General features: G+C 58.7%; 91 protein-coding genes and 1 tRNA gene. 34 read left to right on the top strand and 58 right to left on the bottom strand.

The window, feature by feature from the left end:
- Positions 1 to 690: 690 nt before the first annotated feature.
- From AACY02_RS18860 to AACY02_RS18875, 4 genes are all read left to right on the top strand, one after another.
- On the top strand, positions 691 to 999 hold the full coding sequence (locus AACY02_RS18860; RefSeq protein ID WP_339433255.1) for a type II toxin-antitoxin system TacA family antitoxin: 309 nt from the start codon (positions 691 to 693) through the stop codon (positions 997 to 999).
- Positions 957 to 1,475 (top strand): hypothetical protein, encoded by a 519-nt coding sequence (locus AACY02_RS18865; RefSeq protein WP_339433256.1) that lies wholly within the window; start codon positions 957 to 959, stop codon positions 1,473 to 1,475. The genes AACY02_RS18860 and AACY02_RS18865 overlap by 43 nt, the downstream gene beginning before the upstream one ends.
- A gap of 621 nt (positions 1,476 to 2,096) precedes the next feature.
- A complete protein-coding gene (locus AACY02_RS18870) occupies positions 2,097 to 2,279 on the top strand; it encodes a type II toxin-antitoxin system HicA family toxin (protein ID WP_339433257.1) in 183 nt (60 codons plus the stop codon).
- Between the two features lie 149 nt (positions 2,280 to 2,428).
- Positions 2,429 to 2,830: a type II toxin-antitoxin system HicB family antitoxin gene (locus tag AACY02_RS18875; RefSeq protein ID WP_339433258.1), complete on the top strand. Its 402-nt coding sequence runs from the start codon at positions 2,429 to 2,431 to the stop codon at positions 2,828 to 2,830.
- 1,316 nt (positions 2,831 to 4,146) lie between these two features.
- On the opposite strand, the gene AACY02_RS18880 is transcribed toward AACY02_RS18875, so the two are convergent.
- The 24 genes from AACY02_RS18880 to AACY02_RS18990 all read right to left on the bottom strand — a co-directional run bounded on the left by AACY02_RS18880 (position 4,147) and on the right by AACY02_RS18990 (position 21,577).
- On the bottom strand, positions 4,147 to 5,124 hold the full coding sequence (locus AACY02_RS18880) for a hypothetical protein (protein WP_339433259.1): 978 nt from the start codon (positions 5,122 to 5,124) through the stop codon (positions 4,147 to 4,149).
- A complete protein-coding gene (locus AACY02_RS18885) occupies positions 5,097 to 5,801 on the bottom strand; it encodes a hypothetical protein (protein ID WP_339433260.1) in 705 nt (234 codons plus the stop codon). Before AACY02_RS18885 ends, AACY02_RS18880 begins: the two co-directional genes overlap by 28 nt.
- The gene (locus AACY02_RS18890; protein ID WP_339433261.1) at positions 5,798 to 6,358 is read right to left on the bottom strand and encodes a baseplate complex protein; all 561 of its coding nucleotides are present in this window, start codon (positions 6,356 to 6,358) and stop codon (positions 5,798 to 5,800) included. The genes AACY02_RS18885 and AACY02_RS18890 overlap by 4 nt, the downstream gene beginning before the upstream one ends.
- Positions 6,355 to 7,278 (bottom strand): hypothetical protein, encoded by a 924-nt coding sequence (locus tag AACY02_RS18895; protein ID WP_339433262.1) that lies wholly within the window; start codon positions 7,276 to 7,278, stop codon positions 6,355 to 6,357. Before AACY02_RS18895 ends, AACY02_RS18890 begins: the two co-directional genes overlap by 4 nt.
- Positions 7,275 to 7,982 carry a DUF4376 domain-containing protein gene (locus tag AACY02_RS18900; RefSeq protein ID WP_339433263.1) on the bottom strand — a complete coding sequence of 236 codons (708 nt, stop codon included), beginning with the start codon at positions 7,980 to 7,982 and terminating at the stop codon, positions 7,275 to 7,277. The genes AACY02_RS18895 and AACY02_RS18900 overlap by 4 nt, the downstream gene beginning before the upstream one ends.
- 8 nt (positions 7,983 to 7,990) lie before the next feature.
- The gene (locus AACY02_RS18905; RefSeq protein ID WP_339433264.1) at positions 7,991 to 9,649 is read right to left on the bottom strand and encodes a phage tail-collar fiber domain-containing protein; all 1,659 of its coding nucleotides are present in this window, start codon (positions 9,647 to 9,649) and stop codon (positions 7,991 to 7,993) included.
- A gap of 9 nt (positions 9,650 to 9,658) precedes the next feature.
- Positions 9,659 to 10,183 carry a phage tail protein gene (locus tag AACY02_RS18910; protein ID WP_339433265.1) on the bottom strand — a complete coding sequence of 175 codons (525 nt, stop codon included), beginning with the start codon at positions 10,181 to 10,183 and terminating at the stop codon, positions 9,659 to 9,661.
- Positions 10,180 to 11,355: a baseplate J/gp47 family protein gene (locus AACY02_RS18915; RefSeq protein ID WP_339433266.1), complete on the bottom strand. Its 1,176-nt coding sequence runs from the start codon at positions 11,353 to 11,355 to the stop codon at positions 10,180 to 10,182. Before AACY02_RS18915 ends, AACY02_RS18910 begins: the two co-directional genes overlap by 4 nt.
- Positions 11,352 to 11,669, bottom strand: coding sequence for a DUF2590 family protein (locus AACY02_RS18920; protein WP_339433267.1), 318 nt, complete (start codon positions 11,667 to 11,669; stop codon positions 11,352 to 11,354). The genes AACY02_RS18915 and AACY02_RS18920 overlap by 4 nt, the downstream gene beginning before the upstream one ends.
- Entirely contained in the window at positions 11,666 to 13,651 is a 1,986-nt protein-coding gene (locus AACY02_RS18925; protein ID WP_339433268.1) for a phage tail tape measure protein, read from the bottom strand. The genes AACY02_RS18920 and AACY02_RS18925 overlap by 4 nt, the downstream gene beginning before the upstream one ends.
- A 5-nt stretch (positions 13,652 to 13,656) precedes the next feature.
- Entirely contained in the window at positions 13,657 to 13,797 is a 141-nt protein-coding gene (locus tag AACY02_RS26075) for a DUF6890 family protein (RefSeq protein WP_445261945.1), read from the bottom strand.
- Between the two features lie 23 nt (positions 13,798 to 13,820).
- Positions 13,821 to 14,111, bottom strand: coding sequence for a putative phage tail assembly chaperone (locus AACY02_RS18930; protein ID WP_339433269.1), 291 nt, complete (start codon positions 14,109 to 14,111; stop codon positions 13,821 to 13,823).
- On the bottom strand, positions 14,108 to 14,635 hold the full coding sequence (locus AACY02_RS18935) for a lysis protein (protein ID WP_339433270.1): 528 nt from the start codon (positions 14,633 to 14,635) through the stop codon (positions 14,108 to 14,110). The genes AACY02_RS18930 and AACY02_RS18935 overlap by 4 nt, the downstream gene beginning before the upstream one ends.
- Positions 14,632 to 15,159, bottom strand: coding sequence for a lysozyme (locus AACY02_RS18940; RefSeq protein WP_339433271.1), 528 nt, complete (start codon positions 15,157 to 15,159; stop codon positions 14,632 to 14,634). The genes AACY02_RS18935 and AACY02_RS18940 overlap by 4 nt, the downstream gene beginning before the upstream one ends.
- A complete protein-coding gene (locus AACY02_RS18945) occupies positions 15,156 to 15,452 on the bottom strand; it encodes a hypothetical protein (protein WP_339433272.1) in 297 nt (98 codons plus the stop codon). Before AACY02_RS18945 ends, AACY02_RS18940 begins: the two co-directional genes overlap by 4 nt.
- On the bottom strand, positions 15,452 to 15,661 hold the full coding sequence (locus AACY02_RS18950; protein WP_339433273.1) for a TraR/DksA C4-type zinc finger protein: 210 nt from the start codon (positions 15,659 to 15,661) through the stop codon (positions 15,452 to 15,454). The genes AACY02_RS18945 and AACY02_RS18950 overlap by 1 nt, the downstream gene beginning before the upstream one ends.
- The gene (locus AACY02_RS18955) at positions 15,661 to 16,113 is read right to left on the bottom strand and encodes a phage protein (RefSeq protein ID WP_339433274.1); all 453 of its coding nucleotides are present in this window, start codon (positions 16,111 to 16,113) and stop codon (positions 15,661 to 15,663) included. The genes AACY02_RS18950 and AACY02_RS18955 overlap by 1 nt, the downstream gene beginning before the upstream one ends.
- 6 nt (positions 16,114 to 16,119) lie before the next feature.
- Positions 16,120 to 17,235, bottom strand: coding sequence for a DUF2586 domain-containing protein (locus tag AACY02_RS18960; protein ID WP_339433276.1), 1,116 nt, complete (start codon positions 17,233 to 17,235; stop codon positions 16,120 to 16,122).
- An 11-nt stretch (positions 17,236 to 17,246) separates the two neighbouring features.
- Positions 17,247 to 17,927: a virion morphogenesis protein gene (locus AACY02_RS18965; RefSeq protein ID WP_339433277.1), complete on the bottom strand. Its 681-nt coding sequence runs from the start codon at positions 17,925 to 17,927 to the stop codon at positions 17,247 to 17,249.
- Positions 17,917 to 18,366 carry a phage tail protein gene (locus AACY02_RS18970; protein WP_339433278.1) on the bottom strand — a complete coding sequence of 150 codons (450 nt, stop codon included), beginning with the start codon at positions 18,364 to 18,366 and terminating at the stop codon, positions 17,917 to 17,919. Before AACY02_RS18970 ends, AACY02_RS18965 begins: the two co-directional genes overlap by 11 nt.
- Positions 18,363 to 18,824, bottom strand: a complete 462-nt coding sequence (locus AACY02_RS18975) for a head completion/stabilization protein (RefSeq protein ID WP_339433279.1) — start codon at positions 18,822 to 18,824, stop codon at positions 18,363 to 18,365. The genes AACY02_RS18970 and AACY02_RS18975 overlap by 4 nt, the downstream gene beginning before the upstream one ends.
- A gap of 102 nt (positions 18,825 to 18,926) precedes the next feature.
- A complete protein-coding gene (gene gpM, locus AACY02_RS18980) occupies positions 18,927 to 19,631 on the bottom strand; it encodes a phage terminase small subunit (RefSeq protein WP_339433280.1) in 705 nt (234 codons plus the stop codon).
- On the bottom strand, positions 19,628 to 20,650 hold the full coding sequence (locus tag AACY02_RS18985; protein WP_339433281.1) for a phage major capsid protein, P2 family: 1,023 nt from the start codon (positions 20,648 to 20,650) through the stop codon (positions 19,628 to 19,630). Before AACY02_RS18985 ends, gpM begins: the two co-directional genes overlap by 4 nt.
- Complete coding sequence (locus AACY02_RS18990) at positions 20,651 to 21,577, bottom strand: GPO family capsid scaffolding protein (protein ID WP_339433282.1); 927 nt, start codon at positions 21,575 to 21,577, stop codon at positions 20,651 to 20,653.
- A 163-nt stretch (positions 21,578 to 21,740) separates the two neighbouring features.
- Between AACY02_RS18990 and AACY02_RS18995 the strand changes: the two genes are divergently transcribed.
- Genes AACY02_RS18995 through AACY02_RS19005 form a run of 3 tightly spaced genes read left to right on the top strand, consistent with a single transcriptional unit; the run spans position 21,741 to position 24,886 of the window.
- Entirely contained in the window at positions 21,741 to 23,798 is a 2,058-nt protein-coding gene (locus tag AACY02_RS18995; protein WP_339433283.1) for a terminase large subunit domain-containing protein, read from the top strand.
- Positions 23,710 to 24,576, top strand: a complete 867-nt coding sequence (locus AACY02_RS19000; RefSeq protein WP_339433334.1) for a phage portal protein — start codon at positions 23,710 to 23,712, stop codon at positions 24,574 to 24,576. Before AACY02_RS18995 ends, AACY02_RS19000 begins: the two co-directional genes overlap by 89 nt.
- Positions 24,577 to 24,628: 52 nt before the next feature.
- Positions 24,629 to 24,886 carry an ogr/Delta-like zinc finger family protein gene (locus tag AACY02_RS19005; protein WP_339433284.1) on the top strand — a complete coding sequence of 86 codons (258 nt, stop codon included), beginning with the start codon at positions 24,629 to 24,631 and terminating at the stop codon, positions 24,884 to 24,886.
- A gap of 697 nt (positions 24,887 to 25,583) precedes the next feature.
- Here the strand turns inward: AACY02_RS19005 and AACY02_RS19010 are convergent.
- The 6 genes from AACY02_RS19010 to AACY02_RS19035 all read right to left on the bottom strand — a co-directional run bounded on the left by AACY02_RS19010 (position 25,584) and on the right by AACY02_RS19035 (position 30,142).
- Complete coding sequence (locus tag AACY02_RS19010; RefSeq protein ID WP_262948200.1) at positions 25,584 to 25,826, bottom strand: hypothetical protein; 243 nt, start codon at positions 25,824 to 25,826, stop codon at positions 25,584 to 25,586.
- Positions 25,820 to 26,104 carry a hypothetical protein gene (locus AACY02_RS19015; RefSeq protein ID WP_339433285.1) on the bottom strand — a complete coding sequence of 95 codons (285 nt, stop codon included), beginning with the start codon at positions 26,102 to 26,104 and terminating at the stop codon, positions 25,820 to 25,822. Before AACY02_RS19015 ends, AACY02_RS19010 begins: the two co-directional genes overlap by 7 nt.
- 61 nt (positions 26,105 to 26,165) lie before the next feature.
- Positions 26,166 to 26,417, bottom strand: a complete 252-nt coding sequence (locus AACY02_RS19020) for a hypothetical protein (protein WP_339433286.1) — start codon at positions 26,415 to 26,417, stop codon at positions 26,166 to 26,168.
- A gap of 13 nt (positions 26,418 to 26,430) precedes the next feature.
- Complete coding sequence (locus AACY02_RS19025) at positions 26,431 to 26,724, bottom strand: hypothetical protein (protein ID WP_339433287.1); 294 nt, start codon at positions 26,722 to 26,724, stop codon at positions 26,431 to 26,433.
- A 487-nt stretch (positions 26,725 to 27,211) separates the two neighbouring features.
- Positions 27,212 to 29,644 carry a toprim domain-containing protein gene (locus tag AACY02_RS19030; protein WP_339433289.1) on the bottom strand — a complete coding sequence of 811 codons (2,433 nt, stop codon included), beginning with the start codon at positions 29,642 to 29,644 and terminating at the stop codon, positions 27,212 to 27,214.
- A gap of 270 nt (positions 29,645 to 29,914) precedes the next feature.
- On the bottom strand, positions 29,915 to 30,142 hold the full coding sequence (locus tag AACY02_RS19035; protein WP_141129360.1) for a hypothetical protein: 228 nt from the start codon (positions 30,140 to 30,142) through the stop codon (positions 29,915 to 29,917).
- Between the two features lie 90 nt (positions 30,143 to 30,232).
- Here AACY02_RS19035 and AACY02_RS19040 point away from each other — a divergent pair, with 90 nt between their 5' ends.
- The 3 genes from AACY02_RS19040 to AACY02_RS19050 all read left to right on the top strand — a co-directional run bounded on the left by AACY02_RS19040 (position 30,233) and on the right by AACY02_RS19050 (position 31,786).
- Positions 30,233 to 30,481 (top strand): helix-turn-helix transcriptional regulator, encoded by a 249-nt coding sequence (locus tag AACY02_RS19040; protein WP_339433290.1) that lies wholly within the window; start codon positions 30,233 to 30,235, stop codon positions 30,479 to 30,481.
- Positions 30,478 to 30,717 carry an XRE family transcriptional regulator gene (locus AACY02_RS19045; RefSeq protein ID WP_339433291.1) on the top strand — a complete coding sequence of 80 codons (240 nt, stop codon included), beginning with the start codon at positions 30,478 to 30,480 and terminating at the stop codon, positions 30,715 to 30,717. The genes AACY02_RS19040 and AACY02_RS19045 overlap by 4 nt, the downstream gene beginning before the upstream one ends.
- A gap of 187 nt (positions 30,718 to 30,904) precedes the next feature.
- Positions 30,905 to 31,786 (top strand): phage integrase, encoded by an 882-nt coding sequence (locus AACY02_RS19050; RefSeq protein ID WP_339433292.1) that lies wholly within the window; start codon positions 30,905 to 30,907, stop codon positions 31,784 to 31,786.
- Between the two features lie 122 nt (positions 31,787 to 31,908).
- On the opposite strand, the gene AACY02_RS19055 is transcribed toward AACY02_RS19050, so the two are convergent.
- The 5 genes from AACY02_RS19055 to rpsU form a co-directional block, all read right to left on the bottom strand.
- Positions 31,909 to 31,985: transfer RNA gene (locus tag AACY02_RS19055), tRNA-Ile, on the bottom strand.
- Positions 31,986 to 32,000: 15 nt separating this feature from the next.
- The gene (locus tag AACY02_RS19060; protein ID WP_339433293.1) at positions 32,001 to 35,747 is read right to left on the bottom strand and encodes a bifunctional diguanylate cyclase/phosphodiesterase; all 3,747 of its coding nucleotides are present in this window, start codon (positions 35,745 to 35,747) and stop codon (positions 32,001 to 32,003) included.
- 126 nt (positions 35,748 to 35,873) lie between these two features.
- A complete protein-coding gene (gene rpoD / locus AACY02_RS19065; protein ID WP_339433294.1) occupies positions 35,874 to 37,721 on the bottom strand; it encodes an RNA polymerase sigma factor RpoD in 1,848 nt (615 codons plus the stop codon).
- Positions 37,722 to 37,788: 67 nt separating this feature from the next.
- Entirely contained in the window at positions 37,789 to 39,753 is a 1,965-nt protein-coding gene (dnaG, locus tag AACY02_RS19070; RefSeq protein WP_339433335.1) for a DNA primase, read from the bottom strand.
- 486 nt (positions 39,754 to 40,239) lie between these two features.
- Positions 40,240 to 40,455, bottom strand: coding sequence for a 30S ribosomal protein S21 (gene rpsU / locus AACY02_RS19075; RefSeq protein ID WP_002551877.1), 216 nt, complete (start codon positions 40,453 to 40,455; stop codon positions 40,240 to 40,242).
- Between the two features lie 199 nt (positions 40,456 to 40,654).
- Between rpsU and tsaD the strand changes: the two genes are divergently transcribed.
- A complete protein-coding gene (gene tsaD, locus AACY02_RS19080; protein WP_339433295.1) occupies positions 40,655 to 41,680 on the top strand; it encodes a tRNA (adenosine(37)-N6)-threonylcarbamoyltransferase complex transferase subunit TsaD in 1,026 nt (341 codons plus the stop codon).
- 23 nt (positions 41,681 to 41,703) lie between these two features.
- Here the strand turns inward: tsaD and plsY are convergent, their stop codons facing one another.
- On the bottom strand, positions 41,704 to 42,273 hold the full coding sequence (gene plsY / locus AACY02_RS19085) for a glycerol-3-phosphate 1-O-acyltransferase PlsY (RefSeq protein WP_339433296.1): 570 nt from the start codon (positions 42,271 to 42,273) through the stop codon (positions 41,704 to 41,706).
- 74 nt (positions 42,274 to 42,347) lie between these two features.
- Between plsY and folB the strand changes: the two genes are divergently transcribed.
- Entirely contained in the window at positions 42,348 to 42,704 is a 357-nt protein-coding gene (gene folB / locus AACY02_RS19090) for a dihydroneopterin aldolase (RefSeq protein ID WP_056786656.1), read from the top strand.
- Entirely contained in the window at positions 42,695 to 43,213 is a 519-nt protein-coding gene (folK, locus tag AACY02_RS19095; protein ID WP_339433297.1) for a 2-amino-4-hydroxy-6-hydroxymethyldihydropteridine diphosphokinase, read from the top strand. The genes folB and folK overlap by 10 nt, the downstream gene beginning before the upstream one ends.
- Positions 43,214 to 43,296: 83 nt before the next feature.
- Here the strand turns inward: folK and AACY02_RS19100 are convergent, their stop codons facing one another.
- The 11 genes from AACY02_RS19100 to AACY02_RS19150 form a co-directional block, all read right to left on the bottom strand.
- Complete coding sequence (locus AACY02_RS19100) at positions 43,297 to 44,526, bottom strand: multifunctional CCA addition/repair protein (protein ID WP_339433298.1); 1,230 nt, start codon at positions 44,524 to 44,526, stop codon at positions 43,297 to 43,299.
- Between the two features lie 63 nt (positions 44,527 to 44,589).
- Positions 44,590 to 46,152 carry a SpoVR family protein gene (locus tag AACY02_RS19105; RefSeq protein WP_221731106.1) on the bottom strand — a complete coding sequence of 521 codons (1,563 nt, stop codon included), beginning with the start codon at positions 46,150 to 46,152 and terminating at the stop codon, positions 44,590 to 44,592.
- A complete protein-coding gene (locus AACY02_RS19110) occupies positions 46,149 to 47,420 on the bottom strand; it encodes a YeaH/YhbH family protein (RefSeq protein WP_221731105.1) in 1,272 nt (423 codons plus the stop codon). The genes AACY02_RS19105 and AACY02_RS19110 overlap by 4 nt, the downstream gene beginning before the upstream one ends.
- A 121-nt stretch (positions 47,421 to 47,541) precedes the next feature.
- Positions 47,542 to 49,464, bottom strand: coding sequence for a PrkA family serine protein kinase (locus AACY02_RS19115; protein ID WP_339433299.1), 1,923 nt, complete (start codon positions 49,462 to 49,464; stop codon positions 47,542 to 47,544).
- Between the two features lie 294 nt (positions 49,465 to 49,758).
- Positions 49,759 to 50,088, bottom strand: a complete 330-nt coding sequence (gene glpE, locus AACY02_RS19120) for a thiosulfate sulfurtransferase GlpE (protein ID WP_339433300.1) — start codon at positions 50,086 to 50,088, stop codon at positions 49,759 to 49,761.
- Between the two features lie 33 nt (positions 50,089 to 50,121).
- Entirely contained in the window at positions 50,122 to 51,003 is an 882-nt protein-coding gene (locus tag AACY02_RS19125) for a symmetrical bis(5'-nucleosyl)-tetraphosphatase (RefSeq protein ID WP_339433301.1), read from the bottom strand.
- Positions 51,003 to 51,383 carry a Co2+/Mg2+ efflux protein ApaG gene (gene apaG / locus AACY02_RS19130; protein ID WP_339433302.1) on the bottom strand — a complete coding sequence of 127 codons (381 nt, stop codon included), beginning with the start codon at positions 51,381 to 51,383 and terminating at the stop codon, positions 51,003 to 51,005. The genes AACY02_RS19125 and apaG overlap by 1 nt, the downstream gene beginning before the upstream one ends.
- 113 nt (positions 51,384 to 51,496) lie before the next feature.
- Complete coding sequence (gene rsmA / locus AACY02_RS19135) at positions 51,497 to 52,315, bottom strand: 16S rRNA (adenine(1518)-N(6)/adenine(1519)-N(6))-dimethyltransferase RsmA (protein ID WP_339433303.1); 819 nt, start codon at positions 52,313 to 52,315, stop codon at positions 51,497 to 51,499.
- Complete coding sequence (gene pdxA, locus AACY02_RS19140) at positions 52,312 to 53,301, bottom strand: 4-hydroxythreonine-4-phosphate dehydrogenase PdxA (RefSeq protein WP_339433304.1); 990 nt, start codon at positions 53,299 to 53,301, stop codon at positions 52,312 to 52,314. The genes rsmA and pdxA overlap by 4 nt, the downstream gene beginning before the upstream one ends.
- Positions 53,298 to 54,620 carry a peptidylprolyl isomerase SurA gene (gene surA / locus AACY02_RS19145; protein ID WP_339433305.1) on the bottom strand — a complete coding sequence of 441 codons (1,323 nt, stop codon included), beginning with the start codon at positions 54,618 to 54,620 and terminating at the stop codon, positions 53,298 to 53,300. Before surA ends, pdxA begins: the two co-directional genes overlap by 4 nt.
- Positions 54,595 to 57,396, bottom strand: coding sequence for an LPS-assembly protein LptD (locus AACY02_RS19150; RefSeq protein WP_339433306.1), 2,802 nt, complete (start codon positions 57,394 to 57,396; stop codon positions 54,595 to 54,597). The genes surA and AACY02_RS19150 overlap by 26 nt, the downstream gene beginning before the upstream one ends.
- Positions 57,397 to 57,526: 130 nt before the next feature.
- Between AACY02_RS19150 and AACY02_RS19155 the strand changes: the two genes are divergently transcribed.
- Genes AACY02_RS19155 through AACY02_RS19165 form a run of 3 tightly spaced genes read left to right on the top strand, consistent with a single transcriptional unit; the run spans position 57,527 to position 59,983 of the window.
- Positions 57,527 to 58,546, top strand: coding sequence for an aminoglycoside phosphotransferase family protein (locus AACY02_RS19155; RefSeq protein WP_339433307.1), 1,020 nt, complete (start codon positions 57,527 to 57,529; stop codon positions 58,544 to 58,546).
- Entirely contained in the window at positions 58,543 to 59,214 is a 672-nt protein-coding gene (murU, locus tag AACY02_RS19160) for an N-acetylmuramate alpha-1-phosphate uridylyltransferase MurU (protein WP_339433308.1), read from the top strand. The genes AACY02_RS19155 and murU overlap by 4 nt, the downstream gene beginning before the upstream one ends.
- 1 nt (position 59,215) lies before the next feature.
- On the top strand, positions 59,216 to 59,983 hold the full coding sequence (locus AACY02_RS19165; RefSeq protein ID WP_339433309.1) for a TerB family tellurite resistance protein: 768 nt from the start codon (positions 59,216 to 59,218) through the stop codon (positions 59,981 to 59,983).
- A 134-nt stretch (positions 59,984 to 60,117) separates the two neighbouring features.
- On the opposite strand, the gene AACY02_RS19170 is transcribed toward AACY02_RS19165, so the two are convergent.
- On the bottom strand, positions 60,118 to 61,107 hold the full coding sequence (locus tag AACY02_RS19170) for an alpha/beta hydrolase family protein (RefSeq protein ID WP_339433310.1): 990 nt from the start codon (positions 61,105 to 61,107) through the stop codon (positions 60,118 to 60,120).
- Positions 61,108 to 61,180: 73 nt separating this feature from the next.
- Between AACY02_RS19170 and AACY02_RS19175 the strand changes: the two genes are divergently transcribed.
- The 10 genes from AACY02_RS19175 (at position 61,181) to trpE (ending at position 73,510) form a co-directional block, all read left to right on the top strand.
- Positions 61,181 to 63,577, top strand: a complete 2,397-nt coding sequence (locus tag AACY02_RS19175) for a PAS domain-containing sensor histidine kinase (protein WP_339433311.1) — start codon at positions 61,181 to 61,183, stop codon at positions 63,575 to 63,577.
- 18 nt (positions 63,578 to 63,595) lie between these two features.
- Positions 63,596 to 64,225: a response regulator gene (locus tag AACY02_RS19180; RefSeq protein ID WP_008085218.1), complete on the top strand. Its 630-nt coding sequence runs from the start codon at positions 63,596 to 63,598 to the stop codon at positions 64,223 to 64,225.
- A 354-nt stretch (positions 64,226 to 64,579) separates the two neighbouring features.
- Entirely contained in the window at positions 64,580 to 65,704 is a 1,125-nt protein-coding gene (locus AACY02_RS19185; RefSeq protein ID WP_339433312.1) for an ABC transporter ATP-binding protein, read from the top strand.
- Positions 65,705 to 65,752: 48 nt separating this feature from the next.
- Positions 65,753 to 66,796 carry an ABC transporter substrate-binding protein gene (locus AACY02_RS19190; RefSeq protein ID WP_221731090.1) on the top strand — a complete coding sequence of 348 codons (1,044 nt, stop codon included), beginning with the start codon at positions 65,753 to 65,755 and terminating at the stop codon, positions 66,794 to 66,796.
- 197 nt (positions 66,797 to 66,993) lie between these two features.
- Positions 66,994 to 68,241: an ABC transporter permease gene (locus AACY02_RS19195; RefSeq protein ID WP_339433314.1), complete on the top strand. Its 1,248-nt coding sequence runs from the start codon at positions 66,994 to 66,996 to the stop codon at positions 68,239 to 68,241.
- Between the two features lie 12 nt (positions 68,242 to 68,253).
- Positions 68,254 to 69,078 (top strand): ABC transporter permease, encoded by an 825-nt coding sequence (locus tag AACY02_RS19200; protein ID WP_339433315.1) that lies wholly within the window; start codon positions 68,254 to 68,256, stop codon positions 69,076 to 69,078.
- Positions 69,079 to 69,239: 161 nt separating this feature from the next.
- Complete coding sequence (locus AACY02_RS19205; RefSeq protein ID WP_339433316.1) at positions 69,240 to 70,388, top strand: iron-containing alcohol dehydrogenase; 1,149 nt, start codon at positions 69,240 to 69,242, stop codon at positions 70,386 to 70,388.
- An 80-nt stretch (positions 70,389 to 70,468) separates the two neighbouring features.
- Positions 70,469 to 71,143 carry a ribulose-phosphate 3-epimerase gene (gene rpe / locus AACY02_RS19210; protein ID WP_007918813.1) on the top strand — a complete coding sequence of 225 codons (675 nt, stop codon included), beginning with the start codon at positions 70,469 to 70,471 and terminating at the stop codon, positions 71,141 to 71,143.
- Positions 71,140 to 71,958, top strand: a complete 819-nt coding sequence (locus AACY02_RS19215) for a phosphoglycolate phosphatase (protein WP_339433318.1) — start codon at positions 71,140 to 71,142, stop codon at positions 71,956 to 71,958. Before rpe ends, AACY02_RS19215 begins: the two co-directional genes overlap by 4 nt.
- Before the next feature lie 70 nt (positions 71,959 to 72,028).
- Positions 72,029 to 73,510, top strand: coding sequence for an anthranilate synthase component I (gene trpE / locus AACY02_RS19220; RefSeq protein WP_339433320.1), 1,482 nt, complete (start codon positions 72,029 to 72,031; stop codon positions 73,508 to 73,510).
- 169 nt (positions 73,511 to 73,679) lie between these two features.
- On the opposite strand, the gene estP is transcribed toward trpE, so the two are convergent.
- Complete coding sequence (gene estP, locus AACY02_RS19225) at positions 73,680 to 75,587, bottom strand: esterase EstP (RefSeq protein ID WP_339433321.1); 1,908 nt, start codon at positions 75,585 to 75,587, stop codon at positions 73,680 to 73,682.
- A 407-nt stretch (positions 75,588 to 75,994) separates the two neighbouring features.
- Between estP and AACY02_RS19230 the strand changes: the two genes are divergently transcribed.
- The 4 genes from AACY02_RS19230 to AACY02_RS19245 all read left to right on the top strand — a co-directional run bounded on the left by AACY02_RS19230 (position 75,995) and on the right by AACY02_RS19245 (position 79,284).
- Positions 75,995 to 76,588: an aminodeoxychorismate/anthranilate synthase component II gene (locus AACY02_RS19230; protein ID WP_339433322.1), complete on the top strand. Its 594-nt coding sequence runs from the start codon at positions 75,995 to 75,997 to the stop codon at positions 76,586 to 76,588.
- Between the two features lie 9 nt (positions 76,589 to 76,597).
- A complete protein-coding gene (trpD, locus tag AACY02_RS19235; protein ID WP_123532375.1) occupies positions 76,598 to 77,647 on the top strand; it encodes an anthranilate phosphoribosyltransferase in 1,050 nt (349 codons plus the stop codon).
- Positions 77,644 to 78,480 carry an indole-3-glycerol phosphate synthase TrpC gene (gene trpC, locus AACY02_RS19240; RefSeq protein ID WP_339433323.1) on the top strand — a complete coding sequence of 279 codons (837 nt, stop codon included), beginning with the start codon at positions 77,644 to 77,646 and terminating at the stop codon, positions 78,478 to 78,480. Before trpD ends, trpC begins: the two co-directional genes overlap by 4 nt.
- Before the next feature lie 96 nt (positions 78,481 to 78,576).
- Positions 78,577 to 79,284, top strand: coding sequence for a lipoate--protein ligase family protein (locus tag AACY02_RS19245; protein WP_339433324.1), 708 nt, complete (start codon positions 78,577 to 78,579; stop codon positions 79,282 to 79,284).
- Here AACY02_RS19245 and crp read toward each other — a convergent pair.
- On the bottom strand, positions 79,281 to 79,925 hold the full coding sequence (crp, locus tag AACY02_RS19250) for a cAMP-activated global transcriptional regulator CRP (protein WP_339433325.1): 645 nt from the start codon (positions 79,923 to 79,925) through the stop codon (positions 79,281 to 79,283). The genes AACY02_RS19245 and crp overlap by 4 nt on opposite strands.
- Before the next feature lie 234 nt (positions 79,926 to 80,159).
- On the opposite strand from crp, the gene AACY02_RS19255 reads away from it, so the two are divergent.
- Entirely contained in the window at positions 80,160 to 80,582 is a 423-nt protein-coding gene (locus AACY02_RS19255; protein ID WP_221731079.1) for an OsmC family protein, read from the top strand.
- Between the two features lie 220 nt (positions 80,583 to 80,802).
- On the opposite strand, the gene coq7 is transcribed toward AACY02_RS19255, so the two are convergent.
- The 6 genes from coq7 to hemJ form a co-directional block, all read right to left on the bottom strand.
- Positions 80,803 to 81,450, bottom strand: coding sequence for a 2-polyprenyl-3-methyl-6-methoxy-1,4-benzoquinone monooxygenase (coq7, locus tag AACY02_RS19260; RefSeq protein WP_339433326.1), 648 nt, complete (start codon positions 81,448 to 81,450; stop codon positions 80,803 to 80,805).
- Between the two features lie 200 nt (positions 81,451 to 81,650).
- Positions 81,651 to 81,989, bottom strand: coding sequence for a histidine triad nucleotide-binding protein (locus AACY02_RS19265; RefSeq protein WP_122594836.1), 339 nt, complete (start codon positions 81,987 to 81,989; stop codon positions 81,651 to 81,653).
- Between the two features lie 80 nt (positions 81,990 to 82,069).
- Positions 82,070 to 82,858 carry an SDR family NAD(P)-dependent oxidoreductase gene (locus AACY02_RS19270; RefSeq protein WP_339433327.1) on the bottom strand — a complete coding sequence of 263 codons (789 nt, stop codon included), beginning with the start codon at positions 82,856 to 82,858 and terminating at the stop codon, positions 82,070 to 82,072.
- 61 nt (positions 82,859 to 82,919) lie between these two features.
- Positions 82,920 to 83,870, bottom strand: a complete 951-nt coding sequence (locus AACY02_RS19275) for a DUF805 domain-containing protein (RefSeq protein ID WP_339433328.1) — start codon at positions 83,868 to 83,870, stop codon at positions 82,920 to 82,922.
- Between the two features lie 78 nt (positions 83,871 to 83,948).
- The gene (locus AACY02_RS19280) at positions 83,949 to 84,917 is read right to left on the bottom strand and encodes an NAD(P)H-dependent flavin oxidoreductase (RefSeq protein ID WP_339433329.1); all 969 of its coding nucleotides are present in this window, start codon (positions 84,915 to 84,917) and stop codon (positions 83,949 to 83,951) included.
- Positions 84,918 to 84,950: 33 nt separating this feature from the next.
- On the bottom strand, positions 84,951 to 85,379 hold the full coding sequence (gene hemJ, locus AACY02_RS19285) for a protoporphyrinogen oxidase HemJ (RefSeq protein WP_339433330.1): 429 nt from the start codon (positions 85,377 to 85,379) through the stop codon (positions 84,951 to 84,953).
- Positions 85,380 to 85,513: 134 nt separating this feature from the next.
- Between hemJ and argC the strand changes: the two genes are divergently transcribed.
- Both argC and erpA read left to right on the top strand, forming a co-directional pair.
- Positions 85,514 to 86,548, top strand: coding sequence for an N-acetyl-gamma-glutamyl-phosphate reductase (argC, locus tag AACY02_RS19290; RefSeq protein WP_339433331.1), 1,035 nt, complete (start codon positions 85,514 to 85,516; stop codon positions 86,546 to 86,548).
- 167 nt (positions 86,549 to 86,715) lie between these two features.
- Entirely contained in the window at positions 86,716 to 87,066 is a 351-nt protein-coding gene (erpA, locus tag AACY02_RS19295; protein WP_060541601.1) for an iron-sulfur cluster insertion protein ErpA, read from the top strand.
- 74 nt (positions 87,067 to 87,140) lie between these two features.
- Here the strand turns inward: erpA and AACY02_RS19300 are convergent, their stop codons facing one another.
- Both AACY02_RS19300 and AACY02_RS19305 read right to left on the bottom strand, forming a co-directional pair.
- Entirely contained in the window at positions 87,141 to 88,232 is a 1,092-nt protein-coding gene (locus AACY02_RS19300) for an anhydro-N-acetylmuramic acid kinase (RefSeq protein ID WP_339433332.1), read from the bottom strand.
- Positions 88,233 to 88,235: 3 nt separating this feature from the next.
- Positions 88,236 to 89,651 (bottom strand): peptidoglycan DD-metalloendopeptidase family protein, encoded by a 1,416-nt coding sequence (locus AACY02_RS19305; RefSeq protein ID WP_339433336.1) that lies wholly within the window; start codon positions 89,649 to 89,651, stop codon positions 88,236 to 88,238.
- A 212-nt stretch (positions 89,652 to 89,863) separates the two neighbouring features.
- Between AACY02_RS19305 and tyrS the strand changes: the two genes are divergently transcribed.
- Entirely contained in the window at positions 89,864 to 91,069 is a 1,206-nt protein-coding gene (gene tyrS, locus AACY02_RS19310) for a tyrosine--tRNA ligase (protein WP_339433333.1), read from the top strand.
- The last annotated feature ends 312 nt before the right edge of the window (positions 91,070 to 91,381 follow it).

The following is a 91,381-nucleotide window of genomic DNA, read 5'->3' on the forward strand; positions in this document are numbered from 1 at the left end:
TACTTGGTCGACAACTGACAATTTAAAAGTCAGCGTGTAATCGCGCTGACTACGTTTTGCGCCCGTATCCATTGCACCCTCCTGATAAGAAGCCAGAAGGTGTAAACCTTATTCAGGACGAGACACCCGTCAAAGAAAAGCCCAACAGGCGCCAAACCGCCTCAAACCACCGCTTCGGAACTTGCCTACAGCCCTCGGGGAAGTCTTCCGAGCATTGCACTCGTATAGACCAAACCATCGCCCAATAAAAAGCCGCGCATTTAGCGCGGCTTTCAAATGTGGTGGGCCCACACGGACTTGAACCGTGGACCAAAGGATTATGAGCCCGAGTTGGAGTGCCGTAGTCATTGGCCAAACCCAGAAAAACCAGTAGTTTCAGAGTGATGCTGTGTATATGTGCAGTAATAAAATCTGCCTAAATTGGACGGCTGTTGGACGGAAGAAAAGTCGTCCACATCCGATGCAGTAACCCCCTTCTCCCTCACCGCCCGTCGTGTTTTGTGTATCTATGTGCGTTACGTGTAGACATCTCATACACGGGATGGCAGTATGGATCTTAGGGAATGTCCCCTAACTAGAAGCGTTAACAACAGAGGCTAAGCCATGAATCGTCTAACCAGCCGAGTAACGAAAATATGAAATCGATGAGGTAAACCAGACCTAAAAAACCGTGAAAACAAAGGAAAGACCATGACCAGATCTCTATTGCGTGCGGAGTCCGCTGCAGCAGAAAAAACAAAACCCGTCCCGATCAACATGCGGGTCGATTTTAGGAAACGAGACTTGATCGATGTGGCCGCTGCCATGTCGGGAAGTGACCGAACCAGCTTCATCCTGGATGCTGCTTGTAAAAAGGCAGAGGAAGTCATCCTTGATCAGCGCCTGTTCGTCCTTGCCGACGATGACTTCGACGCTTTTGAACAAGCCTTACAGAACAATCCCGTAAGGAGTAACAAATGCTTAGAGAAACTGCTGCAAAGGCCATCTCGCTGGAGTTGAGCGCTCCAGTAAAACTGACTGAAAACCACGATCTGGAAACGTTCGATTGTGGTGAGGACTCTATAAACGAGTACCTGAAGAAAAAAGCGATCAAGGCCCAGATCGCAAAGACTGCCACCGTGCTTGTCGTTTGCATCAAGAATTCGAATACCGTCGTCGGTTACTACACATTGTCGAACGGTACGATCATGCGGGCAGACGTCGTACCCAAAAAGGCGCAGCGCAACTCTCCCGACCAGCACCCGATAACGATTTTGGGGCGCATGGGGGTATGTAAGACGCTCCAAGGTACTGGACTGTCGCTCGATCTGATTCAGGATGCCGTTCTTCGCGCGCTTACTGCCTCTGAAGAAGTCGCTTCCACTGCACTCGTAGTGCACCCGCTGAATGAAAGCTTGGTGGGGCTTTATGAGAAAGCTGGATTTCTTCGCTGTCCACAGCTGTCCTCAATCACGATGATGCTTCCCTTCACCTGATTGATGGCACACAGAAACTGGCCGTGCGTCCTGCGGCCAGTTATCTCCTTCCTCCCCCGCTTCGTTTCTTGCCTGCTTTGGCGTAAGCCGATGTCAAAGCAGTGCTCCATGTCGAGTCAGAATTTGAAAATGTCCATTGTCGCGAAGATGCCCGTTCACGTTGGGTTACAGCCGCTTTAGTGACAATCTGGCCAGCTTCGAAATTGCCCCTAGCGTTGACATGCTGAGCGTGGAAAAACCATGCAAATCCCTTTTTTCAAGGCGCATGCCTAGTCGTTACGGGGGGAAGGAAGTTCATCGCTTAGGTGGAATCCAGCTGCCGCCCCGTAAGATTTTTTCAATCCTCTGCAAAATGTTGCACTCAGTGAAATGGGCGATGCCCTCACGCGCCCCAATGTAGGCGGGCTGTTTGGAGGCGTTTGCACTCCCAGTTCCTTTGCAAAAAAAAATGATGTGAAGCCCGTCGGCGGGAGGGGGATAAGTGCTTTTTTGATCGTTTTTTTCTTGCGACGAAAATTTTCGGCAAATAGCAAAAGCCTGTGTGTATTGTGTGTATTCGCCTTTGACATAGTTATTATGTGTGTGTACTATACACACCATTGGAGCAGAGGGAGGGACAGGATGCGAAGTAGAGAAGTTATCGAGCTGTTGGTGGCGGATGGATGGGAAGAGGTGGCAGTCAGAGGGAGCCATCATCAGTTCAAGCATCCAACAAAAGCGGGTCGGGTGACGGTTCCACACCCCAAGTCGGAAATTGCAAAAGGAACGCTACACAGCATTCTGAAAACCGCCGGTCTCAAATGAGCCGGCCCTCCCACCGAAAGCTCTACTGCGGGGCTTAGGTGGGAAGGATAAAAACTATAAAAGTAGTAATGGTCTCACGGGACTTTTTGCTGGGGCTATGCAGATGCAAATGACGGGCGCGCCGAGCGCTCGCAAGGGAGAAACAGAAAATGAAATTTCCAGTCGTAATACATAAAGACGCTGAATCTGACTATGGGGTGACTGTGCCCGACGTGCCTGGTTGCTTCTCAGCCGGTAGCACCTTTTCGGAAGCGCTTGAAAATGTAAACGAAGCACTGGCGCTGCACTTGGAAGGGATGGTTGCTGATGGAGACGATCTACCTCAAGGGAAAGAGGTAGATGCACACTTAGCCAATCCGGATTATGACGGTGGTGTCTGGGCGGTGGTTGACTTCGATCTGACCCCGTATCTGGGCAAGTCAGTCAGATTCAACGCGTCTCTACCAGAGAATCTTTTGCTCCGTATTGACGAGAAGGTGAACAAGGATCACCGCTACGCCTCACGGTCTGGATTTCTGGCAACAGCAGCGCTCCGTGAGCTTGCTGTCTGAACAGACCAAGCTGAACACCTCAAAGGCGCCATGTTGGCGCCTTTCTTGTTGGTGCGCCAGGCATGGCGCGTTGCGCGCAGGCGCAACCAGCTTGGCTGTGGTGGCCACGCTGGTGACTTGGAGGTGAAAGTCCTCTACACACCCGGCAAGGGGTGGTGTTAGCCAGAGGCAAGGGGGTCGCGGGTGACTGCGAATCTGAAGGAGGCCCGAGGCAAAATGCTGGCCTGACGAACAGGAAGCGGATGAGGCGGTGCAGCGGGGTAAGGTAGCCAAAATTGCCAAAGCCCAATACTTGCACGGAGCGCTGTGACGTAGATCCGACAGACATAAGCAGGAAGGTCGCGCGAATTACCCTGGGAGATCTGCCCGTTTGACGATCACGATTACTTTCATGTGACGTCATTCAGCGGCCGTCCGGAGGAAACCGGGCGTCGTCTGATGGGCATCGTCGATAACAATCTGCGCAACGTGGTTTCGAAGGTGCTGCGAGTAGGGCGGGGAACGAAGCTGGTTAACAAAACGAAGGTGTAAGCCTTAGTCGTTGCACGTTGCTGATACAAAAGGCGGGGGCCGAAGCCCCTGCCGATGTTTCAATTACTCTATTTGAAGAATGATTCTATACAGCCGAATTGACCAATACGCCGTTTGTAACAAACGAATTAGTTCTTCTGGAATGAAACGCTTAAGCGATCGGAACATGATTCATAACTCCCAGGTTAATTTCCGCATCGTTAGTGTTAACGATGCTTCAAGCAGCACTCAGGCAAAGCAGTCAGCAGACGTTGTTGGTTTATTAGTTCGTGTTTAACCGTAACTAATTATCCTTCTTACGAAAGTTTTTGCGGTTTTGTAAAATCCGCAGGGTTGACTGCTCCACCGGTACGCCATAACCTTTTGAATTGTCTAGAGTCAAAAGTTGTAAGGCGTCGAGTGCTGGGATCAATCTATCACAGGATTGAGCCTTGGAAACCACCCGTCGCGATTGTGGAAAGGCCCGGCCCCGCCCGGGCCTTTCTGCATTCTACGGCCGGCCGACATAGAAATCCCGCCGGCGGTGACATGGCAATAACCGCAAACCTCGACAGTTAGCGGGTTTTCCCCCGCCGGCATAAATGCGGCGGTGGCCACCGCCTACTAAGCGAATATGTGAGTTGTATTACGCTAGAGACGTACAGCGATCCGACGAACGGTCGCCGCCGGCGGAAGTATATTTCCCGGCCCGGGCGGAAGTTGTTGGCCGGCGGGGAAAGTTATCCACATTTGTCCCAGCACATCACGTTCGAATTGCTATTGCTAAATCACGCAGAACTCGCTTGTCAAAGAGTAACTGGAGATAACTTCGCCGCTAGTGCCGCCACTTTGGTTGCTCTTGTTGTGAAGCCAGTGGCATCGCTTGGACTGGGTGTTGGGCCTGGTAAATGAGTATGCGCCGCTAGTTGTACGTTCATCTCTTGCAGCAGGTCGAGTGTGTCGCACACCACTTGGAAAAGATTCACTCTTTCGGAACCGATCCAGTTTTTTGGCGCCTGCATCCGCTGGCTGACACCGGCCACGCTCTTGCGCAAGCCTTCAATCCGCTCCTGCATGTCCCCGCCTACTGTGGCGTTGTGCTTCTGCCCCACAACCAGATTCAGATCCCGGCCCGTAGCCTGGTGCAGATCGTCCACCGCCGCCAGGCTCGCGGATCCGCCCGACAGCAGCTTCAACGCGCCCAACGCCTCGATCTTTTTCACCCCACCCACGGACTCGGTCGAGTGGTCATCGATCGTCTGCGTGTGGCTCTGGAACTGCTCGCGGTTCTCCAGGGCTTCAACTTCACGCTCGATCGCCTGATCCCTGATCTTGCCATCGGTCTGGCGCAGCCAGTTGCCGTCAGCGTCGACGCGCTGCTGGGCGGCTTCGCTGTGCTGCCACACCTGATCACCTTTCGGCACCTTCGGCATGCTCAGCCCATGCGGCAAGATCGATTGAATGTAGGGCTTGTTCGGTAATCCGTAGGCGAAGCACACCACCACCCGCGTGCCTTCCTCCGGAAAGGCGTAAATGCCCATTTCCTCGCCACCGGTGGGCAACGGCAACGGAACACCGGTGAGCGGCAGCATGGCCGGATCCGGCTCATCGTCCGGGCCGAGTACGACAATGTCCACGGCGTAGCGCGGGCGGAAGTCGTCACAGAGTCCAGCGTCCGCCGGCGCGTCGGCCACGGCGGTAACCCGGGCGAAGCGCGGTAGGTGATAACCACCGGTGAGTTCGGGGAATTGGCGCTCTACAGCGCGGCGGATTGCGTCTTCCATCGGATGGCCATCTGGTCATTGGCAAGCGACACCGTGGTGACGCGCTCGCCGTTGTTGATCGTTGCACCTGGTCGCAACCCGGGAAGGGCCGCGACCATCGCGCTTTGGTTGCCCTGGTAGCCGTCGAACAGCTCCGTGGGGATTTGCAGCGGCGCCCGGGCGCCAAAAAAGCTGTCGGCCCAACCGCCGGCGAAGACTTCACCATTGCCCAACTGGTGCCAGGTGAAGTCGGGAATGCTGAATACCCGGGCCAGACTGTCCATCGCCTGGTAACCGGCGGCGAGGCTGTAGAAATACGGCGACTTCACGCTCGCATAAGGCCGATCGGGAACGCGAAAGCGCAGACCGGTTTGCTCGCTGACCTCGGCCAGCACCGCACGCAGATCCACATGACGCAGGTTAAGCGGCAGCGGGTTGGCCAGCACGGCAGCCAGCTCGCGGCAAAACAGAACCTGCTCGACCGCGTTCGCGGCGGTGCAGCGCTCGACGTAACCGATAAAGTGACGTTGCAGCGTGCCTTCGTTGTAGCCGATATCCAGCGTCACCAAACCTTTCAGCGGTACCGAAGATTGAACCGTGAAGTTCGCCCGGCCGGGACTGGTGGCGTCCAGCCGAACGTCTTCCTTGATCAGCGCGATCGGCGCGCCATTAATGGCCAACACCTTGTGCAGTTTCACGTCGGCTCACTCCCGCCCAGCCACTTGTCCACGCGGCCCAGCACCTTTTCGAAGCCGCTCAGCGCGGGGTTTTCATCGGTAGCCTCGCCATTGCCGGCAGTACCACCGCCCTCCCCGACAGGTCTGCCCGGGGCGCCTTGGGCGTTGACCTTGTTGCTGGCGCGCCGGCCTTCGACTTTTTCCGGATTCGATTCACGCTCGCTCAGCGTGAACTGCACCAGCCAGGCTTTCAGGTTGTCCGCTTCCCGGGCGCTGATACCGTCCGAAAACTCCACCTGGCGCACGCCGAAGGCCTCGGCCGTGTCGTTGACGATCCGATAAAGGTGAAGCTGACCACCGCTGGCCGTGGTTTCCGCCAGGCGCAGCAGATCCGTCAGTTGGGTTTTATCCACAAACGCAATCATCAGCGAAACGGTCAGCGTCTTGGGCTTGAAGCCCTTGTGGGCCTTGTCGGTGTTGCTGGTCTGGCCGGACATGTCGCCGCTTTCGATACGCAGGTTGGCGGTGACCTTGAGGTTCTTCCCTTGGACTTTTTGCCCGTCGAGTAGCAGCGTCATAGGCCCACCAGCTCCTGTACGAAGCTCAACCCCTGCTTGCTGCCCACCAGGAGCAGCCCGGCGCACTGAATCCATTCGTGGCCCGGGGCATCGCCGGCCAGCAGCTCGTGGCGCAGTTCGCCGGCGTTGCCCGGGCCGATCAGCCGTGCGCGCATGCTGACGTCAGGATTTCCCCCAGCCAGCAGTGCTTTCAGGTCAGCCAATTGCTGATCCCGCCCTTGTTGCTGGGCGCTCTTGCGCGCTGCCAGCGCAGCCAGATCGGCCAACGGCGAACTGTCGGCGGCGTAGCCCTCCAGCACTGCCAATTGGCCCGCCATGGATTGCTTGGCGGCTTTGACCACGGTGCAGCGCTCCAGCGGCAAACCCTGCCAGCGCGGCAAAGGGCCGGCGCCGGGGATCTCCCACTTTTCACTTTCCAGTTTCATCAGGTGTTGCGCCCGGCGTTCGGTGCGTACCAGGTCAGGAATCGGCAGCAACGCATTGAACCGCGCCAAGCTGCTGGCGAGCTGCTCCAGCCGTGTGCCCAGGAACAAGATCGACAGCGCGTATTGCGGCCCGGTCGGGCGCCCGCTGTCGCTGGCGTCCTCCAGCTTGTTGGCGAGATGTTCCAGCACGTTCGGCGCGGACAGAAAGCGCTGGTAGCCGGTGCCCTGGCCGACCCCACTTTGGAACGGCGTCACCACCAGACAGGCCGGCACCTGACCCAACTGGTCGGCCAGCGCTGCGCGTCCGGCCGCGATCGCGCCTTTGGCCGCGTCACCGACCGGCCCTGGGCTGGTGTTGGCCAACCCGCTCAGTCCTGCCAGGCGCTGGGCGGTGCTGACCAGCTCGCCGCCGGCCAGATCCTTGGCCGCTGACAGCCCGCCCATCCATTGCGTGGACTGCTCTGGCCAGCGCATGGTCACCGGTGCCCAGGTCATGCCGGCGGCGTCCAGGTGATGGCTTTCATTGCCTTGAGGTCTTTGTCTTTCAGCGCTTTTGCGACGGCTTGGCGCAGTGTCTCCGCGTGCTGTTGGGCGGCTTGGCGGAAGCGCACCAGGTCGTGGCTGACTTTCTGCAACTGGGCGATCGTGTGCGGCAGGAAAGTCATTACCTGATGAGCGTCATAACATGGATAAACATCGTCCATACCCAGCAACACTTGGCCATTCAAGTTCACCAGGTCATCGATAGCACTGCTGTAGCGGTAAGACTCGCCCAAGGCGCTGGAATTGAAGCCGCCGGCGATGTAGGCCGCGCAGTCGGTCGCGATCACTTGCAGTTTCTTGTCCTGGAGCGCGGCCAACACGGTATCGATGTCATCGATCCATTCACCGTTCTTCCAGATCTGATTCGCCTTGGGTTTCTTCATGGTGTAGCCCGCCGGCACGGATTCGAAGCCTTCCAGCGTGCGCGCCTCACCGGTGGCGATGCTGTACACCACCGCGCCGCCGAAGTAGTCCACCAGTTGCCAGTCTTGGCCATTCCACCAGGCGGCTTTTTGCTCAGGGATCGCCGGCGGCGGGATCTCGATGCACCCGCCGGGGATCATGTAAACGCCGGGTTCCAGCGGCGATTCGTCAGCCTTCACGGCACCAATGAAAATGCCGAGGCGGTCGGTCTGATAGACGAGTTTGTCAGTCATGCTCGATCTCAATACTTAATGCAGAAAAGTAGGGCCATGTTTTTCGGCCGGGTTTCGGTACCGCCAGCGGCGGCTACAGTGACGCCGTGGGTGTGGGCGCCGCCGGCACCAATGCCAACGTTGTGCGCGTGGTTACCGGCAGCATCCATCCCGATGTTGTGAGCGTGCTGTCCGGCCCAAGAGGTTTCGTGCGCACCAGCGGCCTGTTGAACGGAATTGATTCCTCCGGCGCCTTGACCAATACCTGGCGAGCTTGGAGCAGAGTGGTTATGCGCGCCTTGGGCATCAGTCCATGCGCGGTGAGCGTGGTTGCCTTGCGCATCCGTCCAAGCGGTGTGGCCGTGGTCACCGACCGCTGCGGCCGAGGCCGTGTGCCCGTGAGCGTGGATCATCATGTCCTGAAAGGTGCCGAACACCCGCGCAGGATCAAGGCCGCGCCCGTCGTCCAGCCCCCGAAGAAACAAGCCTCGCAGATCCGGCAGACCGAACGTCGTGGAGCCATCACCCTCGCCGAACACGACACCGATGCGCGCAAACAGACCCGCGAACGCGGTGCGCGACACCACGGCGCCGTTGCACTTGAGCCAGCCCGGCGGCGCCGCGTTCATCGCGAACGCTGAAACCATGCCTGTCAGCGAGTCGCCGACCTGTTTTTGCAGCTTGTTCAGGGCAGCGGTCGACGCCACGATCTGACTGCTGTTTGTCGTTGGGTCGTCGCTGATTGCGTTGGGGAGGTTGCCCAACCCGACGTCTTGTTTGGTCGTGCCCCGGGCGCGCAGAGTCGCGTAATCACCATCACGCGCCGCGAAGTGTTGAACGAGTGGCCCAGCGATTGGCTCGGGCAGGCGTTCGTCCCAGAACGCCATTGGCGGTGTGTAGTGGGCGATCCGCACGCAGTAATGGCGAACGCCGGCGGCGTCGGTGTAGTCGGCTTGTTCGCCATAGACGACTTTCCACGTCGCAACCCGATCGTTTGACTGCCGTTCCAGGCAGACGTCGAGAGTGATTTTCCCTTCGGGAATCACACCGTTGATCGGCAGAGGCTTCGCCAGAAAAACCCGGATGCCTTCGATGTAGGCGGTACCCGGGTTTAGCTGGAATCCATCAGCGGTCTTTGCAAAAGCCAGCGAGTCACCGAAAAAGCAGGCGCGCCCATACACGTCGCGGTTACTCAGGCGCTCGCGCTCATCGATGCCGGCAAGGCGCACCGTAAAGTCATGCTGCCAGGTGCTGGCATCGACCGTGACACCCGTCAGTTGCATGGCACCGTCAAAGGCCACCAGAAAGTTTCGCGTGACGTTGTTGCCGATCTGCTGGGGCGGGATGTTCTTGCGCTTTTGTTGCAGCGGCACGTAGGACACAGCGAACAGCAGGCCGTCCGCGTCCTCAAGGCCCACCCAGTTAAAGTCCCAATCGCCGATGTCCGACCCCAACTGGGCGCTGTAGACGATCTGGTTGGGGTTCACAAAGCCGGCGTTTTCTTTCGGGATGTCGTAGACGTGAACAATCTGCCCTGCGGGCGGCTTGCCGGCGGCGCGATCCACCGGTACGTCCGGATCTAACAAGGGCACATTGGCAAAGATGAACTTGCTGATGATCAGCGGCTTTTTCTGGCTGTGCTTGAGGGCGATCTGGCCTTCACCGGCCAAGGTAATACTGGCGCTCACGGTGCGCTCCTACAGGCTGGCGACCAGCGTTTGCTGGTCGTCGTTAAAGTCGATCAGGGCCATTTGCAGCCCCATGGGAGTGATGGTCACGAAGTCATAGCGCCGGCAGGTGCGGCCGTATTGCTGGATCAGTACGCGCAACAGCTCTGGATTCAGTGACAACTGAGAGTTGCTGAATTTGAGTAACACGACGTCCCAATCCCGATCGGGCTGGCGTTCCTCGATCTCGACGTAACCCACGCCGAGGCGCTCGAAAATGCGTTTCATGCCGGCGGTACTGCCGGCGTCGACGGAGTTGATAAAGGCGTATTTCACACGCAGCCGGAACAGGGATTCCGGTTCACCTTGAAAGCGCGTCACGTCGCGCTGCCAGGCCCACAGTTCAAGGATGCTCATGTGGCAGGTGTCGGGATCGATCTGCGAATAGGGCCAGCGCAGCCAACCGGTGACGGTTTCCCACCACGCCTGTGCAGCGCTGACCAGCTTTGAAAGCTCGGAGCCTTCAAGCCAGAACGGCAATTTGAGCTTGATCACTGCATGGTCACCGACAAGGTTTGTAGGCGAGGGATCGACAGACCGTTCACCAAATCCACGATGGGCGTGATCTTCACCGCCTCAATACTTGGGAACTGCTCGTGCAGTTCTGTCACCAGACGGCTTTTGCTGAATCGCGATTGTGGGTAAGTCAGTGTGGGCTGGTAGTCGCGGGGCGTGCTCTCGCGAAAAGCAGCACGGACAAAGAATTCCACGTCCTGTTTCAGGGCGGTGTTTTGCTCCGGCGTCTGGTTGGGAAAGGGCCATATGGTCAAGAAGATGTTGTACGCAAGTTCTGGCATGGCCATCGCCAGCAGATCATCACCATGTCCGTGATTGCCCTGGTCACGAATGTGCGCGTTGATCTGCTCCAGATAGCTGTCCGCCGGCACGCCTGCATCAAACAGCACATAGGCGTTCGCACTGCCCGGCCCACGCGGTGCGCCGTGTTCGAAATAGACGCCATCCGGACGCACGCCCGGGAAGGCTGAAATCATGGCGCGATACACCGCGTCGGTGTGCCACTGGTTGACCGCCGAGAACTGGTTGCGCACGCGCAAACGCAGTTGGTCGTTCGGCTCCGGATCTGCGCCTGGTGACTCCAGCCAACCGTCCTTGTTCACCACCTGGACAATGCCGGGAATGGGCACGGGCAGGATGGCGTAGTAACCCGGGGCGAGGTTGAAGCCACTGCCGGACTCGACCGCCTCCACCGGCACGTCCAGTTGCAACTGGCCCGCTACGAACGTCGCCGGCGCCGTGGTAATCAGTTTGTAGACGTTGCCGTTGATGGCGGCCGACTGCACCACAATGCCTTTTTCCAGCTCCAGAACGCCGTCCGGCAAAGCGCGGGTAAACAGCAAGGTGCCACGGGCTTTGGTGGCGCCCTTGCGCTCGACATTGACCGCCCATGCGAGCATGTCCAGCCAGGCGTCCACCGCCGTTTTCACAAAGAAGTTCGGCAGCACCGTCAGACACAGAAAATCCAGCAGCCACAACACTGGCTTGGTCACCAGTGCGGTCATCACCCGCCAGAACGGGGAATAACTGCTGGTGTTGGCCACCTTGGCGCCCTGGGCTTCCACTTCCTTTTCCCACGCAGCCTTCAACCCGGCCTCGGTGGTCGGGATGCCAGCGTCGGCAATCACCTTTTTAAAATCGACCTGGCTCACAGACTTACCTCAATCGAACCGAATTTCAGGGTTTTTGCAGTGACCAGGTACACACCTGGCTCCTGCTGGGTGATGCGTGCCGTACCGGGCACCAGGCGTTGGTCGTCCTCCACCAACAGTTCCAGTTGCTGGATGCAGTCGCGTTGGCGCAGCCGATCGCGCTCAGCCACCAACGTCACCAGCAGCCCGCTGTCGCGGATCATGTGCGCGATGTCCTGGGCGATGCAGGCACGGTCATCGATGAGGCGCGGCTGATGCGACGGATCCAGCGCCAGGTCGTTGTTGATGATCAGCAGGTCTATGTACTCGCTCACCCACCCACCCCCATTGCGAGCATGTTTTCCAGCTCCAGCGGGTTCATCGGTTTGGCGGTTTGAATATTCACGTTCTCCACATGCGTGCCCTTGTTCTGGCTGCTGTTGTTGTTCTGAATGCTCGTCAACAGGCCACCGGGCGGCACCGCTGAAGGGCGCGCCGGCGAAAGGCTGGGGATTGCCGCGTTGATGGTCTGCTGGGCTTTTTGCGCGGCGTTGGCGGTGTCGGCGGCATTGGTCGCCGCGTCGACGCCGGGCACTTCGGGCATGCCGCCAAGACGCGCCTCGATGTTCACGCCGGGGATGTTGTTCATCAGCTCGATCAGGCTGTTGATGGCCTTCTGAAAAACACTGACGATGCTGTCCCACGCGGTCTTGACCATGCCTGACCATCCGCCTACGGAGCTGAACCAGTCGGACAGCTTCTGGAATTGCGCGGCGACGAACTGGAACGCCGCCGTGTTCATCAGGGCAGACGTCCATTCGTCCCAGTAGTAAATCGCGACGGCAACGATCGCCACCAGGACAGCGATCCCCATCACGATGACGCCGATCGGGTTGGCCGTTAGGGCAAAGTTGACCAGCCAGATGGCGCCCTGCCACAGCAACATCGCGCCGCGAATAATGCGCAGTGCGGCGCTCAGCGTGTAGATCACGGCGACGTAAGTCAGCATCGCCAGCTTCTGCAAAATGAAGGTCGCGGCAATTCGAAGGTTAAGCAGCCGGACAACTTTCCAGACTGTCACCAGACTCAGCCAGGCCATCTTCGAGACGCCCACCACCACGGTCAGCAACGACAGAGCGCCGACAATCACCATGATGGTCAGCGTGGTGATACCGATCACCCGCGTAATGTTTGGGAACAGCGTCGACCAGCGCACCAGGGTTTTGCCGATATCCACCATCTTGTTCATAAACGGGGTCAGTACCGGGATCAGCACCTGGCCAAACACCACACGCATGACCTCGACCAGGGACGCCCATTGCTGCCATGGGTCGACCATTTGCTGGGCCATCTTCTCGGCGTTCTCCAGCCCACGCACATTGCCCAACTGCGCGATGCCGTTGCGCAGTCGATCCGTATCCTTGGCCAGCGCGCCAATCACCTGCGCACCTTCACCACCAAACGCCTCCACCAGCTTGGCTCCGGTCGAGGCGGTGGTTAGATCACCGAACTTGCCCTGGAGCTTGTCCAGGATGGTCATCATCGGCAGGAGCTTGCCCTGCTGGTCGGTGAACTGCATGCCCAGCTTTTCCGAGGCGGCGCCGATGTTCTCGAAAAACGCCTTGTAGCGTCCGCCGGCGTCGCCGCCTTCCATGGTGCTGCTCAGGGTGCCGATCACCGCCATCTGTTCGGCCAGATCCACGCCGGAGGTCGTAGCGATCGCGCCGGCCTCCTTGAAGGCGTCTTTCATCGCCGCGCCGCTGGTGCGGAACAACTGCACCGCCAGCGCGGTTTGCCCGCCGAGTTTTTCCACCCACGCGCCTTTGCCCATCGCATCGGCTTGGGACTTTTGCAGGTTGTAGAGCGTGCCGACGTATTCGCCCATGGTTTCGGCGTCGGATTTGGTGGCCTTGGCCAGCAGGTTGCTGGTGTTGGTAAAGACGGCGAGCTGGTTGCCGGCAAGCCCCTTGATAGCGCCCTCGATCAGGTACGCCGAGGCCACAAAGTCCTTGGCGTTCTCGCCGTAGTTCACCGCGAACTGCAACGACTTGGCATTGAGCGCAGACAACGCATCCTCGGCCACGCCCAGCGATCGCACGTCGCCCAGGGCGCGATTGACCTCCAATGCTGGTTCCATGGAAGCGCGAATCCCGACCACGGCTGCCGTCACGCCGGCCATGCCCAAACCGATCGTTTTGATGTGCTTTTCGCTCTGCTCGGCAAGGTCGGAAAAACCCATTTTCACCTTGCCCAGGGGGCCGGTGACCTTGTCCTGCAAGCTGAGAATGAAAGCCAGGCTGGCGCTACGGTCTGCCAAAGTCGTTACCCGTTCAGCGCAAGGGCGATGCCGTTAGCCACGGCAAACTCCATGCGTCTCCAGTGTTCGTCCTCCAGCCACCTGGCCGTTCCCATCGCCTCGGGCGTGGGTTCGACTCCAGGTAGCCAGCGGTTCGTCAGGGCCATGAGCTGGCCCAGTCCGTTTTCGCTTAGGCGCTCAGCGTGCTCGAGCGCTTTTTTACGATCACCTCAACGTTGGGTGCGTATTCCTCCAGCAGCGCGCCGGCGATCTGCATCACCATCACCGGGTTGGCCAGCAGCGGTTTGAGCGTGGCTTTTTCGTCCTGCTTGACGGTGGTCATCAGCAGGTTGTTGCCCGGTGCGACCTTGTTGGTTTGGGTCAGTGCGTTGAAGTATTTGGTGACGTCCGCCGGGGTCAGGTTGAAGGTGAATTCCTGCTCGCCGACTTCCAGGGTGATTTCGGTGTTCTGTTGGCTCATGGGGTTGTTCTCTTGTTGAGGTTGGAAAAAGTGGTGTCCTGGTGTGCCGGGGATCGCCGGCATACGCCACGGACGTATTGCTGGAGTCCGAGAATCATTTGCCGGCTTAGGGCGAGCTGATCTCGGAGGGTGAAATAATCCGGTCGAGCGTCTGCTGCGAGTTCGGCGCGTCCTGCATCAGCCACGCGGGCGGTGCCGGTGGTGGCGGGCACAGATCCGGCGGCGGGACAGTTGGCCCGGACGTACAACCGGCCAGTGCCATTGCCAACAGCGCGGCGCAGGCGCTTGTTTTCAGTGAGCGCATCGTTCAATTCCTTGGTGTTTCGTTGGTCGATCGCATCGCGCTCCGCGAGCATCTCGCCGGTGATGCGGGCCGCTTCGCGCAGGCCATTCACTTCCCATTGCGCGCTGTCGCGCTCGCGCCTGGCGTCGTCGCGCTGATCGGTCACCCGATCAAACGCCACCCACAACAACAGGGCGAACAGCAGCACGAACGGCGCCAGGCGCAACGGGGAAAGGCTCATCGCAGGCACAGCTCCACTTCAGCCAGCCGGCGGTTGTGCAAACCTTGAACGAAGCGCTTGCGGCCCTGGGCGTCAGTCACATAAGCCCACACCGGTGTCTTGCCGTCCGGAGCCCAGGCCAACGCTTTGCAGCCGTCAGTGATGCGTCCGGCGTTGATCAACGCCACCGCCCGACTGGCGCAGGTGCTGGGCACGCCAACGTTGTGGCCATGGCTGGTCAAAGCGTCGAAAGTGTTCTGGCGCACGTCCGGGTTGGTGATGCAGTCGGCGAGCTGTAATTGCCCTTTGCTGATTACCAACTGCTCCACCTCGGCACACCGCTCGGGCGACCAGTAATCACCGACCACCACCGGAAACGGGCTGGTGTGTCGGGTGATGCCTTTGCACACGGTCGGCAGACCACGGGCCAAGTTGTCGGCATAAACAGTGTTCTGGCCGTTGCCTTCCCAAGTGCCCAGGAACGCCACCAAAGAGGCGCTGGCCAAGGTCACGGCGCCGGCCTGAATCTTTCCGCGCAGGCTCATGGGAACCACACCCGCAACAGCGCCGGCACCGCCATTTGCAGCACGGCACCAACCAGCGTGAGGATGGTCAGCAAGCGACCGACCTTCGCGCCAATGTCGTTTACCGCGACCGTCAAATTCTGCTGGCCGGCGTTGAGTTCTGACAGTTGCCCCGCCATGTGTTCGAACCCCTGTTCCAACTTGGTCACGCGGGTCGGCACAGTTTCGTGGCGGTCTTCCAGCTCGCCCAGCCGGTGTTCGAATACGGCGAACTTCTGCTCCAGCGATCCGAGACGTGAGGCTTCAGTCGTCATCAGCGTTTACTCCGCTCTGAAACTGATTCGCAAGGTGTGCAGCGGAGTATTCCGCCCAAGGCTCGGCGTTGTTCGGGGATTGGTTTTTCGCAGTCCAGGCAGTGGATGCGGCTCGGCCCCGAGGGGCGCGGCCGCGCCAGTTGCGCCTTTATGGCCTGCTCACGCTCCAGCAGCTCCAACTTCGCGGCCTTTTCGAACCAATCCCCCATCAGCGCAGCCCCTCGATCTCGGTAGCGTCGAGGTACGGAACGCCATTGATGTGGATAAAGTCCGGACTGGTGACGTCGAACGGCACCTTGTGCTTGGTCTTCTCGCCGCCTTTCGGATCGATCGACAGCAGGCTGGAAATTTTCACCTTGCAGCCGAACGCCTCTACGCGCAGTTCCTCGTCTTCGCCGGCCTTGGCGAAGAACACCGCGTCAAAAGGCTTGAGCTTGCGAAAGCTCCCCGCCGATCGCGCCGCATCGATCAGTAACTGAAGGTTGGAGCTGTCCAGCTCCAGTTCGCCGGCAGCGGCCACGTCGCCCTCCACGTAGCCGTCAGGCACGCCCCGGGTTTGGGCCACGGCCGAGTTGTCGGTGATGTCCAGGGTGCAGCTCTCGACGTGCAGCGACAGATCGCCCAGGCTCACGTCGAAGTTCTTGCCGCCAATTTTTGCCATGGGGCGTTACTCCGTTTTGTCAGTGGAAAGATCCAGGGCAATGTTCGCCGTGAGGTCTTTCGGGCAGTTGAGGGGTTTGAGCTTGATGTAGGCCGCGACCTTGGTTTTGCTCAGCCATTCCAGTACCAGGTCGCCGTCTTTCGGCGGCTCGATATCGCCGGGGAACACCTCGCCGTTGAACTTGATCGACTTGGCCATGGCACGCAGTGGCGCCATCAGTTGGTTGGTGTTCACCGCCATGCTGTTGGGCGTGTTGTTCAAGCGACGATCGGCAACGCGGCGGATCAGCAGCGGGCGGATCTGGCGAGCGGCCTTGTCGGTGATGCGCAGGTATTCCACGACCTGAAAGTCACTGCCCGGGGTGTCCAGCATGTTGCAGTCACCCCAATACACGCCCGGATAGTCCGGATAGGTCTGCGACACGGAAAACCGCGCTCGATCCAGTTCACTGCGCACAGCGGACGGCAGCGGAATCAGCTCGCTATCGACGGGCACCTGGCCCAGTCCCAGCACCGGGCCAGTGGCGACCCGCATCGGGCTGTCAGCGATGCTCACCGCCGAATTGGCCAAGCGGCCGGCCAACACACCCAAGTCGTTACCGTGCAGTTGCGGTACCGGTGAAACGCGCGGCGCAGTGAGTCCCGCCACCAAAGCCTTTTGCTCGGTGAGGTATTGCGCCCAGGTCTGGTCGACGGTGATGCCGGCGGTGCTTGCGAGAAAGAAAACACGGCGCCCGTAGGTGTTGTTCAGGGCAACAGCGGCGTCATGCATGGCCGACAGTTCGTCTGCCTTCGTGACAGGCTTGGTGACTATCACCGCCTCTACCGACACGCCCTGTTGCTGGGTTTTCTGCAACGCGGTGGCCCAGTCGCCTTCGGCACCGATCGGGGCGGCAAGACAGGCCCAGCGCTGGCCGCCGTTTTGGCGTGCGGCCGTGATTTGGGTTTTCAGGTCGCTGGCTGGAATGCCCAGGGCGGCGTCCAGGTCGCTGTCGGTGTTCAACGGGATGAACTGGCCGACGTTCTTGGCGGCGGGGCCGATGAAAAGAAAGTAACGCTCAACCTCAGTCACGGCACCCTGGCCTAGATTGAGATTGTCGACGGTGACTTGACCGAGTGCCATGCAGTGCCTCGTTAGCGGGGTGAAGTTAGGATTTGTTGGAAGACCTGGTTAACCAGCTCGCGGGTTTCGTTGCTGGTGGCCACGCCGAGGAACTGACGTTTTGGCAGGGTGATGTCCCAGCTTTGCGCGCCGGATGTCTCGGTTTTCTCGCCATTCAAAATACGAATCAGCAGACCGGCCTTGGCGTAGTTCACATGCTGTTGAATCCACGCCACGGACGGCCGCGCCGGCTTCTTTTTGCCCTTCTGCCGAACGCTGAATCCCAGACGGCGCAGGCGTTTCGCCTGTTTTTCCGTGCAGGCGATACCCGGCGCAACGGCGTTCCAGCGCTTCATTTGGGCAGCGGTACGCCGCTCAGTGACGCCGTTGTGTTGCTGCGTGGCGACCCAGCGAGTCAGGGCGTTTTTCCAGCCCAGTTCGGCCTCGTCGGCACTGACCCGCGTGACTTGCAGCAGCTTGGCCAGACCGGCTTCCATCTTTTTCTTGCCCTTGGCCGATCCCTTGCGTTCGGCGAACGGCGAGCCGTCGACGTTCTGCTGAGCGCGTTGACGCTTGCGACTCATCGATCGCACGCGCTTGGTCACGTTGTTCAGCAGACGCCGGCGCAGCTTGGGCGGCAGCTCCAGCAGTGCCAGTTGAGCGTCGACGTTGAGTAAGCCCCTGACATCGAGGTCGCACGGATTAGCGCTCACCGGTGGCCACCTCGCCACGCTCGGCAACCCAGAGGTCAAACGGGAGGAACGCCCAGCGTTTGCCGAAGGCCTCGACCTCACCGCCCGGCTCTTCGGCCAGATATTGCGGCTCGACGAATTCCAGGGTGATTTCCACGTCGAACAGGTCGTTGTCCAACGGCTCAACCGCGAACTCCGGCGCCGGTAATTCGTACCGATCGCGATCGGTGTCGTGGTTCTCCAGCCAACTGCCCACCAGGGCCATCAGCCGCGCAGGATGGTCGGCGAATCGCTCCAGGATGATCGCGGCGCGATAGTGCATGTCGGCAAAGTGCATGCCGGCGACGTCGGGTTTCCAGATCAGCGAGAGCTTCACCTGCTCGGTGAAACTATCGAGTTGTTCAGGCTGGACTAGGCGACGTTCGCGCAGGTACGCGGTTAGACCTTGCAGCTTGATCACAGCAACACCGCCGTGATGCGGCCACGGCCTTGTAGCACCCGGACGGCCTGCTGGCTGAACGCCAAAAAGGTTTCGCCGCGCTCGGGCAATTCCTTGCCGATGTTTTCAGCGCTTTCGCGACGGTTCACGGTCGCGAACTGGGTGAGCAAGCTGGCCTTGGCGCGGCAATACACGGCGCGCTTGTACGTCGCTGCGTGAAATGTGCGCTCAGGTAGCACCGTGGTGTCCGCAGATTCCACTGTGGTGACACCAACGTTCTGCCATTGGCTTTTACGCTTGGCCAGGTCGCGGTTGACCTCAATCATCGCGGTGTTCAAATCAGTGACCAGCATCTCGACCAGGTACTCCGCCGGCAGGCGGTAACCCTTCTGGAACTCGGACACGGAGAGGTTCGGCCAGAAGCCGTCGTTCTCAATCGCCTGTTCCACAAAGGTGGTGGGGTTCCCGGAAAAGCTCATTGCTAGCCACTCAAATAGGGGCGGGAAAACTGTTTCAGTGGGTCAGGGCCATAAATGGTTGGCTCACATCCACAGTTTCTCGCCGGGGGGGGGGGTAGTCGGTTATTCGGCGGCTTTGGTGGCCAGTTCTTTTGCCAGCGCTTTACGAGCGCCTTCCAGGCGTGTGCCCACGCCGGCGGCGGGGTGCAACTCAGTGGCACGTTCAAAGTGGGTGATGGCTTTCGCCCATTCCTTGGCGTCGAGCGCACGGATGCCGATCAACTTGTGGTACTTGGCCGGGATCTGTTCGGTCAGATCCCATTCACCATCCACGAAGGGCAGCATGTTGCTCAGGTACGGCTCGGGGTTGCGACCGCACTTCTGCTCGTTTTCGGCCCACTCAATCACCGCATCGCCAACGAAGGTTGGGATGTCACGCTTGAAACGCTCAGGCATGGGTTGCCCTTGCCCGATGGCGAACATTGCTACTTCAAGGCCCAATTCGAACTGCTCGGTGTCGAACAGCCAGACCATGACTTGCACCAGCACCGAGTTCGGGTGGTTCAGCCCGGAATCGCGGTAGCGCTCGACGTAATCCATGTATTTGGGTAGCAGTTCGTCGCGTTTGAGCTGCTGGCGGCTGGCGAGGTTGTTCATCTCGCTGAGACGTTCCAGATCGATCGCCAGCGCGCCTTCCATCAGCTTGAGGTGCTTTTGCGCATTGGCTGGACTGGCCAGGGCAGTGCTGGAGCTGTAAGGCTCGACCGTTGCCACTGCCGCCGGGCCTAGCGCGAGAACACGCCGTTTGTGGGCCAGGGCAATGCTCACGGCAGCAGCTCCAGGTTGCCGGCTTCGATGGCCGCGAATTTTTCCAGTTGCTCGATCACGTAGCCCTCGTTGCGGCCGTTGTAATCTTCGACACGGGAGCGTTTCGGGTTCTCGATCAGGTGACGGCGCCAACTGCTGTCCTGGAAGTACAGCGAGAGGTTGTCCCAACTGGTGACCACTAGGCCCGTGGCTGGAAAGTGAGGGATCAGGAAGGACGGCAAGCCGCCATAGGTGGCGATCACCTGGGCACCTTCAATCCGTTCCTTCTCGGTCGGGGTGTCACCTTGCTTGGCGTACAGCTTGCCCTTGTCGTTGGCCAACAGGTCGCTGCCGATGATGGCGATCAGATCGCCGGCATCACGGAACACCGGATCAATCATCTGTTTGACGTCATGCACCAAGGCGTCAAGGTTGGCGTAGTCGCCGCCCGCGCCGAGGGTGATTTTGCCGGCGGCTTTGCCTTCCTTGAGTACCTGGGCAGGGATCTGTTCGCGGGCGATTTGCAGCCAACCCTTGTTCACATCTTCAAGCATTGGGTGCGCGACGATGTCGGTCTGCGGAGCCGCGTGGGTGCCGTGCCAGCCAATCATGATTCGATCAAGGGCGATCTGGCGTTGCACGGCCGCGCTGTAGCGATCGGCAAAGTCGGGGAACTTGGCCCAACTGTCGATCTTGGCGAAAGACAGCCCTACATCGGACTCGGTGTGAAACAGCTCATAGTCCAGGCCCGACAGATCGCTGAAATCCTTGGCTTCACGGTCGGTCGTTTTGGTGTTGGTGCGGCTGGACACTGGCCCAGTCACGCCGATCATCACCTTTTGACCCTTGATTTCGCTGACCGGAACCACGTTGATGCGACTCAGAAAGTCGGATTTCTCGGTGATTTTGTCGTTCAGTTCCTGGGCAATTGCGGGTTCAACGGCGAACTGGCGAGACGCGTCCTGGACGTTGTAGGTCTCGGCCAGATCGTCCTGCATCAGAGCGAACTGCTCTTGGGCGTTGCTGCTCAGCGTGGCCATTTACACGACTCTCCGCTTTTGGCTGTGAGTCGCGCCGGTGGAGCGCGGCACTTGGCGACCTTTCGGGGTGTTGAGCAGCGTGTTGAATTTTTTGTCCAGGTTGGCAATCGCAGTGGCCAACGCGGTGGTGGTCGAAGCGCCTTTACGGCGGCGGGAGAATTCGCGCTCTTCTTCGGCGGTGTCGAGAATGTCCTGAACGGAGGTTTCGACGCTATCGATCGGTTCCTGCTCAACCACTACGTCAGCGGTCACAGGCTCGATCAGGGTTTGAATGCCGGCAGAGACGAGCAGCAACTGTTCGACCAGTGCCGCCAGCGCTTTGGCTGTAGCTTCATCCATTGGGGGTTTGCTCTCTGTTTGGGGTTGCGAAGGTGCTGCGGGGGATTCTTCAAGGCCTAAGCGCTTGAACAGGCTGGTGAACAGTGCAGTCAACTTGCCCAGCTCGCCTTTGGGCTCAGCCTCTATCAGGGGGCCAAGCTCGACCGGGGCGGCGAAGTACGCGGCCTTACTGGTCTTATGGGAAAAGTAGAGTTCCTGAGTGCCCAGGCTGGCCGGGGAGTCAGTGACGGCCAGGCCGGTCAGGTAGGCTTTGCCGGTGTTCGCGAAGTTCGGGGTAATCTCGATGCTGGTAAACAGCTTTTCGCCCTGGTCGTTCAGCGACAGCAACTTGTCATTGGGCTTGAGTTGCGCCTCCAGGGCGATTTGCCCCGGCTCCAGATCTTCACCCTCTTCAACCAGGCGCACGGCGTAAACGGTGCCGTGGGAGCCCATCCAGCGTTCGTGTTCGCTCCAGATAACGGCCGTGTACTTCGACGGTTTGTAGGTCTCGGCGGCGTCACGCAGTTCCTGGGGAAGGATCTCGCGACCATCGGCGGTGGTGCCGCTGGTGGCGACACGTTTCCATAACGAAACAAGGGAACGGGGCATGGGCGTTAACTGCGCTCAGTCGGTGGTTTGAGCCGCCACGATAGGGAGCGAGCAGCGCCCAAACAAACGCTTTGCTTTTGCGTTCCTCCTATTTTCACGATCTAGGAGGATGGCGGAATTTAACCCCGCGTTTTACGTGTTTTCGCCGCATAGACTGCGGCCCATGCTCTATTCAATCGAAGTCAAAGAAGCCGCCAAACGCCTCTATCTGCGCCGCTGCAAGCCGCGAGAGATTCAGGCACAACTCAAGCTGCCGAACATCCGCATCGTTTATTACTGGATCGCTAAGGGCGGCTGGGACGAGATGCTGTCGGACGAGGAACCGCTGACGGCGGTGGGTCGGCGAATCACCCTTATCCTGGAGAAAGCAGCCACCCTGACCAAAGGCGAACTGGACGAACTGGACAGGCTCACGACCGTTCGCGATCGGCTATTGAAGCAGTCCGCCAAACCGTTGCCGGCAACGATCACTGATGCGCCATCGGACAACCCGGGAGAACGGCAGGGACAGCGCGGTGAACGCCGCGAGCGAGGCGACAAGGGCGGCAAGAAGCGCGAGAAGAAAGTAAAAAACGACGTCAGCGGGCTGACTGAGGTGGACTTCCTCGACAAGTTCATCAGCAAGATGTACGGCTACCAAAAGGAGCTGTTCGCGGCCAAACAGAATCCGTTGACTTGCCGAATTCGGAACATCCTCAAGAGCCGCCAGGTGGGCCTGACCTACTACTTCGCCGGCGAAGCGTTTATGGACGCGGTGCTAACAGGCGACAACCAGATTTTCCTGTCGGCCAGCCGTGCCCAGTCTGAGATTTTCCGCAGTTACATCATCGCGTTCGCACAAGAGTGGTTCGGCCTGGAGCTGACCGGCAACCCGATTGTGCTGAGCAAAGACGGCAAACCATGGGCCGAACTGCGTTTTCTCAGCACCAACAGCAGCACCGCCCAGGGTCACCATGGCCACGTCTACGTTGACGAATATTTCTGGATTCGCGATTTCGAAAAACTGAATACCGTCGCCAGTGCCATGGCCACCCACAAGAAGTGGCGCAAGACCTACTTTTCAACGCCCAGTGCTGTATCGCACCAGGCTTACCCGTTCTGGACGGGTGAGAAATTCCGCAACAGCAAACGCAAAAACGCCAAGAACCCGTGGCCTAGCGAGACACAGGCGGCGATGGGCTCGCTGTGCCCAGACGGGCAATGGCGCAAGGTCATCACCATCCTGGACGCCATTGCTGGCGGTTGCGATCTATTCGACCTTGAGCAGTTGCAACTGGAGTACGACGAGGACAAGTTTGAGCAACTGTTCATGTGCAAATTCATCGACAGCACCATGAGCGCGTTCTCCCTATCCGACTTGGAGCGCTGCTACTCCGACTTGTCGCTTTGGGCCGACTACGACCCCGACGATCCGCGCCCCTTCGGCAACAGCCCTGTGTGGATCGGCTACGACCCCAGCCGTACCCGGGACGATGCCAGTTGCGTGGTCGTTGCACCGCCACTGGAGCCTGGCGCCAAGTTCAGGATTCTGGAAAAGCACAGTTGGCGGGGGCAGTCGTTCAAGTACCAGGCGGAGCAGGTCAAGAAACTCACCGAGCGGTTCAACGTGCAACACATCGGCATCGATACCACCGGCATCGGCTACGGCGTGTTTGACCTGGTGCGCGATTTCTACCCGCGTGCGACCTCGATTCACTACAGCCTCGAAACGAAAAACACCCTGGTACTCAAAGCCCAAGACACTATTCAGGGCAGTCGGATCGAATGGGATGCCGGCTGGAACGACATCGCTCAGGCCTTCCTGACGATCAAGCGCGGCACCACAGGCGGTGGCCAAGTCACCTACAGCGCATCGCGTACCGACGCCTCGGGTCACGCCGATATCGCTTGGGCGATCATGCATGCCCTGGCCCACGAACCCCTCAATACCAACAAGCAGCGGCGTAGCCGCTACTCAATGACTGGATCAGCAAACAATGGCGCGAAAAAAACGACAGCAAACACCGGCAGCCGCAGCCCCCGGGCGAGCACGGATGTTTTCATTCGGCGCACCCGAACAGGTACTGAGCGAAAACATCGGGCAGTACCTGGGCGTGTTCGCCACGCACGACGGCCGGATCTACACGCCGCCGGTGTCGCGCCAGGGGCTGGCCAAACTGCTGCGCGCCAACGCACACCACGGCGCCATTCCCGGGTTCAAGCGCAACCTGTTGCTGCGTGAGTTCATCCCGTCGGAGGGCTGTTCGATCACGACCATGGGCCGTGCTGGGCTCGACTTTATGGTGTTCGGCGAGGCGTATTTCCTGCGTAACCGCAACGCCTTCGGGCAGGTGCTTGAGATGGAGCACCTGCCGACGATCAACATGCGGGTCAAGGTGGACGGTGGTTTTGTGATGCTGCTACCGGACGGCAAAGAAGTGGAGTTCGACCAGGACGAAATCGAACACGTCATGAATTACGACGTGGAACAGAACATCTACGGCGTGCCTGATTACCTGGGCGGCATGCAAGCGCTGCTGCTTAACGAGGCCGCGACCCTGTTCCGCCGGCGCTACTACAGCAACGGCGCCCACGCGGGCTACATCTTCTACACCAACGACCCGAACCTGAGCGAAGACGACGAGGACGAGCTGAGGGCGCAGATCACCGCGAGCAAGGGTGTGGGTAACTTCCGCTCGATGTTCGTCAACATCCCGGGCGGCGATAAGGAGGCGATCCAGATCATTCCCGTGGGGGATTTCCAGGCGAAAGACGAGCTGGAGAAGGTGAAGAACATCACCCGTAACGACGTGATTGCCGCGTGGCGGATGAACCCCGCGCTGGCCGGGATCATCCCGGAGAACAGCGGAGGGTTCGGCGACATTGAAAAGATTGATCGGGTTTACACCAACAACGAGATTCGACCGATCTGTCAGTTGTTCGACCAGTTGAATGATTCACTGCGGCCTGATCGGCGTATCGGATGGCGTGAACCTGTTGACTCAGGCGCAGCGGTTTGAAGTTGCTTCACGTAGAATAGTGTACGTACGTACACCATCGGGGAGGGGAGCAATGCGGATCATTTGTAGGGATTGTGCGGGTAAGGCTCGGATTGATTCACGCGAAAACATGAATGTGGAATATGCAAAGCTGTACTGCCAGTGCCTCAACCCACGTTGCGGGCATACATTCGTAATGAACCTTACCTATTCACACCCCTTGCGTCCCTCGGCCCAATCGGTCGACCAGTTGATTTTCGACCGACTACGTGAAATGCCGCTTGCTCAGCAACGTCAGTTATTTGATCAGCTTAGTTCGCTACCTCTCTGATTAAACACCTCTCCCAGTTCTCTAGAACATTCCAGTAGTCGACCGTGACTCCAAGTCATGGTCGCTACCACACCGCCGCTTTCCTCTTCGCTCAGTGGTCTAGCCCCGACTGATACGCTCAATGAAATTAATACTTTTGCGACCTCTTCGATGATGTCTCTAGTGTGAATAATAGTTCGCTCGTCCATTTCTATGGCTCCATGCTGGGCGGGTCAGATGCCGGGCACTTTACGTATTTAAAAATTAGATTGTCAAATAATATTTTATATCGGGTCAGACGTCGCCTTAGTTCCCTATAAACCCAAGCTACACCGTGAGGTTGTATCTGTGAAGCCCCCGTATTCTGGTGCTTTGGTGAGATTGTTCTTTGTGGAAATTTCATTAGCGACTGCATGAATTTATACTTTCATGCGTACGTTAGTATCTACGTACGTACGCATTGCACTGTTCATTTGTAGGTGCTTTTTAGTTGTTGAGGTCTAGCGAAGGTTTTGTATGGCTAAACTATTGCTCAGTTCTTTTGATGTTTGGGTTTTTGTGCTGTTGATCTTTGTTGGGTGTGTCTGCATGAAACTATGGTTTCATGTATGTCAAGGAATAATGGTGCGCAGAAATTTCTTTGATTACAGGCACAAAAAAGGGCGCCGAAGCGCCCAGGTGAATCACAGTATCAATGAAATTTTAGCCGCTAGAACTATTACGGCTTATTGCGGGGCGTCGTCAGCGTGACTACGCCATAACGCCGATGTCCGTGTGGATCTTCAAACGCGGCGACCACCAGGCCCGCCGGCAACGGAATGTGCGCCATACCATTCCCGGTGTTGTGGTGGAGTAGGGCGGTGGCCTCAACCAAGTGAAAGTCGGCGGGCAACTCCATCTGTTTGCGGGCGTCGTCGTACTGCGCTTCACTGACTGCTACAAACTGACCGTCGATCAGCATGGGCTAACTCCTTTCTGTTGTACTGCTATTGGTTTGGCGAGCAGTCGAGCGACCACGTCAGCATCGCGATCGGACAGATCGCCCAAGGTTTGAGCCATTTCGGCCAGGCTTTCGAGGCGCTGCCGGGCGTCCGGGGTTTTGTGAACCAGGTAGCCAATCAAGGCGGCACCAATCATCGCCGTCGCCAAAAGAGGGCGAGGGGGCATGAACGTGCTGCTGCGTGGGCCGGGCGGTGTGATAGCCTTGCTACCGCCGCTGCTTGGGTGCTGTGCTTGCATGGTGTTGCTCCTCTTGTGGTGGTTGGTGTCGGGGAGCTGCAACTCCTCGACACCGTCTCTCTTACGCTTGCCGCAAATGGCTTGCCGTAAATACTTGGCGCTGTTCACAGCGCACTTCAAACAATCCCAGGTCATGCCCATCCACATCGTGCATATGCACGACCGTGATGAACGTCGGCGTGTCCTCCGGGTGATCCCGCCAATGTGCCGCCGCTGCCAGCTCGGCCAGATCTTCCGGTGAGCGCTGGTCGACGTAGCTGCTAGGTAACGGCAGCTCGCCGGGCAGGGTATTGGCTAAGAAGCGAATAATCATTGCTGCCCCCTCCTTACGCTTGGCGCACCAGGTGAACCACAAAGTCAGATGGGATTCCGGAGTGAATGCCCTGGGCTTGCAGATTCATCGCGGCTTTGATCTGGAACTGGGTGCAGTCGTCGGCCAGGAATTGCTTGGCACCGGCCATTGCTTTCTCTGCGATCAGGTTCACGAAGTACGGGGTAGTCCATTGCTGGCCGACGAGGATTGGCGCCTCGATCCCCTGCTTTTGTAGTTCGGCTTGAATGGCGCGTAGCCGGGTGGTTTTGCCTGTGGCTTGGCCGCCGGTGATGACTTGTACTTGCATGGTGTTGCTCCTTTTTTATGAGCCTGGGTCTCTTGATCCAGGAGGGTGAGTCGAGTCCGCCAGTAAAAAACGCGCGCAAGACCGCTCGGAGTCCGGAACATCCGGAACATTTAAAAAGTGATTGGCTGTAACCCTTGATTTACGGGGCCTGTAGCTGAGCGAAAATGTTCCGGTACTACCGGAACATTCCGGAACACGTTTTTTTGCGAATCGGCTGTAAGCCTTGTGTTGTAAGGGCTACAGCCATGTTCCGGTAAAAACGCTGACCGGAACATTGCCGGAACATGCCGGAACACAATCCGTTCCGGTGTGTTCCGGAATGTTCCAGTGCGACCGGAACATTTTTTTGTAATTAAGTGACTGTATTTATTGATAATTTTATCTATTGAATAGAAATGTTCCGGATGTTCCGGACAAACAAGGGGACTTCGCACAAAAGCCAAGCTCTTACCCATGCACACCCGATACACCTGCTGACCCATACGTTTCATGAGGCCTCCCCCCGCTTGCTGAAGAACCAAAGCCACAGAGAGCGTTTCTCCAGTCGTGACCGTGCTTTACGCGTCTCAATGAATTTGTGGGTGGTGCTGGTGGCCAATGCGCGGCGCAACTGGGTGTCAGGAATGACGTCTTGGCCAGCCTTTCTACAGGCCTGCTGGAAATGCTCGATGTTGATGCCGATGAGTTCTTTGTCGATGCTGTGGTTGAGCGTTTCGCGGGTCTCTTCGCGTTCGCCTTCGGCATCGATGATGGTCACCACGTCTTCATTCAAGTAGTGATAGATCTGCCAGAACTTGGCGGCGGTCGGGTTCTCCGATCGGCAGCGCTGTTGGCGATCGATGGCGCGGGCCTCCAGATGTTTAGCCAGGCTTTCTGTGTCTCTGTCCGTCCAGGTGGGAAACAGCGGCTGGGTTGCGTAGGCCGCTGCAAGGACTTGCGCAAAGCTCTGGACGATCCGCGCTTCCGTCAGGGCGTTGATGGACTGAAGACGTTTCTCATAGCGCGGGAATGCCTCGAAGTAGCGCTCCAACCATTGTTTTTCGAAAGCCAGTACACGGCGCAGGAAGCCGCCCAGCTCCTTGGCTTTCATGATCTTCAACCGATCGGCCATCGGCTTCAGGGCCAGCGAGTGGTGATCCTTGGTGCAGTGCATATGCACGATGCGCGAAAGAATGGCCTCGGAGCCGTCCACTGTTTCGTTCTGTGAGATGGCCAAGGCACCGCGCCAGATGCTGGTGCGCGTCTCGTTACCGGTGGTCTTCGCGCCGGTTACACGTACAGGGGCGTGATAGTCATACAGCGTCTTCATTTCATCCCAGGCGAATTGCACCGTCACTGATCGGCCCTGGGCATCGGTGTAAGTCCGATCGGATTCGATCAGGACAACCGGTAAGTTGCTGACTTCGGAAAGGGCGCGTGAAAGGCCCACGGCGCTGGCACCGGTGCCACTGGGTTTAATGCCTTCCATGTTGTCGCGACCGATCAAGCGCCACAGGAATCGTAGTAGGGTGGACTTGCCCGCGCCTGGTTCGCCGGTCAGCTCGAGGAAAGGGAACGACGCCTGCTGAACGCCAATCTGTTGAACGAACAGTGACGCTGTCCACCACGACAGTGCGGCTAGGCCATTCAGGCTATGAACCGCTAAGAAGTCGGGGAACCATTCCGGATCGAAGTCGGTACCGCGTTCGAACTTTGTGTTCACCAAAGCGGTTTTTACACCGGCACCCTTGACCTCGATGAAACCGTGGCTATTCACCTGCAACTCTCTGCCGCCATGAAACCCGAACTTTGGATAGCAGTAGGTGCCTGAGTCTTCGTCGTAGCCAATGAACGGGAGGCTGCGAACAGTGCGCACCGGGCGCCGCTCATCGTTCAGCCATTTGGCTTTGAGCATGGCCAGCTCACGGGCGCCGCCCTCAAAGTTTCCGCCTGGCGTGAAGTCGAGCATTGCCCGGACGAATCCACGCGGCTCTGCAATGGCGCTCGATGGTAGTGGCGCCTGAACGCTGCGACTGCGGTCGGGAAAACGGAAGTCGAAGTAGTAGCGTTGCTCGCCGGTGATGATGTCTTTTTCGAGGTAATCCAGGCTGGGGATGCAGTTGGATATTTGCGCTATCTTCACATTGCGGGAAAAGATCTCGCGGTTGCCGTCCACCTTGTCTTCGCCCAGATCCTTGCTCAGGTCTGCTTGGTTGACCCGGGCCGAATACAGTTGGTTACGAAACTCCAGCAGATAGAAGCCGGCTGGCCGGCGCAGGTACAGCAGGTAGGCGAGTTTGTTTGTGCTTTCAGCGGTGAACAGCCGGCCGCGATAACAAGCGTCGTCCAGAAATTTGTCGTCCAGTTCACCATCCCGGTACACATCATCCCAATCGCGTTCGCCGGCGAGAGCAACCCAGGCTATTTCCGTCATGCCGCGCAGCATCTTCAGATACTTGGGAATGTATTTGTGACCGGCTTTGTCGTCATCAAGGCCGATGACCCATGTCACCAGCTTGCCTTTGTTCGCTTCCACAATCGCCCAAGGGAAGTTCACGCAACTGATCGATGCGATCGCCTTTTTGCCGGCCAGGTGTAGAGCGATCGCGTGGAAGATCCCTTCCACTATGTAGACCCGATCGCTCTTTTCAATGGTTTGCCCTGGTGGCGTCCAGCCGCTGTTCTGGTAAGACATTTCGAACTTGATGCCAGCTTTGTCGCCTTTGTTTGCGGCAACCATGCTCTCGTCGATGATCCTTTCCCAGTAACCGTTGCACAGCGGAAAGCGGACGGTATCGGCCCAGACGCCTGACTTCATCTTGCGTTTAGCTTGGGCGTACCAGCCGGCGAGTTTGGCTACATCAAAACCGCGGTTGCGCTTTAGATAGGCGTCTGCCGTGGCGTTGGGATTGGCTTCTGTAGCCGGGAAACGCTCGCTCAAGTTTTCGAACAGGTAGCTGTAACGCTCCCGTGTGTTCTGTTCGAACTGGCACTCGTTATCGCGGTTGCACTTCAACCGATAGGGCTTTTCGCGACTGATGAACAGCTTCTGCTGGCCGCAGTTAGGACAGGTTCCTTTCTGTAGGTACTTATCACTGATGTCCTTGAAGTCCAGCTCTCTATCGTTTTCCAACGCCTTGACGACGTCAGTCTGATAGATCTCTTCGAATTGGTCGGAGGTGATGCGTGTTCTTGCGTTCATCACCGTGCCTTAGCGCTTGGAAGAGGTCGGTTTGGCAGACACGCGTTCGGCTTGTTCTGCTGCTTCCATGGCCAAAGCGACCATATTGATCAACAGTGCTTCTTTAGATCCCTCGGCCTTGGCGCGAATGAGGATTCGGCCGCGCTCGATGTCATTGCGGATCGCACGTTCGGACTGTCCCGACCGACGCGCAAGCTCCCGAACTGTCGTGTAAGGCGTGTCTATGGTGATCTGCATTTGATAAGCTCCATGTGTATATATGCCGAATAAAGTGGCATATGCACATGTTACGAATGTGCATTCGCACATGTCAATAGGAGCCATGCGTTGGAACTAGGTCAAAAACTCAAGGAAGTGCGGCTGACTGAGCGTCTGACTCAGACAGAAATTTGCGATATCGCGGGCATCAAGCTCGAAACATGGAAGGGGTACGAGTACGGGCGGCGCGCATCCGTAAGCTCTACAGAGCTGTTGAAAATCACCATGCACCCGCGTTTCAAGCGTTACGCGTTGTGGTTGGTGACCGATGAGACGGCACCAGAGATTGGGCAAATAAGCCCGGTCATCGGTCAATGAGTCTCGGTGAAAAGCTAAAGCTGATCCGAACCCGAGAAAGATTTACCCAGGTCGAAATCAGCAATATCACCGGTATCAAGGTTGAGACGTGGAAGGCGTACGAGTACGGGCGAAGTAAAACGGTTGCCTCTTCAGAACTGTTGAAAGTCACCCAACACCCTCTGCTCACCAAATACACGATGTGGCTGATGACTGGCCAAACCATACCGGAGGCAGGGCAGATTAGCCCCGTGTAAGTCCGTGCCGATAAGAAAACTACCGGATGGCCGCTACGAAGTGGACTGCCGCCCTGACGGCAGCTACGGCTATCGAACCCGCAGGATTTTCCCTACCAAAAACGAAGCGACTCATTACCACAGCAAGGTCATGGGAGAAGGTGCGTCGGGCCGGGTAGCTAAGCCCGCCAAGCACGATGCGCGAACCATGCTCGACCTGGTCAATCGCTGGTACGTCGTCCACGGCCAAAATCTGAAGACGGGCGAACAGCGCCTGGCGTTGCTGATCAGCATGGTCAATCGGATGGGGAATCCGAAAGCGCATAAGTTCACGTCTGCCCACTTTGCGCAGTACCGTGCCGAGCGTGCCGAGGGGAAGCATTCCAGAACGACGCCAGGCGCAGGTTACGCCAAGGGTGGCGCAGATCCGAAACCCATCAGCGCAAACATGCTCAATCATGAACTGTCGTACCTGCGTGCCGTGTTCAACGAGTTGGCCCGACTGGGCGAGTGGGATGCAGACAACCCGCTCGGCAAGGTTCGCAAACTCAAGTTCGACGAAACCGAGATGGCCTACCTGCTGGCCGAGCATATCCAAGAACTGCTTTGCGACCTGGCCAAGCGTGATTCGGATGCTGGCTTGATCGCCGAAGTGTGCCTGGCCACCGGTGCCAGGTGGGGCGAAGCGGAGAAGTTACAGCCGCGCCAAGTGCGTAATCAGATGGTGCATTACAGCCGGACGAAATCCAGTAAGAACCGGTCGGTGCCCATCTCGAAACGGCTTGAGGATCGGTTGAAAGCAGCATTGCCTTTCACGCCTTGCTACAACACCTTCCGGCGTAGCGTTGAGGCGATCGGCTTAGAACTGCCCGATGGGCAGCTAACGCATGTTCTACGGCATACCTTCGCGTCCCATTACATGATGAACGGCGGGGACATACTGACGCTTCAAAAGGTGCTTGGGCATGCGACATTGGCCATGACTCAGAAGTACGCTCACTTCAGCCCTGGTCACATGGCCGAGGTTGTTACGTTGAATCCGCTGGCCAGTCTTTTGGAGGCGAAACCGGTGGTTGAGAAAGTAGCGTAATCGGCCGTCCAAAATTGGAATTGGACGAATTTTGGACGGAGCGGGTTTTTTCGCAATCCAACTGACCGAATTTCTCAGGTGCCAGAAACGACAAAAGCCACGTAATACGTGGCTTTCAAATGTGGTGGGCCCACACGGACTTGAACCGTGGACCAAAGGATTATGAGTCCTCTGCTCTAACCAACTGAGCTATAGGCCCTCAGTAGGCCGCGGATTATAGCGATGGTTTCTCGGCTGTGCTATCCGAAAAATCCGATACGGCAATACGAAGAAACGTTGCGGCGAATTCTTCGGGCGGCAGGGGAAGGCTGACGATGTAGCCCTGGATCTGTTCGCACCCTTCGGCGGCGAGGAATTTCTGTTGGGCCTGGGTTTCCACGCCTTCGGCGATTACGGTGAATTGCATGCTCCGTCCCAGCGCGATGATGGCGCGCACAATCGCCGCGTCGTGGGGGTCGTCGGGCAGTCCGCGAACGAAAGACTGGTCGATTTTGAGGATGTCCAGCGGCAGGCGTTTGAGGTAACTGAGTGAGGAGTAGCCGGTGCCGAAGTCGTCGATCGCCAGTTGTACACCGAGGTGTTTGAGCTGGTGCAAGACGGCCAGCGCCTCTTCGGCCTGACTCATGATGAAATTTTCGGTAATTTCCAGTTGCAGTAAGCCTGGCTGCAGGCGGTTGTCCTTGAGCAGTTGTTCGATGCGTCCGAGCAGGTTCGGCTGGCGCAATTGCGCGCCGGCGAGGTTGACCGACAGCGGGCCGAGGCTTTCGTAGAGCTGATTCCACTCAAACATTTGCCGGCAGGCGGTTTCCAGCACCCAGTCGCCGATCTGCAGAATCATTCCGTTCTCTTCGGCCAATGGGATGAAGTGCTCGGGCGGCACGTCGCCGAAGGTCGGATGACGCCAGCGAATCAGTGCTTCGGCGCCCACCAGGCTGTGGTCGTCGAGACTGATTTTCGGTTGGTAATACAGATGCAACTCATCGCGTTCGATGGCCCGGCGCAGTTCGTGTTCCAGCGCCACGCGTTCGCTGGCCTGGGCGGTGAGGTCGCGGGTGTAGCTTTCGACGCGGTTGCGGCCCTTGGCTTTGGAGCGATACATCGCGGCGTCGGCGTTTTTCACCAGGGTGGCCACGTCGCAACCGTCGCGCGGATACATACTGGTGCCGATGCTGGCGCTGATGAAGAACTCGTGTTCGCCGGCCTGGAACGGTGCACCGAAGCAATTGAGCAGTTTGGTCGCGATATTGTCGGCGTCGCTCGCCTGTTGCAGGCCCGGGAGCAGGATGATGAATTCGTCGCCGCCTAGCCGCGCGACGGTGTCGATGTCGCGCACTTGTTCTTTCAACCGAACCGCGATACCCCTGAGCAGCAGGTCACCGACGGGGTGGCCGAGGCTGTCGTTGATGTGTTTGAAGCGGTCGAGGTCCAGGAACAGCACCGCCCCTTGGCTGCCGTTTTCCTGCTGGTTGTTCAGCGCCATCAGCAAGCGGCTTTCGAACAGCGTACGGTTCGGCAGGCCGGTGAGCGGGTCATGGTGGGCCTGGTAGTCGAGTTTGGCCTGGGCATGCTTGAGGCTGGAGATGTCGGCAAACACCGCAACGAAGTGAGTGATGAATTTGTCGCGGTTACGCACGGCGCTGATGGTCAGCCAGCTCGGATACAGTTCGCCGTTCTTGCGCCGGTTGGAAATCTCGCCCTGCCAGTGACCTTCGTGGGTCAGTTGATGCCACATGGCGGCATAAAACGCGCTGTCGTGCAGGCCCGAGGCGAGCAGGCGAGGGGTGTGGCCGAGCGCCTCGCTTTCGCTATAGCCGGTGATCTCGGTGAAGGCTCGGTTGACCGCGCTGATGTGTTGCTGGGTATCGGTGATCAATACGCCTTCGGCAGTGCTCTCGAACACGGTCGCAGCCTGTTGCAGTTTTTCCTGCATCAGGTGGCGTTCAGTGATGTCGCGGGCGATGGTCAACATGCAGTCTTCTTCGCCGATCGGCAGCGGACGGCTGGACACTTCGCACAGACGGATCTGCCCGTCGCTGCGGCGGATATGGCAGGTGAAGTCGCGGACGAAGCCGTCGCGATGCAGCAGGTCGAGCATCTGCTTGCGTTCGTTGAGGTTGACCCAGATCCCCAGGTCCAGCGCCGAGCGGTCTACCGACATCGCGCTGTTGAAGCCGGTGATGCGGCTGAAACCTTCGTTGACTTCCAGCAGCAAACCGTCGCTCTGGCGTGACAGCAGCAAACCGTCCGGTGAAGCGTGAAAGGCCTTGGCGAATTTCTCCTCCGAGGTTTGCAGTTGCTGTTGGGTTTCCTTGAGCTGAGTGATGTCGCGCACCACCACCACCAGTGCAGGCGTCGTGTCGAGGTCGAACGGCTCGGCGGAGATCAGGCCGGTGAACACCTGGCCGTTGTTGCGCCGGAAGGGCATCTCCAGGTTGCGGATGCTGCCGGCCTGCAAGCGCTGCAACAACCCCGGACCCACGCCGGGAATGCCCCAGATATTCAGGTCGGTGGCCGTCTGGCCGATGACTTCTTCGGCTTTCAGGCCTATCTGCTCCTCGAAGGCTTCGTTGACCTCCAGCAGGCAACCGTCGGATAGCCGCGCAATCACCAGAATGTCCGGACATTGCTGGAAGACCGAGGCGAATTTCTGCTCCGAGAGCCGCAAGGCTTCTTCGGTGCGCTTGGTCTCGCTGATGTCGATCATCAGTCCACGCATCACCGGTTCGTGGCCGTGTTCGATCAGGCTGACGATGTCGCGCACCCACAGACAGCGACCGTCGGCGGTGATCACCCGGTAATCGAGGCTGTGATCGCGTCCTGCCAGCACTTCGTGATCGCAGAAGCTCTGGGCGCGAGTCAGATCCGCCGGATGGATGATGTTGCGCCAGAAGCCGGGGACCAGCCAATGCGCCAGCGGATAACCGAGCAGGTCTTCAGCGTGGGGCGATACATAGCTGTAAGTGAAGTCGCTTATACGCGCCTCCCACGCAATGGCCGAAAGGCTCTCCACCAGGCCGCGATAGTGGTACTCGCTGCTGCGCAGTTCCTGTTCCAGGTCGATACGTCGCGCGATTTCCGAGCTCAGGCGCCGATTGATGCGGATGACGGCGGCCAGAATGATGACCAGCAACAACAGACCGGGAAGGCCGTAAACCAGCAAGTCAGACCAGAACGTTCGGTGATCGAGGACGTTACCGACCCAATGCTCTTGAATGCTGCTGATTTCAGCCGGGGTCATGTCTGCCAGGACTTTGTCCAGAATGCCCACCAGCATTTTGTTCTCGCGCGGCACAGCCATCGCCAGTTGATAGCGATACGGGGTTTCGCCGCTGACATACAAACCGTCGAGCTTGAGTTGACGCAGGCTCCAGACGCTTGAAGCGAGGTCGCCGACCACCGCGTCCACCTCATCGGTCGCCAGTGCCTGCAATGCCGAGCTGACATTGGGCATGGCGACAAGATTCAGGTCCGGGTGGTTGAGGCGAAGCAATTCGTGGGGCGCATAGTTTTTCACTACGGCAATTTTCAGGCCGTAGAGGTCTTCTATCTTGCGCGGTTGCGCGCCGCCGACATGGGACAGAATGACAATCGGGAAGTCGAGGTAAGGGCGGGTGAACGACAGGTAGTTCTGGCGCTCCGGGGTGGACATGATCCCCGGCAGCAGGTCGATCTTGCCGCTTTTGACCTGTTCCAGGACTTGCGTCCAGCTCGAAGGCTCGATGGGGGTGAGCTTGATCGCCAGACGCTGGCGTATGACGTCGATGTAGTCAGCCGCCAAGCCCTGATAGCGTGCCTGGTCATCGCGAAACTCAAAGGGCGGCCACGATGCATCCACACCCAGGTGCAAGTCGGGGTGAGCCGCCAGCCAGCTACGTTCTTCATCGGTCAGAGTCAGCGCGGCAGCCGTTGCGGTCCAGATCATCAGTGACAGCAAAAAAAGCACGGACGCCAGTCTGGGCATAACGCTCTCGTTATGGCTCAAGGGTGATTGTTTCGAGTGTAGACGGGGTATGCGGGGGGAGGGGGGAGCGAGGACTTTAATCTTCTACATAAACAAAACCCCCGGCCTGGGCCGGGGGTTCTGGTATCACTCGTCGAGGAAGGAGCGCAGATGCTCGCTTCGCGTCGGGTGGCGCAACTTGCGTAGCGCCTTGGCTTCGATCTGACGGATCCGCTCACGGGTCACGTCAAACTGTTTGCCGACTTCTTCAAGCGTATGGTCGGTGTTCATGTCGATACCGAAACGCATGCGCAGTACCTTGGCTTCACGAGCAGTGAGGCCGGACAGTACGTCACGGGTCGCTTCTTTAAGGCTCTCAACAGTGGCGACATCGATTGGCGACTGCATGGTCGAGTCTTCGATGAAGTCACCCAGATGGGAGTCTTCGTCATCACCGATCGGGGTTTCCATGGAGATCGGCTCTTTAGCGATCTTCAATACCTTGCGGATCTTGTCCTCAGGCATTTCCATGCGCTCGCCCAGCTCTTCCGGGGTCGGTTCGCGACCCATTTCCTGCAACATCTGGCGGGAAATACGGTTGAGCTTGTTGATCGTCTCGATCATGTGCACCGGAATACGGATGGTGCGGGCCTGGTCGGCAATCGAGCGAGTGATCGCTTGACGGATCCACCAGGTGGCATAAGTCGAGAACTTGTAACCGCGGCGGTATTCGAACTTGTCCACCGCTTTCATCAAACCGATGTTGCCTTCCTGGATCAGATCGAGGAATTGCAGGCCGCGGTTGGTGTATTTCTTGGCGATCGAGATCACCAGACGCAAGTTCGCTTCAACCATCTCTTTCTTCGCGCGGCGGGCCTTGGCCTCACCGATCGACATGCGACGGTTGATGTCCTTGATTTCTGCGATGGTCAGACCGGTTTCGGTTTCCAGCGCGATCAGTTTCTGCTGGCAACGAATGATGTCCGGCTGAACACGGCCGATGGCTTCGGCGTACTTGCTCTTGCCTTTGGCCAGGGCGTCGGACCAGCTTTCGTCAACTTCGTTGCTCGGGAATTGGCGCAGGAAATCGGTGCGAGGCATGCGTGCATCACGTACGCATAGCTGCATGATCGCGCGCTCTTGCTGACGCAGGCGATCCAGGGCACTGCGAACACGCTCGACCAGGCCTTCGAATTGCTTCGGGACCAGTTTGATCGGCATGAACAGCTCGGCCAGAGCCAGCAGCTCGGCAATCGCTGCCTTGTTGCTGCGACCGTGCTTTTTCAGAGCCTTGCGCGTGATTTCCATCTGATCGGACACAGCGCCGAAACGCTGGGCAGCGATAACCGGATCCGGACCGCTTTCGGCTTCTTCTTCGTCATCGGAAGAATCGGCTTCATCGTCGTCGGAATCGTCGTCCGCTTTCACGGCCTTCGGATCGACAGGCGGCGGCACTTCTGCCGCAGGCGGCGCGATGCCGTCGTCCGGGTCGATATAACCGCTCAGAACGTCGGACAGGCGACCACCTTCGGTGGTGACGCGGGTGTACTCCGAGAGAATGTGGTCAACCGTGCCAGGGAAGTGCGCGATCGCGCCCATCACTTCACGGATGCCCTCTTCGATCCGCTTGGCGATTTCGATTTCGCCTTCACGAGTCAGAAGCTCGACCGTACCCATTTCGCGCATGTACATGCGCACCGGGTCGGTGGTGCGACCGATATCGGTCTCCACCGCTGCCAACGCAGCGGCTGCTTCTTCCGCAGCGGCCTCGTCGGTATCGGCGTCGGCCAACATAAGGGCGTCCGCATCCGGAGCACTCTCGTGTACGGGGATCCCCATGTCGTTAATCATGCGGATGATGTCTTCCACCTGCTCCGGATCTGAAATATCCTCGGGCAGGTGGTCGTTGACCTCGGCGTAAGTCAGATACTTCTGCTCACGACCCAGTTTGATCAACTCAATAATACGAGACTGCTGTTGCGCTTTTCCGGACATAACACCCTATCCACTGAAGGTCTTGGCGGGCAAAAAACAAGCCGAGGATTATACCTGAGCTATGACCTCACGCGCCAGTTGAGGTCGGGTTTGATGCGGAAACATTGCGACTCAATAGGTCGCGCAGTTGATTTTTCTCTTCGATACTCAGTTCGCTTTGACGCGCTTTGCTGAGCAACTGTTCCAGATTTCGCTCGCGTTGGCGGGCTGACAAGCTAGTAATGGTGTCGAAAAACTGTTGTTCAAGGTTATCTCCGTCAATCAACCACTCCTTTTCTGCCAGCGCCTTGAGCAAGCGACCCTGTTCAGTGCCGTGCCATCGTGCGATCAACTGAAATGAGTTTAGCTTGGGATTCTTCTGTACGGCTTCGAGCAGCGCCACAAGCAACTGGGCGTTGGTCTGATTTTCATCCGCGATGTGCCCGGCGTCTTCGACGCGCTCGGCCAATTGCGGGTGATGGAGCAGTGTGCGCAGGGCCGTCAGGGTCGGTGACTCCACGCCGATGGGCGTGCGCGGGCGTTGTTGATCACGATCTCCGCCGCGCTTGCCATTCTTGTCCCAGGGTTTCTTGTCCCACTTCTTGCCGCCGGCGCCGGGTTTCTTTGGCGTCCACTCTTGCTGCGGCACATACATGTCCTGTGCCTGCGGCTGATGGTAGTCGCTGTAGTCCGGCATTGCGTCGTAATCGATGCCCGGATCGTAGGCGGGTGGCGCTTCCTGCGGCGCACTTTGCGCCAGTTGACTGACGGTTTCGCTGCTCAGGCCGGTGATTTCGGTCAAGCGCTGACGCATCAGGATGCGCAGGTTGGCGCCCGGTACTTTGTCGATCAACGGTGCGGCGAGGGTGGCCATGTGGGCCTTGCCTTCGAGTGAGCGTGGATCGGCCTCTTCTGTCAGTTGCTGGAAGAAATAATCCGCCAGCGGTTGGGCGTGCTGATTGATTCGGGCTTTGAAAGCATCGGTGCCTTCGGCGCGGACCAGGGTGTCCGGGTCTTCGCCCTCGGGCAGGAACAGGAATCGCGCGCGGCGACCGTCTTGCAGGCTCGACAGTGTTGCTTCGAGTGCGCGCCAGGCGGCGTTGCGGCCGGCCTGGTCGCCGTCAAAGCAAAACAGTACGTTCGGCACGACGCGGAACAAGCGCTTCAAGTGCTCTTCGCTGGTGGCGGTGCCCAGCGTCGCGACGGCATTGCGCAAGCCTTGCTGGGCGAGGGCGATGACGTCCATGTAGCCCTCGACGACGATTATTTCGTCGAGGTTGCGGTTGTTCTTGCGTGCTTCATAAAGGCCGTAGAGTTCCTGGCCTTTATGGAATACCGGGGTTTCCGGCGAGTTCAAGTATTTGGGCTTGTCATCGCCGAGCACGCGCCCACCGAAAGCGATGATCCGGCCTCGGGTGTCGCGGATCGGGAACATCACGCGATCACGGAAGCGGTCATAGCGTTTGCCGGTTTCGGCGTTCTCGATCAGCAGGCCGGCGTCGATCATGGCTTTTTGCTGCAATGTGTCGCTGCTCAAATGCTTGAGCAGGTTGTCCCAGCCGGGCGGTGCGAAGCCGAGGCCGAAATCCCGAGCGATCTCGCCAGTCAGCCCACGGCCCTTAAGGTAATCCACTGCGGCTTTGCGCGATGGATGGCTCTTCAGTGCCTGCCGGTAAAAGTCGGCGGCGGCGCTAAGCAGCGGATACAGCGGCGAGTCGGTCGGCTGTCGCGGTTTGTGCTGACGGCCACCTTCTTCGCGGGGGATTTCCATGCCGGCAGCTTTCGCCAGATCTTCGATAGCCTGGGGGAAGTCCAGGTTGTCGTGATCCATAAGAAAGCCGAGGGCATTACCGCCAGCGCCGCAGCCAAAGCAGTAATAGAACTGCTTGTCGGGACTGACACTGAACGAGGGGGTTTTCTCTTTGTGAAACGGGCAGCAGGCGGTGTAGTTCTTGCCGGCTTTTTTCAGTTGCACACGCGAGCTGACCACGTCGACGATGTCGGTGCGGTTCAGGAGGTCGTCAATAAAGCTCTGGGGAATCAGCCCGGCCATGGCGTTCTCGTCGTCTGCGCTGTAATAAGTCCGATGCGAAGGGCGGCCGAACACGGTTCGTTGCTCGAAGCGCGCAAAATGTGCGGCTCGACCGGTGTCGTCTGCTTGATCGCTGTCGGGAAGTGTATCTGCCGAAAATCCACTGACGTTAATGCCTATCAGTTTTCGACTATTTGAAAGTGTTGCGCTGAATCCGCTGACGGCCGGTTAATGGCCTCGGATAGCTCAATAAAACGGGCACGCATGCAGGTGCCTTGGGCTGATCGTCGTTAGAGAAATCAGTGGGTGTGCTCGTCAGTAGCCTTGAAAGGCTCGTCAGAAAAGACGTGCACCGCTGGCAAAAGAGCCAGGCCTGACGCGGTGAAGCAGATTTGTCTAAGTCGCGTCTGCGGCTTCGACGGTGAAGCATCAAGCGTTTTACGCAAATGCCATTAGCCCGGCTGAGGGCCGGGCTTAGGCAAGAAGCTTGCTACGAACGTCTGTGTATTAGTACAGACGAACGGCGCGGCGCTGTTCGCGCTGAACTTTCTTGGCGTGACGCTTAACAGCGGCTGCTGCTTTACGCTTACGCTCAGAAGTTGGCTTCTCGTAAAATTCGCGGCTACGAACTTCAGCCAGTACACCGGCTTTTTCGCAGGAGCGCTTGAAACGACGCAGAGCTACGTCGAAGGGTTCGTTCTCTTTAACTTTGACGGCTGGCATCCAGAGCTACCTTCATTCATTACCGGGGTCAACATCCTCGCGGCAAAAGAGCACTTGAAGACGTCGGTTTTTAAGGGTTGCGGATGTTAACCCCTCATCGCTCGGAATGCAAAGCCTCTGATCGAAAACCGCTGGCCGGGGCATCACGCGGCGACTATTATGCGCGCCTTCGAATTCAGCCTAAACAAGGCGCAAACCCATGCTAGTACTGGGATTAGAAACCTCCTGCGACGAAACCGGTGTCGCATTATATGACAGTGAACGCGGCTTGCTGGCCGACGCATTGTTCAGTCAGATCGACTTGCATCGTGCCTACGGCGGTGTGGTGCCTGAGCTGGCCTCGCGTGATCACGTCAAACGCATGCTGCCCTTGATTCGTCAGGTGTTGGCCGAGGCTGACTGCGTGCCCACCGAGATCGATGCGATCGCTTATACCGCAGGTCCTGGCCTGGTGGGTGCGCTACTGGTCGGCGCTTCTTGCGCACAAGCGCTGGCCTTTGCCTGGGGCATTCCGGCGCTGGGTGTGCACCACATGGAAGGCCATTTGCTGGCGCCGATGCTGGAACCGAAACCGCCGCAATTCCCGTTCGTCGCTTTGTTGGTCTCCGGTGGCCATACGCAGTTGGTTCAGGTCGATGGCATTGGCCGATACAGCCTGCTCGGCGAGACCCTTGATGACGCCGCCGGTGAAGCTTTCGACAAAACCGCGAAAATGATGGGCCTCAATTACCCGGGCGGGCCGGAAATCGCCAAGCTGGCGGAAAAGGGTGTCGCGGGACGTTTTACTTTTCCGCGTCCGATGTGCGATCGCCCGGGGCTTGATTTCAGCTTCAGTGGTCTGAAAACCTTCGCACTCAACACTTGGCAGCAGTGCGTCAGCGCCGGGGACGACGGCGAGCAAGCCCGCTGCGACATCGCGCTGGCGTTCCAGCAGGCCGTGGTGGAGACTCTGACCATCAAGTGCAAGCGTGCCCTGAAACAGGCCGGCATGAAGCGTTTGGTGATCGCCGGTGGCGTCAGCGCCAACAAGGCATTGCGCGTTTCGCTGGAGAAAATGCTCGGCGACATGAAGGGCGACGTGTTTTATGCGCGCCCCGAGTTTTGTACCGACAATGGCGCGATGATTGCGTTTGCCGGCTGCCAGCGTTTGCAAGCCGGTCAGCAGGAAAGCCTGGCGATCAGCGTGCAGGCGCGCTGGCCGATGGAGCAGTTGTCGGCGTTGTAATGAGCGTCGCTCTTGAGCGGTATTTAGAAATGCCGTTCGCGCCCGGCAAACAGGTCGCGTAGATTGCCGCGGTGGCGCCAGACGATGAGCAGTGTCAATGCGCACATCGGCAACAGCGCCTCCGGTTCCTGCCAGGCGAGCAACGGCAGGGTCAGCGGTGTCGCAATCAGGGCCGCCAGCGAGCTGGTACGGGTCAGGTAGAACGTCAGCAGCCAGGCGCACACCGCCAGCAGGGCTGCGGGCGGATACAGCCCCAGCAGCATGCCGGCAGCAGTGGCGACACCTTTGCCGCCGCGAAAACGGAAATACAGCGGGAACAGGTGACCGATCACGGCGCACACGCCGATCCAGGCCTGATCTTGCAGCGACAGGCCTGCTGCGGATGCGATCAGCACTGGCAGCAGGCCTTTGCACAGATCACCCAGCAGGGTCAGGATCGCCAGTTTGCGACCGGCCAGGCGCAGCATGTTGGTGGCGCCAGCATTACCCGAGCCACTCATTCGCGGATCCGGGTTTCCGGTCAGGCGGCTGAGCAAAATGGCGAAGGACAGCGAGCCGAGCAGGTAGGCGAGAGTCGCCAGTAACCAAAACATGCTAACTATTCCGGGCGAGGACGCCCTGATTCTAACGGCGCATTGCGCCCTTGTCGTGCAGCGGAGAAAAGTGCTTGGACAGAGTATTTATCGAGGGCCTGGAAGTTGACACCGTCATCGGTGCCTACGACTGGGAGCGCGGCATCCGACAGTGCCTGCGTCTTGATCTGAGCTTCGCCTGGGACAATCGCCCGGCCGCCGCCGGTGACGACCTGACCCTGGCGCTCGACTACGCTAGCGTTTCCACGCGTATTCAGGCTTTTGCCGAGCAGGCGCAGTTTCAGTTGGTCGAGACCTTCGCTGAGCGTCTGGTCGAGGTGCTGATGACTGAATTCAAGATCACTTGGGTGCGTCTGAAGCTGACCAAGCCTGGCGCCGTGCCGGCCGCCAAAGGCGGAGTGGGTGTGGAGATCGAGCGCGGATGTCGCTGACTCAGGTCTATCTCGGGCTCGGTAGTAACATCGAGCGCGAAACCCATTTGCGTGCCGGTCTTGATGCGCTGGCCACGTTTCTGGTGGATATCCGCTGTTCGGCGGTGTTCGAGAGCCAGCCGGTAGGCGTCAAGAGCGGGCCGTTCTTCAATTTCGTGGTCTCGGCGTTTACCGATTTGCCGTTGATGGAGCTGGATCGCCGGTTGAAATTCATTGAGGCCGATAACGGCCGTTATGCCCCGGATCGCAAGGGGTTGCCGCTGGATATCGACGTGCTGTTGTACGGCGATCTGGCGGGCAATTTCGACGGGCTGGTGCTGCCCCGAGCCGAAATCTTGAAAAATGCCTTTGTGTTGTGGCCGTTGTCGTTGATTGCCCCGGATCGCGTGCATCCGGGTGTGGGAAAAAGCTTCGCGACGTTGTGGGCTGAGGCACAGATTGATCAGGTCTTGGCGCCGGTGAGGTTTGAGTGGCGGGGTGAGCAATTGACCCCTTCAGTTCTGTGTTGACCTGACTGACACCTTCGCGAGCAAGTCAGCGCCCGCATTGGAGCGCATGTTACCTGTGAGCGCTGGCTTGCTCGCGAAGCTGTTCAGCAGGCCGAAGCTTCCTTGTAAGTCTTCAAGGCCTTGAGCCGCTCGCGCTTGAGCGCCTCGCCCAGTTCCGGGCCCTTGAAACCCTTCTCCAGCAACGGTTGCACCGCCACACCTCGCGCCACTGTTGCGGCGCCACGCAAGTAATCGGCCTGTGGATAACTGCGCTGCTCCAACCCTTTACGGCCTCGCGCATCCATCTCGCAGGCGGCAATGAACTCCTCAAAACGCTGCGGTCGGCGATACACGTCAAAACTCTGCAGTAACTCCAGCAATGTCGATGCTTTCAACTCCAGAGCGCGGTGGCCATGGGTGTGATACTGGCCAACCAGCAGGGCCAGTTCCTGGCAATCTTTCGGCGCCTTGAACCGCGCGTTGACGGCTTTGATCAGCTTCAGCCCTTTGTGCTCGTGGGCAATGTGCCGCGGCCATTCTTCTTCAGGGGTCAGGCCTTTGCCGAGGTCGTGCAGCAGGCAGGCCCAGCGCACGGTCAGTGGTTGCTTGTGCAGCGCTGATTGCTCCAGCACGCTCAACGTGTGAATGCCGCTATCGATTTCCGGGTGATGAACTTCCGGTTGCGGTACGCCAAACAGCGCGTTGACTTCCGGCATCAGCACCTTCAAAGCGCCGCATTCGCGCAGCACCTCAATGAACACCTGTGGCTGATTTTCCATCAGTGCCCGGGAGATTTCTTTCCAGCTGCGTTCAGCCGTCAGCGCCTCCAGTTCGCCCGAATCGCTGAGCTGACTCATCAGCGCCAGGGTCTCGGGTGCAATGCTGAAACCCAGCTCGGCGTATCGGGCCGCGAAGCGTGCAACGCGCAGTACACGGAGTGGATCTTCGGCGAACGCCGGAGAAACGTGGCGCAGAACTCGAGCCTCCAGATCGCGCTGGCCATGGTACGGATCGGTCAGATTTTGCTGATCGTCCTCGGCCATGGCGTTGATGGTCAGGTCACGGCGTATCAGGTCTTCTTCAAGTGTGACTTCGGGACTGGCGTGGAAAGTAAAACCGCCATAGCCACGACCGCTTTTGCGCTCAGTGCGGGCGAGGGCGTATTCCTCGCCGCTTTTTGGGTGAAGAAACACCGGGAAGTCTGCGCCAACCGGGCGATAACCCTTGGCGAGCATTTCTTCCGTAGTGGCGCCAACGACCACCCAATCGACATCGGTGACCGGTTTGCCCAGCAAGCGATCACGTACTGCACCGCCAACCTTGAAAATCTGCATAAAAAACCTCCGTTAGCCCGACAGGATAACCCTTGCGTCGGACTTTCGGAGGCCGCTAGCGGATCAAAGATGAATGACGGCCAGGTCGAGTCGACCGTAATCCCCTTCGCTGTGTTCACTGCGTGGCGGTACGTGATGGGTTTTCATGATCTGGTCGCCTTGCAGGGTTTCCAGATGAATGTCGAAGCCCCACAAGCGATGCAAGTGCTTGAGCACCTCGTCAGTGGAGTCACCCAGCGGTTTGCGGTCGTGTTGCTGGTGGCGCAGGGTCAGCGAGCGGTCGCCGCGACGATCGATGCTGTATATCTGCACGTTCGGTTCACGATTGCCGAGGTTGTACTGCGCAGCCAGGGTTTCGCGAATGATCCGGTAACCGGTTTCGTCGTGAATCGCCGGCACCAATAGATCGTCCTTTTGATCGTCATCGAGGATGCTGAACAGCTTGAGATCGCGGATCACCTTCGGTGACAGGTACTGAAGGATGAAGCTTTCGTCCTTGAAACTGCTCATGGCGAACTTGATGGACGACAACCAGTCAGTCCCGGCGATCTCGGGGAACCAGTGACGGTCTTCTTCTGTGGGTTCTTCGCACATGCGGCGAATGTCACGGTACATGGCAAAGCCGAGTGCGTAGGGGTTGATGCCGTTGTAGTAAGGGCTGTCGAAGCCTGGCTGGAACACCACGCTGGTATGCGATGTGAGAAATTCCATCATGAAACCATCGGTGACCAGACCCTCGTCGTACAGGTCGTTCATCAACGTGTAGTGCCAGAACGTCGCCCAGCCCTCGTTCATTACCTGAGTCTGGCGTTGCGGATAGAAATACTGGGCGATCTTGCGCACGATCCGCACGATTTCGCGCTGCCACGGCTCCAGCAACGGCGCGTGTTTCTCGATGAAGTAGAGAATGTTTTCCTGCGGCTCGGCCGGGAAGCGGGCGTTATCCTTGTCGCTGTACTTGTCGGCGCCTTTGGGGATGGTGCGCCACAGATCGTTGATCTGCTTCTGCAGGTGTTCTTCGCGATCCTTCTGCCGTCGGCGTTCTTCTTCGGCGGAAATCGGATAAGGGCGTTTGTAGCGGTCGACGCCGTAGTTCATCAGTGCGTGGCAGGAGTCGAGCAGGTCTTCTACCGCATCAATGCCATGGCGTTCTTCACATTGCATGATGTACTGCTTGGCGAACACCAGATAATCGATGATCGAACTGGCGTCGGTCCAGGTGCGGAACAGGTAGTTGCCCTTGAAGAAACTGTTGTGGCCATAGCAGGCATGTGCCACCACCAGAGCCTGCATGCAGATGGTGTTTTCCTCCATCAGATAGGCGATGCACGGATCGGAGTTGATGACGATCTCGTACGCCAGCCCCATCTGCCCGCGGCTGTATGATTTTTCGGTGCTGAGGAAGTGTTTGCCGTAGGACCAGTGGTGGTAACCCAGCGGCATGCCGACCGAAGCGTACGCATCCATCATTTGCTCGGCGGTGATCACTTCGATCTGGTTGGGGTAGGTGTCCAGCGCATAGCCCGCCGCGATGCGGGCGATCTCGCGGTCGTAGGTCTGGATCAGCTCGAATGTCCATTCGGAGCCGGTGGAAATGGGTTGGCGCTTCTGCTCTTTGGCGGTCATGTCACTAACCTGCGCTGGAAGAGTTCACGGAAGACCGGATAGATATCCCCGGCCGAGACCAGTTGCTGTTGGGCAAACGTGTCAGAGAAGGCTTCGGCGATACGTTCGTATTCGTACCACAAGGCCTGATGTTCGCGCGGGGTGATTTCCACATAAGTGTAGTACTGCACAAACGGCATGATCTGGTTGATCAGGATGTCGCGGCAGATCGGTGAGTCGTCGTTCCAGTTGTCGCCGTCGGAAGCCTGAGCCGCGTAGATGTTCCACTCGTTGCTCGGATAGCGCTCGGCCATGATCTCCTGCATCATTTTCAAGGCGCTGGAGACGATGGTGCCCCCGGTTTCCCGCGAGTAGAAAAACTCCTCTTCGTCGACTTCACGGGCACTGGTGTGGTGACGGATGAACACCACGTCGATCTTGTCGTAGTTTCGCTTCAAAAACAGGTACAGCAGGATGAAAAAGCGCTTGGCGATGTCCTTGGTCGCCTGGGTCATGGAGCCGGAGACGTCCATCAGGCAGAACATCACCGCTTTGGAGCTTGGATTCGGCTGCTTGACCAGCAAGTTGTATTTAAGGTCAAAGGTGTCGAGAAACGGCACGCGATGGATGCGCGCGCTGAGTTTTTCGATCTCCGTCTCGATTTCCTGAATGTCGCCGAAGTTGTCTGGCTCCTCGCGCTTGAGGCGCGCCAGTTCTTCTTTGGCTTCACGCAGTTTTGCGCGGCTGCTGCCGGACAGGGCGATGCGCCGCGCATGAGCTGAGCGCAGGGTGCGGATGATGTTGATGCGTGAGGGATTACCTTCGTTACTGATCCCCGCGCGAACGGTCTTGAACGTGTCGGTACCGGTCAGATTGCGTTTGACCAGGTTGGGCAGTTCGAGGTCTTCGAACATGAATTCGAGGAATTCTTCCTGAGTGATCTGGAAGACGAACTCGTCCATGCCCTCGCCAGAGTTGCCGGCCTTGCCCGGTCCACGTCCGCCGCCGCCGCCCGGTGGGCGAGCGATGTGTTCGCCGGCGGTGAATTCCTTGTTGCCGGGATGAACAACCGTCTGCTTGCCGCCGCGACCATGGTGAAGTACCGGTTCATCGATGTCGCGACCGGGAATGCTGATCTGCTCGCCGTGCTCCATATCGGTAATGGAGCGCCGGCTGACCGCCTCTTCGACAGCCTTCTTGATGTGGTCACGGTAACGTCGCAGAAAGCGCTGACGGTTCACCGTGCTCTTGTTCTTGCCGTTGAGACGTCGGTCGATTACATAGCTCATAGGCCCCTCCGGGGAGCTTGAAGTCGTAAGCCTCAAGCAGCAAGCGATGCGCCGTCAGTTCCCGATATCGGGGCTCACCCGCTTTTCTCTTGCCGCTTGTAGCTAGAAGCTTGCAACTGCTTCACTGCGACTTCCGGACCCGTAGGTACCATTCGGAAAGTAGCCGTACCTGTTTGTCGGTGTAGCCACGTTCGACCATTCGTGTAACGAAGTCGTTGTGCTTTTGTTGATCCTCCTTGCTGGCCTTGGCGTTGAAGCTGATGACCGGCAGCAGGTCTTCGGTGTTCGAGAACATTTTTTTCTCGATGACCACCCGCAGTTTTTCGTAGCTGAGCCAGGTCGGGTTCTTGCCGTTGTTGTTGGCCCGTGCGCGCAGTACGAAGTTGACGATCTCGTTGCGAAAATCCTTCGGATTGCTGATGCCGGCCGGTTTTTCGATTTTTTCCAGTTCTTCGTTCAGGGCTACGCGGTTGAGAATCTCGCCGGTTTCCGGATCGCGGTATTCCTGATCCTGAATCCAGAAGTCTGCGTACAGCACGTAGCGGTCGAAAATGTTCTGGCCGTACTCGCTGTAGGATTCCAGGTACGCGGTCTGAATCTCCTTGCCGATGAACTCGATGTAGCGCGGTGCCAGGTATTCCTTCAGATAACGCAGATAGCGCTCGCGCGTCTCGGCCTGAAACTGCTCCTGTTCGATCTGCTGTTCCAGGACATAGAGCAGGTGCACCGGGTTGGCGGCGATTTCATGGGGATCGAAGTTGAAGACTTTCGAAAGGATCTTGAACGCGAAGCGGGTCGACAGGCCGTTCATCCCCTCGTCGACGCCGGCCGAGTCGCGGTACTCCTGAATCGATTTGGCTTTTGGGTCGGTGTCCTTGAGGTTTTCGCCGTCGTACACGCGCATTTTCGAATAGATGTTGGAGTTTTCCGGCTCCTTGAGGCGTGACAGCACGGTGAACTGCGCCAGCATCTTCAAGGTGTCGGGCGCGCAGTGGGCCTTGGCCAGGGAGCTGTTGAACAGCAGCTTGTCGTAGATTTTTACTTCATCGCTGACTCGCAGGCAGTACGGCACCTTGACGATGTAGATCCGGTCGATGAACGCCTCGTTGTTCTTGTTGTTACGGAAGGTATGCCATTCCGACTCGTTGGAGTGGGCGAGCAGAATCCCGGTGAACGGAATCGCGCCCAGACCTTCGGTACTGTTGTAGTTGCCTTCCTGTGTGGCGGTCAGCAACGGGTGGAGCACCTTGATCGGTGCCTTGAACATTTCGACGAATTCCATCAGGCCCTGGTTGGCCCGGCACAGCGCACCCGAATAGCTGTAGGCGTCCGCGTCGTTCTGTGGGTATTCCTCGAGTTTACGGATGTCGACCTTGCCGACCAGCGCGGAAATATCCTGGTTGTTCTCGTCACCCGGTTCGGTTTTGGCCACGGCGATCTGGTTGAGGATCGACGGGTACAGCTTGACCACGCGGAACTGGCTGATGTCGCCGCCGAATTCGGCCAGGCGTTTGGTTGCCCATGGCGACATGATGGTGTTCAGGTAGCGCCGAGGGATGCCGAAGTCTTCTTCGAGGATCGCGCCATCTTCGGTGGCGTTGAACAGACCCAGCGGAGACTCGAATACCGGCGAGCCCTTGATTGCATAGAAGGGCACTTTTTCCATCAGCTGTTTCAGCTTCTCGGCCAGGGACGATTTACCGCCACCGACTGGGCCGAGCAGATAGAGGATCTGTTTCTTCTCTTCCAGGCCTTGGGCGGCATGGCGGAAATACGAGACGATCTGGTCGATGCATTCTTCCATCCCGTGGAAGTCTTCAAAGGCCGGATAGCGACGGATCACCTTGTTGGAGAAGATGCGTGACAGCCTCGAATTGGTCGAGGTGTCGAGCAGTTCCGGTTCGCCAATAGCCATTAACAGACGCTCGGCGGCGGAAACATAGGCGCTGCGATCCGTTTTGCACAGCTCCAGGTACTCCTGCAGTGAGAGTTCTTCCTGGCGTGTGGACTCGAAGCGTTGTTGGAAGTGGCTAAAGATACTCATGACGTCACCTCGCTCGATACGTGGAGCCGACGCCGGATCAGTCAGTCGATGCTGGCAAGCGGCCGTCGTGGCTGCTTGTTTACCCCCCAGAACACTTTCGCGGTCGACAACCTTGAAAGTCACTCCCGATGACCCGTGCGCCGGTGTACCGGCTCTCCCCTGTTTTGGATGGCCTGGGCTTAAGGATAGTTGGGAATTCGGGAGGTAAAGGCGAGATACGTAATTATGTGTGGCAGACCGTTTGTCTGCCCAGCGCGGGCCCACGGCAGCCGGGGCTCGCGCCTGACAAAAAAATTATTGCGCGCAGCCTTGAGCGGTTTCTGCAGGATAAGTCGTACGCCATAGCTCGAAGCCGCCGTCCATGCTGTAGACGTCGGAGAAGCCCTGGCTGATCAGGTACGCTGCTGCGCTCTGGCTGGAATTACCGTGATAGCAGACCACTACCAGCGGTGCGTCGAGGTCGGCGTTACGGATGAAATCGGCGATGGAATGGTTGTCCATATGTTGGGAGCCGGCAATGTGCAGCGCGGCGTAGGTTTGCGGGTCGCGGACGTCGATCACGACGGCGCCTTTCTCGCGCAGGGCCTGGGCCTGTTCCGGGGGGATTCGTTTGACTTCGCTCATGGCGGGTTCCTGTAGCTCGGCTGAATACGCAGTCTAGCGTGGTGTGCTGACTGGCGAGGTGTTGGGGGTAAGTGGTGCGACTGACGGCAGGACGCCACCGTGTTCGTCGCATTTGCATGACAGGCGTTCACCGCTGTCGACGTTCATCAGGGTCAGGCTGCCACCCCACACGCAACCGGTGTCGAGCGCTGCGATGCCCGGTTCGCTGACCTGGCCTTCGAGGGCGGCCCAGTGACCGAAGATGATCCGCAAGCCGAGGGTCTTGCGCTCCTTGTGCAGGAACCACGGTTTATAGCCCGGCGGTGCGGTATCGAGGCCTTCCTTGCTCTTGAGGTCAAGTTTGCCTTCGGCGGTGCAGAAACGCATGCGGGTGAAATAGTTGGTGATCACGCGCAGGCGAGGCACACCTTGCAGGTCGCTGTCCCATTTTGCCGGCTCGTTGCCGTACATGCCGTCGAGATAAAGCGGCAGCAGATTATCGTCACGCAGCGCCGCTTCGGCTTCGGCGGCCAGCTTCAAGGCTTTGCGCAGCGACCATTGCGGCGGTATGCCGGCATGCACCATGGCGACGTCACGTTGTTCGTCGTAGTGCATGAGCTTTTGCTGGCGCAGCCACTCAAGCAAGTCGGCGGCGTCGGGTGCGTCGAGAATCTCGCGCAGGGTGTCGGATTTCTTCAGGCGTTCGATGTTTTTTGCGGCGGCCAGCAGGTGCAGGTCATGATTGCCGAGCACACAGACCAGTGACTCGCGCATGCCATATAGAAATCGCAGGGTTTGCAGCGACTGCGGGCCGCGGTTGACCAGGTCACCTGCCAGCCACAGCCGATCGATCGCCGGATCGAACGCGACCTGCTTGAGCAGGCACTTGAGCGGTTCGAGGCAGCCCTGCAGGTCGCCGACGGCATACGTGGCCATCAGTGCAGCGCTCCGGGAGCGGCGAGAAGAAAGGGTTTGATGATCGCGTCGAAATGCTTGCCGTCGTCGGCGACCATTTCGTAGGTGCCTTGCATGGTGCCAACCTTGGTGGTCATTACCGTGCCGCTGCTGTAGGTGTGGCTTTCGCCTGCATCGATCAACGGTTGCTGACCCACGACACCTGCACCGCGCACTTCTTCGACGTGCCCGTCTCCGTCGGTGATGACCCAGTGTCGCGACATCAGTCGCGCCGGCTTGTCGCCGTTGTTCTGTACGGTGATGGTGTAGGCGAAGGCAAAGCGGTCGTGCTCGGGTTGCGATTGGTCTGCCAGATAGTGGGTAACCACGCTGACATCGACCTGGTAACGGGAATCGGACATGCAAAAGGCCTTAAACGAAGCGGAACGCGGGGCGTAGCTGATGGGGAATCAGTCTAGGCAAGTATCGGGCAGTAAACCAGAGTGGCGTCCTGCCCGATAGCGTTCATCACTTGTCAGTCGGCGGCGGGCGTCTCTGGGGCTTGCTCGCTGAGCTTGTCGGCCAGGCGCACGAAGGCGGCCAGATCCAGTTGCTCGGGGCGCAGGCTGCCATCGACACCGGCGGCTTCGATCTCGGCAGACGTCATCAATTGCTTGAGCGTGTTGCGCAGGGTCTTGCGGCGCTGGTTGAAGGCTTCGCGAACAACGCGCTCCAGCAGGCGATGATCCTTGGCCGGGTGCGGCAGTACCGCGTGCGGGACCAGACGGACGATAGCCGAGTCGACTTTCGGCGGTGGGTTGAACGCTCCCGGGCCGACGTTGAACAGGTGTTCCACGCGGCAGTGGTACTGAACCATGATCGACAGGCGACCCCAATCACCGCCACCAGGACCCGCTGCCAGGCGCTCGACAACTTCCTTTTGCAGCATGAAGTGCATGTCGCGAATGATGCCGGCGTTGCTCAGCAGGTGGAAAATCAGTGGCGTAGAGATGTTGTAAGGCAGGTTGCCGACTACGCGCAGGCTGTTCGGCGCGGCGTTGAGCGTATTGAAGTCGAACTTCAGCGCATCGCCTTGATGCAGGTTGAAGTTGCTCTTGCCGGCGAACTGCTGGTTGAGGATCGGGATCAGGTCCTTGTCCAGCTCCACGACGTCAAGTTGTGCGCCGGAGTTGAGCAGGCCGGCGGTCAGCGCGCCCTGGCCCGGGCCGATTTCCAGCAGGCGGTCTTCGGACTTGGCGCTGATGGAGCGCAGGATGCGGTCGATAACGCCGGCATCGTGCAGGAAGTTCTGGCCAAAGCGTTTGCGCGCCTTGTGTTGGTATTGCTCGGTCATAAACGGGTCTCGGCCATCTGGTAGGCGGTTTCCAGGGCGACTTGCAGGCTGCCGGTATCGATCTTGCCGCTGCCGGCCAGATCCAGGGCGGTGCCGTGGTCGACCGAAGTGCGGATGATCGGCAGGCCGAGGGTCACGTTGACGGCGGCGCCGAAGCCTTTGTACTTCAGCACGGGCAAGCCCTGGTCGTGGTACATCGCCAGCACTGCGTCGCAGTGCTCCAGATATTTGGGGGTAAACAGAGTGTCGGCAGGCAGCGGGCCACGAAGGTCCATGCCCTCGCCGCGCAGGCGCTCTAATGTGGGTTCGATGATGTCGATTTCTTCATGGCCCAGGTGTCCGCCTTCACCGGCGTGCGGGTTGAGCCCGCACACCAGAATGCGTGGCCGGGCGATGCCGAATTTGTCTTGCAGGTCGGCGTGCAGAATCCGCGTGACCCGCTCCAGCCGTTGCGGCGTGATCGCATCGGCAACCTCGCGCAGGGGCAGGTGAGTGGTGACCAGTGCCACGCGCAAACCGCGTGTGGCAAGCATCATCACCACTTGCGCGGTGTGGGTCAGATCGGCGAGAAATTCCGTGTGTCCGGAGAACGCGATGCCTGACTCATTGATCACGCCTTTGTGTACTGGCGCGGTGATCATCCCGGCGAATTCGCCGTTCAGGCAGCCATTGCCAGCGCGGGTCAGGGTTTCGAGGACGAAGGCCGCGTTGGCCTTGTCCAGTTGCCCGGTCACCACGGGGGCGCTGAGCGGCGTATCCCAGACGTAAAGGCTATGTTCAGGTGCGGGCGCATCCGGCCATTGACCGGGCGCAACATCCAGCAGATTGACGGCCAGCCCCAGCTGCGCGGCCCGCTCAAGGAGCAGGTCGCGGCTGGTGATGGCAATCAGGGGGTGTGGCTGGGCTTGCGAGGCGAGCAGCAGGCACAGGTCGGGACCGATGCCGGCTGGTTCGCCGGGTGTCAGCGCGAAACGCTTGGGTTTCACTGCGCTGCCTGGTCTGCACCAGGAAGTTTGATCTCTACGTACGCTTCGTCACGGATCTGACGCAGCCAGGTTTGCAGCTCTTCGTCGTATTTGCGATTACGCAATACCGTCATGGCTTGCTGCTCGCGGGCTTGTTCAGTGCTGTCAGTGGCGCGACGGCCAAGGACTTCCAGAACGTGCCAGCCGTATTGGGTCTTGAATGGCTTGGACAGCTGACCTTGAGGGGTCTTGGCCATTACTTCGCGGAATTCCGGAACCAGTACGTTCGGGTCGATCCAGTTCAGGTCGCCGCCGTTGAGGGCCGAACCCGGGTCTTCGGAGTAGCTTTTCGCCAGGGTGGCGAAATCTTCACCGGCCAGAATCCGCTCGTACAGCGATTGAACCAAGGCCTTGGTCTTGGCTTCGTCGCGGATCGGGCTTGGCTTGACCAGGATGTGGCGCACATGCACTTCATCGCGGGTTTGAGTTTCGCCACCACGCTTGGCCAGCAACTTCAGGATGATGAAGCCACCTGGCGTGCGTGCAGGCTGAGTCACGTCGCCGACGGCCATGCTGCTCAACTCGCGATCAAACGGAGGTGGCAACTGCGCGGCTTTACGCCAGCCCATGTCGCCGCCTTCCAGGGCGTTGTCGCTGGCGGATTTGGCGACGGCCAATTGACCGAAGTCGGCGCCTTGCTTGAGCTGCTGGTAAATCTCCATGGCCTGACGCGCGGCATTCTGAATCGCTTCAGAGTTGGCGCTTTCCGGGGTCGGAATCAGGATGTTGGCCAGGTGCAGTTCTTCGGACAATTGCATCTTGCCCAGGTCGGAGGCGAGGAAGTTCTTCACTTCCTGTTCCGACACCTGAATGCGTTCTGCTACACGGCGCTGACGTACACGGCTGATGATCATTTCGCGACGGATCTGGTCACGGGCGTCGTCGTAAGACAGGCCGTCGTGAGCCAGAGCAGCACGGAATTGATCCACCGTCATGTTGTTGCGCTGGGCAATGGTGCCAACAGCCTGGTTCAGTTCTTCATCGGTAATGCGGATACCGGAACGTTCGCCGATCTGCAATTGCAGGTTCTCGACGATCAGGCGTTCGAGCACCTGCTGATCCAGTACGCCTGGGGGCGGCAAACCGCCACCACGCTTGGCGATGGTCTGCTGAACTTCGTGGACACGCTGATCCAGTTGGCTCTGCATGACCACGTCGCTGTCGACGATCGCTACCACTTTATCGATGGGCTGTACTGCAGCATTCACCGCAGTACCCAGGAACAGCGCGCCCAGCACAAGCGGGCGCAGACAATCAGAAAGCTTGGTCTTCACGTTCACGATAACCTTGAATGCCTTTGTCGAGGAAGCTCTCTACCTTGGCGCCAGTGAGGCCACCGAGTCCCTTCAGAACAATTTGGAGGAAGACGCCATGGTCGCCTTTTTCGTTTTCCGGTGCGTTCTGACTGAACTCGTCATAGGAAACCCAGTAACGGTTGATCAGGCGCAGTTTCCAGCAGCAGTTGTCGTACTCGAAACCACCGAAGGCTTCCAGGGTACGGTTACGGTTGTAGTCATACTGCCAGCGGCTGATGGCGTTCCACTGCGGCACGATCGGCCAGATCACCGAGAAGTCGTGCTGTTTGATTTTGTAGTAGTCCTTCACGTAGCCAGGCTGGCCTGGAGTGCCGTAGTCACCACCACCCACCGACCATTTACCGGTGTTTTGGTCGTAGCGAACCTGGTCATTGCGATAGCGATAGCCGGCGTTGATGACCTTGTTCGGGTTGTCTTCAGGCTGGTAGTGGAACATTGCACTGCCGGAACGTGGGCTGCGGCTGTCCGGATCCCAGTTGTAATCGGCCGTGGTGCGCCAATCACGGTTCCAGCGGTATTCGTATTCCAGTGCATATGGCGAAACGTTGGATTTCGCGTCATCACGGGTTTTTGCATCGATGCCTGGCAATTGGACTTCGCGATCCTTGAAGTACAGGGCCTGGCCGACGCTGATGCGTTGACGCTCGAAGCCATTGTCTTCGATCCAGCGGCTGGTTACGCCCAGCGACAGTTTGTTCTCGTCGCCGACACGGTCGGAGCCGGAGAAACGGTTGTCACGGAACAGCGACGCGTAGTTGAAGGTGTATTCGCTGGTGTCGAACACCGGAATGTCCTTCTGATCTTCCTCAGGAACGTAGAGGTAGAACAGGCGCGGTTCCAGGGTCTGGCGGTAGTTCTTGCCAAAGAACGACGTGTTACGGTCGAAGTACAGGCCGCTGTCGATGCTGGCGATTGGCACGCCGCGGTTCTGGTTGCTACCGAATTTTCCGTAGAGGTTCTGATTTTCCGGCGACATTGCAGCAATCTGGGATTTACCAGTACCGTCCAGATCCAATTGATACTGGGTGTACTGATACTTGAGCGATGGCTTTAAGAAGCCATAGGTCCAGTTCATTGGCAGACTTACACCGGGCTTCAGATTCAGACGGTCGCCGTTTGCACGGGCCAGACCTTGAATGTTGTTGTCCAGTCGAGGTTCTGTCGTAACGCCGTCTTCCTGAGTGAACGTCCCGCTTTTCAGATCACGATCAAACCGAACAAGCTCGGTCTCGTAATCGAAATTCAAACCTTGCGGGTGATACGGCAGCTGACCATTGAAGGTGATCTGCGGCAAACGATCATACGGCGTGATGTTCGAAACGGTTGCCAACTGATACGCCTGAGCGTTCAACCGCGCGGTATAGCTGTCACCACGATAGGTAACCGCGCCCTGCTGATTCACGTAGTCGCCGGATTTCACACCAATCTGATCGGTTTGCAGATCCTGGAAGTAATACGGATCGCTGATCTTGGTGTAGTCAACTTCAGTGAGCACGCGGGAGTCGAGACCGCCCTTGTGCTGCCAGTTGTACATGTATCGGGTTTTTTCGTAATCGGTCTGCTTGCTGCGTTCGGTGTCGTCATCGTTCAGGTACGCAGCGCCGAACTGGCCTTCGCTGGACTTGGTCAGATAACGGAACTCACCTTCCACCAACATGCCACGCTTGCTCATGTAGCGCGGATACAGCGTGGCGTCGTAGTTAGGCGCCAGGTTGAAGTAGTACGGCGTTACCAGCATGAAGCCAGTGTCGCTGCCGGTGCCGATGGTCGGCGGCAGGAAGCCCGACTGGCGACGGTCATCGATCGGGAAGTAGATGTACGGCGTGTACAGGATCGGAATGTCTTTGACGCGCAACGTCACGTTGGTCGCGGTACCGAAGCCGGTGGCCGGGTTCAGGGTGATGTTGTTGCCCTTGAGCTGCCAGGCGTTGCTGTTCGGTTCGCACGTGGTGTACGTGCCGTCCTTCAAGCGGATGATCGCGTTTTCGGCACGCTTGGCGTACAGCGCGTTACCGCGAATGCGCGATTTGTGCATCACGTATTCGGCGTTGTCGACCTTGGCTTCGCCAGTGTCGAGCTGCACATCGGCGTGGTCGCCAACGATCAGCGCGCCGTTGTCACGGATACGCACGTCGCCACTGAGCTCGGCGCGGCTCTCGGCCTGATACAGGCTGGCCTCGTCGGACTCGACCTGCATGCTGCCCTGACGCAGGACGACATCACCGGCCAGCGTACCGACTTGATCATCGGTGTTATAGCGAGAGGCTTTTGCGCCGATAAAGGTCGGAGCATCGCTTTTATTCGTCTTGTCATTCATGCCAGGACGAATCGGCTCGATATAAGCACCTGAGCAATATGGACCGGTCTCGGCCAATTGGGCGGCGGTGAGCTTCTCGCGCGCAACCCAGTCGAGGTGACTGAAGTCTTCGCTACGGGATTTCAAACCGCGGCCCTTGGCTTCGGTGACCAGCACGGGCTTGGCGCCAGTGTCGGTGGTCGAACCGTTCTGTGCCGGGGCTTCGCCGGTGGCGCTGACGGCACTGCCGTCATGCACCGGACGCGGCGGCAATGCAGCGGCCGGCGTCTTGGGCGAACAGTCCCAGGCACCCGTAGCCGATACAGAGCAGTCATACTGCTCGGCGGCGACAACGAATTGACTGGCCAGAGGTTGCATAGCCAGCAGACTGCCGGTTACCAACAACGGAAATTTTTTACGAAACGCGGGGGATTTCAATGCCATCTTATTAGTCCGGGCTTCCTGCGTGCCATCTGCCCGCGGTGTGGGCCGCACGCCTCTCGATGGTCTGAAAAAGATGCTGGATAATAAAGCATGACCCGCTTGACGGCTAGCGCCGTCGGAGACCCTTGCAATGCCTGACCAAGATGTACGCTTGCAACACCTGAAACTTTGGCTCGATGAGCAGTTGGCAAACCTTTTTGCAGATCAGGGTTGGGGCGCCGTGCCCCCGGCCACGTTGACCGCGGCCAGTAGCGACGCGAGTTTTCGCCGTTACTTCCGTTGGGAGGGCGCGGGTCGCAGCTTCGTCGTCATGGACGCGCCGCCCCCCCAGGAAAACTGCAAACCGTTCGTGGATATCGCCTTTTTGCTGGCGAAATCCGGAATAAATGTGCCGAAAATTTATGCAGAAGACCTCGAACGCGGATTTCTTTTGCTCAATGACCTGGGCAACAAGACCTATCTGGACGTGATCGACACTGAAAATGCCGACGCATTGTTCAACGATGCCCTGCAAGCATTACTGGCTTTTCAGCAGTTGCCGATGGTTGCGCCGTTGCCCAGTTATGACGTTGCTTTACTGCGCCGCGAGCTGGAACTGTTCCCTGAGTGGTACGTGAAGCGTGAACTCGGTGTCGAGTTCGATGCGACTCAGCAACAACAGTGGCAGCAGGTCAGCGATCTGTTGATCAATAGCGCCCTGGCCCAGCCAAAAGTGCTGGTGCACCGCGACTACATGCCGCGCAATCTGATGCTCAGCGAGCCAAATCCCGGTGTGCTGGATTTCCAGGATGCGGTGTATGGCCCCGTGACCTACGACGTGACCTGTCTGTTCAAGGACGCCTTCCTCAGTTGGCCTGAGGAGCGCGTACACGGATGGCTGGAGCGTTACTGGCAGCAAGCCTCGGTGCTGAACATCCCGGTGCAGCCAGATTTTCAAGACTTCCTGCGCGCCAGCGACCTGATGGGTGTGCAGCGTCACCTGAAAGTCATCGGCATCTTCGCGCGCATCTGCCATCGCGACGGCAAGCCGCGTTATCTGGCCGATGTGCCGCGCTTCTTCTCTTATATAGAGGCGGTGATCGCTCGTCGTCCTGAGCTGGCGGAACTGCAAGCGCTGTTCACCAGCCTGCGTGGTGGAGCGACGGCATGAAGGCAATGATTCTGGCGGCAGGCAAAGGTGAGCGCATGCGCCCGCTGACCCTGACCACGCCCAAACCGCTGGTGCGTGCCGGCGGCGTCCCGTTGATCGAATATCACCTGCGCGCCCTCGCGGCAGCCGGATTCAACGAGATCGTGATCAATCACGCCTGGCTGGGTCAGCAGATCGAGGATTACCTGGGTGATGGCTCGCAGTTTGGGGTGAGCATTCAGTACTCGCCGGAAGGCGAGCCGCTGGAAACCGGCGGCGGTATTTTCCGGGCGCTGCCGTTGCTCGGTGACGACGCGTTTCTGGTGGTCAACGGTGACATCTGGACCGATTACGACTTCAGCGTGCTGCACCAACCGATCCCCGGTCTGGCGCATCTGGTGCTGGCGGACAATCCGGCGCATCACCCTGCCGGTGATTTCTCACTGGTTGACGGGCAAGTGATTGATGGCCAGGCGGATGCCGCGACGCTGACTTACAGCGGCATCGCCGTGCTCCATCCGCAACTGTTCGAGGGTTGTGCACACGGCGCCTTCAAACTGGCGCCGTTGCTGCGCAAGGCCATGTCTGAAGGCGAGGTTACTGGCGAGCGACTCAAGGGCCATTGGGTTGATGTCGGCACGCACGAGCGTCTGGCCGAAGCTCAAACCTTGATAGAAGCGAGTCGCTGATATGTTGTGGCCAGGGACTCTGATTGGAGCCGGAGCGGGTTTTGCTATCGCCAGCATTCCGGGGGCCATGCTTGGGGCGTTGTTGGGGCAGGCGCTGGATCGGCGCCTGCACTTGCAGAGCTGGGGGCATCTGCGGGAAAAACTCGGTGGTCGGTCGGTGTTGCGCAACGACGAATTGTTGTTTGTGTTGCTCGGGCGTCTGGCCAAGAGTGATGGCCGGGTCACGGACGGGCATATTCAGCAGGCGCGCAACGAGATGCGAGCGCTGGAAATGAGCGACCCGGCGATGCGTCGGGCGATTGCGGCGTTCAATCGCGGCAAGTCCGGCAGTGATCGTCTGCGCGGCTATCTTCGGCGTTTGAGTGCGCAGCCGCACGCGGCCGAAGGCGTATTGCGTGCGTGTTGGCGGATGGTCTGGGCCGACGGTCGAGCTGGCGTCAGTGAGCGGGAGTTGCTGGCGCAGTGGGGTAAATGGCTGGGCTGGACGACGCATCAGGTGCAGGCACTGGCCAGTGATTACGAGCCCGGCAAGCGGCCAATCGTCAGTGCGGCGGTGAGCTATCAGGAAGCGATGCGTCTGCTGGGTGTTTCGGTGTCCAGCGAGCCGGCGCAGATCAAACGGGCTTATCGACGTTTGCTCAGTCGGCATCATCCGGACAAGATTGCCGGCAGCGGTGCGACACCGGCACAGGTGCGTGAAGCGACCGAGAAAACCCGCGATTTGCACAACGCCTACACGTTGATTCGGGAACGGCGGGATTTTCGTTAGGCACTAGATGGGTGTTGTTAGCACTTGCCTCTTCGCGAGCAAGCCCGCTCCCACATTCGATCGCGTTTGTTCAGTTGAAATGCAATCAAGTGTGGGAGCGGGCTTGCTCGCGAATGGGGCAACTCGGCGCTGGATCAGTCCGGGTTCTGCGGATTCAACCAACCACGCACCCGGCGGAACAATTGTTCCTGCTCTGCCTTGTTGTCCGGCAGTGCCTTGAGTGCGACTTGGCTGAACGCCGAAGTCTTCAAACGCTTGCTCGCCTGCATCCGTTCCAGCGCCGCATGGCGATCCAGCGGTTTGTCCATGTAGAAAATATCAGCGGTCGGCAACTTCAGCATGGGCGTGAGTTCGGCCAGTGGTGGTTTGGCCTTGGTCGGGACCTGCGCATCGACCATGACAAACTTCTCGACCTGCGCCGTTTGCTTCTCGCTCAAATAACGCGCTGCCCAGTAGGCCCCCGTGCCGTGACCGAGCACCACGATACGGCGTGCGCTCTGCTGTTCGGCGTAGGCAATGGCTGCGTCGATGCGCGCGAAGATGCGTTCGGCATCCGCTTTGGCTTGTTCTTCCGTCGTTTCGGCCACCACCTGATCGGCCACCTCCGCTTCACCGCCAGCCGCTTGTTCGATCGGTTGCGCAGTGGTGGCATCCTTGCTGCCACTTTCGGGGGCTTTCGCTGGTGCCGCCGCTTCGATCACGCGCGGTGCGATGACATCGCTTTGCAGGTCGGGCAGGGTGATGCTCAGGCTGCTCCATTCGACGTCCGGCAATTTTTGCCGTAACGGGCCGATTGCCTGAGGCCAGTCAGCTGTTTCGCCCGCGCCGGGGATGATAATCACCGCGCCTTTGGGTTCGGCGGTATTGGCCGGTTTCCACAGGGCAAGGAAGGTCTCGCTGCCAGCCTGCAATTGTTGCTGTTCTTGCGTCGGGACGATACGTTCCAGTGCCGCCGCCTCTTCCTGACTACGCTCAAGCAGTGGCTGACGTTCGACGGGTTTTTCTTCAGCGGGTTGGGCCGACGTGGTGGCAGGCGCCGGATCGGCCGCTTCGACGGAAAACGCACAAGGCAGGATCAGCGACAGGCACAATGCTGGCATTGCCAGGCGGTAGACAGAGGGCATCGGTTATTCCAGGCCAGAAAGTATCCCGGCAGCCTAATGGGTTGGTCAGAATTTGTCAGTGTATGGGGCTTCAATGAAGCGATTTTGCTGCCTGTGGGTTATCGGCTGTTTGTGGTTTCCCTTGATGGGCTGGGCCGCGCCTGCGCCACCGGCACACGTTGCACAATTGTCAGAGGGCCAGCAGCAATGGTTGGCGCAACACCATGAACTGCGTGTCGGTCTGGTGTTGCAGGCGCCCTTTGCGCAGTACGACCGACGCTTGCAGCGCCTGTCCGGGGCCAACGTCGAGTTGATGAAATGGCTGGCCCGGGCTCTTAATATCGAGTTGAGCTGGCGTAATTTTCAGAATCTGGCGCAATTGGAAACCGCTTTGCGCGACGGCGAGATCGACATCGCCCCGGGCCTGACCCAGACGCCGAGTGCCCTGCGTCTGTGGAAGTTTTCCGATCCATACATGCGTGTCCCGCAACTGGTGGTCAGCGATCAAAAGTCCAGCGGAGCAGTGGATCTGGAAAAAATCGACAGCCAGACTCGCGTCGCCATCCGCATGCCGAGTGCCACCGCCGACTATCTGCGCAGCAACTATCCCCATCTGAATCTGCAAGGCGTGCCGCTGGAGCGTCAGGCGTTGCAGTTGCTGCTGAGTCAGCAGGCCTCTTACGCGGTGATTGATGAGGCACAACTCGGTCGGTTGTCGGCCGAGCCCGAGTTTGCCGAACTGGTGGTGGTCGGTGATGTGGGCCTGCCGCAATTGCTGCGAGTCGCCTCACGTCGCGATTGGCCGGAACTGGCGGGCATTGTCCAGAGTGCCTTGAACGCAATCCCGGCCAGGGATCTGGAGCGCCTGCACAATCAATGGCTGCAACCCAAATACCCGCGACTGACGGAGTCGCCGGGGTTCTGGCAGAACCTCAGTCTGTTGTTCGCGGTGATGCTGCTCAGTTGCGCGGCGATTGTGTTCTGGCAGCGGCGCCAGCAACAGAGCCTTGAGCAACGTCTGCTCGCCGCACGGGAAGACATCGCCCTGCGCGCAGCCAGCGAAGAGGCGTTGCGCCTGACGCAGTTCTCCATCGATCAAAGTACCGTCGGCATTCTTTGGGTCAACTGGGACAGTCATGTTCGCTATGCCAACCGCGCGGCGGAAAACATGCTCGGCTACCCCTCTGGCGCACTCATCGAACGACCGCTGATCGACTTCGAACCGGGTCTGCACATGGACCGCTGGCTCAGCCTGTGGAAGCGCGCGCGGACCAGTGAAGAAGGCCCGCTGAGCTTCGAAACCAGTTGCGTGCGCGCCGATGGCAGCATCCTGCCGGCTGACGTATCGCTGAGCTTTCTGCGTTTTCGCGAGAGTGAATATCTGGTGGTTTACCTCACCGATGTCACGGAACGCCGTCGCGCGTTGGCGGCGTTGCAGGAAAGTGAGGCAAGGCTGCAGGGGATCGCCGCCAATGTACCGGGGCTGGTGTTCCGTCTGGAGCGGGCGCCAGTGACCGGGCAGATCGACTTTGCCTATATCAGCGAGGGCAGCGAAAGTCTGGTCGGTTACGCGCCGGCGGCGATTGCCCACCGCGACATGGGCCTGCGCAGTCTGGTGCACCCGGACGACAAGGCCGGTTATCACCGCACGCAGGATCACGCGCTGGATACCGACAGCGATTGGTCGTGGCAGGGGCGAATCCTCACGCGCCAGGGTGAGCAGCGTTGGGCCGAGATCAAGGCGATCACCCGTCAGTTGGAGGATGGCGCCTATGTCTGGGACGGCATCGTCTGGGACATCACCGAGAGCAAGCGCATCGAACTGGAACTGGCGGCATCGCGTGAGCAACTGCGTGAACTGTCGGCGCACCTTGAAAGTGTCCGCGAAGAAGAGAAGGCGCGCATTGCTCGTGAGGTTCACGATGAATTGGGGCAGATGCTGACGGTGCTCAAACTCGAAACATCGATGTGCGAACTGGCTTACGCGCAACTGGACCCGGGGCTGAATGAGCGGTTGAACAGCATGAAACGCCTGATCGCCCAGTTGTTCCAGTTGGTGCGCGACGTGGCGACAGCGCTACGGCCGCCGATTCTGGATGCCGGGATCGCTTCGGCGATTGAATGGCAGGCCCGTCGATTCGAAGCGCGCACGCAAATTCCGTGTCTGGTGCAGGTGCCGGATAATCTGCCGGCGCTGAGCGATGCCAAGGCGATTGGCTTGTTCCGTATCCTGCAGGAAGCGTTGACCAACGTGATGCGCCATGCTCAGGCGCATACTGTGGAGCTGACGCTGGCGCTGGAAGGCGACGAATTGTGTCTGACGGTCAGCGATGATGGCGTAGGCTTTGTCGCCCCTACGGGCAGGGCGACGTCGTTTGGTCTGGTCGGCATGCGTGAGCGGGTGCTGATCATGGGCGGGCGCTTGGCGCTTGAGAGTGAGCCGGGGGAGGGCACCAGTCTGAATGTTTGGGTGCCGGTGGATGAGGTTTGACTGAATCTGGAGAAGAACGTGATCCGAGTACTGGTAGCCGAAGACCACACCATTGTCCGAGAAGGCATCAAGCAATTGATTGGCCTGGCCAAGGACCTGCAAGTGGTGGGGGAGGCGAGCAATGGTGAGCAACTGCTTGAAACCCTGCGTCATGTGCCGTGCGAAGTGGTGTTGCTGGACATCTCCATGCCTGGGGTCAACGGCCTTGAGGCGATCCCGCGAATCCGTGCGCTGAACAATCCGCCGGCCATTCTGGTGTTGTCGATGCACGACGAAGCACAAATGGCGGCACGGGCATTGAAGGTCGGAGCGGCCGGCTACGCGACCAAGGACAGCGATCCGGCGCTGTTGCTGACCGCCATTCGCAAAGTCGCGGCGGGCGGGCGCTACATCGATCCGGATCTGGCTGATCGGATGGTCTTCGAGGTTGGCCTGACTGATGCGCGACCGTTGCACTCTTTGTTGTCGGAGCGCGAATTCTCGGTGTTCGAGCGCTTGGCGCAAGGCGCCAACGTCAACGACATCGCCCAGCAACTGGCCCTGAGCAGCAAGACCATCAGCACGCACAAGGCGCGGTTGATGCAGAAACTCAACATTACTTCGCTGGCCGAACTGGTCAAATACGCGATGGAACACAAACTCCTCTGAAGATCACCGCAATCAAAAACGGTGGGAGGGGGCTTGCTCCCGAATGCGGTGTATCAGTCGCCAACTAAGTTGGATGACCCACTGCATTCGGGAGCAAGCCCCCTCCCACATGGAATCTCTACCGTGTTCCGGATTGTGGGCATATCCGTTAGCGACAGCGGCTAGTGCCTGCTCTGTTGGCTCGCAGCTTGTCGCTCGCGGCGGCCTTATCCGTTAGCGCCATCCTTGTAGGGCAATCCCTACCCCCAACCTTCCATCCGGCTGAGGCGATTCTCTCCTGCGCCCCGATTTGCGTGCCTGTCAGCAGCCACTAGGCTTAACCCACAAGCAGTCATCAACAACAAAGGTGCGGGTATGAGCCAGGTCGATTCAAACGCAGGGGCCAGTGATGTGTTGGTCAGCTTTCGTGGAGTGCAGAAGAGCTACGACGGCGAGAACCTGATCGTCAAAGACCTCAACGTGGACATTCGCAAAGGCGAGTTCCTGACCCTGCTCGGGCCGTCCGGCTCCGGCAAGACCACCAGCCTGATGATGCTCGCCGGTTTCGAAACACCGACGGCCGGGGAAATCCTTCTGGACGGGCGTGCGATCAACAACGTACCGCCGCACAAGCGCGACATCGGCATGGTGTTCCAGAACTACGCACTGTTCCCGCACATGACCGTGGCCGAGAACCTTGCGTTCCCGCTGACCGTGCGCGGCCTGAACAAGAGCGACGTCGGCGACAAGGTCAAGAAAGTCTTGAGCATGGTTCAGCTCGACGCGTTCGCCTCACGCTATCCGGCACAGTTGTCCGGTGGCCAGCAACAGCGTGTGGCACTGGCTCGTGCGTTGGTGTTCGAACCGCAACTGGTACTGATGGACGAACCGCTCGGCGCCCTCGACAAACAACTGCGTGAACACATGCAGATGGAAATCAAGCACCTGCACCAGCGGCTCGGCGTGACCGTGGTCTACGTGACCCACGACCAGGGCGAAGCCCTGACCATGTCCGACCGCGTTGCGGTATTCCATCAGGGCGAAATTCAGCAGATCGCGCCGCCACGCGCCCTCTACGAAGAGCCGAAGAACACCTTTGTCGCCAACTTCATTGGCGAGAACAACCGCCTCAACGGCCGCTTGCTCAGCCAGAACGGCGAGCGCTGCGTGGTCGAACTCGGTCGTGGCGAGAAGGTCGAGGCGCTGGCGGTCAACGTCGGCCAGACCGGCGAACCGGTGACTTTGTCGATCCGCCCCGAGCGCGTCAGCCTCAACGGTTCGAGCGACCAATGCGTCAACCGCTTCTCAGGGAGGGTGGCGGAATTCATCTATCTGGGCGACCACGTCCGGGTGCGCCTGGAAGTCTGCGGCAAGACCGACTTCTTCGTGAAACAACCGATTGCCGAGCTCGATCCCGGGCTCACTGTCGGTGACGTGGTTCCGCTTGGCTGGCAGGTCGAGCACGTACGCGCGCTTGATCCTCTTTTAGAGGCGAACTGATCGCCCCGGCACGACCAACACCAACCCTGCACGTGGAGAGAACAATAAATGTTGAGATCCCTGAAGTTCACCGCCCTGACCCTGGGCCTGATGGGTGCGGCAAGCGCAATGGCCGCTGGCCCGGATTTGACCGTGGTGTCGTTTGGCGGGGCGAACAAGGCGGCGCAAGTCAAAGCCTTCTATGCACCGTGGGAAGCGGCGGGCAACGGCAAGATCATTGCCGGCGAGTACAACGGCGAAATGGCCAAGGTCAAAGCCATGGTCGACACCAAGAGCGTGTCGTGGGACCTGGTCGAGGTTGAATCGCCAGAACTGTCCCGTGGTTGCGACGAAGACATGTTCGAGCCACTGGACCCAGCGTTGTTCGGCAAGAGCGAAGACTACGTCAAAGGCGCGATCCAGCCCTGCGGCGTTGGCTTCTTCGTTTGGTCGACCGTACTGGCGTACAACGCCGACAAGCTGAAAACCGCGCCAACCAGTTGGGCTGATTTCTGGGACACCAAGAAATTCCCGGGCAAGCGTGGCCTGCGTAAAGGCGCCAAGTACACCCTCGAATTCGCCTTGATGGCCGATGGCGTTGCGCCGAAGGACGTCTACAAAGTACTGGCTGGCAAGGACGGTCAGGACCGCGCGTTCAAGAAACTCGATGAGCTCAAACCCAGCATTCAGTGGTGGGAAGCCGGCGCTCAACCGCCGCAATACCTTGCTTCCGGCGACGTGGTCATGAGCTCGGCCTACAACGGTCGCATCGCTGCCGTGCAGAAAGAGTCCAACCTCCAAGTGGTCTGGAACGGCGGCATCTACGACTTCGACGCCTGGGCCATCCCGAAAGGTCTGGACGCCAAGCGTGCCGAAGCGGCGAAGAAGTTCATCGCCTACTCGGTGCAGCCGCAGCAGCAGAAGACGTACTCGGAAAACATCGCCTACGGCCCGGCCAACACCCAAGCCGTACCGCTGCTGTCCAAGGATGTTCTGAAAGACATGCCGACCACCCCGGAAAACATCGCCAACCAGGTGCAGATCGACGTCAGTTTCTGGGCTGACAACGGCGAGCAACTGGAACAGCGTTTCAACGCCTGGGCGGCGAAGTAACCCGAGGGCTCGCCCTCCTGTGGGAGCGGGCTTGCTCGCGAAAGCGCCAGTACATTCAACATTGATGTCGACTGACACGCCGCCTTCGCGAGCAAGTCGAATCGTCGCACCGTCGCCCCCACATTTGGATCTGTGTGCATCAATCGATCGAGGTGGTCCGCCACCTCTGTAACGATCAAAGATTTGCGGAGTACGTCATGGCCATCGCCGTTCCCCTGAACGAGGGCGCCAGCCCCACCTTGAAGCAGAAGCTCAAGCACGCCGAGCGGGTCAACCGCTGGAAGGCCCAGGCGTTGATTGCGCCGCTGGTGCTTTTTCTGTTGCTGGTGTTTCTCGTGCCGATCGTGGCGCTGCTCTACAAAAGCGTCGGCAACCCGGAAGTGGTCGGCGGCATGCCGCGCACCGTGGCGGCCATCGTCAGTTGGGACGGTCGCGGTCTACCCGCCGAACCGGTCTACAAGGCTGCCAGCGATGACCTCGCCGAAGCCCGGAAAAACTCGACGCTGGGCGATTTGTCCAAGCGCTTGAACATGGAGTTGGCCGGCTATCGCAGCCTGCTGACCAAAACGGCCCGGGCGCTGCCATTTGCCAGCGAGCCGGCCTCTTATAAAGCCGCCCTGGAAGCACTCGATGAGCGCTGGGGCGATCCGGCCTACTGGCAAGCGGTCAAGCGCAACACCAGCAGCATCACCCCGTATTACCTGCTGGCGGCAGTCGACCATCGCATCGACGACCTCGGCGAGATCGCCCCGGCCACCCCCGATCAGGCGATCTACCTCGATATCTTCGCCCGTACGTTCTGGATGGGCCTGGTCATCACCGTAATCTGCCTGCTGCTCGCTTATCCACTGGCTTATCTGCTGGCGAACTTGCCATCACGCCAGAGCAACCTGCTGATGATTCTGGTGCTGTTGCCGTTCTGGACCTCGATTCTGGTGCGCGTGGCCGCCTGGATCGTGTTGCTGCAATCGGGCGGTCTGATCAACGGCGCCCTGATGGCGATGGGCATCATCGATAAACCGCTGGAGTTGGTGTTCAACCGCACCGGCGTTTACATCTCGATGGTACACATCCTGCTGCCGTTCATGATTCTGCCGATCTACAGCGTGATGAAAGGCATCTCGCCAACCTACATGCGTGCCGCGATCTCGCTGGGCTGCCATCCGTTCGCCAGTTTCTGGCGGGTGTACTTCCCGCAGACCTACGCGGGTGTCGGCGCCGGTTGCCTGTTGGTGTTCATCCTCGCCATCGGCTACTACATCACCCCGGCGCTGCTCGGCAGCCCGAACGATCAGATGGTCAGCTACTTCGTCGCGTTCTACACCAACACCAGTATCAACTGGGGCATGGCCACCGCGTTGGGCGGCTTGCTGCTGCTGGCAACCGTGGTGCTTTATCTGATTTACAGCTGGCTGGTGGGCGCCAGTCGCCTGCGCCTGAGCTAAGGGGAATTTGAGATGCTGAGTCCTTACATGTCGCCCATCGAACGGGTGTGGTTCTACAGTTTGCGGATCCTGTGCGGCTTGATTCTGCTGTTCCTGATCCTGCCGGTGCTGGTGATCGTGCCGCTGTCGTTCAACTCGGGCAGTTTCCTGGTGTACCCGCTACAAGGCTTTTCGCTGCACTGGTATCAGGACTTCTTCGCCTCGGCGGAGTGGATGCGGGCGCTTCGCAACAGCATCATCGTGGCCCCGGCCGCAACCGCGCTGGCCATGGTCTTCGGTACGCTGGCAGCGATCGGCCTGACCCGTGGCGACTTTCCCGGCAAACCGCTGGTGATGGCGCTGGTGATTTCGCCGATGGTCGTGCCGGTGGTGATCATTGGTGTGGCCAGTTATCTGTTCTTTGCGCCACTGGGCCTGGGCAACAGCTTCTTCTCGCTGATCGTCGTGCATGCGGTACTCGGTGTGCCGTTTGTGATCATTACGGTGTCGGCGACGTTGCAGGGGTTTAACCATAATCTGGTGCGGGCTGCGGCCAGTCTTGGTGCTTCGCCGCTGACCGCGTTCCGTCGCGTGACTTTGCCGCTGATTGCGCCAGGGGTCATTTCCGGGGCGTTGTTTGCCTTTGCGACGTCGTTTGATGAAGTGGTGGTGACGTTGTTTCTGGCCGGGCCTGAGCAGGTTACGTTGCCTCGGCAGATGTTCAGCGGGATTCGCGAAAACCTCAGTCCGACGATTGCGGCTGCCGCGACCTTGCTGATCGCCTTCTCGGTGATCCTGCTGCTGACCCTGGAATGGTTGCGTGGCCGTAGTGAAAAACTGCGCACCGCCCAGGTCTAAAGCCGTACTCGGTGAAAACGGTGGGAGGGAGCAAGCCCCCTCCCACAAGGGATTTGTGTTGTGTGCGAAGTCTTGGGTTATTCACGACCTGAATAGCAGACAACCCCGAATCCCCAGCTAATCTTGTGCCCAGCTCCCCTATCTATAAGAGGCTGCGCACCATGAGTCTTTCCCAGTTCAAAATCGCTCACAAACTGATCACCGGCGCCGGCGCCATCGAGCAACTGGCGGCGGAACTCACCCGCCTCGACATCGACAACCCGCTGATCGTCACCGACGCCGCTCTGGTCAAATCCGGCACCGTTGAGCTGGCGCTGGTGCAACTGGGCGGGCGCGAGTACGAGATTTTCGACCGCGTGCTGCCGGACCCGGAAATCGCCATTGTCGAAGACTGCATGCGTGCGTACCGCGAGGGCGGGCATGACGGCTTGATTGGTCTGGGCGGCGGCAGTGCCATCGACATCGCCAAAAGTGTCGCCGCCTATGCCGGTTATCACGGCGCGCTGGAGGATCTGTTCGGCGTCGAACAGGTGCCACGCAAAGGCCCGCCACTGATCGCCATCCCGACCACCGCCGGCACCGGCTCGGAAGTGACCAACGTCGCCATTCTTTCGGACAAGGTTGCGCAACTGAAGAAAGGCATCGTCAGCGACTATCTATTACCGGACGTCGCGCTGGTCAGTCCGCAGATGACCCTGACGTGCCCACGCAGTGTCACCGCCGCCAGTGGCGTCGATGCGTTGGTGCATGCCATCGAATCCTATCTGTCGGTCAACGCCTCGCCGATCACCGATTCCCTGGCCATCGGCGCGATCAAACTGATCGCCAAGGCCCTGCCCAAGGCCTACGCCAACGGCGCCAACCTGCAAGCGCGGGAAGACATGGCCACCGCCAGCCTGATGGCCGGGATGGCCTTCGGTAACGCCGGGGTCGGTGCGGTGCATGCGCTGGCCTATCCGCTGGGCGGGCGTTTCAACATTGCCCATGGTGTCAGCAATGCGCTACTGCTGCCCTATGTCATGACCTGGAACAAGATGGCCTGCGTCGAGCGGATGCAGGATATTGCCGAAGCCATGGGGGTGAAGACCGCTCATCTGAGTGCCATTGAGGCAGCGGATAAAGCCGTGCAGGCCATGACCGACTTGTGTGCAGCGGTGGAGATTCCCGCCGGGTTGCGCAGTTTCGGTGTGCCGCAAGACGCGATCCCGGCCATGGCCTTGGAGGCCGCAGGCATTGAACGGCTGATGCGCAACAACCCCCGTAAACTCAGCGCTATTGATATCGAGAAGATCTACCGCGCCGCCTACTGATCATCGCCGTCACGGTGCGCGCGCGCAAACTTGAGGTATACAATGCGCGCCATCGTGATTTAGCTCAGTAAAGGTGCGTCATGCAGCCCTTCGTAATTGCTCCGTCGATTCTTTCCGCCGACTTCGCCCGCCTCGGCGAAGAAGTGGACAACGTCCTCGCCGCGGGTGCCGACTTCGTTCACTTCGATGTCATGGACAACCACTACGTGCCCAACCTGACCATCGGCCCGATGGTTTGCGCGGCATTGCGCAAGTACGGCGTCACTGCGCCGATTGACGCGCACCTGATGGTCAGCCCGGTGGATCGCATCGTTGGCGACTTCATCGAAGCCGGCGCCACCTACATCACCTTTCACCCGGAAGCCACGTTGCACGTCGATCGCTCGCTGCAACTGATCCGCGAGGGGGGCTGCAAGTCCGGTCTGGTGTTCAACCCGGCGACTCCGCTGGACGTGCTCAAGTACGTGATCGACAAGGTCGACATGGTTCTGCTGATGAGCGTCAACCCAGGCTTTGGCGGGCAGAAGTTCATTCCCGGCACCCTCGACAAACTGCGCGAAGCACGGGCGATCATCGATGCGTCGGGGCGTGACATCCGTCTGGAAATCGACGGCGGCGTCAACGTCAACAACATCCGTGAAATCGCTGCCGCTGGCGCCGACACCTTTGTGGCCGGCTCGGCGATCTTCAATGCACCGAACTATCAGGAAGTCATCGACAAGATGCGTTCCGAACTGGCGCTGGCGCGCCCATGAGCGGTTTTGAGCAGCTGTTCCCGGGCAAACTGCCACGGTTGGTGATGTTCGATCTGGATGGCACGCTGATCGACTCGGTTCCCGACCTGGCAGCGGCGGTGGACAACATGCTGCTCACCCTCGGCCGCCAGCCAGCGGGCATCGAGTCGGTGCGCGAGTGGGTTGGCAATGGCGCGCCGGTATTGGTGCGTCGTGCGCTGGCCGGCGGTATCGATCATGCCTCTGTGGATGACGTCGAAGCCGAGCAAGCGCTGGAAATTTTCATGCAGGCCTACGGCGCCAGCCACGAGCTGACCGTGGTCTATCCCGGCGTGCGCGACACGCTCAAATGGCTGCAAAAGCAAGGCGTGGCCATGGCGCTGATCACCAACAAGCCGGAGCGTTTCGTCGCGCCGCTGTTGGACCAGATGAAAATCGGCCGCTATTTCAAATGGATCATCGGCGGCGATACCTTGCCGCAGAAGAAACCCGACCCGGCCGCGCTGTTCTTCGTGATGAAAATGGCCAACATCCCGGCCTCGCAATCGCTGTTTGTCGGCGACTCGCGCAGTGACGTGCTGGCCGCGAAAGCGGCGGGGGTCAAATGTGTGGCACTGAGTTACGGCTACAACCATGGCCGACCGATTGCTGAGGAATACCCGGCACTGGTGATCGACGACCTGCGCAAGCTAATTCCCGGTTGCCTGGATCCGGCCGCTGAGATAACGTTGCCCGACGCTTCTCAATCCCCTTCTGGAAACGCCATCGTGGTGGTCACCCGCAAACTCTGGATGAAAGTCATCAAGGCCCTGGCCCGCTGGCGTTGGCGCGCCTGACTTGTTTCTGGCCGGCCTGCCGGCGCGTTTGCACACCTGACTGACAGCACCTCACACCACGAGGCATCTTATGATTCGCGAAGAATTCCTGCGCTTGGCCGCTGATGGCTACAACCGCATTCCGTTGGCCTGCGAAACCCTGGCCGACTTCGACACGCCGCTGTCGATCTACCTGAAACTGGCTGACCAACCCAACTCCTACCTGCTCGAGTCCGTGCAGGGCGGCGAGAAATGGGGCCGTTACTCGATCATCGGTCTGCCGTGCCGCACCGTGCTGCGGGTTTACGATCATCACGTCAGCATCACCGTTGATGGCGTCGAGACTGAAAGCCATGACGTTGAAGATCCGCTGGCCTTCGTCGAAACCTTCAAGGCCCGCTACAACGTGCCGACCATTGCTGGCCTGCCGCGATTCAACGGCGGCCTGGTCGGTTATTTCGGTTACGACTGCGTGCGTTATGTCGAGAAACGCCTGGGCAAGTGCCCGAACCCTGATCCGCTGGGCGTACCGGACATTCTGTTGATGGTGTCCGATGCGGTCGTGGTGTTCGACAACCTCGCCGGCAAGATGCACGCCATCGTATTGGCCGACCCTGCGCAGGCGGATGCCTACGAGCAAGGTCAGGCGCAATTGCAGGGACTGCTGGAGAAGCTGCGCCAGCCGATCACCCCGCGTCGTGGTCTGGACTTCAGCAAGCAGCAGTCCGCTGACCCGGTGTTCCGCTCCAGTTTTACTCAAGACGATTACGAAAAAGCCGTCGACACCATCAAGCAATACATCCTCGCCGGTGACTGCATGCAGGTCGTGCCGTCGCAGCGCATGTCGATCGACTTCAAGGCCGCACCGATCGATCTGTATCGCGCCTTGCGCTGTTTCAACCCGACGCCGTACATGTACTTCTTCAACTTCGGCGACTTCCACGTCGTCGGCAGTTCGCCGGAAGTGCTGGTGCGGGTCGAGGATAACCTGATCACGGTGCGTCCGATTGCCGGTACTCGCCCGCGTGGCGCGACAGAAGAAGCCGATCTGGCGCTGGAAGAAGACCTGCTGTCCGACGATAAAGAGATCGCCGAGCACTTGATGCTGATCGATCTGGGGCGTAACGACACCGGACGTGTCTCGGAAATCGGTTCGGTGAAACTCACCGAGAAGATGGTCATCGAGCGTTATTCCAACGTGATGCACATTGTTTCCAACGTCACCGGCCAGTTGAAAACCGGGCTGACGGCGATGGACGCGCTGCGGGCGATTCTGCCGGCGGGCACCTTGTCCGGGGCACCGAAGATTCGTGCGATGGAAATCATCGACGAACTCGAACCGGTCAAGCGTGGTGTGTATGGCGGCGCGGTGGGTTACTTCGCCTGGAACGGCAACATGGACACCGCGATTGCGATCCGTACCGCGGTGATCAAGAACGGCGAACTGCACGTACAGGCCGGTGGCGGCATCGTCGCCGACTCGGTGCCAGCGCTGGAATGGGAAGAAACCCTGAACAAGCGCCGTGCGATGTTCCGTGCCGTGGCACTGGCCGAGCAAACCCCGGATAGCTGAGTTCACGTCAATACCTGTGGGAGCAGGCTTGCTCGCGAAAGCGGCGGATCTGCGAATATTCATGTCGACGGGCACTGCGCTTTCGCGAGCAAGCCCGCTCCCACCGTTCGATTGGTGTTCAGCATAAAAAAACGCGGCGCCCGAAAGGACGCCGCGTTTTTTATTGATCCTAGAAGTCCAGCACGACGCCGACGTTAACCCCCTGCTGGGTAAAGTCATCGTCCTTGCGCAACGTATAACCGCCACGCAGCGCCAGATCGGCCGTCAGTTTATGGCTGACGCCCAGGCTCAAACGGTTCAAATGACTCTGCGGTGTGTAGCCCTCGAGTTTGAAGTCGTTGGCCGGCAGGGTATTGAGCGCGATGTTGACCTTCTGCACGTCATCCTCGTACTCACGTTCGTGGGCGTACTCACCAAACACCTGGGTTTGTGGGGTGATGTTGTACTTGCCCTGAATACCGAGGCCCAGACGTTTCGAATCGCGCGCCTGGTCATCGAAGGTCAGCGCTGTGGCCCGGTTGCTCTTTTCCGAGTAACCGTCGACATCCACGCTGGCGTAGTCGGCGCTGACGAACGGCGACAAATGCCATTCACTGCCCGGTTGGGCAATGTCGTATCCGATGCGGGTACTGAACGCCCACAGGTGGCCGTCGGTATCACCTTTCTCCGCACCTTCACTGACGCCCAGATCGAACTTACGCTTGAGGTTGTCGTAGTCGAGTTTGCCACCGGTCAGCGCAGCGTCAGCCCACCAGCGGTTTTGCTGGAACTGGGCGAAGGCTGTCGCCAGATAGCTGTTGAGTTTGTAGTCCGAATCGTTGTGGCCTGCCTCCAGATTCTGCCGGTAGAAACCTGCCGCTACGCCTAACCGCCAAGCGTCATTGAGGCGATAGCTGCCACCCACGTTGAGGTTGTAACCACTGCCGTCGGCGCTGGCGCCGCTGCTTTGGCTGTCGACATCCAGGTGCTGGCCACCGGCGGAGACAATCGCCCGCCACTGACCGACGGGTTGCCAGTTCTCCCAATCCGCTTTCCATTGGGTACGCAGTTCATCCTGGTGCGCACGCAGCGTGGCGTGGGCCATTTCCGGCAGCAGTGTCAGCTCCCACGGTGCGGCCAACAGCGAATAGGCGTAGTCGGAGATCAGTTTCTGCCCGGTTTCGGTCGGGTGTACGCCGTCGTTGTAGATCAGCTTGCTCGGATCCGGCGTCGCACTGTTGATGCCGTAGCGGGCATTCTCCGTGCAACTGCTGCCGCTGAAGCAGGTTGCGGTCAGGTTCTGGTCGGTGGCCAGGCCAAAACGTCCGGGATCTGCGAAAGCCTCCGACAGGAGCACTGGAATATTCAACGGAATGATTTCAGCGTTGATGCCCTGTAAACGTGTCACCAATTGGCTGTTGAACTGGCTGGCGAGTTGACTGCTGAGCGCCTGAAAAGGCGTACCGTTGATGGCCGGGGTCAAACCGACATCAGGCAACAGCCAGACCATCACGTATTTGGCGCCGGCCGTTTGCAGGGCTTGTACGCTGTCAGCCAATCGGTCGGCACCCGCGTTAGCCTGAGGCAGGCTGAGAATTCGACCCTGCAGGAAGTCATTGCCACCGCCGGAAATGTAGTACAGCGCATTCGGGTCGGCGCGCAAGCCGTTCGACGGCAGGTAGCCGGCGCGGGTGCGTTCCCCTGTGGCAGATTGCGTAGTGATCGAGTCAAGGATCTGGTCAGTTCGATACCCCCCCACCGCCCAGTTGTTGCCGTCCGGCAGGCCTGCGTTGGCGCGTACAGCGGAGCTGGAGGAGGCCGTTTGATCCGCCGTAAACCCGAGGCGTCCGCCCAGCAGTTGCGTGGAGTTCAGCGAGCGCAGTTCACCGCTGCCATCCAGATAAACCGGGCCGGTACGGTTGGTGTAGCGCTGGGTGGCGCCCGCCGGGCCGCCGGTGTCGGTGAATGTCCCGGCATCGTTGAGGCTGTCGCCAAAGACAATGAAGCTTGAGTATGGATTGGGTGCAGCATTCGCCTGGGCGCAGGCCAGGGCGAGCAAGCAACCGGCCAGCGGTGCAAACAACGTCTGTTTGATCATGAGCAAGTCCATTTATTTATTGTTGTAGGTGAACGAAACGACAGTACCAAAAACTTTCGACCTTTAGCCATCGGTCACGAACCCTTGCGTAGTTTTGTCCCCAGTCAGCCCCGCCATATTGCACGCTCTGCCCAGCTAAGTTACTGTGCCGGAACGTATGAACGAGACCTTCCCCGTGTTGATCACCAGCAAACTTCTGGATCAAGTCATCAAGGCACACGCCCGTTGGCGTTGGCGCGCCTGAATCTTTTCTGCCGGCCTGGCCGGATTTGTATCGCTTTGCCTTCCTTGCCCGTTTGAAATGCCGCTTTGCCGACGCCACCTGTGCGCCCGACATCGTGCAGCGCCCTGCGGGCAAGTCATCTGAAGGCTGTCTTCAAGTCAGAATTCAAGAGGTTCGAAACGCCATGTTGCTGATGATCGACAACTACGACTCCTTTACTTACAACGTTGTGCAGTACCTCGGCGAGCTGGGTGCCGAAGTCAAAGTCGTGCGCAACGACGAATTGACCATTGCCGAAATCGAAGCGCTCAAGCCAGAGCGCATCGTGGTTTCTCCGGGGCCTTGCACGCCGACCGAAGCCGGCATCTCCATCGAGGCCATCAAGCACTTTGCCGGCAAGCTGCCCATTCTCGGCGTCTGCCTCGGCCACCAGTCCATCGGTCAGGCCTTTGGCGGGAATGTGGTGCGTGCCCGCCAAGTGATGCACGGTAAGACTAGTCCGGTATTCCATGAGGACAAGGGCGTTTTCGAAGGTCTCAACCATCCGCTGACTGTCACCCGCTACCACTCGCTGATCGTCAAGCACGCGACCTTGCCCGATTGCCTGGAGCTGACGGCCTGGACGCAACACGAAGACGGCTCTGTCGACGAAATCATGGGCCTGCGTCACAAGACCCTGAACATAGAAGGTGTACAGTTCCACCCCGAGTCGATCCTGACTGAGCAGGGCCATGAACTGTTTGCCAACTTCCTCAAACAAACCGGCGGCACGCGCTAAGGACTTCCCGTGAATATCAAGACAGCCCTGAGCCGTATCGTCGATCACCTCGACCTCAGCACCGATGAAATGCGCGACGTGATGCGCGAAATCATGACCGGCCAATGCACTGACGCGCAGATCGGCGCGTTCATGATGGCCATGCGCATGAAGAGCGAAAGCATCGATGAAATCGTCGGCGCCGTATCGGTGATGCGTGAACTGGCCGATCAGGTCGAACTCAAGACCCTCGACGGTGTGGTCGATGTGGTCGGCACCGGCGGTGACGGTGCCAACATTTTCAACGTATCGACCGCTTCTTCTTTTGTTGTTGCGGCAGCGGGTTGCACCGTGGCCAAACACGGCAATCGCGCGGTGTCGGGCAAGAGCGGCAGCGCCGACTTGCTGGAAGCCGCCGGTATCTACCTCAACCTGACGCCGGTTCAGGTCGCCCGTTGCATCGACAACGTCGGCATCGGTTTCATGTTTGCCCAGACCCATCACAAAGCCATGAAGTATGCCGCCGGCCCGCGCCGCGATCTGGGGCTGCGTACGCTGTTCAACATGCTCGGCCCGCTTACGAATCCGGCCGGTGTTAAACATCAGGTGGTGGGTGTGTTCAACCCGGCGTTGTGCCGCCCGTTGGCGGAAGTCTTGCAACGCTTGGGCAGCAAGCATGTGCTGGTGGTGCATTCCAAGGATGGTCTGGACGAATTCAGCCTTGCTGCGCCGACTTTTGTTGCCGAGCTGAAAAACAACGAGATCACCGAGTATTGGGTCGAACCCGAGGACTTGGGCATGAAGAGCCAGAGCCTGCACGGCCTGTCGGTCGACGGCCCGGAAGCTTCGCTGGCGTTGATCCGCGACGCACTGGGCAAGCGCAAAACCGAGAACGGCCAGAAAGCCGCCGAAATGATTGTGCTCAACGCCGGCGCGGCACTCTACGCCGCCGACGTGGCCAGCAGTTTGAAACAAGGCGTGGAGCTGGCGCACGACGCTCTGCACACCGGCCTCGCTCGGGAAAAACTCGAGGAGCTGGGCGCCTTTACCGCGGTATTCAAAGTGGAGAATGAAGGATGAGTGTACCGACGGTTCTGGAAAACATTCTGGCGCGCAAAGTTCAGGAAATCGCCGAGCGTAGCGCTCGTGTGAGCCTGAGCGAGCTGGAAAATCTGGCCAAAGCGGCCGATGCGCCCCGTGGTTTCGCCCAGGCGTTGTTGGCGCAGGCCAAGACCAAGCAGCCGGCGGTCATTGCCGAGATCAAAAAGGCGTCGCCAAGCAAAGGCGTGATCCGCGAAAACTTCGTTCCGGCCGACATTGCCAAAAGTTACGAGAAGGGTGGGGCGACCTGTCTTTCCGTACTGACCGATATCGATTACTTCCAAGGCGCCGATGCGTACCTGCAACAGGCTCGCGCCGCGTGCAAACTGCCGGTGATCCGCAAGGACTTCATGATCGATCCGTACCAGATCGTCGAAGCCCGTGCGCTGGGCGCCGACTGCGTGCTGTTGATCGTTTCTGCACTGGATGACGTGAAAATGGCCGAGTTGGCGTCGGTGGCCAAAGGCGTTGGTCTTGATGTCTTGGTAGAAGTGCACGACGGTGATGAGCTGGAACGTGCGTTGAAAACTCTCGATACGCCACTGGTCGGGGTCAACAACCGTAATCTGCACACTTTCGACGTCAGTCTGGAAACCACCCTCGACCTGCTCCCGCGTATTCCGCGCGATCGTCTGGTGATCACCGAGAGCGGCATCCTCAACCGTGCAGATGTCGAACTGATGGAAATCAGCGACGTTTACGCGTTCCTGGTCGGCGAAGCGTTCATGCGCGCCGAAAGCCCGGGGGTCGAATTGCAGCGTCTGTTCTTCCCGGAACGTGGGGCTGCGGTCAGCGGCTCGACCCTCGACTGATCTTTTTTGCAGGCGCCCGCGTCCCCTTTGGGGCCGGGCTTGCTCGCGAAGAGGCCCTCAAATTCTCTAAAGACTTCAAGTCTGTCGGAGCCATGCATGTCGCAGCCAACCGCCCTGACCATCGAAGCCGGACTGCAAGCCGAGCAGGACTTGCTCGCCTCCGTCTGCGCCGGTGATGCGGAGTTCGGTCTTCTGTTCTGGCGACCCAGCGACCGCGCGCTGGTCATGCCGCGCCGCCTCAATCGCCTCCCCGGTTTCGAACATGCCTGCGAAGTCTCTGCCGCTGCCGGCTGGCCGGTGCTTCTGCGCGAAACTGGCGGCGAACCCGTCCCGCAATCTGCGGCGACGATCAACATTGCACTGGTCTACGCGCCACCCCGCAACGAAGGCGATCTGAACCGCATCGAAACCGGCTACCGCCGCTTGTGCGATCCGATCTGTCAGTTGCTTGATGAGTTGGGCGGCACATCGTCCTTGGGTGAGATCGACGGAGCGTTCTGCGACGGGCGTTTCAACGTTAATCTCGACGGCCGCAAAATGGTTGGCACCGCCCAGCGCTGGCGCCAGAGTCAGGGCGGACAGCGTCCGGTAGGCCTGGTACACGGTGCAATGCTGATGGAGAACGAACGCGAATCGATGGTCGCGGCGGTCAATCGTTTCAACCAAGCTTGTGGCCTGGAATCGCGAGTGCGTGCCGAAAGCCATATTGCTTTGCACGAGAAATTCAGCGCGCCACAGGCGTTGGCGCGACTCGATGAGCTCTTTCGTTTAATGCTGGCGCAGATGTACAGCGTCGGTATCTAACGCGTACCGAAGACCACCATCGTCTTGCCTTTCACGTCGACCAGGTTGCGCTCCTCCAGATCCTTGAGCACACGACCGACCATCTCCCGCGAACAACCGACGATCCGGCCGATTTCCTGACGGGTCACCTTGATCTGCATGCCGTCCGGGTGGGTCATCGCGTCGGGTTGCTTGCACAACTCCAACAGGCAGCGTGCCACTCGTCCCGTGACGTCGAAGAACGCCAGATCGCCGACCTTGCGCGTGGTGTTGCGCAGGCGTTGTGCGATTTGTCCGCTGAGGACGTAAAGAATGTCCGGATCCTGCTGTGACAATTCGCGGAACTTCGCGTAGCTGATTTCCGCCGTTTCGCACTCGACCTTGGCCCGCACCCAGGCACTGCGCTGCTGTTCCTGGCCGGCCTGTTCAAACAGTCCCAGTTCGCCGAAGAAGTCCCCCGCATTCAGGTACGCAATGATCATCTCGCGGCCGTCGTCATCCTCGATCAGGATCGTCACCGACCCCTTGATGATGAAGTACAACGTGTCCGAACGATCTCCAGCACAAATGATGTTGCTCTTGGCCGCATGCCGGCGGCGTTGACAATGCGTCAACAGCTTGTCGAGGTTCTTGATTTTGGGTGTGGGGGTAATAGCAACCATGGTTGTATCCCGAAAAAACTGCACGGTTATGTTTGATTTTTTATGAGGCGCTGAAGGCGGTCGCTACACAACTGGCTGAGCGCCAGCGAATTGGCGCCAGCTTACCAGACACTTCCGCGCAAATTCGAGAAATTACCTACGCTGGTGGAGCATTCGTCCTATGAACGCTGCTCGCTGCCAGAGCAAAGCCCTGTGATAAGCTGGCGACCCTTTTTTTACAGTGGAGTCTGGGCGATGAAGGCACGCATCCAATGGGCTGGTGAGGCCATGTTTCTCGGCGAATCCGGTAGTGGGCATGTTGTGGTCATGGACGGTCCGCCGGACGCCGGTGGTCGTAATCTGGGTGTTCGCCCGATGGAAATGCTCCTGCTGGGCGTCGGCGGTTGCAGCAACTTCGACGTGGTCAGCATTCTGAAAAAGTCCCGCCAGAACGTTGAAAGCTGCGAAGCCTTCCTTGAAGCCGAGCGCGCGACTGAAGATCCGAAGGTGTTCACCAAGATCCACATGCACTTCGTGGTCAAGGGCCGTGGCCTGAAAGAAGCTCAGGTCAAACGAGCTATCGAACTGTCTGCCGAAAAATATTGCTCGGCTTCGATCATGCTCGGCGCCGCTGGCGTTGCTATCACCCACGATTACGAAATCGTCGAACTCGGTTGAATCGACATTCAACCGTCATAAAGGCAGTGCAGGATCTGGCGACCCCCGGTTGACGTCTGCATGATGCGCCACTTTTTTAAGGGCGGTGATCGGCCAGCCGGCGGGGCCGAGGCACAAAAAAGGCGACTACTTAGCGGTAGTCGCCTTTTTTATGGCTGGGATAAAGAAGCGGTGGGCGTTGACTGACCAGCGATGAGGCTCTTTCGCAGGGATGCAATCTTCAGATCCGGTAGGTGCTCTTGGTCATCACCTTCGCCAAAAGACTCATCCCGAACTTGACCGGTGCCGGAAAGCGGAAACCGCCAGCCTCCAGCGCACTTTCGGCATGATGCTCTTCATCGATACGCATCTGCTGCAGAATTGCCCGAGATTTTTCATCCTCAGTCGGCAGTTGCTCCAGATGCTCATTCAAGTGTTTGCACACCTGATGCTCGGTGGCCGCGACAAACCCCAGGCTGACCTTGTCGCTGATCAAGCCAGCGACAGCACCGATGCCGAACGACATGCCATAAAACAGCGGATTGAGAACGCTGGTATGGCTCCCTAGTTGCTGGATGCGTTGTTCGCACCAGACCAGGTGATCAATTTCCTCTTCGGCGGCGTGCTCCATGGCTTCGCGCACCTGCGGCAACTTGGCGGTCAGCGCCTGGCCCTGATACAGCGCTTGGGCACAGACTTCACCGGTATGGTTGATACGCATCAGGCCGGCGACATGGCGGGTGTCTTCGTCGCTCATTTGTGTTTCCGGCTGCAGGATGGCCGGCGACGGGCGGTACGGCTGGCCACTGAATGGCAGTAATGTACGCATCGCGGCATCGGCTTGCAGCAGAAGACGGTCAATCGGCGAGTAGTGACGTTGGGTAGTCATGCTGACCTCCGGGAAGAATCTCGATGGCCAGTTTAACCGAATCGGCCAGGGAAGGTTTGCGCTGGGTCATATGCCGCAGGGGCATGCCGCTTTGTGGGCGCGGGGTGTGCTCGCGAAAACGGTGTGTCAGCCGAAGATGCTCCGAAAGTACTCACATCTTCACGAGCAAGCCCCACCCCCGCAGTGGAGGGGATTGTGCCTTAGCCCGGTGGCCAGTTCATCTGGCGCTGACCCAGTACGTGCATATGAATGTGATAGACGGTCTGCCCACCTTTTTCATTGCAGTTCATCACCACGCGAAAGCCTTCTTCACAACCCAACTCCAGCGCCAGACGCTGTGCAGTGAACAGGATATGCCCAGCCAGTGCCTTGTCGTCTTCAGTCAGATCATTGAGGGTACGCACCGGTTTCTTCGGGATCACCAGAAAATGTACCGGTGCCTGAGGGGCGATGTCGTGGAACGCCAGAACCTGGTCGTCCTCGTAAATGATGTTCGCCGGGATTTCCCGGTTGATGATCTTGGTGAACAGAGTATCCACTGCTGTTTTCTCCGTTGTGTGGGCTGGCCTGAGTGTACTCATGGGGAATGGGCCCGCCCAGTGTTTTGCCGTAGGACAGTTCAGCGCGGGCAGTAAGCCTTGTTGACCATGCCGACGAGGGTGCGATTGAGCCAGCGCGAACCGAGTCGCGGCAGAAACGCGAGCCAGCGATTGCGCCGTCCTGGAATGATGATCGCGCGGTTTTTTTCCAGTGCGCGCACGGTGTATAGCGCGACGTCTTCGGGACTCATCAGCATTTTGCTGTCGTTGAGTTTGTCGTTGTTGAGCTGCGCGGTGCGGAAAAAGGCTGTGCGGGTAGGGCCAGGGCACAGAACCGAAACTTTTACTGCGCTCTGCTTGAGTTCCACGCGCAGCGCTTCGGAAAAATGCAGGACATAGGCCTTGCTGGCGTAGTACGTGCTCATCCACGGGCCGGGATTGAACGCGGCAATCGAGGCAACGTTGAGAATCTGCCCGCCACCCTGCAGCGCCATGCTGTTGCCGATCGCATGGCACAAGCGGGTGAGGGCGAGGATGTTGACCTCGATCAGATCCTGTTCGGTCATCCAGTCCTGAGCCAAAAAGGGGCCACAGGTACCGATGCCGGCGCAGTTCACCAACAGATCGATCTGTCGGTCACCTTCTTCCAGCTCCAGCAAAAAACCGGACAGGCGCAACGGCTCGCCCAGATCGCAGGCGCGGAACAGCACCTCGACGCCGAAGCGCTGGGTCAGTTCGATCGCAATGCTTTCTAGCTGATCACGCTGTCGTGCCACCAGAATCAGGTTGCGGCCGCGCCGGGCCAGCGCTTCGGCCATGGCCAGGCCGATTCCGCTGGAGGCGCCAGTGATCAGAGCGTAACGGGTCATGCCATTCTCCATCGCAACAACTGCGCGCCAGCGACGCGGGTGTCACGGCGGTGAGCGCTGTTCATTCGTTCGCAGAGTCTACAGGGGCCTGCGCGGCTTCGGCTGCCTCGTCAGCGGAATTTGCTGCCGGCTCGACTTCGACATCGATTTCGTCGGTGGTCACAGAGCCGCTTTCGTAACTGCTTTCCAGGGTGCTTTCGTATTCCTGCTGAACCGCCGAGATTCCACCGAGTATTGCGCCCGCGAATATCAGCGCGACAAACACGATCCACAGGGAGCACAGCACTTTCACTGCGGTGCTGTTGGGGGGCGGTGGAGGGCCATAGCGATTGGCGACGGTATTGCCGGGGACGGCCATAATCACCAGCGGGAAGAAACTGCCCACGAACGGTACAAGGTTCAGTAACCACAGCCAGCCTGACCAGCCGATGTCGTGCAAACGTTGAACGGTGAACAGGATGCTGACAATCATGAATCCCAGAAACAGGAAAAAGGCAAAGATGCCGCCGATGATCAGTCCGGTGGTGGAGTCACTGCTGACCAGTCCCAGCGCAATCAAGGCGAACACGCCGACGATGGGCATCGTCACCAGGCTGAGTACCATCGTCCAGGCCAGAAAGCGTAAACGTCCAATCCTGCCTTCGACGCTGAATGGTTTGAGCGTGGCGAATGGCGGCAGGCTCTCGCCTACGCTGGCGCGAGGTGGTGCATAGGGTGAGTCCGGTTCTGCCACGCCAGCGGATTGTTCGTGGACGTCCGATAGCTTCAGCTCAATGGCTGTTTCTGTTTCGATGCGCGCATCGATCCCGGTTTTGCTCAGCGCTTGCAAATAAGCTTGGGCATCGCCATGGGACAGGTCGCGTTTGAGTGCCACTGTACTGCCATTGAACAGACGCTCGATGGCGGTCACTTCGGTTTTGAACAGATCCGCCAGATTGAGTTTGGCAGTGGTGATATCGACACCGGGCTGTAGAGCGCCGTCGAAAACGATCTTGTAACGGGTGTCGCTCATGAGCGAGGCATCCTTGTCGCGAGTAGATTGAAAGGTCGTTAGTGTAAGGCCTGTCCACCAGGGACGGGCGCAATTTTCTCAGCGAGGCCAGCGTTTGGGCAACTGCGCTGCGCGCTCCTGGGCCTGGCGGTACTCGGCATCGAGGCGCGCGATCAACTGATCCACGCTTGGCAGATCATCGATCTGTCCGACACCTTGACCGGCAGACCACACGGTTTTCCAGGCTTTGGCTTCGTCGCTTATCGGTTTGAGCTTGTCGCCGAAATTCACTTCACCCTTGCCTTGTAGCGCGGTCATGTCGAAACCGGCCGCCTCCAGGCTTTGACGCATGAAACTGGCCGGCACCCCCGAGACCGCGGGAGTATGAATGATGTCTGCCGCTTTGGCTGTCAGCAGCATCTGCTTGTAGGCGTCAGGTGCATGACTTTCAGTGGTGCCGATAAATCGCGTACCGAAGTAGGCCAAATCCGCGCCGAGCATCTGTGCAGCAAGAATCTCATGCCCATGGTTCAGGCATCCTGCAAGCAACAACGTTTTGTCGAAGAACTCACGGATCTCGGCAATCAGTGCAAACGGGCTCCAGGTGCCAGCATGACCACCGGCGCCAGCCGCGACCGCAATCAAACCGTCGACACCCGCCTGGGCAGCCTTCTCGGCATGACGGCGGGTGGTGACGTCGTGGAAGACCAGACCGCCATAGCTGTGCACGGCGTCGACCAGCTCCTTGACCGCGCCGAGACTGGTGATGACGATGGGCACCTTGTGCTCGATGCAGATATTCAGATCCGCCTGCAAACGCGGGTTGCTGTTGTGAACAATAAGGTTCACTGCGTACGGTGCCGGGTTGCTCAGTGTCGCCAACCCCGCTTCGATCTGTTCCAGCCAGGCTTTGAAACCGCTGCTTTCGCGTTGGTTCAGCGCCGGGAAGCTACCGACCACGCCATTACGGCAGCAGGCGATCACCAGTTCAGGGTTGGAGATCAGAAACATCGGCGCCGCTACCACTGGCAGGCGCAGACGTTGTTCGAGCAGAGCGGGCAGCGACATTGGAAGTACCCCAAAGTGTTGTGTTCGTTGAAGTTAGAACGGCTTGACCACGACCAGAATTACGATAGCCAGCAATATCAGAACCGGCACTTCATTGAACCAGCGATAAAAGACATGGCTGCGGGTGTTCTCGCCACGAGCGAAACGTTTTACCTGCGCGCCGCACATGTGGTGGTAACCGATCAGCAAGACGACCAGGGTCAGTTTCGCGTGGATCCAGCCCCCCTGGCTGAAGATGCTCGGGTTGAGGTAGATCAGCCAGCCGCCAAAAATCAGCGTAGCGATCATTGCCGGGCCCATGATGCCGCGATACAGCTTGCGCTCCATGACGCTGAAGCGTTCCTTGCTGACGGTGTCTTCACTTTGCGCGTGATACACGAACAGTCGCGGCAGGTAAAACAGCCCGGCAAACCAGCAAACGACGCTGACGATGTGAAAAGCCTTGATCCACAGATAGAGCATTTTGGTTTTTCCCTCATTCACGGTAAGCCGGATAGTAGAGGCTTGAGCGTCCGCACGTCACCTTGATGGTTGTCGCAGGCGCGCGTGGCCCCTATTATCGACGGCTTTCCAGTGGGTTCGTTGAGGGCAGGTTTATGGTCAAGGTCGGTATCGTCGGCGGCACGGGTTACACCGGTGTCGAACTGCTGCGTCTGTTGGCGCAGCATCCGCAGGCAGAAGTGGTCGTGATCACTTCCCGATCCGAGGCCGGTCTGCCCGTGGCTGACATGTACCCGAACCTGCGCGGACACTACGACGGCCTTGCGTTCAGCGTGCCCGATATCAAAACGTTGGGCGCTTGCGATGTGGTGTTTTTCGCGACGCCGCACGGTGTGGCTCACGCACTGGCAGGTGAATTGCTGGCCGCAGGCACCAAGGTCATCGACCTGTCTGCGGACTTCCGTCTTCAAGACGCTGAAGAATGGGCAAAGTGGTACGGTCAGCCTCACGGTGCTCCGCAGTTGCTGGATGAAGCTGTCTATGGCTTGCCTGAAGTCAATCGTGAGCAAATCAAGAAAGCACGCCTGATCGCGGTGCCGGGTTGCTATCCAACCGCAACACAGTTGGGTTTTCTGCCGTTGCTTGAAGCCGGTCTGGCCGACACCACGCGTTTGATCGCTGACTGCAAGTCCGGTGTCAGCGGTGCAGGTCGCGGCGCGGCTGTAGGCTCGCTGTACTCCGAGACGTCGCAAAGCATGAAGGCCTACGCGGTGAAAGGTCACCGTCACCTGCCGGAAATTCGCCAAGGGCTGCGTCGTGCAGCGGGCAAGGATGTCGGTCTGACGTTCGTTCCTCACTTGACCCCGATGATCCGTGGCATTCATTCCACGCTCTACGCGACCGTGGTTGATCGCTCGGTGGATCTGCAGGCATTGTTCGAAAAGCGTTATGCCGATGAGCCGTTCGTCGATGTGATGCCAGCCGGCAGTCATCCGGAAACCCGCAGTGTGCGCGGCGCCAACGTTTGCCGTATTGCGGTTCACCGTCCGCAGGATGGCGATCTGGTTGTGGTGTTGTCAGTGATCGACAACCTGGTCAAAGGCGCGTCGGGGCAGGCGGTGCAGAACATGAACATCCTGTTCGGCCTGGACGAGCGTTTCGGTCTGTCCCACGCCGGTATGCTGCCGTAACCTTTCGTTTGCACAGTAAAAAGGCTCGTTGAACGGGCCTTTTTGCGTTCTGAACCGCCGATCGGCTTGATTGATATACCGTAACAATAGTTGACCGATTTTCTCGGACAAGCGGATAATGCGCGTCATCACGCATTATGGCGGCGTAACGCCGGGAGATAGTCAGCATGAGCGTCGAATCCTTCACCCCCACGGCTTTGCAATTCACCCACGGTGCCGCGCACAAGGTGAAGAGCCTGGTCGATGAAGAGGGGAATGATCGCTTGAAGCTGCGCGTATTCGTTACGGGCGGCGGTTGTTCAGGGTTTCAATACGGTTTCACCTTCGATGAAGAGGTGGCAGAGGACGACACCATCGTCGAGCGCGAAGGCGTGAGTCTGGTGGTTGACCCGATGAGCTTCCAGTACCTGGCCGGTGCCGAGGTGGATTACCAGGAAGGTCTGGAAGGTTCGCGTTTCGTGATCAAGAACCCTAACGCCACCACGACCTGTGGTTGCGGATCTTCGTTCTCGATCTGATCGCACTTCGCTGTACACAGCAAAACGCCGCAGAGCCTCACGGTTCTGCGGCGTTTTGTTTTCTGTGAGTTGAGTCAGGCCGGATAGATGGCGCCAAGTACTCGAAGGCCGCGGGCGCCGGTGACACTTGGGCGGTTGGCGGCAATGCCTTCGAGACAGCAATGGGCCAGCCAAGCGAAAGCCATGGCTTCGACCCAGTCCGGGTCTACACCGCGCGTGGCGGTGCTGGCGACTTTTGCCTTCGGCAGCAGATCGGCCAGTCGCTTCATAAGCGTGGCATTGTGCGCGCCGCCACCGCAGACCAACAGTTCTCTGGTATCGGATTGAGCGCTTTGCAGCGACTCAACGATAGTCAGCGCAGTCAGCTCCAGCAACGTGGCCTGGACGTTTTCAGCAGCAAGCTTCGGTAGGTGCGAGAGGTGCTGCTCCAGCCAAGGCAGATTGAACACTTCCCGCCCCGTGCTTTTCGGCCCTTTGGTCACGAAGAAAGGGTCGCTGAGCAGTGCTTTGAGCAGGCTTGGTTCAACGGCGCCAGTGGCTGCCCACTGACCATTGCGATCGTAGTTTTCTCCTACTTGTTGGTGAATCCAGGCGTCCATCAGCACGTTTCCGGGGCCGCAGTCGAAACCGGCTACAGGCTTGTTCGGCTCGATCAGGCTGAGATTGCTGAAACCGCCGACATTCAAGACAGCCTGGTTGCCGGTACGCTCTTCGAACAAGGCTTCATGGAAGGCTGGTACCAGTGGCGCGCCTTGGCCTCCGGCAGCGACATCGCGGCTGCGGAAGTCGCTGACCACGGTGATCCCCGTCAACTCTGTCAGCAGGGCTGGGTTGCCGATTTGTACGGTGAAGCCGCGTGCGGGCTCATGGCGAATGGTCTGGCCGTGACTGCCTATCGCGCGTATGGCTTGAGGTTGGAGCTTCTGCTGATCGAGGAGGGTGTGAATGCCCCGAGCGGCGAGCTTTACCCAGTTCTGCTGTGCAATCGCAGAGCGGGCGATCTCGTCAGGGCCGCTGGCGCACAAGCCAAGTAGCTCGGCGCGCAGGGGTTCAGGCATAGGGATGTAATGCGAGGCGATCAGTTTGATCGCCGGGGCAAGTTCGATCAGCGCGATGTCCAGGCCATCGAGGCTGGTGCCCGACATTACACCGATATACAGGGTCATGGCTTAACGCTTGCTCGAAGCCAGCATTGTGGCCTTCTCTTTATCCATGCGTGCCATCAGCGGCTGGCTCTGAGCCATGAAGCGAGCGCGCTCGGATTTGGCGATCGGATCGGCCATTGGCAGTTTTTGTCCCAGTGGATCGACGTGAACGCCGTTGACCTGGAATTCATAGTGCAAGTGCGGACCGGTGGAGAGGCCGGTGGTGCCAATGTAGCCGATCACTTGGCCCTGCTTGACGGTACCACCGGTTTTTACGCCTTTGGCGAAGCCTTGCATGTGGCCGTAAAGGGTACGGTAAGTATTGCCGTGCTGGATGATCACTGTGTTGCCGTAGCCACCGCGACGGCCGGCCAACAGCACTTTGCCGTCACCGGCAGCCTTGATTGGGGTGCCGCGTGGTGCTGCGTAATCGACACCTTTATGAGCGCGGATCTTGTTGAGAATAGGGTGTTTACGTCCCATGGAGAACTTCGAGCTGATGCGGGCAAAGTCCACCGGGGTACGGATAAACGCCTTGCGCATGCTGTTGCCGTCAGCCGTGTAATAGCTGCTGTTGCCCTGTTTGTTGGTGTAACGAACTGCGGTGTAGGTCTTGCCTCGGTTGGTGAACCGCGCGGACAGGATCGGACCGTTGCCGACAGCTTTGCCGTTAACCACTTTCTGCTCGTAGATGACGTCGAAATCATCACCCTGACGGATGTCCTGCGCAAAGTCGATGTCATAGCCGAATACGTTGGCCATATCCATGGTCAGGCTGTGAGAGAGACCAGCACGCGCAGCGGACTGCGACAGCGAACTGTTGATGACGCCGTGTGCATAAGCAGTGCGAACGGTAGGTTTCGCGATAACACGGTTGAAGGAATAACCTTTGTCATTCTTGGTCAGGGTGATGGTTTCGACATCACTGACCTTGCTGTGAAGGCTGGTCAGTTGCCCTTCCGGATTCAGATCGAATTCGAGTTTCTGGCCGTGTTTGAGCTGGCTGAATTGCTTGGCTTGCTTGTCACTGGCCAGTACTTCATGCACGGCCGAAGCCGGCAGCCCCACCTTTTCGAATAATGTGGACAGCGTATCGCCCTTGGCGACGACGATTTCACGGTGTCCGGGGTCTTTCGGTTTTTCGGGGGGCTGAGCTGTCGCAGAGGCGGTTTCAGGGGCGTTTTCGCTACTGTTTTCTACCTGTGCAAATGGCGAAGCTACTGGCTCGTTTGTGGCTTGAGCCGCGTCAGCGGCGTCTTGATCTTGTGCCAGTTGATCAGCAGGACTTTCCAGTTCAAGGCTCAGGGTTGTCTTTTTGGCTTCAACATCACTGGAAGGAAATACCAGGAGCGCCAGGCTGAGAAGGGCGGCGATTCCACTTGCGGCGAGCAGGTGGGTCTTCGGGTAAAGCGGCGGCGCTTTAGACTGTTCTGTGGTCATAAGTAATTTTGACTTTGAAAAATGATGAATTGGAAAAGATGAATGACATGATGAAGATGAAATAACTGTATAAAATATAACCAAATCATCTCTGAAGCAAGTCTACAGACCTCGCGTCTGTGGATTGGTGTCCGTACGCCGGGCAAAACTTGTAATTGGTGCGCGATCTTGTATGGTTGGTTCCCTTTGAATCTGAGCCTTGCGGGTCTGTTATGAAGTCGGTTGAAGAGCAGCTAGCGCTGATTAAACGTGGTGCGGAAGAACTGTTGGTCGAGTCCGAGCTGGTCGAGAAGCTCAAGCGTGGCCAGCCGCTGCGTATTAAGGCTGGTTTCGATCCAACCGCTCCCGATCTGCACTTGGGTCACACCGTGCTTATTAATAAGCTGCGCCAGTTCCAGGAGCTGGGGCATCAGGTGATCTTCCTTATAGGTGACTTTACCGGGATGATCGGTGATCCGAGCGGCAAGAGCGCAACACGGCCGCCGCTGACTCGTGAGCAGGTTTTGGAAAATGCCGAGACATACAAGACTCAGGTGTTCAAGATTCTTGATCCGGCGAAGACCGAAGTTGCGTTCAACTCCACCTGGATGGATCAGATGGGGCCGGCAGATTTCATTCGTCTGACTTCGCAGTACACCGTTGCTCGCATGCTTGAACGTGATGACTTCGATAAGCGATACACCACCAATCAGCCGATCGCGATTCACGAATTTCTCTATCCGTTGGTTCAGGGTTATGACTCTGTCGCTCTGCGTGCGGATGTCGAGTTGGGTGGTACCGATCAGAAGTTCAATCTCCTGATGGGGCGTGAGTTGCAACGTGGTTATGGTCAAGAGGCTCAGTGCATTCTGACTATGCCGCTGCTGGAAGGGCTGGATGGCGTGAAGAAAATGTCCAAGTCGCTGGGCAATTACGTCGGCATCCAGGAGGCGCCTGGTGTCATGTACGGCAAGCTGGTTTCTATTCCGGATGCGCTTATGTGGCGTTACTTCGAGTTGCTCAGTTTCCGTACCATGGATGAGATTGGTGCGTTCCGTGCTGATGTAGAGGCTGGAGCCAATCCGCGCGATATCAAAATCAAACTGGCTGAAGAGATCGTTGCACGCTTCCATGGTGAAGAGGCGGCTGCCAATGCTCACCGCGCAGCGGGTAATCGTATGAAGGATGGCGAGTTGCCGGATGATCTGCCGGAGATCGAATTGGCTTCTGCTGAAGATATGCCAATCGCTGCTGTCCTTAACAAGGCGGGCCTGGTGAAGAACTCCGCTGCTGCACGAGATCTGCTGGCTTCTGGTGGTGTGCGGGTTGATGGTGAGGTGGTTGATCGCTCCTTTATATACGTACTGGGGGCGACTCACGTTTGCCAGGCCGGTAAGAAGGCATTCGCGCGTATTTCGTTGAAGTCTGAGGGGAATTGAAAATAGGTGTTGACGGCGAATTCCAGACGTCTATAATTCGCCCCACTTCCGGCGCAGTCGAAACGAAAAACTCCCTGAGATTCAATGAGTTATGAGGTTTTCGGCAGCAAGTTGCTTCAGTTCATCGAAGCCAGAAAGAAGTTGAAAAAGAGGTGTTGACAGCAGCGTGTAACGCTGTAGAATTAGCCTCCCGCTGACGAGAGATCGAAGGCGCAAGTGGTTGAAGTTGTTGAAGAATTCTTCGAAAGCTTCTGAAAATAATCACTTGACAGTAAATGAGGCTGCTGTAGAATGCGCGCCTCGGTTGAGACG

It is taken from the genome of Pseudomonas sp. EA_65y_Pfl2_P78, from assembly GCF_963970495.1.
Lineage (GTDB): Bacteria > Pseudomonadota > Gammaproteobacteria > Pseudomonadales > Pseudomonadaceae > Aquipseudomonas > Aquipseudomonas baetica_A.

Excerpts from the sequence above, each read along its gene's own strand:
- AACY02_RS18975 (WP_339433279.1), bottom strand. The coding sequence starts at position 18,824 with ATGAGCTTTTCCGGGAACCCCACCACCTTTGTGGAACAGGCGATTGAG.
- crp (WP_339433325.1), bottom strand. The coding sequence starts at position 79,925 with ATGGTTGCTATTACCCCCACACCCAAAATCAAGAACCTCGACAAGCTG.
- AACY02_RS19060 (WP_339433293.1), bottom strand. The coding sequence starts at position 35,747 with ATGCCCAGACTGGCGTCCGTGCTTTTTTTGCTGTCACTGATGATCTGG.
- AACY02_RS19165 (WP_339433309.1), top strand. The coding sequence starts at position 59,216 with ATGTTGTGGCCAGGGACTCTGATTGGAGCCGGAGCGGGTTTTGCTATC.
- AACY02_RS19270 (WP_339433327.1), bottom strand. The coding sequence starts at position 82,858 with ATGACCCGTTACGCTCTGATCACTGGCGCCTCCAGCGGAATCGGCCTG.
- AACY02_RS19205 (WP_339433316.1), top strand. The coding sequence starts at position 69,240 with ATGAGTCTTTCCCAGTTCAAAATCGCTCACAAACTGATCACCGGCGCC.
- AACY02_RS19125 (WP_339433301.1), bottom strand. The coding sequence starts at position 51,003 with ATGGCCACGTATGCCGTCGGCGACCTGCAGGGCTGCCTCGAACCGCTC.
- AACY02_RS19280 (WP_339433329.1), bottom strand. The coding sequence starts at position 84,917 with ATGTCGCTGCCCGCTCTGCTCGAACAACGTCTGCGCCTGCCAGTGGTA.
- AACY02_RS19025 (WP_339433287.1), bottom strand. The coding sequence starts at position 26,724 with ATGCAAGTACAAGTCATCACCGGCGGCCAAGCCACAGGCAAAACCACC.
- trpC (WP_339433323.1), top strand. The coding sequence starts at position 77,644 with ATGAGTGTACCGACGGTTCTGGAAAACATTCTGGCGCGCAAAGTTCAG.
- AACY02_RS18880 (WP_339433259.1), bottom strand. The coding sequence starts at position 5,124 with ATGGAAGACGCAATCCGCCGCGCTGTAGAGCGCCAATTCCCCGAACTC.
- rpoD (WP_339433294.1), bottom strand. The coding sequence starts at position 37,721 with ATGTCCGGAAAAGCGCAACAGCAGTCTCGTATTATTGAGTTGATCAAA.
- AACY02_RS18940 (WP_339433271.1), bottom strand. The coding sequence starts at position 15,159 with ATGAGCCTGCGCGGAAAGATTCAGGCCGGCGCCGTGACCTTGGCCAGC.
- AACY02_RS19230 (WP_339433322.1), top strand. The coding sequence starts at position 75,995 with ATGTTGCTGATGATCGACAACTACGACTCCTTTACTTACAACGTTGTG.
- AACY02_RS19005 (WP_339433284.1), top strand. The coding sequence starts at position 24,629 with ATGCGGATCATTTGTAGGGATTGTGCGGGTAAGGCTCGGATTGATTCA.
- folK (WP_339433297.1), top strand. The coding sequence starts at position 42,695 with ATGTCGCTGACTCAGGTCTATCTCGGGCTCGGTAGTAACATCGAGCGC.
- AACY02_RS19255 (WP_221731079.1), top strand. The coding sequence starts at position 80,160 with ATGAAGGCACGCATCCAATGGGCTGGTGAGGCCATGTTTCTCGGCGAA.
- glpE (WP_339433300.1), bottom strand. The coding sequence starts at position 50,088 with ATGAGCGAAGTCAAACGAATCCCCCCGGAACAGGCCCAGGCCCTGCGC.
- AACY02_RS19190 (WP_221731090.1), top strand. The coding sequence starts at position 65,753 with ATGTTGAGATCCCTGAAGTTCACCGCCCTGACCCTGGGCCTGATGGGT.
- AACY02_RS18960 (WP_339433276.1), bottom strand. The coding sequence starts at position 17,235 with ATGGCACTCGGTCAAGTCACCGTCGACAATCTCAATCTAGGCCAGGGT.
- AACY02_RS19010 (WP_262948200.1), bottom strand. The coding sequence starts at position 25,826 with ATGCTGATCGACGGTCAGTTTGTAGCAGTCAGTGAAGCGCAGTACGAC.
- AACY02_RS18985 (WP_339433281.1), bottom strand. The coding sequence starts at position 20,650 with ATGGCCACGCTGAGCAGCAACGCCCAAGAGCAGTTCGCTCTGATGCAG.
- AACY02_RS18930 (WP_339433269.1), bottom strand. The coding sequence starts at position 14,111 with ATGAGCCAACAGAACACCGAAATCACCCTGGAAGTCGGCGAGCAGGAA.
- AACY02_RS18955 (WP_339433274.1), bottom strand. The coding sequence starts at position 16,113 with ATGGCAAAAATTGGCGGCAAGAACTTCGACGTGAGCCTGGGCGATCTG.
- trpE (WP_339433320.1), top strand. The coding sequence starts at position 72,029 with ATGATTCGCGAAGAATTCCTGCGCTTGGCCGCTGATGGCTACAACCGC.
- AACY02_RS19200 (WP_339433315.1), top strand. The coding sequence starts at position 68,254 with ATGCTGAGTCCTTACATGTCGCCCATCGAACGGGTGTGGTTCTACAGT.
- AACY02_RS19245 (WP_339433324.1), top strand. The coding sequence starts at position 78,577 with ATGTCGCAGCCAACCGCCCTGACCATCGAAGCCGGACTGCAAGCCGAG.
- AACY02_RS19305 (WP_339433336.1), bottom strand. The coding sequence starts at position 89,651 with ATGACCACAGAACAGTCTAAAGCGCCGCCGCTTTACCCGAAGACCCAC.
- AACY02_RS19155 (WP_339433307.1), top strand. The coding sequence starts at position 57,527 with ATGCCTGACCAAGATGTACGCTTGCAACACCTGAAACTTTGGCTCGAT.
- AACY02_RS18895 (WP_339433262.1), bottom strand. The coding sequence starts at position 7,278 with ATGACCTGGGCACCGGTGACCATGCGCTGGCCAGAGCAGTCCACGCAA.
- AACY02_RS18995 (WP_339433283.1), top strand. The coding sequence starts at position 21,741 with ATGCTCTATTCAATCGAAGTCAAAGAAGCCGCCAAACGCCTCTATCTG.
- estP (WP_339433321.1), bottom strand. The coding sequence starts at position 75,587 with ATGATCAAACAGACGTTGTTTGCACCGCTGGCCGGTTGCTTGCTCGCC.
- dnaG (WP_339433335.1), bottom strand. The coding sequence starts at position 39,753 with ATGGCCGGGCTGATTCCCCAGAGCTTTATTGACGACCTCCTGAACCGC.
- AACY02_RS19175 (WP_339433311.1), top strand. The coding sequence starts at position 61,181 with ATGAAGCGATTTTGCTGCCTGTGGGTTATCGGCTGTTTGTGGTTTCCC.
- AACY02_RS18870 (WP_339433257.1), top strand. The coding sequence starts at position 2,097 with ATGCGAAGTAGAGAAGTTATCGAGCTGTTGGTGGCGGATGGATGGGAA.
- tsaD (WP_339433295.1), top strand. The coding sequence starts at position 40,655 with ATGCTAGTACTGGGATTAGAAACCTCCTGCGACGAAACCGGTGTCGCA.
- AACY02_RS26075 (WP_445261945.1), bottom strand. The coding sequence starts at position 13,797 with ATGGCCCTGACGAACCGCTGGCTACCTGGAGTCGAACCCACGCCCGAG.
- AACY02_RS19275 (WP_339433328.1), bottom strand. The coding sequence starts at position 83,870 with ATGAGCGACACCCGTTACAAGATCGTTTTCGACGGCGCTCTACAGCCC.
- AACY02_RS19020 (WP_339433286.1), bottom strand. The coding sequence starts at position 26,417 with ATGATTATTCGCTTCTTAGCCAATACCCTGCCCGGCGAGCTGCCGTTA.
- AACY02_RS18990 (WP_339433282.1), bottom strand. The coding sequence starts at position 21,577 with ATGCCCCGTTCCCTTGTTTCGTTATGGAAACGTGTCGCCACCAGCGGC.
- AACY02_RS18945 (WP_339433272.1), bottom strand. The coding sequence starts at position 15,452 with ATGACGACTGAAGCCTCACGTCTCGGATCGCTGGAGCAGAAGTTCGCC.
- AACY02_RS18950 (WP_339433273.1), bottom strand. The coding sequence starts at position 15,661 with ATGGGGGATTGGTTCGAAAAGGCCGCGAAGTTGGAGCTGCTGGAGCGT.
- AACY02_RS18865 (WP_339433256.1), top strand. The coding sequence starts at position 957 with ATGCTTAGAGAAACTGCTGCAAAGGCCATCTCGCTGGAGTTGAGCGCT.
- AACY02_RS19105 (WP_221731106.1), bottom strand. The coding sequence starts at position 46,152 with ATGACCGCCAAAGAGCAGAAGCGCCAACCCATTTCCACCGGCTCCGAA.
- AACY02_RS19150 (WP_339433306.1), bottom strand. The coding sequence starts at position 57,396 with ATGGCATTGAAATCCCCCGCGTTTCGTAAAAAATTTCCGTTGTTGGTA.
- AACY02_RS18875 (WP_339433258.1), top strand. The coding sequence starts at position 2,429 with ATGAAATTTCCAGTCGTAATACATAAAGACGCTGAATCTGACTATGGG.
- rsmA (WP_339433303.1), bottom strand. The coding sequence starts at position 52,315 with ATGACCGAGCAATACCAACACAAGGCGCGCAAACGCTTTGGCCAGAAC.
- plsY (WP_339433296.1), bottom strand. The coding sequence starts at position 42,273 with ATGTTTTGGTTACTGGCGACTCTCGCCTACCTGCTCGGCTCGCTGTCC.
- AACY02_RS19185 (WP_339433312.1), top strand. The coding sequence starts at position 64,580 with ATGAGCCAGGTCGATTCAAACGCAGGGGCCAGTGATGTGTTGGTCAGC.
- tyrS (WP_339433333.1), top strand. The coding sequence starts at position 89,864 with ATGAAGTCGGTTGAAGAGCAGCTAGCGCTGATTAAACGTGGTGCGGAA.
- AACY02_RS19100 (WP_339433298.1), bottom strand. The coding sequence starts at position 44,526 with ATGCAGATTTTCAAGGTTGGCGGTGCAGTACGTGATCGCTTGCTGGGC.
- AACY02_RS18860 (WP_339433255.1), top strand. The coding sequence starts at position 691 with ATGACCAGATCTCTATTGCGTGCGGAGTCCGCTGCAGCAGAAAAAACA.
- rpe (WP_007918813.1), top strand. The coding sequence starts at position 70,469 with ATGCAGCCCTTCGTAATTGCTCCGTCGATTCTTTCCGCCGACTTCGCC.
- AACY02_RS19300 (WP_339433332.1), bottom strand. The coding sequence starts at position 88,232 with ATGACCCTGTATATCGGTGTAATGTCGGGCACCAGCCTCGATGGCCTG.
- AACY02_RS18890 (WP_339433261.1), bottom strand. The coding sequence starts at position 6,358 with ATGACGCTGCTACTCGACGGGCAAAAAGTCCAAGGGAAGAACCTCAAG.
- AACY02_RS19050 (WP_339433292.1), top strand. The coding sequence starts at position 30,905 with ATGCTCGACCTGGTCAATCGCTGGTACGTCGTCCACGGCCAAAATCTG.
- AACY02_RS19195 (WP_339433314.1), top strand. The coding sequence starts at position 66,994 with ATGGCCATCGCCGTTCCCCTGAACGAGGGCGCCAGCCCCACCTTGAAG.
- AACY02_RS19035 (WP_141129360.1), bottom strand. The coding sequence starts at position 30,142 with ATGCAGATCACCATAGACACGCCTTACACGACAGTTCGGGAGCTTGCG.
- rpsU (WP_002551877.1), bottom strand. The coding sequence starts at position 40,455 with ATGCCAGCCGTCAAAGTTAAAGAGAACGAACCCTTCGACGTAGCTCTG.
- argC (WP_339433331.1), top strand. The coding sequence starts at position 85,514 with ATGGTCAAGGTCGGTATCGTCGGCGGCACGGGTTACACCGGTGTCGAA.
- AACY02_RS19045 (WP_339433291.1), top strand. The coding sequence starts at position 30,478 with ATGAGTCTCGGTGAAAAGCTAAAGCTGATCCGAACCCGAGAAAGATTT.
- murU (WP_339433308.1), top strand. The coding sequence starts at position 58,543 with ATGAAGGCAATGATTCTGGCGGCAGGCAAAGGTGAGCGCATGCGCCCG.
- coq7 (WP_339433326.1), bottom strand. The coding sequence starts at position 81,450 with ATGACTACCCAACGTCACTACTCGCCGATTGACCGTCTTCTGCTGCAA.
- AACY02_RS19170 (WP_339433310.1), bottom strand. The coding sequence starts at position 61,107 with ATGCCCTCTGTCTACCGCCTGGCAATGCCAGCATTGTGCCTGTCGCTG.
- AACY02_RS18935 (WP_339433270.1), bottom strand. The coding sequence starts at position 14,635 with ATGAGCCTTTCCCCGTTGCGCCTGGCGCCGTTCGTGCTGCTGTTCGCC.
- hemJ (WP_339433330.1), bottom strand. The coding sequence starts at position 85,379 with ATGCTCTATCTGTGGATCAAGGCTTTTCACATCGTCAGCGTCGTTTGC.
- apaG (WP_339433302.1), bottom strand. The coding sequence starts at position 51,383 with ATGTCCGATTCCCGTTACCAGGTCGATGTCAGCGTGGTTACCCACTAT.
- AACY02_RS19015 (WP_339433285.1), bottom strand. The coding sequence starts at position 26,104 with ATGCAAGCACAGCACCCAAGCAGCGGCGGTAGCAAGGCTATCACACCG.
- AACY02_RS19110 (WP_221731105.1), bottom strand. The coding sequence starts at position 47,420 with ATGAGCTATGTAATCGACCGACGTCTCAACGGCAAGAACAAGAGCACG.
- AACY02_RS18900 (WP_339433263.1), bottom strand. The coding sequence starts at position 7,982 with ATGACTGACAAACTCGTCTATCAGACCGACCGCCTCGGCATTTTCATT.
- erpA (WP_060541601.1), top strand. The coding sequence starts at position 86,716 with ATGAGCGTCGAATCCTTCACCCCCACGGCTTTGCAATTCACCCACGGT.
- AACY02_RS19215 (WP_339433318.1), top strand. The coding sequence starts at position 71,140 with ATGAGCGGTTTTGAGCAGCTGTTCCCGGGCAAACTGCCACGGTTGGTG.
- AACY02_RS19115 (WP_339433299.1), bottom strand. The coding sequence starts at position 49,464 with ATGAGTATCTTTAGCCACTTCCAACAACGCTTCGAGTCCACACGCCAG.